This is a genomic window from Chryseobacterium carnipullorum (assembly GCF_003815695.1).
GTDB classification, from domain to species: domain Bacteria; phylum Bacteroidota; class Bacteroidia; order Flavobacteriales; family Weeksellaceae; genus Chryseobacterium; species Chryseobacterium carnipullorum.
This window is the reverse complement of record NZ_CP033920.1, coordinates 660,172-775,514: the sequence shown is the minus strand read 5'-3', so window position 1 is coordinate 775,514 and position 115,343 is coordinate 660,172. Positions and strand designations below refer to the sequence as shown.

Below are 115,343 nucleotides of genomic sequence, written 5' to 3'. Positions count from 1 at the left end.
TGGAAGCATGGGACGTACATTTTTTCCTTCTTTGATCATATTTCTGATTTCTGTAGCAGAAAGCTCAATAACCGGAGCTTTGACCATGGAAATATTTTCATGCTGCAGGTATTCCGAATCTTTCTTTTCTCCTTCAAAAACCCTCGGATAGACAATGATATGGTGGTTTTTGATCAGAAGTTCAGCGTTTTTCCATTTATGAAGACTGTTCAGGTTATCTTCACCCATAATCAGACTGAAAGAGTAATCAGGGTATTTTTCATGAAGGTAGGTGAGGGTATCGATCGTATAACTGGGCTTAGGAAGAGAAAACTCTACATTCGAGGCTCTCATTTTAGGATAGCCGGTGATGGCAAGCTGCACCATGTCCAGTCTGTTATGATCTTTCAGAAGTGATTTTTTATCTTTAAAAGGGTTCTGCGGGCTTACGACAAACCATAATTCATCCATGTCAGAATGTTCCAGAATGTAGTTAGCCAGAATTAAATGTCCGATATGTATCGGATTGAAAGAACCGAAAAATAAGCCGATTTTTTTCATTGATTAGTAGGGCTTAGGTTTAAGGGATTAGTAATTAAGGCTGGAGTGCAATTTTGTCATAATAGCATTCAGCATTTTTGATATTTCAGATGCTTTTCTGATTGACTTTTCAAATTCCTCAGGAGATCAATAATTTAAATTTTTTGCAATCATGTGTTGAGATTCCATTTTGGCGCAACTTCCTCTTGTAATCTTTAAAAACTGTAGATCATCTAAGGTGGATCTTCTTGAATTCCCTTCAGCAATATTGGATGAAATAGATATTGAAGAACGGCGAATCTGGCTGGTAAGTGAATAAAGCTCCTCTTTTGGGAAACTTTTAGTACAGGTATATATTTCAGTAACAAAATCTACTGATTTTTGCCAGACTAATAATTCCTTATAATTTTCCATAGCATTTATCCCTGTTACCTAATCCCTGAACTTTACATCCTTGATATTAAGATAATGAGTTACGTTTCCTTTCCAGTGGTTTTCCTCTAAAGTGAAAGCAAGATCAAATTTTTTATTCTTAAAATCTTCTGCATGCTGTCCCAATTTGAAACCTACACATTCTATGTTTCTGCCCGTAGATTCCTGTTTGATATAAAACTTCAGGTGATTGTTGTCTTTCCCCATCGTTTTTACATAACCCGACAGTTTCTGATCAGTCAGAGTAAGGATGGGCTTCATATTATGAGGTCCGAAGGGTGCCAGTTTTCTGTGGAAATTAATAAATTCCCTGTTGATCTCATCGACTTTAATCTCAGAGTCAATCGTGACAGAAGGTTCCTGCTGATGTTCCTGAATCTTTTCGGAAACTATTTTTTCAAATTTAATCTTAAAGGCTTCAAATTTATCTTTTTCCATGGAAAGTCCCGCAGCAGCGTGATGTCCTCCGAACTTCAGGAAATACTCAGAACACATATCAAGCGCTTCATGTACGTCAAAATCAGAGACAGATCTGGCAGAAGCCACCATTTCTCCATTATTACCGTCTGTAAAGACCAACGTGGGTTTATAATACGTTTCGATAAGCCTGGAAGCTACAATTCCAATCACTCCTTTATTCCATTCAGGATGATAAACAATAGTAGAATGTTTGGATTGCTGTTGGGATTCGATGATCTGATTCAAAGCAGATAGGGTGGAATTCATATCCAGCTCACGCCTTTCATCATTAAGATCCATAATGTCACTTACGATCTGGTTAGCGTGTTTCAGGTTATCAGAAACCATAAGTTCTACAGCTGCTTTTCCCTGGGAAATTCTTCCTGCAGCATTGATCTTTGGAGCAATTTCAAAAACAATATTTGAAATTTCAAAGTGAGACAGCTTATCCTCAGGAATCAATAATCTTAATCCCAGATTTCTTGTTTTTCTGAGAACTTTTAATCCCATTTTAGCAAATACCCTGTTCTCACCAGTCATAGAAACAATATCCGCTGCAATAGAAATCGCCAGAAGGTCGGTAAGCTCAAATAATTCAGCTTCCGGAATTTTATAGATCGTATTCAGGCCCTGACAAAGCTTAAAGCCTACACCACATCCTGAAAGTTCTTTAAATGGATATCTGCAGTCTACTCTTTTCGGATCCAAAACAGCGGCTGCATTAGGAATCTCTTCACCCGGAAGGTGGTGATCACAGATGATAAAATCAATACCCTTATCCTGTGCATATTGTACCATGTCAATAGCTTTGATACCACAATCTAAAGCGATGATCAGTGAAAAACCATTTTCTTTGGCAAAATCAATTCCTTCGGTAGAAATTCCATATCCTTCAGAATTCCTGTCAGGGATATAATAATCTAAATATTTTTTCTCAACAATTTTGCTGAGGTAAAGGTACATCAGAGCTACAGCTGTAGTTCCGTCTACATCGTAATCTCCGTATACCAGTATTTTTTCACCATTTTCAATTGCAGTGGCAATACGCTCTACAGCTTTCTGCATATCTGCCATTAAAAATGGACTGTGAATATCGTTAAGGTTGGGTTTGAAGAATTCTCTGGCCTTTTGATAATTGTCAATTCCCCTTAAAACGAGGAGTTTAGATTCAAAAGTACCAAAACCAAGTGACGAACTTAATCTGTCCACAACTTCCTCATCGGGTTCGGGCTTGTAAATCCATTTCTGACTCATTTCACAAAAATAAGGAAAAAAAACAGCATTTTGAAATAGTTAAGGATGAACTTGACTCCGTGAATGTTAAAAAAAAATATCTATCTTCGCGGTCCAAATTAAAAATGATTATGAAAAAAATAACGATCTGCCTTTTATTCTTAGGGGCAATGAATGCTGTAACGGCACAGAAAATCAATCTTGGAAAAGCGGTTGGTGTTGTTTCGAAAGGAGCAAAAGCCTTTACTTTTACCAATGAAGATGCAGTGAAGCTTTCAAAAGAATTTGTTGACTGGATGGACAAAAACAATCAGGTGGCAGGTCCCAAAGATCCTTATACTGTCAGATTGAACAAACTTTTTGCAAAACACAAATCTCAGGACGGACTTGCTTTAAACTATAAAGTCTACAAAGTAAAAGATATCAATGCTTTTGCTTGCGCAGACGGAAGTGTTCGTGTATTTTCTTCATTAATGGATATCATGACGGACGATGAGCTATTGGCAGTAATTGGACATGAGATCGGTCACGTGAAAAATCAGGATACTAAAGATGCGATTAAATCTGCTTACTTAAAAGCAGCGGCGCTGGATGCGGCATCATCTGCATCAGGTACCGTAGCGGCGTTAAATGATAGTCAGGTAGGAAAAATGGCCAATGAATTTCTGGATGCTTCCCACAGCAAAAAGCAGGAGTCTGAAGCGGATACTTATTCTTACGACTTTATGAAAGCTAATAATTATAATGTAGTAGGAGCTTATTCTGCATTCAAAAAATTGGCATTGCTTTCGGAAGGAAGTACACAGACAGGTTTTCAAAAAATGTTCAACTCTCACCCTGACAGTGAAAAAAGAGCACAGGCTATTAAGAAAAGAGCTGAAAAAGATGGTTTATGGAAAGATCCGGGAACGATTGCTATTCCAACGACTAAGCTTACAAAATAAATTGAATCTTATTTAAAACAAAAATTCCTCAAAGTTAACTTTGAGGAATTTTTTTATCGTGAATTATAATGATATCTCAGTCAATTAAGAATACATTTTTTCTCTCAGTTCTTTAACTTTTTTATCGGCAAGATATTCATCGTAAGTCATTTCTCTGTCAATAATTCCTGAAGGAGTAAGCTCGATGATTCTGTTACAGACCGTCTGAAGCATTTCGTGGTCATGAGACGAAAGCAAAAGATTTCCTTTGAAGTTTGACAATGAGTTGTTCAAAGTCGTGATACTTTCAAGATCTAGGTGGTTGGTTGGCTCATCTAATAATAGAATGTTTGCTTTCTGAAGCATCATTCTGCTGAACATACATCTCATTTTTTCACCTCCCGAAAGCACTTTACAAGATTTTAAAGCTTCATCACCAGAGAAAAGCATTCTTCCCAAGAATCCTCTTACAAATTCCTCGTGGCGCTCTTCATCGTTTTTAGTGAATTGTCTCAACCAGTCTACTAGGCTTAAATCTTCCTGGAAGAAACTGGTGTTATCCAAAGGCATGTGAGATTGGTTGGTGGTAACTCCCCAAGCCACTGTTCCCTTATCTGCCTGAACATTTCCTGCAAGAATTTCGAAAAATTCAGTGATAGCCAATGAGTTTTTAGAAAGAACAGCAACTTTATCTCCTTTCTTAAGGTTTAAGTCAATGTTTGAGAATAATAGTTCTCCGTCTTTGGTTTTTTCAAGACCTTTTACATCTAAGATCTGATCTCCAGCTTCTCTTTCCATTTCGAAAATGATAGCAGGGTATCTTCTTGACGAAGGCTTGATATCATCGATGTTCAATTTATCGATCATTTTCTTTCTCGCAGTAGCCTGTTTTGCTTTGGCAACGTTGGAGCTGAATCTAGCGATGAAGTCCTGAAGTTCTTTCTTCTTTTCTTCTGCTTTTTTATTAGCCTGAGCTCTTTGTCTTGTGGCCAGCTGAGAAGCCTGATACCAGAAAGTATAGTTACCTGTATAAAGGTTAAGTTTCGCATAATCCAAATCTCCGATGTGTGTACAAACGGTATCCAGGAAGTGACGGTCGTGAGAAACTACAATGACTGTATTTTCATAATCTGCAAGGAAGTTTTCCAGCCAGGCAATCGTATCGATGTCAAGGTCATTCGTAGGCTCATCCAGAATCAATACATCAGGATTTCCAAATAAAGCCTGTGCCAATAGAACTTTTACTTTGTCCTGGTTTTCAAGCTCACTCATCATCTGCCAGTGCATACCATCTTTGATACCAACGTTAGAAAGCATCGTTTGTGCATCAGATTCTGAGTTCCATCCTCCCATTTCGTCATAAATAACACCCAGTTCCCCTGCTTTTATACCATCTTCATCAGAGAAATCTTCTTTCGCATAAAGCGCATCCATTTCCTCCTTTATTTCAAATAATTTTTTATTTCCTCTCAATACAGTTTCAAGAACAGTAAATTGATCATACGCAAAGTGATCCTGCTCCAAAACTGACATCCTTTTTCCTGGTTCCAAAGATACATGCCCTGTAGTCGGATCCTGCTTTCCCGTTAGTATTTTAAGGAATGTAGATTTCCCCGCACCGTTTGCTCCGATAATCCCGTAGCAGTTTCCTTTGGTAAACATAATATTTACCTCGTCAAAAAGAACTCTTTTCCCGAATTGTAAAGATAAGTTAGATACTGTTAACATATAGTTTTGTAAATTTGGCGCAAAATTACGAAAAGAATTTGGGTATTTCGTAATAATGTAAAAGTCAAGTTTTTAAATATGAGGTATTTTTTCTATATTTCATTGATGAAATAAATAGATGGAGTCCTGAATGGACAACTCAATGAAGGATTGGGTGAGCCCAATTAAATATAATTACACGCATTTTTAAAATGAAAATCGAAAAAACAGTCAGTATATTAAATAGAAAAGCCCGTTTTGAATATGAAATCCTTGAAGAATTTGAAGCGGGGATGGTTTTAACGGGAACTGAAATAAAATCTTTACGGTCATCTAAAGCCTCCATCACAGAATCCTTCTGTCAGTTTATTGATGGGGAGTTATACATTATTAATATGATGATTGATGAGTATAAATTAGGAACTTTTTACAATCACAAAACAAAAAGGGAACGGAAATTGCTGTTGCACAAAAAAGAATTAGTAAAACTTGAAAAAAAGTTAAAGGATGCTGGTAACACAATTATACCTCTTAAATTATATATCACAGACAAGGGTAAAGCAAAAGTGCTGATATCCCTTGCCAGAGGGAAAAAACTCTTTGATAAAAGGGAAGCGATAAAAGATAGAGAAAATAAACGTAACCTGGATAGAATATTAAAGAAAAGTTAAAAATCATTCAAAAAACTTTGTTTTTAAAGAAAAATTATATTTATTTTGCATTATCAATTATTTAATCATTTAATTCTATGAAAAATCTAAAATTAGGAATTTCAGCATTGGCGCTTACGGTTGCTTCTACTGTGTTCGCTCAGACTACCAACAATCCGTGGTTAATCGGGGTTGGTGCTCACGCGGAAAACCACAAGGCACAGAGTAACAACTTTAGTAATACGTTCTCTGCTAATAATTTAACGAAGACAATGTTCAATGTGAACAACTTCTCTATTACACCTCCATTATCTAAATTAACAGTTGCTAGAAACATCGGTAAAGGTTTAGTTATCGACTGGCAGACTTCCGTAGGTAATGTTGACAATCAGAGATTTAACATGGGGAAAGAATTTTTCCTAATGACAGGTCTTGGTTTCCAAGCTAAAGCAGCTGGTCTTTTATGGAATGAAGAATCTTGGTTCGATCCATATTTAAGAGTTGGTGCTAACTACTTGAGACATGATTATACTGCACTTACTTTCCCAAGAACTGATTTCAGAGGAGATACAGTTTATAACGGAGACGGTGGTAATGAAAATGGTAAAGCTAATCACTTTACAGTTTCTACAGGTGCTGGTGCTAACTTCTGGGTAACTAAGAACTTCGGTCTTGGTGTTCAGGGTGACTATGTATCAACTCCAGGTGATAAATCAAATGTTGCTAACTTCTGGCAAGCTTCTGCATCGATCTTATTCAGATTCGGTAACAGAGATAGAGATAAGGATGGTATCCTAGATAAAGATGACCTTTGTCCAGATACTCCGGGTCTACCAGAATTCCAGGGATGTCCTGATACTGACGGTGACGGAGTTCCAGATAAAGACGATCAATGTCCAGAAGTAGCTGGTCCAGTTGAAAACAACGGTTGTCCTTGGCCAGATACAGATGGTGATGGTGTTATCGATAAAGATGATGCTTGTCCTACAGTTGCAGGTCCTGCAGAAAACAACGGTTGTCCTTGGCCAGATACAGACGGTGACGGAATCTTAGATAAAGATGACGCTTGTCCTACAGTTCCAGGTCTTCCAGAATACAACGGATGTCCTAAGCCAAAAGAAGTAATCGGTGTTGAAGCTACTGGTGCTCTTAAAGGTATCTTGTTTGACTTTAACAAAGCTACAATCAGACCTGAATCTAGCACTAAGTTAGATGAAGCTGCTAAAATTATTAAGCAATCTTCTGATGGTACTTTCTTAGTAACTGGTCACACAGATAAGAAAGGTGCTGATGCTTACAACTTGAAACTTTCTAGACAAAGAGCTGCTTCAGTGGTAGGTGCTCTAGAAGCTAGAGGTGTTAATGCAAACCAATTGAAATCTGTAGGAGTTGGAGAAAGAGATGCTACTATCTCTGAGAAAGCTTCTGATGCAGAAAGAATGGTTGACAGAAAAGTAGTTGTTGAAGCTGTTAATGGTGCTGCTTGGGATGCACTTCAGAAATCTGATCTAGACGTTGTAGAGAAGAAAACTGTAGTGAAGAAAGCTAAAAAAGCTCCAGCTAAGAAAAAAGCTGCTGCTAAAAAGAAAAAATAATTAATTTTTCTAAATAATAAATACCTCCAATTTTTTGGGGGTATTTTTTTTTTGTTGACTTTTAGTTAATTTTGTTGAAAATTTAAAAATCTAAAATGGGAAGAGCATTTGAATATAGAAAAGCTTCTAAAATGGCCAGATGGGATAAAATGGCCAAAACTTTCTCTAAAATCGGTAAAGACATTGCACTGGCAGTAAAAGCCGGAGGAACAGATCCTGAGGCCAATCCGGCTTTAAGAAGATGTATCCAGAATGCTAAGGGTGCCAATATGCCTAAGGATAATGTAGAAAGAGCCATCAAAAAAGCAGGTGGAGCTGATGCAGAAAACTATGAAGAAATTACCTATGAAGGATATGGCCAGGGTGGTGTAGCATTCTTCGTAGAATGTACAACCAATAACCCAACAAGAACTGTAGCTAACGTAAGAGCGATCTTCAATAAATTTGACGGTAACTTGGGTAAAAATGGAGAACTTGCATTTATCTTCGACAGAAAAGGAATTTTTACCTTAGATTTATCTCAAATCAAAATGGATTGGGATGATTTTGAAATGGAAATGATTGACGGAGGTGCAGAAGATGTGGAAAAAGATGAAGAGGAAGTAATGATTACAACAGCTTTCGAAGACTTTGGTTCATTGTCACACAAATTAGATGAGTTAAAAATAGAAGCAAAAAGCGCAGAACTTCAGAGAATTCCAAATAATATCAAAGAAGTAAATGGCGACCAGTTCAAAGCTAATATGAAAATGCTGGAACGTTTTGAAGATGATGATGATGTACAGAACGTTTATCATAATATGGAGATCACAGAAGAATTGATGAACTCGCTGTAAAAATAATAAAGCATTCATATACAGTTAACTTTCAATTAGTTTCTTTGTATAAAACTATGAAAAGAAACGTTGAGTTAGTTGTCATATCGGATGTTCATCTGGGAACTTATGGATGTAAGGCTAAAGAGCTGTTAAGGTATCTCAATTCTATCCAGCCAAAAACATTAGTTTTGAACGGTGATATTATTGATATCTGGCAGTTTAAAAAGTCTTACTTCCCTAAACCTCATTTGAAAGTGATCAAAAAGATCCTTTCATTAGCCACCAAAAATACACAGGTTTACTATATTACTGGAAACCATGATGAAATGTTCCGTAAGTTTACAGATTTTGAATTAGGAAAACTTAAAGTTTGCAATAAAATCTGTCTTGATATCGATCAAAAGAAAACGTGGATATTTCACGGAGATGTTTTCGATGCTTCTGTTCAGCATTCAAAATGGATCGCTAAGTTGGGCGGAAAAGGATATGATCTTTTGATTGTCATCAATAACGTTGTCAATTGGTTTCTGGAGAAAATGGGAAAAGAAAAATATTCATTTTCTAAGAAGATCAAAAACAATGTAAAGAAAGCAGTGAAGTATATCGGGGATTTTGAACTGACTGCTTCTGAACTAGCGATAGATAATCATTATGATTACGTAGTTTGCGGCCATATCCACCAGCCTCAGATCCGTGAGGTCATTACCAAAAAAGGCGCCTGTACTTATCTGAATTCCGGAGACTGGATTGAAAACCTTTCAGCGTTGGAATATCATGATAAAGAATGGAAAATATTCTATTATGACGATCACAAAGATTTGCTTAAAGACGACGAAGTAGAAGAGATCCAGGACATGGACAATTCTGAACTTCTGAAAATAGTCACTAATTTTTCTTAAATGAAAGTTTTATACGCATTTCAAGGAACTGGAAACGGACATGTGGCCAGAGCACAGGAGATTATTCCTATTCTCAAAAAATATGCTTCAGTGGATACCTTGATCAGTGGTCATCAGTCACAATTAAAGGCTGATTTTGACATTAATTTCCAACATAGAGGCATTTCTCTTCTTTACAACAAAACGGGCGGTTTATCCTACCGAAAAACGTTTACTGAAAATAAATTTCTGGAAGCTGTAAAAACAGTCAGACAACTCGAACTTTCAAAATACGATCTCATCATTAATGATTATGAACCTTTAACTGGATGGGCTGGTAAGTTGAAAAAACTTCCCATGATCGAGCTGAGCCATCAGGCTTCCATGAGTTTTGCTGAAACCCCCAAACCGGAAAAGAAAGACTTTTTAGGGGAACTGATTCTTAAATACTATGTTCCCAGCGAAAGAAAGATTGGTTTTCACTTTGAAAATTATCATCCGCAGATTAAGAAACCCGTGATCAGAAGGAAAATCAGAAACCTTAATCCGGATAAAAAGGGATATTATCTCGTTTATCTTCCAAGTTTTGCAGATGAGAATATCCTCAAAGTCTTGAAACAGATACCTGTTCAATGGAAAGTATTTTCGAAGTACAGTAAAGTACAGCTTAAAATAAAAAATGTAGAAGTTTTTCCAATCGATGAGATTCAATACCTGAAGTACTTTGAAAGTTGTGACGGTATATTATGCAATGCAGGTTTTGAAACACCGGCAGAAGCATTGTTTATGGATAAAAAGCTATTTGTCATTCCCATTCACAATCAATATGAACAGGAATGCAATGCGTGTGCTTTAGATCTCATGGGAATTCCAAATTCTAAAGTATTAAAACCTCAGGAAATTATGGAATGGGTAGCTTCAGATCATCACTTAAAAGTAGATTATCCGGACGATATTGAAGAAATTCTGGTGAATGAAGTCTTAGTTCTTTAGAAATACATCATCTACATCACTCATTCTGGTCATAACAGCTCGTGCGTAAGAACAGTGAGGATATACCTTCCAGTTATTTTCTCTGGCAAATTTTATGGCTTCCTCAACCAAATATTTCCCCATTCCCCGGCCTTCAAATTCAGGATGAACCAGTACAAAAGAAATAATAAATTTATCTTCTTCAGGAAAAATAGTATACGTTAATCTTCCCACTTCTTTTATTTCGTTGTTCAGAGTAATGAAACCACCATTTCCTGATTTGTTGTTTTCAAATTTCATAATTCAAAGATTTGCGATTAAACATACAAAAATTGCACCGATGAGTAATTGTATGAGCGTAATAAGTGAATAGTGAATTTTCTTCATATTCAACTTTAAAAATATTAATTGTGGAATGATTATCCTTTATTGGATAAATTGATCATTCCCTTGCGAAGCAAAATTGACCATTCACATTAATTATCCTTCCCCGTATAATAGTTATAGTCCTTAATCACCACATTGATAAACTGTCTCTCCGTCATTTTCTTTGGATCAATATCCAGTTTTAAAATACTTTTAATCTTATCGGAAAGTTTGCTGATGATTTGTCTGTCGTCTACTTTAAGGGCTTTGGTATAATTATCTTTGATGATCCTCATATCATTATCGCTTAAAGCAATGACCTGTGGAAAGGAGGGAACATAGTCATTATTGATATTTTCCAGAATGGTATGAGAAATATTGATATTATTTTTTAGCGAAATTACAGCTGTACCCGAAGCGATGTCTCCTAGACGTTGGTTATTTTTAGAAACAATCATAGAAATAATACCTACGACGCCGGCTGCCGAAGTGTCAATGAGCCTGAACATCCATCGGATCAGATAATCTCCGAAACTGGCTTGGTAACCGTCAATTTTTACAACCCGGATTTTCATGAGCTTTTTCCCGGGAGTCTGTCCTTCCATCAAACTTTCCAGAACTACGGGATAAATATAAACAGGGAATGTAAGAACTATGTAAACAGCCATAATAGACCATTGATCAAGTCCGGTCAATAAATACCCAAGATCAAAAATGTTAAAGAAAAGATAGAAAACAATGAGAACATAAGCGACCTTTATCAAAAGATCGATAATGAAGGCAAGCATTCTTTCCCCGACACTCGCAATATTAAAGTTAATATTTACATTTTGTGAGGTATTTATCGCAATTTGAGACATAATTTTTATTATTTTAGCCTTACAATTATGAGAGAAGTTTATTTCATTAAACAAAATAAAGAAAAATGGTTGGGAATTGAACAGGTTATTCAAGGGAAAGTAAAAAAAAATCCTGATGACCTGACTTCTTTGTATATCAACCTGATCAATGACCTTTCATTTGCGCAGACCTATTATCCCAAAAGCAATACCACGGTATACCTGAATCATTTGTCTTCGCAGATATTTCAGAAGATTTATAAGACCAAAAGAGTAGAGGAGAACAGGCTGATCTACTTCTTTAAAACGGAAGTTCCCCTGCTGGTCTATCAGTACAGGAGATATCTTATGTATGCGTTTCTGTTTTTCATCTTTTTTACTTCAATAGGAGTGCTATCGGGAGCTTATGATAAAGACTTTGCGAATATCATTCTGGGAGAAAATTATGTTAATGAAACGATAGAAAATATTAAAAAAGGAAATGCAGTTGGTGTTTACCAGAGTGGATCTACCTGGGGCAGTACCATAGGGATCATTTTTAATAATATCGGAGTAGGAGCCAAACTGTATATTTATGGAATTACGGCAGGGGTGGGAACTTTATTTGCCCTTCTTTCCAACAGCGTTATGCTAGGTTCTTTCCAATATTTTTTCTATGATTATGGAGCCTTGAAAGACAGTGCAAGAGGAATCTGGCTTCATGGTGTTTTTGAGATCTTTGCAATGGTTGTGGAGGCTATGTGTGGACTTATTCTGGGAGCGAGTATTCTGTTTCCGAGAACATTTTCAAGATTTAATTCTTTTAAAACGGGTTTTAAAGATTCTTTTAAAATCTTTCTCAGCACCATTCCTTTTACCATTTGTGCCGGAATTATTGAAGGTTATGTAACAAGACATGCTTTGAGAATGCCACTGGTAGTCAACTTAGCGATAATCATCAGTTCACTGACCATTATAGGATTTTATTATTTCATTTATCCTTCAGTGGTTCATAAAAAAACGAATAATCACAACCATGATGCAGTTTTATAAAAAAAGAGAATTTGGAGCTTTCATCACTGATAGTTTTAATTTTTTTAAACTTTACGGGAAAAACTATTTTAAAAATTATATTCTGATCAACGGATTACTATTAATCTTAACAATTGCCGTTGTGATCTTTGGATTTAAAGAGATCTTCGGACAGCTTGTCGGCTCCAATATGAGCGGGGAAAGCTACTATTTTGAAAGATATTTTGAAGATAACTCAGGAATGCTCATTGTAGCGGGAATTTTGGTTTTTGTCCTTTTTATCCTTCTGGCAATCGTCAATTATCTGTATCCTGTTTTTTATATGAAAAGGATCGCTGAAGGTGCTCAAAAGATCAAGACAGATGAAATCTTAGGAGATTTTAAAAGAAATGCTGGAAGAATTTTTAAGATGGGTATCGGAATGCTGTTTATTGTATTTCCGGTGACCATGATCATCGTAGGATTTTCTTATGTACTGCTGCTGATCATTATCGGTTTTTTCCTGATACTGCTTGTATACCCTACAGCATTTAATGTTTCTGCATTTTTGATGTACGATTATTTTAATGCCAAAAGAGGCTTTATGGAAAGCCTGAGTTATTCCATAAGATCCCAGTTTTCTTACCCGAACGGAAATGAAAAATCTCCGTACTGGAAATACTGGGGAGCATCCATCATCATGTTTGTTATTTTATATGTGGTGAGTTTGGTATTTACAATGGTTCCAATGGTTTTTGTGTACGGATCGGTCCTTACTTCAACGCCTGACGGAAATTTTGAAGAGAATCCTTTTGCCGGAACTGCAGGAATTATTTTCTTTGTATTCTATGGGATTTCAATGCTAGCATCTTTATTCCTTTCCAATCTTATGTTTATCAATGCAGGTCTGATGTATTACGACAGCAGAACAGATCTTCATCAGAAAGCTGAACTTGAAGAAATAGAAACTATCGGTATCAATGAATAAATTACTTCTTTTTCTGTTGATCTTTTTCTCCATTGGTCCTGTTCGTGCACAGGATAACGATGGAGATGGTACAGTAGAAGATTATATTGTAGATTCTTTGGGGACCGGACATTACCGGAATATGCTCCGTGCAGATTCTGTACTGATTCTGCAACCTGTTTCAGAAAATACAGCCTATCCTAAAAAGTTCAAAGAAAATATTAAGTCCAGGTATAAAGGAAACGAATTTGATTATTCGGTATCCAAGCCGAGAGAATCTTTCTTGCAGAAATTAATTAGGAGAATAGACAAGATCCTTCAGAGTATTTTTGGGGAAACAGTCTTTACCAATTCGGCCAAAATTACAACGGTCCTTATCCGCTTGTTTGCCATTATTCTGGTAGGATTTCTTCTTTATTTTATTACTAAATATCTAATGGGCAAAGACGGAAATCTCTTCTTCGGAAAGAAAAATAAAAAAATAAATATCAATGCGGAAGAGCTTCATGAAAATATCCATGAGATCAATTTTCCTGAAAGCATTGCGAAATTTGAGCGAGAAGGAGATTACCGTTCAGCCGTGCGCTACCAGTTCCTCTTTATCCTTAAAAAACTAAGTGATAAAAAACAGATCAACTGGAATCCTGAGAAAACAAATAAAGACTATGCTGCAGAATTGAAAGACTTAGGCCTTAAGGAAGAATTTGCGCGACTTTCCTATATTTTCGACTATGTTTGGTACGGCGAGTTCAGTATTGACGAACAGGGTTATCAGAAATTTAAAAATCAGTATCAGTCATTTAAACTGTAATTAAACCATTTACCATGAAAAAAACCTTCAAAATATATGCTGTGATATTCATCGTTGTGATGGTTATTCTGGCGTTGCTTGAAGTCAATAAAAAAGAAACAACAAACTGGCGGAAGAATTTTAATATTCATGAAAAGTCTCCTTTCGGTCTGTTTGTGTTTAATAATGAAGCGAAAGATCTGTTTAAAAATAATCTGAAAAAAATAGAACAGACCCCTTACGACTATTACACTCAGCACAAAAAGGAAGTACACAATATCATCGTCATTGAAAAAGAGCTGGACAAAGAATCCTGGAAGAAAATTCTGGATGAGGTGTCAAACGGTTCAGATGCCATGATTTTGGTAAGCCATGCTCCTAAAGATATTTCAGACAGTATTGGCTACCATAGCTCTGATATTTCTTTTGAGGAGGAAAATGTACTAAAACTGACCGATAAAAAATATCAGAATGATTTTATTAAATTAGATAAATTTCCTTCAGGCAGAGGATTTTCATACATTAAGCCTAATGTGGAAGTATTGGGGAAAACAGTAGAGAAAAATAATTCAGATCAGGCTAATTTTATCAAGATTCGATTTGGAAAAGGGACGATCTATGCCCATAGTGAACCTCTTTTTCTTACCAACTATTACCTCCTCAAACCCGGCAATATCAAATATGCACAGGATGTTTTTTCCTATCTTCAGGATAGAGAAACAATCTGGTTTGTAGAAAATGACACCAAAGTTTCGCGCTTCTTTATGAGATTTGTCCTCTCCAATCCGGCACTGAAATATGCCTGGTGGTTGTTTTTAGGAGGTCTTATATTGTTTATTTTTTTTAATGCTAAAAGAAAACAGCGTATAGTTCCTGTTTTAGAGCCACTGAGAAATACCTCGGTAGATTTTGTGAAAAGTATAGGAAATCTTTATCTTCAGGAAGGAGATTTTCATGATATGATGGCCAAAAAAGCCCAATATTTCCTGAATAAAGTAAGAATGGATCTTTTGATCGATACTCAAAATCTCGATGCTGAATTTGCTAAAAAACTTCAGCTAAAGACAGGAAAAAATATTGAAATGATCAATGAAGCTATAGTTCTGATCAGAAAAGGACAGGATCCCTATGCCCACGTGATGAAAGAAGACCTCACAAGATTGAATAAGCTTCTTGATGAGATTTTGAAATAATTGAGTAGGGTAACAATGTAACAATGTAACAATGTAACAATGTAACAATGTAACAATGTAACAATGTAACAATGTAACAATGGTTATTGGTAAACTGCTAGACTGTTTTATTGTTACATTATTAAAAATAAGTTAGAGTCCCGAAAGGACGATTTACCAAAAATCGGATAAAGTACGATTGACTAAAACCACAGATATAAAAGTATGGAAAACCATGAAAATCAAAATGTAGAACCTCAAAGTTCTATCAATCTCAATAAAAGTGAAGATCAGTTTCAGTCCAGGATTGATATGATCGAGCTCCGTACCAGTTTAGAAAAAGTAAAAACTGAAATAGCCAAAGTAATTGTCGGACAGGAAAGCATGATAGAACATCTTATTGCAGCCCTTCTGTCAAACGGGCATGTCCTGATCGAGGGTGTTCCGGGTGTGGCTAAAACCATCACGGCTAAACTTTTGGCAAAGACCATTGATGTTGGTTTCAGTAGGATTCAGTTTACACCGGACCTTATGCCTTCAGATATTTTGGGAACCTCTGTTTTCAATGTGAAAAACTCTGAATTTGAATTTAAAAAAGGACCTATATTTTCAAGCTTTATATTAATTGATGAGATCAACAGATCTCCTGCCAAAACTCAGGCGGCTTTGTTTGAGGTGATGGAAGAAAGGCAGATCACCATGGATGGAGTCCGTTATATTATGGACGAACCCTTCCTGGTTGTAGCTACCCAAAACCCGATAGAGCATGAAGGAACTTACAGACTGCCTGAAGCACAGCTGGACCGTTTTCTATTCAAAATCAATGTAGGCTATCCGAATCTTGAACAAGAAGTTGCGATTATCAGAAACCAGCACGAAAGCCGGAAAGAAGATAAGACAGAGGGCGTACATCGTGTTATTACGGCCGGACAATTGAAAAGTTATCAGAATCTGGTAAAAGAAATTGTTGTAGAGGCTCAGCTCATGGAATATATCGCCAAAATTATAGTCAATACCAGAGAAAACCAATTTTTATATCTCGGAGCTTCTCCAAGAGCATCATTGGCACTTCTTACAGCGTCTAAAGCTTTTGCGGCGATGAGGGGAAGAGACTTTGTAACACCCGAAGATATTAAAGAAGCGAGCTATGCTGTATTAAGACACAGAGTAATCGTTTCTCCCGAAAGAGAAATGGAAGGCTTGACTGCCGATGAAATTATACGTCAGATCTTAGAGGGAATAGAGATTCCTAGATAGGCTGCAGATATTAGATATCAGGTTGCAGTTGATAGTTGTTTGTCGTACCATGTTCTTCAGTTAGTTTAACTAAAGTGTATCTATATAGCAAATTTTAAGGAACTTCTGGTTTGGCCGAAATCGGTAGATTTTGTTACAGATATTTATAAAAGTACAGGATCTTTTCCGAAAGATGAAAATGAGGACAATTATCAAAAATTAAATAATGCAATCATAGAAATTTCAAAAATGCTGAATGGTTTAATAAACTCCCTACAATCAGTTTAACATAGCACCTGCAAACTGCTGCCGTCAATTTATTACCTAAAAAAATGAAAAACCTATACATCAATACACGATTTTTCTTTTCGCTCATAGGAGTGGGGATTGTGTACGTCCTTGCATTTTTCTTTCCGGTTCTGATGTGGGCGGCTCACCTGCTTTTGCTGATCTGTTTTCTTGCTGCCATGGTAGATTATCTTTTATTGTTTAATCAAAAGAATGCACTGCTTGCCCAAAGAATACTGCCGGAAAAACTGTCCAATGGAGATGAAAATTTTGTAAAAATCGATATTAAAAACAATTATAGCTTTAAGATTAGTACCAGGATTATTGATGAAATTCCGTTCCAGTTCCAAAAGAGAGATTTTTTAATTACAAAAGATATTGAATCCGGTAGAAATACCTATTTCCAATACAGCCTTGAGCCCAAAGAAAGAGGAGAGTACAGCTTTGGAAACCTTAATGTATATGCATCCTCACCACTGGGATTTGTATCCAGAAGATTTAATTTCCAGAAAGACGTTATGCTGCCCGCGTATCCATCCTTCGTACATCTTAGAAAATATGAATTGATGGCACTGCAGAGTGAATTTATGCTCGGTGGAATCAAAAAAATCAGAAAACTGGGACATACCATGGAATTTGAACAAATCAAAGAATATGTTCCTGGAGATGATATCAGAACCATCAACTGGAAAGCTACCTCTAAAACCAACCGATTAATGGTGAATCAGTTTCAGGATGAAAAATCACAACGTATCTTTATTCTGATCGATAAAGGAAGGACCATGAAAATGCCTTTCAATGGGTTGAGTCTGCTTGATTATTCCATCAATGCCGCAATGGCCCTGTCCCATATTATCCTGAAGAAAGGGGATCGTGCAGGAATGATGACTTTTTCTAAAAAGACTGAAAATAAAATCGCTGCTGAAAATAAATCAGGACAGCTGAGAAAGATCTCGGAAGCTCTCTATAATATTAAAACAGACTTTTTTGAAAGTGATTTTAACCGCCTTTATCAGGATGTGAAATATTCTCTGAACCAAAGGAGTCTTGTCTTGCTTTTTACCAATTTTGAAACATTGGACGGTTTAAACCGGCAGCTGAAATATCTTCGGGGGATTGCCAAAAATCATCTTTTGGTCGTTATCTTTTTCAAAAACTCAGAACTGCAGACCCTGATTCATAAAAACCCGGAGAATATGCAGGAAATTTATGATGAAATTGTTGCAGAAAAGTTTGAATTTGAAAAGAAACTCATTATCCAGGAACTTAGAAAGTATGGGATCTACACGGTGTATACTTTGCCTGAGAATTTAAATATTGACGTTATCAATAAATATCTTGAGATAAAAGCGAGAGGAATTTTATAATTTTGCATTCATAATAAATCCAATGGCTTCTGAAATTCTGAATGGAGCCCAAAAATCTTACAATAAAATTTGAAATGAAAATAACCCTAAACAGAATCAACGACGATTTTTTATTTGAATGTACCAATTCCCAGGGAAATTCAATCCTTTTGGATAATACCTCACAGCCGGGAGCTAAAGGCGTTTCTCCAATGGAAAGTGTACTGATGGCCGTTGCAGGTTGCAGTGGGATAGATGTAGTCGCTATCCTGAAAAAACAGCGTCAGGAAATTACAGGTTTTAAAGCTGAAGTAGAAGGAGAAAGAGTTCCTGTAGACGATGCAAAACCTTTTAAATCCGTTAAAGTAAGATTTCTTCTCGAAGGAAATATAGATCCTAAAAAAGCACTGAAAGCAGCAGAGCTGTCTTTTGAAAAATACTGTTCCGTATCAAAAACTTTAGAGCCGAATGTAGAGATTGGATATGAAGTTCTTGTCAACGGCGAGAAAATTTAATCTTTTGAATTGATAATAAGAGGCCGGCCCATTTGGGCCGGCCTCTTATTTTATACCGTTAATCTGGGTTTCATAAGCTTGGCTACCGTTGCTGTCCATCCGGTCTGATGGGAAGCTCCTACACCGCGGCCATTATCCCCGTGAAAATATTCAAAAAACGTAATGTAATCCTTAAAATGTTCATCATAATTGAACTTGGCATTTCCGCCGTTGAAAGGTCGCTGTCCGTCTTCATCCTTTAAAAATAAAGAGCAGAGTCTTTTGCTGATATTCTGTGCCACTTCATCCAGATTTTTCTTTTCACCACTTCCCGTTGGGAATTCCACTTTTAAACTGTTGCCATAGTAAAAATGAAAACGCTGTAAACTTTCCACAATCAGGAAATTGATAGGGAACCAGATCGGGCCACGCCAATTGCTGTTTCCTCCAAACATACGGCTGTCGCTTTCGGCAGGAGTATAGTAGACCACATTTTCTGTACCGTGAACTGAAAATACAAACGGATTTTCCTCGTAGACTTTTGACATCGCACGGATTCCATAGGAACTTAAAAATTCTTTCTCGTCCAGCATTCTCCTTAAAACCTTGGTCAATCTGTTCTTACGCAGGATACTCATCAGGTGTTTTCTGCCCTGTCCTTCCTCATCCCAGTGCGAAACCAGCTTTGTAAGCTCAGGTTTATTTTTTAATACCCATTCCATTCTTGCCTGGAAATTTGGCATCTTATCCAATAATTTATGATCGATGATTTCTACGGCAAACATTGGGATCAACCCCACAATACTTCTTAATTTTAAAGAAACACTTTCTCCGTTACCCAGTTGCAACACATCATAGAAAAAGCCGTCTTCCTCGTTCCATAGGCCTTCTTTGCCATCCCCTAAATTTTCCATTGCTTCCGCGATATACAGATAATGCTCAAAGAACTTAATAGCCATATCTTCGTACACCTGATAATACTGCGCAAGTTCCATCGCTATCCGCATCATATTAAGCGCATACATCGCCATCCAGCTCGTTCCGTCCGCCTGTTCCAGATGCTGTCCGTCCTTCAGTTCCATATTACGGTCAAAAGCCCCGATATTATCCAGTCCCAGGAAACCACCACCAAAAATATTATTTCCGCTCTGGTCCTTCCTGTTGACCCACCAGGTAAAATTCAGGAGAAGTTTCTGGAAAACTTTTTCCAGAAATAAAAGATCGGGTTTACCGTTTTGTTTTTCATCGATCTTAAAAACCCTGAAACAGGACCATGCATGTACAGGTGGATTCACATCGCTCAGATTCCATTCATAAGCAGGAAGCTGTCCATTCGGATGCATATACCATTCCTTGGTCAAAAGAAGAAGCTGTCCTTTAGCAAATTCAGCATCAATGATAGAAAAAGGAACGCAGTGAAATGCGAGATCCCAGGTGGCGTACCATGGATACTCCCATTTATCAGGCATCGAAATAATATCCTTATTGTGAAGGTGATTCCATTCCGTATTTCTTACATAGTCGTTGAAATTTCTCGGAGCATTATGATTTGGATCGCCTTTCAGCCATTTTCCTACATTGTAATGATAGAACTGTTTATTCCACAAAAGTCCTGCAAAAGCCTGTCTTTGGACATTCGTTTCATCTTCGTTCGTCGTTTCACTCTGAATCTCCTGATAAAACTCGTTCGTCTCAGCAATTCTTCTGGCAAAGATCTCGTCAAACTGATCAAAAGGACCGTCAATTTCCTCAGGACATAGCCTGAAATCAAAAGTTTTCGATTGTCCAGCTTCAATACAATCATCAATGATAAAAGAACCTTTACTTCCTCGTTTTTCAGGATTTACCGTATTACTTCCATAAACGATATGATCATTAATTCCGTCCTTGAAGTACGTATTTCCGGTATAAGGCGCTCCATACAATTTAGGGGCATTGGTTTCATTTTCACAAAACGCACTTTTCGCTGCCAGATTTCTCGAATAGATTTTTTTGATCGAGATGCTGTCATGGTTAATATCAATGCATCCGTCGAACGAAGCATTCATCTGTCCTTTATAAGTATTGTAGCCCCATTTCCAGTTATTTCTGAACCAAGCAGTCGGTGCTATTACAATAGGAGCATCTTGTTTGCTTCTGTTATGAACCGTTACTCTTGCCAGAATATCATTGTGATCCGCTTTACAGTATTCAATGAAAATATCAAAATATTCATCATTGTCAAAAATTCCCGTATCAAAAATCTCGTATTCAGGTTCCTTTTTGCTTCGTCTTCCGTTTTCAGCCACCAGATCATCATAGGGAAATGCATTGATCGGATATTTGTATACCATTTTCATATAACTATGAGTAGGCGTATTATCCAGGTAATAAAAGATCTCTTTAATATCCTCCCCGTGGTTTCCCTGAGGATTACTCAGTCCGAAGAAACGTTCCTTGACTATTTTATCTTTTTTGTTCCAGAATGAAAATGCAAAACAGAAAATCTGTTTCACATCAGAGATTCCGGCGATGCCTTCTTCTCCCCATCTGTAGGCGTAGCTTTCTGCATTATTATGGTTGGCGTAATGCCATGCATTTCCGTTCGGGCTGTAGTCTTCACGTACATTTCCCCACTGCCGGTTGCTTACGTACGGACCCCAGTTTTTCCATTTGGAATCTTGTAATCTTTCTTTTTCAACAATCATATTTCATCACTTTTTTCAATACGAAGGTAGTTTTTTTGAAAAATAATTCCAATTCCTTTCATCTGAAGAATTCTTAACATAGCCTTGAAACACTTATCATTACAGGCTTTTTTAATATTAAATATTTTTTTTTGAAAAATTAAAAAGAAAAGACTTATCTTTGCAGAGCGTTCATTCAAATATTGAAAATGTTATCAAGAAAGGTTGAGGGATTAGACCCTATGAAACCTTAGCAACCCTTTGTGCAAGCAAAGAAGGTGCTACGTTCTACCAATTTATTTTGGACAGATAACTTACTGAAGTTCTTTTCAGCCATTTCCTGTGGCATTTTCAATTGTATTAAAATAATAATAGAATTGAAAACAGAACTAAACTATATACATCTTTCGTATCAGAATCATTCCCAAAAGGAATACCATATCCCGTTGACTTATCAGATCTTCGGGAAAGACCTGTTTACCGCACCTCTTATATTGGTTAATCATGCTTTAACCGGAAATTCAAATGTCTCCGGAGAAAAAGGATGGTGGAAACAATTGATTGGTGAAAATCATGTGATCGATACGAATAAATACACAGTTCTCTGTTTCAATATCCCCGGAAACGGATATGATCATTTTTTAATTGACGAATACGAAGACTTCACCCCTTCAGATATTGCTCAAATATTTTTGAAAGGGCTCGAAGCTTTACATATCAAAAACATATATGCCATTATTGGAGGCTCTCTCGGAGGAGGAATTGCCTGGGAAATGCTTTCCAGACAGCCACAGCTCGCAGAGATATTCATCCCCATTGCCTGCGATTTTAAAACGCATGACTGGCTTCACGCACAGTGTCTGGTTCAGAAATTTTTGCTGAACGGAAATGACGAACCTCTGCAGAAAGCAAGGATTCACGCTATGCTGTGTTACAGAACTCCCCAGTCTTTAAATGACAGATTTCAAAACAGATATCATCAGGGAAATCAGCGGCTAGAGTCAGAAGACTGGCTTGTCTATCACGGTAATTCATTAAACGATAGATTTAGTTTAGAGTCTTATAAGCTGATGAATCATTTGCTGATGAATATTAATACCCACGAAGATCAACTGGAAAAAATCGGAGCACGAATGCACCTGATCGCTGTAGATACAGATTTATTCTTTCCTGCCTCAGAAATTCGAATGTGCTTTGAAAAGCTGAAGGCGAAAAAGAAAGATGTTTTCTATCATGAGATACAGTCTATTCATGGCCATGATGCCTTCTTAATGGAATACGAACAATTAAATAATATCATAAATAATATTTTGTAGAATGAAATGGCGCGGAAGCGAAGTTTTATCTGACAAATGACAAACAAAAAATTAGAAACAGATGAAAAATGCGAAAGAGATTAAGTTTTTAAAAAACAGATCAATCATCAAATTTGAAGGAGAAGATTTCTTAGGTGAAATCGGGATCGACGGAAGGATTTTTAAGGCGCTTACCTTAGCGCGAATCAGTGTAGGGGTAATTTCCCAGCAGGCTATTGAAAACGGACTTTCTATTCTGGTCAATGAGGCAGATGCAGAAAAAGCGGTTGCCTGTCTGATTGATGAATTTGAAGCAGAAAGAAAATCAGGAAAGGTTTCACAGATCTATAGCATTAATAATGTTTCCGTACTTGGATTTGTAGCGGAAGATTTCAATAAAGTTTTGGCAGAATTGGCCAGAAATAATGTTTTCCCTCTTCTTTTAAACCAGGTTGCAGGAGAAAACAGAGTCAATATTGTAGTGACCTCCTCACAGGATGAAAAAACGAAGAATGTTATTGAATCTGAAATTTTCAATAAACCTAAAACCGTTCATTTGGCAATTATTGGTCATGGAAACGTGGGGAAAACTTTAATAGAACAGGTATTGCGGTCTTCAGAAGAAATCAGAAGACGTAAAAAAATAGACCTTAAGGTAGTGGCAGTAGCCAATTCAAGAAAAATTGCTTTCAATAAAAAAGGCTTTAATGCAGATTGGAATGATGAGGTTTTAACAGCACAACATCCATCCAATGTTGAAGAGCTGATCAGCTTCTCAAAAGAAAATCAGCTGGAAAATCTTATCGTTGTTGATAATACTGCGAGTAAAGATTTTGTGAAAAACTATCATGCCCTTGCTGAAAACGGTTTTGATCTGGTTTCTTCCAATAAAATTTTTAATACACTTCCCATCGAGGAATACCGTAAACTAAGATATACGTTGAGTAAAAATAACAGACGTTATCTTTATGAAACTAATGTAGGAGCAGGTCTTCCATTAATTGATACCATAAAACTATTGCACCTTTCAGGTGAAAACATCACCCGGATCAAAGGAGTATTCTCCGGTTCATTAAGCTATATCTTTAATAATTTCTCTGTGAGAAACGATAAGTTTTCAACCATCATCGGAGAAGCCATGGAAAAAGGATATACAGAACCTGATCCTCGTGAAGACCTGTCAGGAAATGATGTCGCCAGAAAGCTTCTGATCCTTGCTAGAGAGTTAGACCTGATCAATGAATTCCAGGATATTGATATCCAGAATTTAATACCGGAAAATCTTCTCTCTGTAGATAAAAATGAATTTATCTCAAGACTTGATGAACTGGATGAAGAATACCAGAAAATAAAAGGAGGGCAGGAGCCCGGACATGTACTTCGCTATGTAGGAGATCTTCATGGAGACCTTCAGAAAGACAAAGGACAGCTTGACGTAAAATTGGTTTCTGTACCGGGAAGTTCTGCTTTAGGCCAGCTTAAAGGTTCGGATTCCATTTTTGAGATTTATACAGAAAGTTATGGAGAAAACCCGATTGTGATCATGGGAGCCGGTGCCGGCGCTCAGGTGACCGCAAGAGGTGTTTTCGGTGATATTTTAAGAGTAAGTGAAACTAAATAAAAGATAATTTAACAATGTATCAATGTAACAGTTTACCAATAAATAGTACTACAACGGTCATTCTAAACTCATAGAGAATCTCATTGGTAGATTGGTATACTGATATATTGGTACATTTTATATAAACTATATGGAAAATTTTGAAACCTCCGCCATAAGAACCCAAACTGAAAGAACCCAGTTTGATGAACATTCTACACCGCTATATCTTACGTCCAGTTTTATTTTTCAGGATGCAGAAGATATGAGAGCGAGCTTTGCTGAAGAAAAATCTAAAAACCTTTACAGCCGTTTTTCCAATCCCAATGTGACTGAATTCACAGATAAGATCGTTACAATGGAAGGAGCAGAAGCAGGATATGCATTTGCAACAGGAATGGCAGCTATTTATTCCACATTTGCCACTTTACTGGATGCGGGAGACCATATCGTAAGCTGTCAGTCAGTTTTCGGATCTACCCATACTTTATTTACGAAGTATTTCCCGAAATGGAATATTGAAACGACCTATTTCAAAGCGGAAGATGCCAACAATGTTGAACAATATATTAAGCCCAATACCAAGATCCTGTATCTTGAAACCCCTACCAATCCGGCTATTGAAATTCTGGATCTTGAATTTTTTGGAAAAATTGCAAAAAAACATAATCTTATTTTTATTGTAGATAACTGTTTTGCAACGCCTTATCTTCAACAGCCTATTAAATATGGTGCAGATGTTGTTGTTCATTCTGCAACGAAACTTATTGATGGACAGGGCAGAGTATTGGGTGGGGTAGCCGTAGGAAAAGCTGATCTGATCAGGGAGATTTATCTTTTTGCAAGAAATACCGGACCTGCAATGTCACCTTTCAATGCCTGGGTATTGTCGAAAAGCCTGGAGACATTGGCTATCCGTGTAGAAAAGCATTGTGAGAATGCATTAAAGGTCGCAGAGTTTTTAGAGAGCCATCCCAATGTAGAACTCACTAAATATCCATTTTTAAAATCTCACCCAAGTTATGAAGTAGCGAAAAAGCAGATGAAATTGGGAGGTAATATTGTCGCATTTGAAATCAAAGGTGGAATAGAAGGCGGAAGAAATTTCCTGGATAGAATAAAAATGTGTTCGCTTTCTGCCAATTTGGGAGATACAAGGACTATCGTAACACATCCTGCATCAACCACGCATTCAAAACTGACCGAAGAAGAAAGAAATGAAGTCGGAATTACGGCAGGGCTTGTGCGTTGTTCGGTAGGTCTGGAACATATAGATGATATTATTGCTGACCTGAAGCAGGCTTTAGATTAGTTGAGAATTAATCGTTGAAAGTTGATACATATGAGCAGAGATTATACACAGTTGGAGGTTTGGAATGAAGGAAGGAAATTGGTTGTACTACTAGACAGTTTCACCAAAAAGAATCTTAGGAAAGAATTATCTGATTTTACCAGCCTGATCAGAAGAGCAGTGACTTCAGTTCCATTGAATATGGCCGAAGGATGCGGAACCCGGATTTCAAAAGATCCGCTCCAGTTTCTGCATATTGCCGGAGGATCTTTGTACGAACTTGAAACACAGCTTTGTTTGTCCTTAGGTCAGAACGAAATCTCTAAAAAGGATTTTGAGAAAGTAACCTCAAAAATACTTTTATGTAAAAAGCTTATCAGCGGATTTATCAATCATTATAAGAAAATAGAACATGAAAAATAGCAGACAAGACGCTCAACTTTTATCTCTTAATGCTCAGCTGGAAAAGAGAATTCTCGTTCTGGACGGCGCTATGGGAACTATGCTTCAGAGATATAAGTTCGAGGAGGAAGATTATCGCGGAGAACGTTTCAAAGACTGGGAACATTCCGTAAAAGGAAATAATGACCTGCTTTCTCTGACCCAGCCTCAGGCCATCGAAGAAGTGCATAGAAAGTACCTCGAAGCCGGGGCAGACATTATTGAAACCAATACGTTTTCAGGAACTACCATTGCCATGGCAGATTACCACATGGAAGAGCTGGTCTATGAACTGAATTATGAATCAGCGAAAATTGCCAGAAAAGTCTGTGATGAATTTACCGCCCAAAATCCTGATAAACCAAGATTTGTAGCAGGTTCCATTGGACCCACCAACAGAACAGCAAGCTTAAGTCCCGACGTTAATGATCCGGGATACAGAGCCATCACCTTTGAAGAATTAAGAGTAGCATACAAACAACAGTGTGAAGCTTTGCTGGATGGAGGTTCAGATATCCTTTTGGTAGAAACCATTTTTGACACCCTGAATGCTAAGGCAGCATTGTTTGCCATTGATGAGCTTCAGGAAGAAAGGAATATAAAAATTCCGATCATGGTTTCCGGAACAATTACTGATGCTTCAGGAAGAACATTGAGCGGGCAGACCGCAGAAGCTTTCCTGATATCAGTTTCACACCTTAACTTATTGAGTGTAGGATTTAACTGTGCTTTAGGTGCAGATCAGCTTACCCCTTATCTGGAAACTTTGGCTCATAATTCTGACTTTTATATTTCTGCTTATCCGAATGCCGGACTTCCGAATGCTTTCGGGAAATATGATGAGACACCGGAAGATATGGCAAGACAGATTAAGGAATATGTTGAGAAAAAACTGATCAATATTATTGGCGGATGCTGTGGTACGACGCCGGATCATATAAAAGCAATTTCAGATTTGGTGGCGCAATATCCGCCAAGAAAAGCAAAAGAATTTGTTTGATCAGGCCGTTTTTAAATTAAAACAAGAATAGAAGCTGGCTTATAAAAAGTTTCCGCTGTTTACCACTTTAGGCAGAGCTAGAGATCTGCAGAGACCGAATGCGGACAGTGCCTATTATAATTTAGCAGAATAAAAAATTAATGAAATATTTAAGATTATCAGGCCTTGAGCCTCTTATCATAACACCGGAAAGTAATTTCATCAATGTTGGTGAAAGGACTAATGTTGCCGGGTCCAAAAAGTTTTTAAGACTGATAAAAGAGGAAAAATTCTCTGAAGCACTTGATATTGCCAGAAATCAGGTAGATGGAGGTGCACAGATCCTTGATGTCAATTTTGATGACGGACTGATCGACGGAAAAGCGTCGATGATCAAATTCCTGAATTTAATAGCCTCAGAACCGGATATTGCAAGAATTCCGGTGATGATAGACTCTTCCAAATGGGAGATCCTGGAAGCAGGACTGCAGGTCGCACAAGGTAAATGTGTGGTGAATTCTATCAGTTTAAAAGGCGGTGAAGAAGAATTCATCAAACAGGCTAAAGCGGTCAAAAGATATGGAGCCGCAGTGATCGTAATGGCTTTCGATGAAGAAGGTCAGGCAGACAATTATGATCGAAGACTTGAAATTTCAAAACGGTCGTATGATATTTTGGTTAACCAGGTGGGTTTTCCGGCAGAAGATATCATTTTTGACCTGAATATTTTCCCGGTGGCAACGGGAATGGATGAGCACAGAAGAAATGCCATCGACTTCATTGAAGCAACAAGATGGGTTAGACAGAATCTTCCTTACGCTTCCGTAAGTGGTGGTGTAAGTAATGTCTCGTTCTCGTTCCGTGGAAATGATACCGTGAGAGAAGCAATGCACTCGGTATTTCTTTATCATGCCATTCAGGCAGGAATGAACATTGGAATCGTGAATCCTGCAATGCTGGAAGTTTATGACGAAATTAATAAAGAATTATTAGAGCTTGTAGAAGATGTCATTCTCGATAAAAGAGAAGATGCTACAGAAAGACTTTTGGATTATTCTGAAAAGAATAAATCGGTTAAAAAAGAGATCGTAGAAGAACTTGAATGGCGAACCAGGCCTCTGCAGGAAAGAATTACCCATTCTCTGGTAAAAGGGATCGACCGTTTTATAGAAGAAGATGTAGAAGAAGCCAGACAGATTGCTGAAAAACCTTTACATGTTATTGAAATTAACCTGATGACCGGAATGGGGGTTGTGGGAGACCTCTTCGGAAGCGGAAAAATGTTCCTTCCACAGGTGGTAAAATCTGCAAGGGTAATGAAAAAAGCAGTAGCCTATCTTCAACCTTTTATTGAGGCTCAGAAAGACGGTTCAAGACCAGCCAACGGAAAAATTCTGATGGCGACGGTAAAAGGTGATGTTCATGACATTGGTAAAAATATTGTGAGTGTTGTTTTGGGTTGTAATAATTATGAAATCGTTGACCTTGGAGTAATGGTTCCAGCTGAAAAAATTATTCAGGCTGCTATAGATCATAAGGTTGATGTGATCGGATTAAGCGGACTGATCACACCAAGTCTCGATGAAATGGTATACATCGCTTCCGAATTGGAAAGACAAAATCTCAATTTTCCTTTATTAATCGGTGGTGCTACAACTTCAAAAGCACATACCGCTGTGAAAATCGATTTAAAATATAAAAATGCGGTTGTTCATGTGAATGACGCTTCCAGAGCAGTGAATGTAGTGAGCTCATTGCTTGGAGACCGAAACAAAGAATATGTATCAGAGCTGAAAGATGAATACTCTGATTTCCGTGAGAAGTTCCTGAACAGACAGGTAGATAAAGATTATGTTTCCATTGAAGAAGCCAGAAAAAGTCATTTCAGTATCGACTGGGAAAATGAGGAGATCTTTACACCGAATAATTTAGGAGTAACCGTACTGGAAGATCAGGATTTGAATGAATTGCTTCCTTTTATCGACTGGTCTCCGTTTTTCAGAAGCTGGGATCTTCATGGTAAATATCCGGGTATTCTCGAAGATGAGGTGGTGGGCGTTCAGGCTAAAGAATTGTTTAAAGATGCACAGGTTATTTTAAAGAGAATTCTTGATGAAAAATTACTCAAGGCAAAAGCCATCTTCGGGATTTTCAAAGCCAATTCAAATGAGACCGATGATATCTTAATCTTTAATGAAAATAATGAAGAGCAGGCTAGGTTTCTAACCTTAAGACAACAGGCACAACGCTCTAAAGGGAAAGAATATCTGGCATTAAGTGATTTTATAGCACCACAGAGTTCAGGGAAAACGGATTATGTTGGGGCTTTTTGTGTCTGTACCGGATTTGGAACCGATGAACTTTCGGATGAATATGAAAAAGCCAACGACGACTATAATGCCATCATGGTAAAAGCTCTTGCAGACAGATTCGCAGAAGCCTACGCGGAATTTTTACATAAAAAAGTAAGAACAGAATATTGGGGCTATGCCAATCAGGAAAGCCTGAGCAATGAAGATTTGATCGCAGAAAAATATAAAGGAGTTCGTCCTGCGCCTGGTTATCCTGCCTGTCCGGATCATCTGGAAAAGAAAACCATCTGGGATCTTTTAAAAGTAGAAGAAAATACAGGAGTTTTCCTCACCGAAAGTCTTGCCATGTTTCCTACAGCAGCCGTTTCCGGATATTATTTCGGAAGTCCGCATGCCAAATATTTTGGTCTTGGAAAAATTACCGAAGATCAGCTTCAGGATTATGCGAAAAGAAGAGGATGTTCCATAGACGAAGCAAGAAGGTGGTTATCTCCGAATCTAGCTTAAAAGTTGACGACAGATTGGTTCAGGTCATTCTACCGGGAACCAACAGCTCGTCAGCTGGCAACCATCAACAAAAAATAACTAAACTATAAAATGAAGATCACTGAACACATTAAGAACGCAAACGGGAAGACCTTATTCTCCCTGGAAGTGGTTCCGCCCCAGAAGGGAATTGGAATCGAAGATCTGTACACCAACATCGATCCGCTCATGGAGTTTAAACCTCCATTTATTGATGTTACCACTTCCAGAGAAGAGTATATTTATCTTGATAAAGGCAATGGCCTCATGGAACGCCGTATCACAAGAATGCGTCCCGGAACCTTGGGGATTTGTGCTGCGATCCAGCATAAATATAACGTAGATACCGTTCCCCATCTTCTGTGCGGAGGTTTTACCAAAGAAGAAACAGAATACCTTCTCGTAGACTGTATGTATCTGGGAATAGATAACATCATGGCTTTGAGAGGTGATGCCATGAAAGGGCATCAATATTTCGAGCCTACACCGGGAGGCCATGCCAGCGCCATGGATCTTGTCCATCAGATCAATGATTTAGGAAGAGGGAAATACCTTCACAATGATGAGAAAGCCTGTGATGAACTCAATAAGTTTTGTGTAGGAGTGGCAGGTTACCCTGAAAAACATATGGAAGCCCCCTCTATGAATTATGATCTGAAATGGTTGAAACAAAAAGTAGATGCCGGAGCAGATTATATCGTTACCCAGATGTTTTTTGACAATAAAAGATTTATTGAATTTGTGACCAAAGCCAGAGAAATGGGAATTACCGTACCGATTATCCCGGGAATTAAACCCATTGCTACAAAAAAACATTTAAAAATTCTGCCACAGATATTCAAGATCGATCTTCCTGAAGAACTGATCAATGAAGTGGAAAAAGCCAAAAACAATGAAGCGGTAAAACAGATCGGAATAGAATGGGCCATTACCCAATGCAGAGAACTGCTTGATTTCGGAGTTCCTGTACTGCACTTTTACTCCATGGGGAAAAGCGATAATATTAAAAAAGTAGCCGGAGAGCTATTCTAATAGAGTATTTAATGAAAGGAGCCCTGCTGTTCAACGGCAGGGTTTTTTATTTAAAGGATAGGATGTCTTTCAAATTCTTGATCGCGGTCAAATAAAAACCGGTAGGTAGCAAGTTTTCTGGTAACAGTAGTATCAAGACTCTCTGCTATTTTTATCATTTTAGGATTGAAATCTCCGATCCACTGGAGTTCCGTTGTTTTGAAATCTGTATGTTTTCTAAGATGTTGAGTCCCTTCCCAGATCATGTACCCATCAATCCCTTTCTTTTGCCATTCCGGAACCACCCCAAAAACAAGCCCTACCATTTTTTCATTCTTGGTGAATTGTTTGATCCACAAAAATTTGAGCTTTTCCACAATTCCAAACCGGCCGTTCAGGTATTTGAACCATTGGTTCACATCCGGAAGATTCATCCACATGGCAATAGGTTTTTCATTTTCATACACGAACCAGGAAATATGCTCATTGATAATAGGTTTCATGGTTTTAAACATTTTCAGAACCTTTGCTTCCTCCAGCCGCTTGCCTTCGCCATGGGCAGCCCAGGCCTGATTATAAATTTCGGTAAAATCTTTCGCGAATTTTGGAAGATCATTCTTTTTCATCGGTCTTGCTGAAATCGCGGGATTTCGGCTGTGCTTGGTATGCATAAGCGTAAAAATCCGGGAAACATCAGCGAAAATAGGCCGTGAAAAACAAAGTTGCTCAAAATACATTTTGAAACCGTAGTTCTCAAAAAGCTCTTTGTAGTAAGGGAAATTGTAGTTCATTCCAAACAGCGGTTCCGCAAAACCTTCCGTTAAGAGTCCCCAGAATTTATCCCGTTCCCCAAAATTGATCGGACCGTCCATCGCTTCCATCCCTCTTTGCTGAAGCCACATTTTACAATGGTCAAAAATAAAATCGGCGGTTTGCTGATCATTAATGCAGTCAAAGAATCCAATTCCTCCGGTAGGCTGTTTCTGTTCATAAAGACCAGAGATAAAAACAGCCACTTTTCCTACCGTCTCATTCTGTTTGTTTTTAAATAAAAACCGTGTACATTCTCCGTCCTCGAAAGATTTATTTTTTTCAGGATCAAAGATTTCTTCAATGTCCTGATTTCGGGGTCTGATATAGTTTTTGTCGCGCTGGTAAAGTTGGGCGGGAAATTCTAAAAATTTCTTTTTCTGGGTTTCGTTCTGTACTTCTTCGACAATAATCATAGGCTAAGTTGAGAATGGACAATGTTTTTCGTTCAAATAGAAATCGATGAACAGATTTTATCCGTATTTTTGTTGCAAATTAAATAAAAATGGTTGATTTTACCGATAACGACGATGATATTTTCACTGGAAAAGAACATACGCCTATTAGGAAAGATGCATTTGATAAATCGCCACAGGAAAAAATAGAAAAAATCACCGAACTTTTTGGTGAGATTATGGAAACACTGGGGATGGATATGACGGATGATTCTTTGAAGGATTCACCGAAGCGTGTTGCCAAAATGTATGTGAATGAAATTTTTGGAGGACTTCTTCCTGAAAACAAACCGGGAATTTCCACGTTTTCCAATAAATACAAATACCGCCAGATGTTGGTGGAAAAAGATATTACTGTATATTCATTCTGTGAACACCACTTTCTGCCGATTATCGGAAGAGCCCACGTAGCCTATATTTCAAACGGCGAAGTGATTGGCCTTTCCAAGATCAACAGGATTGTGGATTACTATGCAAAAAGACCGCAGGTTCAGGAAAGACTGACCATGCAGATTGTAGATGCTTTGAAAGAAGCATTGGGTACAAAAGATGTGGCCTGTATTATTGATGCAAAACATTTATGCGTCAACTGCAGAGGGATAAAAGATACCGCAAGTTCTACCATCACGGCAGAATTGAGTGGTATTTTCAGAACCAATCCTATTACCAGACAGGAATTCCTGCATTATGTGGGAAGTCATGCTAAACTGGATTATTAAGATCAATGATTGATCAGATCATAAAGAAGAATATCAGATTACTTTCTGAAAGATATCATCATGACATATTGTATTACGAAGGTGTAATTACGATAAAAAATGAAAAAAATATCATTGAAATTTTCTCTCAGATAAAGGATCATGTTTCCATTACCTATAATTTTGAAGATGAAATTGAGAAGGTTGAAATCCGGGATATTGAAATTTATGATTTATTAATTAAAATTTTTCGGAGAAAAAACTTAGAAAAAGTAAATTTGAGTCCAGGTTATCCATTAAATTTAGCGGATCTTGAAGAAGAATTTGGAAATTTACATAGATTTGAAAAAGAATTAATAGCTCTTATCAATACTAAAACTGATTATTCCTTTATTGGAGGAAATCGGGTATTGACAGAGTTTTATAAAAATATCTTAATTTTAAGGGATGACATTGGAAGTTCAAAATCTAATGTGTTAAATATAAGTAATGATAAAATTTAAAAAAGTTTCGGATAAGATTTTTGTAACAACCATTATTTGTTGCTGCTGTCAATGCTTTCGTTAAACGGCTTCAGCCCTTTAATAAATTCTAAAACTAAACTTAAAATCATTACATCAAAAAAACAAAACGATGCAATTAAAAATATACAATTCGCTTACAGCAGAAAAAGAAATATTTAAACCCATTTTAGAAGGAAATATCGGAATGTATGTCTGCGGACCTACCGTGTACAGTAATGTGCATTTGGGAAATGTAAGAACCTTCCTTTCCTTTGATTTTATCTACCGTTCCCTGATTCATTTAGGGTATAAAGTAAGATATGTGAGAAACATTACTGACGCGGGCCACCTTACAGACGATGGAAATGTTGAGAACGACAGATTCGTTAAACAAACCCGTCTGGAGAAGCTTGAACCTATGGAAATTGTACAGAAATATACGGTAGATTTTCATAAAGTATTGGAAATGTTCAACCTTCTTCCTCCCAATATTGAACCTACAGCCACTGGTCATATTGTAGAGCAGATCGAGTTAACACAAAAGCTTATCGAAAGAGGTTTTGCTTATGAAAGCAATGGTTCTGTGTATTTCGATGTTCTGGAATACAATAGGAGAGGTCTGAATTATGGTGAGCTTTCAAAACGTAATATCGAAGAGCTTTTTGCCAATACCCGTGATCTTGACGGACAGGGTGAAAAGAAAAATCCACAGGATTTTGCCTTATGGAAAAAAGCATCGCCTGCTCACATTATGAGATGGAACTCCCCTTGGGGCGAAGGTTTTCCGGGATGGCACCTGGAATGTACTGCCATGAGTACGAAATATTTAGGTGAGAAATTTGATATCCACGGTGGCGGAATGGATTTGAAATTCCCACACCATGAATGTGAAATTGCCCAGGGAAAAGCTTGCAATGATACGGCTCCGGTTAATTACTGGATGCACGCCAATATGTTGACGATGAACTCCCAGCGTATGAGTAAATCTACAGGGAACTACATTCTTCCGATGCAGTTAGTGACTGGAGAAAACGACTTCTTTGAGAAACCTTTCCATCCTACGATCGTGCGTTTCTGCTTCCTTCAGGCACATTACAGAAGTGTGCTGGATATCTCCAATGACGCGATGATTGCCAGTGAAAAAGGGTTTATCAGATTAATGGAAGCGATCAAAGTATTGAACTCTATTGCTCCTGATAACGAAAAACAGTCTGGATTTGATCTTAAAGAGTGGAAAAACAAATGTTACGATGCCTTGACAGATGATTTCAACTCTCCGGTTCTGATTGCCCATTTATTTGAAGCCGTAAAATATATTTTCGCTTTAAAAGACGAGAAAGAGACCATTTCTTCTGAAAATCTTGAAGATTTAAAATCGACATTGAATGCATTGGTATTTGATGTTTTAGGACTTCAGAATATAGAAGAGAATAATAATGAGAAACTTGATCAGACTTTAAAGGTTTTGATTGAGCTTAGAAATCAGGCGAGAAAATCAAAAAACTTTGACCTTTCAGATCAGATCAGAGATAAACTGCTTGCTGAAGGTATTGAATTAAAAGATGGAAGAGACGGAACAAGTTACGTTCTGAATTAAACTAAAAATAAATAATACAGCTCCCGCAGCTCACTTCGATTCTCCAGATAATATCATATCAATCTGTTGTAATCTGTGTGATCTGCGGGAGTTTTTTTATGCTCATATTTTAGTGATTTCCTATCATCTTGTCCGTCTCTCGCAGATAGAGCATATCTAATACGGAAAACTTACTCACGGTGGTGGAGCCGGCAATCTTTACTTCATTGAATATACAGTTGAATTAATCAACCTTTGCGTTTAAACACACGAATTCCAGAAATTCTTTCACGGTTAGTACGAATAGTATAGTCTTTCAATAGTGGAATTTGTGAAAAAAATTGTGCTATTTATGTTTTAGAAAAAATAAAATATCATAATACCAATGTTTACATTAAATGAGTGTAAATATTATGTGAATGCTGCAGTTTTTTTATGATTCAATAGAGAAATTATGTAACTTAGTCATACTAAAATCATTACGAATCTAAATTCTATATACTATGAAAAAACATTTATTCCCTCTTTTTTTGCTTGCGATAAGCGCCAATGCTCATGCACAGCAGGAATTTTTTGCGATTGCAGGAAAAGATACTTCCAGCATTATTTTCAGTGATTTCCGTGTGATGGATGCGGCGAACGGTACTTCAGGAGAAAAGATATTCTCTGCTGATAGTGCGGCAAAGGTGTTCTCTCAGGAAAGAAAAGGGAGTATTGTGGAAGATAAAAACTCCTACAGCCATTCGCAGGCAGTTACAATGGCAGCTCTGGCTTATGATCCATTGAACAACAACCTCGTGTATATGCCTATGTTTTCGTCCAATATTTATGTTTTAAATGCGAAGACAAAAGAAATTACATTGGTGGACAATGCCGTATCAAAAGTAACATCCTGTGATGTCAACTCGCATATCACGAGAATGACGGCAGGATATGACGGTAATATCTATGCTCTTAACAATGCGGGGACGCAACTTTTGCAAATCAGTAAAAAAGGAGGTCAGTATATGGTGAGCGATCTCGGAATTATTAAAGATGATGCTTCGAACGGAAAGAATTCATTTACAGCTATGGAAACAGGTTTCGGAGGTGATATGATTGGAGATGCAGAAAATAATTTTTATGTCTTTTCGGCCTCAGGAAATGTTTTTAAAATCATTGCAAAAGAATTAAAAGCAAAATTTGTAGGTAAGATTTCCGGTATTCCTGAGAATTATTCAGTCAATGGTTCAGCAGTCAATGCCAAAGGAAAAGTAGTCATTGCCAGTGCCAAAGGGGACAACCTGTATGAAGTTGATTTGGCTACACTTCAGGCAAAATCTCTTCCAGGTAATGAAAAACCTCATATCTATGATTTGGCCAGTAAGTATTTTGCTAACGAAAGAACTTCTTCAGTCAATACATCATCTGCAATAGATATCTATCCTACAAGAGTAGATGAGCATTTAATCAACATTAGTGTCAATGATAAAGCAGTAAAAGGAAATCTCAGCCTTACTGTTTTTGATATTTCCGGCAAAAATGTATTGAAACAGAGTCTGTCTGTAAAAGGCGGTTCACTTAACCAGCAAGTTGATCTGAAAAATCTTGTGAGCGGAGCATATATTGTGAGCGTTGCAGAGGAATCAGGTAAGATTCTTTTAAACAAGAAAATTTTAGTTACAGAATAAAACGTTTCAGTTCTGGATCGGAATTTATTTCGAATCCATGAAAATAAAAAACCTTTTCAACCTATTTTGGAAAGGTTTTTTAATGATTATTTGATCTTGAATAAGTTTTATTTTTCGATATTAAAATGTATTTTTATAAAAAAATATAGATGAAATTATACTTTAATGTAGGATATAATGCAAAGGCCGGACAAAATCTGCAGCTATTGATTGTAGATGATAAAGGTACTGCGGTCCAGACTCATACCCTATTTTATGCAGAAAACGGCATTTGGAAATGTGAGGTAGATTATTTCTCAAAATCAATTTCATACAAATATCAGCTTACGGACGAAAAAGGAAACGTTCAGAGAGAAGAGTTTGTCCTGCATCATCTTAATTTTCCTCATAACTATAAGGAGTTTATTATTTTCGATGAATGGAATAATAAGAATTTTCCCGAGAATTATTTAAACAATAAGATTCTTTATAACAAGCTCAATCAGTTTGTTCCAGAAAAGGCAGTAGTTTTAAAAAAGCATACCCATTTATTCAGGATTGAAGCGCCAGTTTACAATCCGGACTGGACAATTGTATTGTTTGGAAGTACAGCTTCTTTAGGAAACTGGAATTATGAAAAAGCGATTCATCTTTCTCAGACTGATTTTGGAATCTGGGAAGCATCTGTTGAGATTCCTGAGAACGAATTTATTCAATATAAGTATTGTATCTACGATAAAAAAGAAGGACGTGTGATTGACGTAGAGACTGGTGAAAACAGATTTACGCTCGCTAATCCACATGCAGATGTTCTGCAAATTGTTTCCGATCATTATTTTAAATTCAGGTCCTATCAAATGTACCATGATGCCGGAGTAGCGGTTCCTGTATTTTCGTTGAGAAGCGAGAATGGTTTTGGAGTCGGAGAGTTTTCAGATCTTAAAAAGCTTGCTGACTGGACGAATGAAACGAATCTGGGAATTATTCAAATCCTGCCAATTAATGATACAACGGCTAATTATTCATGGACGGATTCATATCCTTATGCAGCAGTTTCTGTGTATGCATTGCATCCCCAATATATTTCACTGGAAAATCTTGATTTTTCTTTACCGAAAGAATTAGTTTCTGAGTATCATGCTGAGAAAGAAGCATTAAATACTTTGGATCTGATTGATTATGAAAAAATAATTGCCGGGAAATGGAAGTTTTTAAAAGCGGTTTTCAATGCAGAAAAGGAGAAAATTTATAAAGACCGTAACTTCAAGAAGTTTATAAAGGATAATGAATACTGGCTGGTTCCCTATGCTGCTTTTTGTGTGCTTCGTGACAAATATAAAACGCCCAACTTCAACGACTGGAAAACTCATAAAAAATATATTGCCGGAAAAATTTCACAGTTTTTTACCGTAAAAAGCAAAGACTATGATGCTTCCATGCTGCATGCATGGGTACAATATCAGCTTCATCTGCAACTGAAAGATGCTGTAGAATACATCCACAGTTTAGGGGTTTCATTGAAAGGTGATCTTCCGATTGGTATTTACAGGTATTCTGTGGAAGCATGGACAGAACCTGAGCTGTTCGGAATGGATTTCCAGGCGGGCGCACCACCGGATCAGTTTACAGAACTGGGACAAAACTGGGAATTTCCTACGTATAATTGGGAAGCGATGAAGGAAGACGATTACCGCTGGTGGAAAAACAGATTTAAAGCACTCGAGCAGTATTTTGATGCAATGCGTATTGATCATATTTTAGGCTTTTTCAGAATCTGGAGAATGCCTGTATCTGCTACACAGGGAATCTTAGGGTATTTTTATCCTGCAGTTCCTGTTGTGCTGGAAGAATTCAAAGCGAGACATATTCCGTTTGATTTTAACCGCTACTGTAAACCCTATATAAATGAAAGGATTCTTTGGGAGTATTTTGGTGAAAACAGCCATCAGGCCCTTGAATTTATTAACAGGAATAATGACGGAACATATTCATTCAAAGAAGAATTTGATACCCAAAGAAAGCTGACTGATTTCTTCAAAAAGAATCCGAAAAGGGCTCTGGAAGAAAAGCTTGTTTCTTTATGTGCGAATGTTTTGTTCCTTATTGAAGAAAGAAACGGTGAAACAGTATATCATCCAAGATTTAATGTTTACCGCACCGATTCCTATCAATATTTGCCAGAATGGGAACAAAAAGCAATCTACGACCTGTACCACGACTATTTCTTCAGAAGGCAGGATCATTTGTGGTACGAAAAAGCGATGGAAAAACTTCCGGTTATTCTGAATGCCACAAAAATGCTGATCTGTGGTGAAGACCTGGGAATGGTTCCTGCATGTGTACCGGTTGCGATGGACGAACTGGCAATTATAGCTCTGAAAGTACAACGTATGCCATCAGATAATATTCCGTTTTATAATCCCAAAAATGCTGATTATATGAATGTGGTGACGGCTTCTTCCCATGACAGCTCTACGCTGAGACAGTGGTGGAAAGAAGATCCGGCTTTGACCCAGAAATACTTTAACCAGCAGCTTGTTCAGTATGGAAAAGCTCCTGACGAAATGGATTCTCATCTGGCTGAAATTATCATGAAACAACATCTTTATAATGATGCGATGCTGGCCATTTTTCCGATCCAGGAATTTATGGCTACTGATCCTGAACTTACCAATCCGAATACGGATAATGAAAGGATTAATAATCCTGCGGTTTTCCCTCATTACTGGCGATACAGGATGCATCTGAAGCTTGAGGACCTGAAACAAAAGGAAACGTTCAATCAAAAAATTGCCTACTGGATAAAAGATAGTGGAAGAGCATAAAATTAACAATTGATTATCAATTGGTTATCTGTAATTTAAAAGAAGTTTGATCTTAGGATTTAACTTCTTTTTTTTATTGATATCCAAAAGATAGAATAAAGATATTCTACTATATATTAACCAATTAACGACTATAGAGATGAAAAAAATATTTTTGGGATTAGCTTTGGTGCTGGCAGCTTTGTCTTCCGCCCAGCAGTATCCAAATAACGGATGGGGAGATGACGGATATTATCAGAACGGAGGAAGTTATACCGATGAGGACGATAGAAACTATTTCCCGGACGATTATTATTACAACTATCCTCAGGACTATTATCCTAGCGATTATTATCAGGGATATTATAATGACTACAGAAACAGTATTACCAATATCAACTGGAATGTCTTTTTCAGAGAAAACAGGCTGAACCGCTGGCAGATGGATCAGATCATGAGTCTGAATAATTTATATGTAAGTTTCTCCACCTGGGATAATTTTTATAGATATAATCCGGATAGATGGTATTATGACCGATTCTACGCACTGGAAAGAATTTTAGGACCAAGGGTATTTGTCGTTTTCCAAAACAATTATTACCGGGGAGCAAGCCCGATCGCTTACTTCCAGAATTATAGAAGAACCTATTATGCGCCGAGATATGCGGTAATGCCGAGATACCGAAATGTTAATATCAATATATACAGAGTAGACAGATCAAGATTTCGAAGAATGGACAATCCAACCTTTAATGTGATCCGAACCAACGATAGAGCAAATAATGGTTTCAGAGGACCGGTAAGAGACGGCAGTAATTCGGGAGGTTTCAGAAATCAGGCTGGTAATGACCGAAGATCTGAAAATACAGGAGGTTTCCGTAGAGAAAACAATGGAGGAAGAAATAACGGTGGTTTCAGAGGAAGCTCTGAAAATAGCGGAACCAGAGGTGGATTTGGAAATAATGGAGGTTTCAGAGGAAGCGGTGAGGTAAAAAGAGAAAGTGCTCCAAGAAGAGAAAATAACAACGGAGGTTTTAGAGGAAGCAATGGTGGTTTCCGATCTGAAAATTCAACTTCCAGTCCTCAGAATAATAATGGAGGAGGTTTCAGAAACAGATTAGTAAGCAAATAAATAATTTTCATATATTATATTTAAGTGGTGTGAAGGGCAGATTTTAGGATCTGTCCTTTTTTGTTTTCTATTTTGTGATTTTGGTATTGAAATTTAACATTTTTTATGAATATCCTGATTTAACTTATCTTTTAACTATGAATCAAAAAGGTATATAACAATTAATTAAATATTTTTTAAGATGAAAAAATTAGTTTTAGCAATAGCATTTATTGGAATAGGAGGTTTTGCAATGGCTCAACAGACCACGACAACTCCACAGGACAAGCAGGCAAAAAGAGCAGAGATGCATCAAAAAATGGAGCAAAAGCATCAGGAGCATATGGATCAGATGCAGAAAGATCTTAACCTGAACCCGTCTCAGGTAGCTCAGATCAAAGCGCTTCATGAAAAGAGAAAATCTGAAATGAAAGCTGACTTTGATAAGAACAAGGACGCCAGACAGGCCAAAATGGAGGATATGAAAGCTAAGAGAGCTCAGATGGATGCGGATATGAAGAAGATTCTGACTCCGGATCAGTATGATAAATGGCAGGCCGATAGAAAAGCGAAGATGGAGCAGAGAAAGACAGCGATGAAGGATAGAAAGATGATGAAGAAGCCTATGAATACTGCAGCTCCTGCAGCCAATTAAGTGTTCATAATTTTTATTTTTTAATGTGGGAAGGACGGGGAAATACCCGTCCTTTTTGTATTAATTTTCATTAAAACTTTTGATTTCGGGCTTTTATTGCTTATTTTTGACTACAAATTTATACTTATGATCAGCGAAAAAATTGCAACGTTAATTAACGAACAGATAGCTCACGAACAATATGCAGCACAATATTACCTTTCTATGTCAGCCTGGTTTTCAGGAAAAGACCTTGATGGTATTGCAAATTATTTCAGAGTTCAGAGCAAAGAAGAATTGATGCATGCGGATAAAATGTTTGATTTTTTAAATGATGTAGGCGGAGAGATCATCATCGGAGAAATTGCAAAACCTCCACACGAGTTTGAAAATGCTACTGATATTTTTGAAAAAGCATTGGAGCATGAAAAAAAGGTAACAAGAAGTATCTTTAATATTGTAAAAAACGCTAATGATGAAGGTGATTTTGCAACAACATCTTTTATGCAGTGGTTCATCAACGAACAGGTAGAAGAAGAGGCTAGTGCTTCGCAGTATGTGACAAAAATCAAGATGGTTTGTGATAATCCATCTGCACTATACCTTTTTGATCAGGAATTATCTCAAAGAGTATTTGTACCGGCAACAAAAGCTTAAGCAAAATATATTGGTAAAAGCGCCCGGCCGTTCGAAGAACGGCCGGGCGCTTTTGTTTTTACTGATATCATATTGGGGAGAATGTGGATAAAATCCAAACTTATCCACAATGATTTTTAGGCTTTTCTTATAGTTATGGAGAATGTATTATCTTTTTACTAAATGTATTTAATTGATAATCAGTATTTTGTTTTGTTATGTGGAAGTTATCAACAATGAATTGTGGAAAACTTTGTGGAAAACCTTTTCTAGAGATAAATAAGCTGCGTCTTTAAAACCTTTCTTCCCAGACCTTCCAGAATATTTTTATACCTTTCAATCTGGAGTTCATTTTTTTCTGTCTGTTCACCGGTTTTAAAATCAACAATAATATAGCCTTCTTCTCCTTTCAGAATACGGTCTGGTCTGAAAATATGACTCTGTCCTCTCTCGGAGATCATAATATCTTTTTCATTGATCACTTCCCATTTTTCATCAAAGAATTCGGCATATTTCTGAATAATCTGAACCAGAGTTTCCTGAATCTCAGTTTTTTCCTCCCAGGTGATCTGCCCATCCAGAACATAGCTTTCCAGAACCTTGGCGGTATCTTTTTCCGTATTGATTTTTGATAACAATTCGTGGACGAAAAGCCCGATTCTTACCTTCTCATTCCGTACCTGATAGTTTTTGGAAGGCGTGGCAATTTTAATGGAAGACCTGTTTTCATTAATGTTCTTCAGGTTTTGAATATCCTTGGTTTTAAATAACGATGTTTTATCTTTAGAATGCTTTTTCAGCATCTCAGGACGCACTTCATACAGATCAAATTCATCAGCCTCTTCCTTATTTTTTTCGTTAAAGAATTCCAGCAGCTCCAGATTATTGGAGGTTTTATTCGCCTTTTGAAGATAGAAAAACAGCTGTTCTACAGGACGGGTGGTCGCGACATACTGAAGGCACAATCTGTCGATGAGGTTTTTATAGGAATTCTTTTTATTAAATGCCTCGATTTCTTCATCATAAACCTCAAGGTTTTTACTGAATTGATTGATATTAACCGATTTTAAAGCATCGTCATGATGGGTATCAAACCAGTTGGTGAACTCACTATCTCTGTTTTTATTCATCATTGGTATAAAAACAATAGGGAACTCCAGTCCTTTCGATTTGTGGATCGTCATGATCTGAACAGCATCGATGTTTTCTGAAGCCTGGATTGTGTAGCCGGACGCTTCCTCATCCCAGTATTTTAAAAATTCTTTCGTGCTGGCACCCGCATTCTGGGTGAAGTTGAAAAGCATTTCCAGAAAGTTCAGAAGGAAATCTGTTTCCTTGTTTTCTACAGCGAATTCATTGATATAATATTCCACAAAATTATACAGATTGAATCTTGGGAAATTTTCCTGTTTCAGTTGAAGCGAATATTTGTCCTGAACCAACTGAAGAATCTCCTCGTGGGTTTCCAGCTCAAGGATTGCTTTCATTTCCAGCGTAAAATCTTCCATGTGGATTCTGCCGAGTGTATTCAGATAATACATCATCATGATCAGGTTCGGTCTGTTTTTGGGATTGATTTCCCATCGTAGGAATTCGATGACCGCTTTCAAGGTATTCGAGAGTTCCAGGGTCAGACCTTTATCCGAAATCGTTTTGATATTTGTCTCTTCTCCGCGGTATTTCACCTTCAGATTTCCCAGCTTTTGAGAATAGCTGAAAATGTCAAAGTTGCCACGGCATAAAATCGTAATGTCGGAAAATTTAAAACCATTATCCAGGCTTTCCTGAATATCCTTCCTCATTTTTTCAGAAGTATCATGATAAAAATCGTCGTTGGTGAGATTTTCAATCAGACTTACTTTGACACGTCCTTCGATTTGTGATCTTGGGTTCTGTTCAGCATCTTCACCAAAAATATTCCGGTGCTCTTCCTCCAGATCCTGTGAATGATATCTGTACAGCTCATTATTGAACTGAACAATATTCTTTGCACTTCTCCAGTTGTCTTTCAAAACAAAAAGAGTAGCCTGTTTGGGAGAGAATTCCTTTTTATTAATGATATCCAGCATCAGTTTACTTTCCCCGCCGCGGAATCTGTAGATACTCTGTTTGGGATCACCTACCAGCGTAAAAGAGGTATTTTCTGAAGAAACACTATGGTCCCGGAGCGGAACAAAATTCTGCCACTGCAATTCCGAAGTATCCTGAAATTCATCAAAGAAATAATGCTGAAACTGTGAGCCTACCTTCTCGTAAATAAAAGCTGAGGGTTCATTTTTGAGATTTTCGTTGATCAGGATATTAAATTTTGAAAGCAGAACCAAATCGTTCTCTTCCTCAATTTTTTTTAATTCATCCTGAATATCTTTATTTACCTTTAACGGGAGAAGAGCGGATAAAATCTTTTCTTTCTTTTGGGTTTCAATATATAAAAGGATCAGCTGCATCCTGTTGTCAAGAAGCTGATCCAGGATTTCAAAAATTTCAGGTTCCTTACTTTTGGATTTTGATGAAGCACCCTTTCGGTAATTATTCACGACAGATTCTTCCTGCGTCGTAGGAAATGGAAAACCGGGTCTCTTCTGGGTATAAAAATCCTGAACCTTGGTGAAGAATCCTCCAATTCCGTTTTTACCCTGAGCAAAATCTTCGATTTCAATATTTCTCGATCTGAAAAGCTCAACAGACCTCGCAGCAATATCTGCAGACTGTTTTTTATTCTGTACGATTTCTTTTCTGAGCGTGTTTTTTATGTTCTCATAATTCGTGTCGTCAAAGCTTTTGTTACTTTTCAGATGTTCATAGTGAATATCTTTTACAAACTCCTTTGCAGAATCATAAAGGTTTTTATTCAGGTTAATTCTTTCATTATTTTCCAGGCTGTAATCCACATAATCCATGAATGAATTGGAGATGTTATCATTTTCACCGATCTGGTCAAGCATTTTATCTACCGCTTCGATCAGAAATGGTTCGGCATCAATTTCAAGATTGAAATTTTTAGCTAAACCAAGTTCATAGGAAAAACTTCTTACCAGCCTTGAATTGAATCGGTCAATCGTTCCGATATTCAGGGTGGAGTAATTGTGAAGAACATAGTCCAGTAGTTTTTTAGAACGCACGTGAAGTTCATCAATGGTGATTCTTAAACCATCTGCCTCAAATGCTTTCTGAATATTTTTCAGATCTCCGTTTTCTGCGAAATTATCTGCGGAAAAGTTTCCAAGCCACGACAGAATTCTTTCCTTCATCTCATTCGCCGCCTTATTGGTAAAAGTAAGGGCAAGAATATTCCTGATCGACTGCTGCTGATTCGGATATCGTAGACAGATCATCAGAAGCCTCTGGACAAGGGCATATGTTTTCCCCGAGCCCGCTGAAGCATTGATTACTGTATAAGAATTTTGCATTGCTGAATTTAGAATTGAGACTGCAAGTTAGCTAATTTTTAAGTGAAATTTTAACAATTCGGGGCGGCGATTTAACAGTTTGATCCGCAAAAATCAAAAAGAAATCCTAAAACGCGTTAACTGTGGTTAAACTTATCATTTACTTTAAAAATAATTTTAGATTTGCTTCATAAAAAACTGTCCGTGAAACTTAAACTACTCTTTTTTTTAACTTCCTTTTTTTTCATTCATCTCCATGCTCAGAATTATATTTTCGGAAAAGTAATTTCTGAAGACAATGCAGAAATCCAAGAGGTAACGGTAATTAATATCAGAACGGATGAAAGAGGAGTGACCAACCGCGACGGACACTTTATGGTTTCCGGAAGGGCAGGAGATGAGCTCAGGTTTGTAAAAGCGGGATACGAAAGGATTGTCAGAAAGGTTTCCAAAGAAAATATAGAATCTCCCCTTAATATTACTTTGGCAAGAGCGACCATATTAATTCCTGAAGTGGAAATCAAGCAGGGACTTACCGGTGATCTGAAAATTGATACAAAAAATCTTAACCGACCTAAAAAAGTGGATAAGCTGATCAAAGATATGGACAGATATATTGCTCAGAAATCAGATCCAAGGATTCTTGCGGCAAAACCCGGAGAATTTGTACAGCCAAAAGGACAAGGCTTTTTTATCGGGAAAGTGAAAAATAAATGGGACGATATTGATCTCATCAGTTATCTGCATGCAGCACTTGGTGATGATTATTTTACAAATTTAAAAATCGAAAAACCTCAGATCGAACATTTTATCAACTATGTTCTTGCAGGAGGTTTTGAGAGACAAAAAATTCTGAAATACGGCTTTTGCAGTGATGCTGATCTGAACAGGTTTCAAAGGTTTGTACTAACGAGAATTTCTTCTTACCGCGCTCCAAAAACTCAAAGATAAACGCAAATGAAAACGTATATTAAACAAAGTCTTTATACCATTCCGTTTTTTGTATCTGCAGAATTTTTTTCCCAGCAGCAGGTAACCGGAATTGTTACGGATAACGGTAAGTCCGATATCAATCCGGTTTTAGTCATTAATGTTTCCAACCAAAAGAGTACGCTGAGCGATGCTTCAGGACGGTTTATTATAGAAGCGTCGGAAAATGATGAAATCAGATTTGTAAAGGAAGGGTATTACCGTTTTGACAAGAAAATGATTAAAGAAGACTTCAATTCTCATTTAATGATCACTCTTGAAAAAAGAGAAATAGAGATTCCTGAAGTAAAAATAGCTTATAAGCCTACCGGAAATCTGGAGAAGGACAACAAACATCTTAATGAATCCCGAAAGATCGTTTCTTTAAGATCAGAACTGGATGAGTATATGAAAAGCCCATTAAATGAGGCTTTACCTGATAATACGGTTTCAAAAACTTTTAAACAGGATTATGGCGCAGGTCAGGTCAATCTTTTAGGTGTTTTGGATGCTGCTGTTGGTCTGTTCAAAAAAGCGACAGAACTTAAAATCACCAAAGCCAATTTTACAGAAACACAGGATTTTATTAAAAGAGTCAAGCAGGAAGCGGATTTAACGTTCCTTAAAAAGTATGGAATGGATGAGGAGCGCATAGACCAGTTTCTTCTCTATGCCAATGATACCCGTATGATGGCGAAAAAATACAGAAAAAACTTTAAGATCGATGTGGTGGAATATGAATTAAGAGTAGCTTTCGCAGAGTACAAGAAAACCCGTAAGTTGGATAATCTTTAATTGGTAATGAAGAATAGAAATGAATTTTATATGCGAAAATAGTAGTATTGCTCATTGGAAGAAAATTTCATTTCTTCTTATTTTTATGTTCAATACCGTCTTATCGCAGCAAACTGTAACGGGCCGTATCGTAGATGAAAGCGGTGAAAATTTAAGTGCTGTCATGATCATCAATATGTCTACCGATCAGAAAGTTTCTTCCGATTTCATGGGGATGTTTTCCATTCAGGCAGCTCCCAATGATGAGCTGAGATTTGTAAAAGCAGATTTCAGAAGAGTTTCTGCAAAAGTTCCTGCTGGCGGATTCAATTCTCAACTGTTGGTCACCTTAATTCCAATACCCACAGACGTTGGAGAAGTAAAAATTGTTAAAAAACCGACAGGTGATCTGGGAACCGATTCAAGGCTGGCTGCAAAAGTGGATAAAGGCGAAATTGTAGAACAGGCTGTAGGACTGCCACAACCTGTTGGGAAAATGAGGGAAAAACCTGCTGAAGTGAAAAAAGTCCTTCTGCCTATACTTTTAGGCTCACTGGATGTGCAGGGTGCCTATGATCTGATCAGTGGAAAAGCGAGGCGTCAGAAACGGCAATACAGGTATGATGATCTCCAGGAGCATATTCTGTGGGTGAGAAACAGAGTCGATAATGAATACTTTACCAGTGCAGGAATCCCGGAAGAGCGCATCTCAGAATTTATACAATATTCTTTTGAGGTTAAGCCTCAGGTAAGAACCTACGTGAAGGCAAAAAATCTTTCCGGAGTCTTACTCAGAATGGAAGAAACAATGCCTGTTTATCTCGAAAGATTAAAACAGCAGAAAAAGAAGCAATAATGTTAAAGAATTCTTAAAAATCGGAATAGAAATTGATGTATTGCTAGTACAGAATCAATCAGATCACATTTTTTATGAATAAAAATATTATTGCAGTAGCAGTCGGAGCTCTTGGATTTGTCCTTGGGCTTGGCTTTTTAGGGAATGCCATTAAAAACAGAAATAAATCTGAAAATACGATTTCCGTAACCGGATTGGGCACCAAACAGTTTACTTCCGATCTGATCACCTGGTCCGGAAGCTTTTCCAAAAATAACTCTGATTTGAAAGCAGCTTATGATGAGCTGGCTATAGACCGGAAGGTGATTAACGACTATCTGGTTTCAAAAGGAATCAAACAGACTGAGATTGTGTTTTCTTCCGTAGATATCCAAAAGCAGTTCAGAAGCTATAACGATTCTAACGGGAATTATGTTCAGGGCGAATTTTCCGGGTACAATCTTACCCAAAAGGTTTCTATTGAAAGTAAGGAAGTGGTAAAGATCGAAAACCTTTCCAGAAATATTACCGAAATTATCAACCGAGGTATTGAGTTCACTTCTTCAGCACCTTCTTATTTTTATACCAAATTGGCCACGGTAAAACAGGAAATGATTGCAGGAGCAACAAAAGATGCCAAAGAACGCGCTGAGAAAATTGCAGAAAATTCAGGAAGCAGCCTGGGAAGTCTCAAAAAAGCGACCATGGGAGTCATTCAGATTACGGAACCTAATTCCAATGAAGACTATTCTTATGGTGGAACATTCAATACTTCTTCCAAAGAAAAAGAAGCCAATATTACCATAAAACTGGAATATGAAGTCAATTAAAAACTAATCTTTGAAGTCTGTGAAATCAGTAGAAATCATATTCTCCCAAAGATTAAAGATAAGCAAATCGCTTGTTTGAGATTGGCAGATCAAAAAAATAAACCGCGGGAAATCTTCCGGCGGTTTCTATATTTTAATGATACACAATATCATAAATTTCTTCTTTGACACTCTTGAGATCTTCAGGAGTATAATTGGCCAGCAGCCACAGATCTAAAGATTTTTTTCCTTCACCATAACTTGGCTGAACATATATTTCGTCAATCAGCGTGAATCCGTTTTTCAGATAGAAAGAATAACGTCTTTTGGCATCATCGCCCAAATGATCAGGTTCTATTTCCAGAATAATTCTCGGATAATTCTCAAACAGATATCGTGTAATATGTGATCCAAGTTTCTGGCTTCTGAATGCTTCAAAAACTTCAAAATGCTCTACAAAAACATAAGAACTCAACTCCCAGATGATCAGGTAGCCAATGGTCTGAGATTCATGTAATACGGATATAACCTTCACATGAGGGTTTGAAAATAGTGCGGTAAATTGATTCCAGTCCCGTTGCTCATCTGCGGGGAAAGTGCTGGAATAAGACTTATAGATTTGCTGTACTCTAAAGTCTTCGGCAGAATTAATCGGTAAAAATTCCATAATTATAAATCAAAAACACTGGGTCTTCTTGTAATGAAAATATCTTTGATCCAGAGCGTGAAGGCGAGGCCCAGATAGATTAAAAAGAAGAAACCGGCTGTTGCAAAAGTAGAATAGATAAAGAAGATCCTTAATTTAGATACAGGGATCCCCAGTTTAGCTCCTGTTCTCGTAAGAACACCGAACCATTCTCTTTCCATTTTGTGGCGGATATTATCAAACATTTGAAGATTCTTTTAAAAGTTTAAATCCAATACCGCAATTTAAGCAATTTTTTTCTTCACACGAGGTTTTGTAGTGATAAATCAGGCTCTGACTTTCCAATGCATTTTTTACGTTTAAACCCATTTTTTTCCAACCGTAAATAATAGCATTTTTTTCAGAAGCAGCATTTCTGTAAAATTCCAGAATCTCACCTGTGATTTCCTCACTTTGATATCTGTGGTAAGTATACTTCAGAGGAAGAACTGTATTCAGAATGACCAGTTCAATAAAATCCTTACTTAATGTCTTAGGCTGAAATTTTGAAACAGTTCCGAAATTAAAGTGAAAATCCCAATAATCCGAGGCTTTAACAGGGGCAAAAACTTCATACAATTCTTCTATATTATCAGCTTTAATCATTTTTGAAAATAAATTCTGATGTCTGAAATAAAGATCCGCCAGCTGGGATAGACGAACCGTAGGGAAGTTAGGAGGACGAAGTCTCAGAAACTTTGGACGGAATTTCAGATCCGGAATGCTGAACTTTTTTCTTAAAAAATCAAATTCTCTTTTCCAGACCACCATTTGACTGTCTTTCGGGTTTTCCAGCCATCCAGAAATACCAAAAAGAAGTGCTTCCAGCTGTGATTCATTCTGACGGATTCTGTTGATGACTCTGAAATCTACAGATTCTGCAATAAGCCGGAAGATCTGTGCATTGACTTTTAATCCGAAAGAGTAGGCGAGACTGTGAAAAAGAACGGCCTCAAAATCATTCTTGTAGAGTTCTAGGCTTTTTTCGAATTCCTGAGACTTTTCATCCAGTTTCTTAATGACATTAGATTCATGAAAATTAACGGGTATGGTATCAGGCGAAAAAATATTTTCACAGGCAATGAATTGCGTTCCGTTGATTAATTTTTCATATTTCCACAGGATATTTTGGTCAATATGATCTCTCAACTCCAGAGTAGGAACATTTTTATGGTTGAGAACATCGATGTCTGCATCATTTTGATAGACGACATGCAGAATGATGTTTTGATAATTGGGATCCTGGGAATGGTTATGGAAAATCCAGTCGGAGGTACGAATGTGCAGTTCAATATTTCCGGCAATGACAAGACCTTTAGTTTTAATTTTTGCCTCAAGAAAATCAGGTCCTGCGTTCGTATTCCATTTTCCGAAGTTAAGGATTTCAATAGCGTTGCCTTCAATATCCCTGAAGTCAAAATGTTTGAAAACTTTGTAGTTCCAAAGATATTGAAGCAATTTTTCTGTCATAAGTGTAATGATAAATATAATAGAAATTTTATACTTTCATCAGCTTCATCAGTAGATTTTCCAGCTCCGTACTAAACAATTTTATATACATAGAAACATAGTTTATACAATAGAAATTTACGTTCTGTTCTTTCACTTTTGTAGTTGTTTTGACTAAAAATATAAAATGCCCTCCAGCAATATGTGGAAGGCATTAAAATAACTATGTTCTCCGGCAAAGTAGATTTGCTGAAGAATATTCGTTAAGCTTTTGTCAGCTGCTTATTAAAATTTTCTATCGTTGTTCTGTACATTTCTTCGTAGATAGGAAGAATGTTTTTTAAGTCGAATTTGATAGCCTGTTCTTTCGCGTTCTTTTTCATCGTAGCTAAAAGTTCTTCATTGCTCAATAGTTTAATCGTATAGTTACTCATTGCTTCTACATTTCCGATCTCAGCCAAGAATCCTGTTTCTCCCTGAATATTTACCTCAGGAATTCCACCGGCATTGGAGCTGATCACAGGAGTGTAAGCCGCCATAGCTTCCAGAGCTGCAAGACCGAAACTTTCCTGTTCGGAAGGAAGTAAAAACACATCAGAAAGCTGTAAGATTTTATACAGATCATTCACTTTTCCTAGCAGACGGATCTTGGAGATAAGTTCCGGATTTTCTTCCAGAAACTGATTCACCTTTTCCATATCTGGTCCTTCACCGATGATAATCAGTTTCGATTTTACTTTTTTCTCTACACTTTTAAAGATCTGCAGCACTTCATTGACACGTTTTACAGGACGAAGATTGGATACGTGGATCAGAATTTTCTCGTCCGGATTAGCAAACTGTGTTCTCTGGCATTCCGAGCAGTCATCAAATTCAGAATTATCAATAAAATTGGTAATCACCTGGATTTCCTTTTTAATATTGAAAAACTGAAGGGTATCTTTTTTCAAACTTTCAGAAACTGAGGTGATCGCATCAGACTGGTTGATTGAAAATTCTACAGCATGTTTGTAACTTGGATGCTGCCCCACAAGGGTAATATCCGTTCCGTGAAGGGTTGTTACCAATGGGACGTCATTATTATCCTCCTTCAGCATTTGTTTAGCGGTAAACGCGGCGTATGCATATGGGATGGCGTAATGAGCGTGTAGCAAATCGAGCTTGTAAAGGTTCACCACACGATAGATCATAGAGCTTAATGCAATATCATAAGGCTGATACTGGAAAAGCGGATAGGTCTGTACATTGACTCTGTGAAAGAAAATATTCGGATTGGTGATGTCCAGTCTTGCAGGGAGTGCAGAACTTATAAAATGAACCTCATAGCCTTTGTTGGCCAGAGACATTCCCAGCTCTGTTGCTACGATTCCGCTTCCTCCGTATGTTGGATAGCAAAGTATGCCTATTTTCATTAGATTATTGTTGTTTTGATGTTGTAAAAACTGTTGTGTTCACATGGGAAGCAGAAGCCGGAACTTTATCCATTCCCATTCCTGCTTTCAGCTGGTCATTGACCAGGACGGGCAGTCTGCCCCCTATTTTTGTCTTTCCGTTCAGTGCATCAGCGGTAGCGGTCATTGAGTCATCATTATTTTCATAAGATACAAGAACCGTGGATATTTTTGAAATATCAATGTCTTTCAATGCATAAGCACTCCCGAAAATATTTAAAATTACGTTTTGGTTTTTGGTAAGATCAGCAATGATTTTCTTAGATTCTGCCGAAATTTTATAAGGTTTGTAGGCCGTTGAATTATCTTTATGAACTCCTGCAATGACGGTTGAGCCTGAAGGGATTGTATTGATCTCGTTTGCTTTTTTGATGATAACATCAGATCCCAATTGGTTGGCGAAAGTCTGATAAGGAGCTTCTTCCAGGGGAACATAATAGACCTGTTTTCCAGTAATAGGAAGCAGATTTTTTTCATCTTTCAGTAAAGTCAGAGCATTGGCATATAGATTCTGCACCAATATTTTGTGTGAATCATTATTAATATCACGATTAATATTTTCAGGATTTTTCGGGCTGTATTGATCAAGACCAAGGTAGTATTTGGTCAATAAAATTTTCTTTACACTTTCTTCAACTCTTGATTGAGAAATTTCCCCATTTTCAATGCCTTTCTGTATTAATTTTTTTCCTTCCGAAACACCTTGAGAGAAAAGCATGATATCATTTCCTGCTTTAAATGCAAGGGCATCCAGTTCACCCGGTTTATATTTATTGGCTACAGCTCCCATGTTTAAAGCATCAGTGATAATCAAGCCTTTATATCCTAATTGATCTTTTAGTACACCTGTAACAATATTTTTAGAAACTGATGCGGGAATTCCTTTTCCGGATTCCAGACTGGGTACATAAAGATGGGCAACCATAACACCACCGATTCCTTTATCCATTAAAGCTTTAAATGGAGCTAGCTCAACCGTATTTAGTCTTTCTAAACTATGGGAAACGACGGGCAGATCCAGATGTGAGTCTGTACTTGTATCACCATGTCCTGGGAAATGTTTGATAGCAGCAAGAATTGTGTTGTCCTGAAGTCCGTTAGAATAGGACAGAGCGGAACTGATCACATTATCCACTTCAGAACCAAAACTTCTGTTTCCGATGATTGGATTGTTGGGGTTGGTATTGACGTCAACAACCGGTGCGAAATCCCAGTTAATTCCCATCCTGTGGCAATCTTCGGCAATTTTCGCAGACATCTGATAAATAAGATTCTTATCCTGTATAGCACCAAGAGTCATTGCCCAGGGGAATTTATGCGCTGTAGCAATTCTTTGAAACAGTCCCCATTCTGCGTCCATCCCGATCAACATCGGAACTTTTGACTTCTGCTGGAACTCATTAACCAGATTAATTTCTCTGGCTGCATCGTCCTGCATTAAAATCAGTCCTCCGATTTTATCTTTAAGAACAATATTTCTGATCTGATTAATATAATCTTCACCTTTATTTGTGTAAAGCGCCACAATAAACAACTGACCTAGTTTTTCATCCTGAGAAAGTGATCTGTAGGTTTTATCTACCCAGTGATGCGCCTTTTTCAAATCTTCTCTGGAAATGTTTTTAGGCTGGTATTGAGCTTTGGCTGTAAAGCTTATTAATGAAAAAATAAAGAGGGAAGTATATAGCAATTTCTTCATGATCTTTTGAATAAGAACAAAAATACAATTAAAAAAATGATGAAAACAAAGTTTTTGCAACTTTTGGTATATGATTTGAATACGCTTTATAAATAATAACTAAACATTTCTAAAAATGAAAAAAATTCTTCTATTTTTATTTCTGGGAGCTGTAGGTTTTACCGCTTACAGTTGTGATAATAATGATGATACAGTAGATTATGATACAATTGCTCAAATGAAAGATATTACAGGTACCTTTTCAAATTCTGGTAACTATACTATTTCTCAAGGGCTTGGTATACCAAGTACATATGTTGTATTAGTATACAGGTTGGTTGGAGGCAATGCCTGGCAGCAGATCCCCAAATCTGTTTATTTGCCGGACGTAAGTGGTAAACCGACCAACAGAGTTTTTGATTATAATTTTCTTTTCAATTCTCAAAATGTGGAGATCAGAATTGATGATGAGAATTTTAATTTAGCATCAGATCTTACATCTGGCGAAATTACAAGTTACTTAAATAACCAAACATTTAGAATCGTACTTGTTCCTGCTAATACTACAGGTGTTGGAGGTAGCAATAAAAAAGCAAGTGTAGATACAAGTGATTATAATGCAGTAGTTAAATATTACAATCTTGATGAATCTAAAGTACAGGTATTAAAGTAAATAATTAAGAATATCTTTTCAGTTTTTTATAATTAAAAAAAGCTCCGGGAGAAATCCCGGAGCTTTTGAATTTATTTTCGTCAGAATATGATAAAAGAGTTAATTTAGAAGCTTAGAAAAATACTAATAGTAATTCATTATAGAGCCATGATAAAAAGCCATTATTTAAAATTGTTAATCATCACTCCCTTGCTTTTTTTATCTTCATGCAGTGAGATCGAAGACAATCTTGATCGTAAAAGAGAGCAGGAAAACTACGTCTCTCCTTACATGGGAAAATGGACAGGTACCTACACAGGAGAAATAAGTGGAACTTTAATTCTGAATGTTTCTAAAAACGGAAGTATTGAGGTGACAAGGATTGTCGATTCTAATGTGGAGGAAGTATATTACGCTAACCTTCAAAGTGTAGGAAGTGCTGCTATAAGTCCTTCTACCTCTCCAAAAGGTTTTGTTCTAACCGGAAGTCTGGAAACCAAGTCCGGTACATGGAAACAGAAGTACTGGAGTGGAAGCTGGTCCGTGAAAAAGCTGCCTACTCCTTTATAACCAGACATTAATAGTAAGATAAAAAGCTCCAGAATTTCTTCCGGAGCTTTTATGTTTTATCTAATTGTCATTATCATCTAATAAATGACCAAAGAAATCTTTTTTTGTCTTTAAATATCCCTTACTCATCTCATTGGCAGGAATCTGTAAAGGAATCCTTGAGTTGAGGTGAATATTGCTTTCTATAACGTATTTTACCTTTTCAGGATTATTCGTAAGAAGATTAATATCTTTTACATCCAACAGGTTCAGAATATCAATAGCAACACCGAATTTTCTGTCATCAGCAGGAAGTCCGAGTTCAAGATTTGCCTGTACGGTATCAAGACCTTTTTCCTGTAATGAATAAGCTTTCAGTTTATTGATGATTCCTATATTTCTACCTTCCTGACGAAGATAAACAATAATGCCTCCGTGTTCCTGAGTATATTTCATTGCGGCATCCAATTGCTGGCCACATTCACATTTTTTTGAATGGAAAACTTCTCCGGTAATGCATTCTGAATGGAAACGTACGTTCACCGGTTTTGAGAAATCTGTATTTTCTGCTACGATGGCCATATGCGGCATCCAGTCGTTTTCGTTTTCGGAGAAAGCGATCATTCGGAAAGAGCCGTGTTCTGTAGGAACATTGGCTTCTGCCTGAATTTTAATCATTAATAATGGTTCGTTTTTAATTTCCTTTTAAAGAATCTTCGATGACAGAAATATTGGTTTTTAGACGTACCAGATATCTGTTTAAAACTTCATCATCATCTTTTTCGAGTTGCTGTCTGAGTTTTTGAATTTTCTTATATGATTTTTCGAAGCTTTTAACGGCTCTGTTTTTTCCCGCCAAGTTGTTGGCATCAATGGCATATAAATAATTCTGAAGGCTATATTTCAAGCTTGTTATTTCGTCATTCAAACTGTTGTTCTTGAACTTTGGAAAAGTAGAAATCAGATTTGAAATTTCAGAAGCATTTACATTTTCTTTGATATTGATATCAAAGCTTTTCTTCGCCCCTCTGTTGGAATCAGAACCTTTAGTCTCGCTATAAAAATTATTGGACAACGGCGAAAGATTAAGCTTTTCCGTTGCACAGGAAGTTATAATTAGTAGTACTCCAAAAAAAAATAGTTTTCTCATTTCTGTTGCCCCTTTTGATAAAGGATCGGGTTAAGACTATCATCGTTATACATTTTCATTTGTTTGTATACTTTCATCTTAACATTACCGGATTCAATATCAGTAAGCAACTGATTTATAGAGGTTGATAGGTCTTCTTTCTGATTCAGCAGTACATCCAGTTTTGCCTGGCAGTTGGCACGGTGCTCTTCAGAAGCGGATTCTCTATTGGCCTCTAATGACATATGATAAACCTTTAACGCAAGAATTGATAATCTGTCTACTGCCCAAGCGGGCGTTTCAGTATTGATTTTTGCATCAGGTTTAGGAGTTATATTTTCAAACTTTGTAAGGAACCAACTGTCGATAAATTCTACCAGATCTGTTCTTTTCTGGTTGGATGCATCAATTGTTCTCTTCAATTGAAGAGCTTCAGCCGGATCAATATTTTCATCTCTAATAATATCTTCTAAATGCCATTGAACGGTATCAATCCAGTTCTTTGCATACAAAATCCGTTCCAAACTGTCTTTTTCGAACGGGTTATTAATTAGAGCGTTAACGTCATCGAACACGTGATAGTCTTCAATAGATTGATTGAAGACTTTCCATGCAGTCTCAGTGAAATTCATTAATTCTAAAGAAATTTTTAGTTGCTGGGTGTATTATTACTGTTGTTGGTAGAAGAGGTTTTGTTTTCAGAACCTGGTTTGTCTTCTTCCTTCACCGCATCTTTAAATTCTTTGATTCCTGAACCAACTCCTCTCATTAGTTCCGGAATTTTCTTTCCTCCAAAAAGCAATACCAAAAGGATCGCTACGATAAGGATGTGTTGCCAAGATAAGGCTAATATTGTTAGTGTATTCATCTCTTAAGATTTTTACAAAGTTAAAGCTTTTTTTAATACGAAATCCATCCTAATGGATCAACTGGTGTATTTCCGTTCCATACTTGGAAATCAAGGGTATAAGATCCATCAAAATCCTGGGCTACGGTCCCTACAGGAGTACCTGAAGAAACCTGTTGTCCTTTGGATACACTTACGCTTCCTAAGTTAGAATAGATGGTAAAATAACTTCCGTGTTTCACCATAACGGTTTTTGTTCCGTCACTGTTGGCCAATACAGAAGAGACTGATCCAGGAAATACAGATTTTGCACGCGTACCGGAAGGTACAGCAATTTTAATACCTGTATTTTCCTCAACAATATTTTTGAAAACCGGATGCGGCTGTCTTCCAAATCGATGGGTTACCTGGCCTGCTCTGTCTGCAGGATATCCAAGTTTTCCTCTGCTGTCTGCAAAACTGCTGCCGGTGGTAGTGGTAACTCCATAGCTGGTCATAGCTTTTGTTTCAGCAGCTTTTTTCTCTTCTTCTTTTTTCTTATTCAGGGCTGCTTCTGCTGCTCTGGCGGCAACAAGTTTGTCAGTAGCTTCTTTTGCTTTTATGTTAGCTTCGTCAGATGCTTTTTTTGCAGCAACTCTTCGGGCCTCGTCTTTTGCGCTGGCTTCAGCTCTTGCTGCTTCTTCATTACGTTTTCTTTCTTCTTCAGCTCTTTTTGCTGCGAAATCAGCTGCTTTTTTAGCTTCGATTTCTGCCAGTTTTCTTTCTCTTTCCAATGCTTCAGATCTTGCTTTTGCTTCCGCTTCAATTCTGGCTTTCTCTCTCTCTGCAATGAGTTTAGCCATACGGATTTTTTCAGCTTCTGCTTTTCTTCTTGCTTCTTCCTCCGCTTTTGCTATTCTGATTTCTTCCGCGATAATGGCTCTGATCTGTCCCTCCAAAGCTTTAGACTGAACCTGTTTTTGCTTAAGCTCTGCTGTAAGCTTAGATTCATTTTTCTTGAAATCTGCTAATAACTGTTCTTTCTGTGCTCTTTCTGCATTAATAGTTGCAAGATCTTTTTGCTGGTTAACCAGAAGACTTTCTTTCTCTCTTGCAGAACTTTGCTTTTGTGCGATTGATTTTTTAATTTGAGCGGCAGCATTACTGATTTCCGCAGCTTTTTTATCCTGATAGTCTGCATATTGCTTCAGATACTGTACTCTTCTTATAGCTTCCCCCAAATTTTTGGAGGAAAGAATGAAGGTTACTTTATTCTGTACCCCTTTGTTTTTATACGCATTGACTAAAACTTCAGCATAATTTTTTCTAAGAACTGCGAGTTCTTTGTTCTGGCGGTTGATTTCCAGCTGACGCAGATAGATCTCATCCTCAATAAATCTTTTTTCTTTCTGAGTGTTGGTGTATACCTTTTCTCGTAAAGAAAGTTTTTTATTGACGTTGGTAAGATAGGCGACTGAAAGTTTGGATTCAGTTCTGGTTTTAGCCAGATCTGTATTTATCTGAACAATTTGTTTTTTAAGATCGGCATTCTGTTTTTGAAGCTGTTCCTTGTTCTGCTGTCCCTGATGCAGGCCGAACAGTAGAATACCTATTAAAAAGCTAAATTTTTTAATCATTTAATCTCAATTTTCTTATAACTGGATGGTACAGAATAAGCTGTTTCCATCCTCGAAAAGTCAAATTTCGTGTTTTCCAGTAAAATCTGACTAGATTTTGAGCCTTTTATAATTATTTTAACATTTTTCGGAAGGCGGATTCCATTGTATTCATTCCAGTTGCTGTAAGAGATTTCAAGTTCATCAGTAGATAATACATCCTTTAAATTCACACTGAGCAAATCATAATTGGTATCATAGTTAAGAACAATTTTATACTCTCTTGTTTTCTCATCGGTGACAATTTTCTGGTTGGTATTGGAAACCATCTTAAAACCCTGTGCATTTTGAGTCAGGGTAAACTGAGAATCACTGATCTTCACAAAAGTTCTTCCCATCAATATTTTCTCCAGTGCTTTGTAATCGATGAAGTTGACATTCAGCAGTCTGTTCAGATAATCAAAATCTGAATCTATATAGGTTTTGCTTGTTTTGTCCTGTCCTTTGATTCCTTCAGGAGTAGCAATTCCTTTGGCAACACCAATAAAAAATGCCTGAAGATTCATCCACACTTTTTTATCATTTTCAATGTAGATCGTAGCATCAAGGGTTGGGATAAAGCTTCCTGTTTCTACATTCACTTTACTGTTGATTTTAACCTGATCAAATTTAAGTGGAACTACTACGTGTTCATAAAAGGAAAATTTATCTCTTACAGGTTCATTAGCATCTTTGGGATTTCTGTTGTCTTGTTCTACGACTGTGCTGTCTTGTGTGTTGCCATTATTGTTTTTGGCAGCATTTCTCGTTTTACACGATGACAGGGTAAGAAATATAAGAAGTATCGGGATCCAGTTTTTCATGTATTTATCTTTCAATTAAAAAAAATACGCTGCAATATTAAAGCCAAACCACACAAAAAATGTTGTGTGGTTGGGTTGTATCTTGTTTTGTATTAAATATTTCTGTAGTTATTTAGATAAAAAATCTAAAACTGAGTAGTCACCTAAAGAGATCTCTCTGGAAACGCCAAAGTACTGTGCGGAATTTCCGATCATGGAGTTGGAAAGATTTCCGTGATTGATTCTTGTATTTTCCTGAATCAATGAATGTTCAATATTGGAATTAACAATAATGGTATTGTTTCCCAGTGAAACGCCCGGACCTACTTTTGAATTGGAAACTATCACGTTTTCACCGATAAAGCATGGCTGTATGATTAATGAATTTTCAATAACTGCAGAGGCAGGATACTTAAGCATTTCTTCTCTTTCGTATTCAAGAATTTTGCTGTTGGTTTCTACGGTAGCATTTTTGTTTCCGCAATCCATCCAGTCATTTACTTTGCCCAAAGAAAATTTTGCTCCTTTAGCTCTAAGATTTTCCAGTGCAGTTGTTAATTGATATTCGTTGCCGTTTTTTATATTATTGTCCATAATATAGTTGATCTCTTCCATCAGTTTTTCAGCACTGTTGAAATAATAAATACCAATGATGGCAAGGTCTGAAACGAAGGTTTGAGGTTTTTCAACGAAATCGGTAATAAAACCATAGTTGTCTAATTTTACCACTCCGAAAGCGGAAGGATCTTCTACACTTTTTACCCAGATCACCCCGTCTGAATTTTTATCCAGCTGGAAATCTGCTCGGAACAGGGTGTCTGCAAAAGCAATCACCACATCTCCCTGCATAGAGTCTTCGGCACATTTAATTGCGTGGGCTGTTCCCAGCGGATCAGTCTGGTAGTATATGCTGCCTTTTGCTCCCAGTTTTTCGGCTATCTGAAGTAGAGATTTTTCAATCTCCAGTCCAAAATCTCCAATGATAAATGCTACTTCTTCAATTTCTTCACCTGCTACTTTAGCAATATCTTCTACCAGTCTCTGGACGATAGGTTTTCCTGCGATCGGAATAAGAGGTTTTGGAACAGTCAGGGTATGTGGACGTAATCTGGAACCGCGTCCAGCCATAGGAACAATTATTTTCATAGACTATATGACAATGTTTTTATTTGTTAGTTTTTATTTTGATTGTGCTAAAGGTAATAATTTAAATCATTGCTGATCGTAATATTTATCATCTTTATAAACAGATGTTTTTTTTAAAAAGAATTCATTAGTATCAAATTAGAGGCCATATTAAGACTTCTTCAGTATTTTGGAAACAATAGTTTTTTCTTTATAAACTACAAGGGCAATAAAAAGAAGCAGGAATAGATTTCCTATAATATAATTGGTTCTGAAAAAATAAAAAGATACCAGAGAAAATGTAATGGTAAAGACCAGATAGAGCGCAATTTTTCTTGTATTATAGTGAATTGGATATTGCTTTTGCCCCCAAATATAGGAAATAACCATCATAGACATAAAGGTAATCAGTGCTGCCATAGCACTTGCCCAATACCCGTATTCCGGGATAAAGAAGAAGTTAATGAAAACGGTAATACATGCACCTATAACCGAAATATATAAACCAACTCTGGTCTGATCAGATAATTTATACCAAATAGAAAGATTAAGATAGATTCCTAAAAATAAAGCTCCGAGCATCACAAACGGGATAATTTCAATACCTTCATAATAAAGTGGATTACTAAGATATTTTTCCGAGATCCACTGAAGGTTCACCATTAGCCCCATGTAAATAATGCAACTGCATATCACAAAGACATCCATCAGTACGGCGTAGGTTTTATGGGCATCTTTATTCTTGAAACTTGAAAAGAAATAGGGTTCGATACCCAGCTGGTATGCCTGTCGGAAAACCGTAATAAAAGTCGCGATTTTATACACTGCTCCATACACTCCAATTTGGTGGCGTGCTTCGTCAGGCGGAAGAAGATATTTCAGAAACTGTCTGTCAAGAGTCTGGTTGACGATTCCTGCGAGCCCTGCGATCATTACCGGCCATGAATAATTCATGATTCTTTTCCATAATTTAAAATCAAATTTGGATATACTAAAGCTTAAAAATTCTTTTCCAACAATCAGTAATGTAATGATACTCTGTACCAAATTGGCAATAAATACATAGCCTACACCCAATTGGGGATCATATTTCAAACCGAAGATTCCTTCCGGATGTTTTGGCAGCCACTGGATAAAAAATATAACCAATAGAAAGTAAACCACAGATCCGGCTACTTTGGAAAACATATACTTGAAAGCTTTGCCCTGCAGCCTTAATATAGCTGAAGGAATTGTAGAAAAAGCATCCAGAGAAAGTATGAATAAAAATATGATGAGATAATTAACTTGGTCTGGAGTTTCAAAAGCTACCGCAAGTTCATTACGGAAGACATATCCTAAGCCAAGATACATCAGAGCAATGCTGATAATACTTACCGAGCATGTTGAAATCAATGTTTTTTTATCAATACTTTCTTCCTGAGCAAACCGGAAAAAAGAGGTTTCCATACCATGGGTAAGGAGAACTGTAATCACCCCGGCGATAGAATACCAGTCTACAAAGGGTGATGAAGCCGCAGGCCCGAAAGCCTTTGTCACGATAGGTGCAATGATGAACGGGAAAATACGGACTAATACTGAACTAAGCCCATAAACGGCGGTCTGACCGAATAACTTCTTATACAAACTCGAAAATTTTATGCAAATGTAAATATTTAGAAATTGATTTATAATCGGCAGGCAAAAAATTCATTCATAAACCTTAATTTTGTTGTTTAACAGAAGTTAGAAGCTAGATGTTAGAAATTAAGGGTTGCATTTTTTGATCACTCATGGTTTTAACCCAAAGTTTTTCCTAACTTCTAATCTCTTAAATCTAATTTCTATACAAGTAAAAATGAAGACCTTAATCAAAAATGTGAAAATCGTGAACGAAGGCAATATCTTTGAAAGCGATATTTTAATTGAAAATGACCTTATCTCTAAAATAGAATCTAATATTTCTGAAGCGGCAGATCAGATCATTGACGGCTCAGGGAAATATCTTCTGCCAGGTGTAATAGATGATCAGGTTCATTTCAGAGATCCGGGACTGACACATAAAGGAGATGTTGAAAGTGAATCAAGAGCTGCGATTGCTGGTGGAATAACAAGTTTTATCGATCAGCCGAACACGGTTCCTAATGCAGTTACTCAGGAATTATTGGCAGATAAATACGAAATTGGAGCCCGTAAAGCCTATGCCAACTACGGTTTTATGATGGGAGGGACCAATGACAATCTCGAGGAAGTTTTAAAAACCAATCCAAGAAATGTTCCCGGAATAAAATTATTCTTAGGTTCTTCTACCGGAAATATGTTGGTAGACAATCCTGAGACACTGGAAAATATTTTTGGCAGCACAAAAATGCTGATCGCCGTTCATTGCGAAGATGAAGCTACGATTAAGGCCAATACCCAAAAATATATGGATGAATATGGAGAAGATATTCCTGTAAAATTCCATCACCTGATCAGAAGTGAGGAAGCCTGCTACAAATCATCTTCAAAAGCCATTGAGTTAGCAAAAAAGACAGGAGCGAGACTTCATGTCTTTCATCTTTCAACAGCAAAGGAAATGGAACTTTTCAGAAATGATATTCCTTTAAAAGATAAAAAAATCACAGCAGAAGTTTGTGTTCATCATCTTACATTTACTAATGAAGACTATGACACCAAAGGTGGATTAATTAAATGGAATCCAGCCGTAAAAACACAGGCAGATAAAGATGGACTTTGGGAAGCATTGCTGGATGACAGGATAGATGTTATTGCTACAGATCATGCTCCTCATACCTGGGATGAAAAGCAGAACGTGTATACAAAATGTCCTTCAGGAGCACCTTTGGTTCAGCATTCTTTGGTGGTCATGCTGGAAAACTATAAGACCGGAAAGATTTCTCTGGAAAAAATTGTTGAAAAAATGTCTCATAATCCTGCGATACTTTTCAGAGTTGAAAAAAGAGGTTTTGTAAGAGAAGGTTATAAGGCAGATCTTGTTTTGGTGGACTTAAATGAAGACTGGACTGTAGCTAAAGAAAATCTTTTGTACAAATGTGGCTGGAGTCCTTTAGAAGGAATGAATTTACATTCTAAAGTAACGCATACTTTTGTGAATGGACATCTTGTGTATGATAACGGGAAGATAGCAGATGAAAAATTCGGGGAAAGACTGCTTTTTGAAGTAGGAGAGTAATTGAATACTAAAACGAAATAAAAAAAAGCAAATGTTTTACACGTTTGTCTTTTTTTTATTGATATTGATTTGTGGGAGTTAAACCACCCCGTCAAAAATTCTTTGAATTCTTGCCACCCCTCCATGGGAGGGGAATTTCTGTCGTTTGAAGGGTGACGGTTTTTTGCTCAATCGAATTAAATTTGTTAAAAGAAAATCAAAGATTTTTCTTAAAACTTAGGTGAACTATTATGCGAAAAGGATTCAACTTAAAGTTTACTAAAGTGTAAAAAAGACTTTTGCAACTTTTGTGGTTGAAAAAGATCTATTTCTTAGGTTTAGCACTCATATAAAAAGTCAGTTTTCCACCATCAACGATCTCCGAATGCTTTAATGTGAAATTCTTGATTTCTTTACCGTTCAGGAGGATCTTTTGAACATAGACATTCTTCGGACTTTGGTTGACTGCATCAATTTCGAAAGTTTTCCCGTTCTCAAGATTCAGGATAGCATGGTCGACAGCCGGACTTCCGATCGCATAATCTTCAGAACCCGGTGCTACAGGATAAAATCCGAGTGAACTTAAAATATACCATGCACTCATCTGTCCTGCATCATCGTTTCCGCCGAGACCGTCTGGCGTGGCTTTATACTGCATTTCTAAAATACGACGGATCTGTGCCTGGGTTTTCCACGGCTGTCCTGCCCAGTTGTAAAAGTAGGCCACATGGTGGGCTGGCTCGTTTCCATGAACATAACCGCCGATGATTCCTTCACGGGTAATGTCTTCTGTGTCTGCAAAAAACTCATCAGGAAGATGCATGGTGAACAGTTCATCCAGTTTCGAAGCAAATTTCTTTTTACCGCCCATTAACTGAATCAGTGCATCGGGATTTTGAGGAACAAAAAAACTGTAATTCCATGAATTTCCTTCGATGAAACCTTGTCCGTGCGTGCTCAATACATCAAAATCTTTTTTGAAGCTTCCGTCTGCTAATCTGGGACGCATGAAACCTGCTTTGGGATCAAAGTTGTTTTTCCAGTTTTCAGAACGTTTGATAAACTGATTATAAATTTCAGTTTCGCCTACATATTTTGCCAGTTGAGCAATCGCCCAGTCATCATAAGCATACTCCAGAGTGTTGGAAACTGATGTCCCGTTTTTTTCAGCGGGAATATAGCCCATATCGATATAATATCCGATGCCTTCGTAATCCCTTTTATGGGCTGTGGCCACGCAAGCTTTCAAAACTTCTTTAGGATCGCCATTGTAATTTCCTTTAATCACGGCATCGGCTGCTACGCTTACACTGTGGTATCCACTCATACACCAGTTGTCGTTGGCATAATGTGACCAGATCGGAAGCATTTTCATGGAAAATTGATCATAATGAGCCATCATCGACTTGACCATATCATTATTCCGTTTTGGCTGAATGATATTAAAAAAAGGGTGAAGAGCGCGGTAGGTATCCCAGATGGAGAAAGTCGTATAGTTAGTGAAACCTTCCGCTTTGTGAATGTTCTGATCTAAACCTTTATACTCCCCATTGATGTCCATATAAGTGGTAGGACTGATGAACGTGTGATACATTGCAGTATAAAAATTCGTCTTTTCTGTTTCGGAACCTTTGATGACAATTTTATTCAGCTCCTTATTCCAGTTTTCCTGAGCCTGTGCTTTGATGTGATCAAAAGACAGATTTCCGGTTTCTTTTTCAAGATTTTCAAGTGCATTGGTCTGGCTTACCGGAGAAATGGCAAGTTTTACTTCTACAGATTCATTTTCTTGTGTATCGAAATCAAAATACATTTTCAGGTTTTTGCCTGAGATCTCCGGGAAGTTTTTATTCTGGTCAAATTTTCTCCAGAATCCTTTATAAGCTTGCGGTCCGTCAAAATTTTTCTGACCGTACGATTTAAAAGGTTTTGAAAATTTCATGGCGAAATAAACGGTTCTGGTTCTTGCCCAACCATTCGTTTGTCGGTAACCGCTTATGGTACCGTCATTTTCTACACGTACATAAGTCCATACATTTTTACCATCGTAATTGTAGATTCCTGCAGTCAGGTCTAAAATGATGTGTGCCTGATCAGACTTTGGGAAGGTATATCGGTGAACTCCGGTTCTTGTTGAGGCTGTAAGTTCGGCTACAATATTATGATCATCCAGCTTAACTCTATAATATCCGGCTTCAGCTTTTTCGTTTTGGTGAGAAAATCTGCTTCTGTAGCCGCTTTCAGGATTGGAGGCTGTTCCGGGGTTAAGCTGTAATTTTCCGACCGTCGGCATAATCAGAAAATCTCCAAGGTCCGAATGTCCTGTTCCGCTGAAATGGGTGGAACTGAAACCTACAATCGTTTGGTCTTCGTAACGGTATCCGGCGCAATATTTATACACTTCTCCATTGTATTTCCCATTGAGTTCATAAGATATCGTATCCGTTTCAGGACTCAGCTGTACGGCTCCAAATGGCACGGTAGCTCCCGGATAGGTATGTCCCATTTTTTCGGTGCCGATCAGAGGATTTATATATTGGATCAGTTTTTCAAACTGCTGAGCTTTTGAATACTGACTGAGAAGTAAAAGGAATAAAACTGCAAAAGTTGCCGTATTTTTCATGAATGAATAGATTTTCAACAGTAAAAATAATTAAAAATTGAATAATAACTATTTATTGCTGAAATTTAACCTGAATTCAAGGTCGTTCAAAGATATTCAACATTTCTTATTTTTCAGAAAAGCGAAATCCAATACCGTGTAAATTCTCTATGATTATATTGTGTTCATCTGCAAATACTTTTCGCAATCTGGAAATAAAAACATCCAGACTTCGCCCCATAAAATAATCATCATTTCCCCAAACTGCCTTCAGTATGTCCTGCCTTCTTAAGACGGTGTTCTTGTGGCGGATAAAATATAACAGCAGCTCAGATTCTCTTTGGGTAAGGGTAACTGTATTTTCTGTATCCTGCAAAATGTAGTTTTTAGGATCAAAATAATATTTTCCCACTTTATATTGTAGCGGTGACGAATCTGTTTTTCTGGAGCGTTTTAAGAAGACTTCAATCTTCAGAATTAATTCTTCTATACTGAATGGTTTTACCAGATAATCATCAGCGCCTATTTTTAGCCCTTTGATCCTGTCTTCTTTCAGAGCTTTTGCGGAAATAAAAATGATAGGGATTTCAGAATTTTTATCACGAATATATTGTGCCAGCTCAAATCCGTTGAGCTCAGGCATCATGATGTCCAGGAGACAGATATCGAAACTTTGGGTATTGAAGGCCGCAAGTGCAGATTTTCCATCGGGATAATGATCTATTTCATAATAGCTTTCAAGACTATCCTGAATCAGAAAAGCGATCGTCTTATCATCTTCCGCATATAAAATTTTAGATTTTTCCATTACTGACTTTTATTAATTTAAAACGGAAAAAACAAAGTTATGGTAATTCCCTTATCGATATTGTTTTCAACTGATATTTTCCATTGGTGTTGCTGCACGATCTTTTTTACATAAAACAATCCCAGTCCAAAACCATTGACCTCATCACTTTTTTTGGTAGTAACCCTGTAAAATTTATCAAAAATATGAGGTATATTTTTAGCAGGAATCCCCATTCCGTTATCTTTAAACTTTAAATATAACCCCTTTGAATCTTTACCTGATGAAATGGTAATCTCGGGTTTTGTTTCGCAATACTTAATCGAATTATCTACAATATTATAAACGATATTGGTGAAGTGAAATTCATCAGCAATGATGGAGCTATGATCTTCGACGTCTATGCGGAGGGTGAGATCTTCATTTTTTTGTTGCAGGTTGTCAGCTATTTCCTGAATAAAAGGAAGGAGGACTATTTTTTGAGGCTTCAGAGATAGGCCGGAAGCGTCATTCTTGGCAATATTTAATATTTTTTCAATATGATTATTGAGCTTGTAACTTTGATTGATAATGATGGAAGTATAGGTTTGCAGTTTGGAATCTTCCTGAATGATATGGTTTTTGTTGAGAGCCTCTGATGCTAAAAGTATAGAAGATAACGGCGTTTTAAACTTGTGGGTCATATTATTGATAAAATCTCTTTGCAGTTCCGAGAATTTCTTTTGCTGAATAATGGTGTAAATAGAATAAACGTAGACCAAAAGAATGATGATGAGGGCAAAGGTGAGCAAGTACCAGAACCTTAATGAACTGATTAGATACGTCGTTTTATCTGGAAAGCGTATGGAGAAATAATAGATCAGGTTTTTATGTTTTGGAAAATTTATAACTTTATCACTCGGAGCTTCCTGGTTTTTCGACATATATTTTCCGTAGATCATTTTGTCACTGTGGCAATTGTAAAGGGCATACACATAATCTGTATTGATTTGGAAACGGGTAAATTCTGTTCTGAGATAATATTCGAGAACTGCGGGATGAAATTCATTGTTAATATTAACGACATAATAATCGTTAGAAATATTTTGCACCGGATTTTCAGTGAAAGATGTTTTTCCTCCGGATAATTTTTCCACCACCTCTGCCAAAGCGATATTAACCTTTTGGTTAAATTTTTTATCTTCAAGATTATACGCCTGTCTGGTCCATAAAAGCTGAGCAATCATAATCCCGATGATGGCGATGAACCCGAGCGTTATAATAATATTGAGTTTTTTAATTTCCATTTTCCAGAAGCAATATTATCCAAAAATATCTATTAATTTTTTATCATTAACAACTCGTTAACAAATGTTTGGTATCAGTTAACAATATATCATCATTTTCCTCTTTATATTTGACTCATCAAAAGATCACAACCCGTTTCTTTGATTTTTATTAACTATTAAAATTTATACTCATGAAAAAATTAACAATCTCAGCTCTTTTAGCCGTTTTTGCATTCTCTCCGTTTTATGCAAATGTATTTCCAGGTGAAACTACTTCAGTAGTAAAAATGGTGGCAGATGCTATTAAATGGAAATCAGAATCTATTGACGTAGGAAATATTCCTCAGGGAAAACCAAAGCTTATCAGATTTGAGTTTACCAATACCTCTTCAAAGCCAATCGTTATTGAAAACGTAGCTCCGTCATGTGGTTGTACAACAGCAGACTACACTAAAACTCCGATTCTTCCTGGTAAAAAAGGATTTGTAGAAGCTAGCTACAATGCAGCAGCTGCCGGAGCGTTCATGAAAACAGTCAATGTAACGACAAGTGAGAGCAAAACCCCTAAAACCCTTTCTTTCAAAGGTGTAGTTGTTTCATAATCAGTTTTTACGACCAGACGGTCAATATAAAATTCAGCAACCTTGTCATCTGTACAGGGTTGTTTTTTTTATGGGTGTGAATGGGTAGAAACAGTATTGTTTTTCCCGTGGAGAGAATAACTATTTATAACATTATTATTTATCCCATTATTTTAAATGGCATCCATTCAATATTTAGTATTTTTAGGAAAAATAAAATCATATGAACTTATATACACAGCCTATGTTGCGCGAAGGGGCATTACAGGATAAAGTAGCGATTGTAACGGGAGGCGGAAGCGGTCTGGGAAAAGCAATGACCAAATATTTTCTGGAACTGGGTGCAAAAGTGGTCATCACTTCCCGTAATCTTGAGAAATTACAGGGAACAGCAAAAGAACTGGAAGAGGAAACGGGAGGTAAAGTTCTGTGTGTTGCGTGTGATGTAAGGAACTGGGATGAGGTGGAAGCGATGAAAGAAGCAACACTGAAAGAATTTGGAAGAATTGATATTTTATTGAACAATGCAGCCGGAAATTTCATCTCACCAACCGAAAGACTGACGCACTCCGCTTTTGATTCTATTTTAGATATCGTTTTAAAAGGAACAAAAAACTGTACCCTTTCTATTGGTAAACATTGGATTGATTCCAAAAGCCCGGGAACAGTTCTGAATATTGTGACCACCTATGCATGGACAGGATCTGCCTATGTAGTTCCTTCAGCGTGTGCAAAGGCAGGAGTTCTGGCGATGACCAGATCACTGGCAGTAGAATGGGCAAAGTATGGTATCCGTTTCAATGCAATTGCGCCCGGACCTTTTCCTACTAAAGGAGCATGGGACCGATTGCTTCCCGGAGATCTTCAGGAAAAATTTGATATGAAGAAAAAAGTTCCTTTGAGAAGAGTAGGAGAACATCAGGAGCTTGCCAACCTTGCCGCGTATCTCGTTTCAGATTATTCAGCTTATATGAATGGAGAGGTTGTTACCATAGATGGTGGCGAGTGGCTTCAGGGAGCCGGAGAATTCAATATGCTTGAAGATATTCCGAAAGAAATGTGGGATGCACTTGAAGCCATGATCAAGGCAAAAAAAACAAATTAAATTAAAATTTTCATAAAAAGATCCCGGACTTGTAACGATTCCGGGATCTTTTGTAACTTATCATAGAAATATTATAAATTATTTCCAATGAATTATAAACTTCCAAGTCTTGTAGCTGCGGCAGCAGTTTTCCTTTTATCGGGATCTGCTTTGGCCCAGGATACTCCAAAATACAGCTATGTAGAAGCATTTAAGCCTTTCTTTTACCCTCAGACAGCTACTGAGACACGCTCTGCAAGTGGACAACCCGGACATGCTTACTGGCAGAATTCTGCAGATTATGATCTGAATGTAAGCCTTAATGAAGCTAAAAATGAAATTACAGGGACCGCTGAAATTACTTACACCAATAACAGTCCTGATCAGATGGGGTTTTTATGGCTTCAGCTTGACCAGAATTTATTTGCAAAAGACTCCCGCGGTAATGCGGTAGTTCCGGCATCGGGCAGCAGAAACGGAGCGCATGGTGAAGAGTTGGAAGGAGGATATAAAATTAAATCGGTAAAGCTTGACGGTAAAGACGTTAAATATACAGTGACTGATACCAGAATGCAGATCGATCTCCCAAAAGAATTAAAAGCTAAAGGGGGTATTGCAAAGATCAAAATTGAATATTCTTTCATCTCTCCGGAATACGGATCTGATAGAATGGGAATACAGAAGACGAAAAACGGCAAAATATTTACGGTAGCTCAGTGGTACCCGAGAATGTGTGTCTATGATGATGTAATGGGATGGAATACGTTGCCTTATCTTGGAGCAGCTGAGTTTTATTTGGAATATGGTCATATTAATGCCAATATCACAGTGCCAGCGAATCATTATGTGGTAGCTTCCGGTGATCTTTTGAATTATAAGGAAGTATACACCAAAGAAGAAAACAACCGATGGGAGCAGGCCAGAAACAGCGATAAGACGGTGATGATCCGTCCGGAATCTGAAATCGGAAAAAATCAGGCTTCCGGAACTAAAACATGGAAATTTAAAATTGATCAGACCCGTGATTTTGCCTGGGCATCATCACCGGCATTTATTCTGGATGCGGCAAAAATAAATCTCCCGAGTGGCAAAAAATCCGTAGCTATATCAGCGTATCCCGCAGAAAGTGCTGGAGAAAAAGCCTGGGGCAGATCTACGGAATATACAAAAGCAGCGATTGAGCATTATTCCCAAAAATGGTATGAATACACTTATCCGGCAGCGACAAATGTAGCCGGAAATGAAGGGGGAATGGAATATCCGGGAATTGTATTCTGTCATATGAATTCCGCTGGTGAAGACCTTTGGGGAGTGACGGATCACGAATTTGGTCACAACTGGTTTCCAATGATCGTGGGTTCCAATGAGAGACTGTTTGCCTGGATGGATGAAGGGTTTAATACCTTTATCAACGAGTTATCCACAAAGGCTTTTAACAATGGAGAATATTACACCAAAAAAAATATTGCCAGAGCCGGAGGCTTTATGATGGGGGACAATCTTGAACCCATCATGGTAGGTCCGGACAATATGAAAGAAAGAAACATCGGCGCTTTGGCTTATTTTAAGCCCGGAATGGGACTGCAGGTTTTAAGAGAATCTGTTTTAGGCCCTGAAAAATTTGATAAAGCTTTCAAAACTTACGTAGACAGATGGGCGTTCAAACATCCTACACCTTGGGACTTCTTTCATACCATGGAAAACGTTTCAGGAGAAGAACTGAACTGGTTCTGGAGAGGATGGTTTATCAATAAATGGAAGATTGATCAGTCTGTTAAAGATGTGAAATATGTTAATGGTGATTTTAAAAATGGAGCTCAGGTCACTATTGAAAACCTTGGTCAGCTACCAATGCCTACCACTGTTCAGGTGAAATTTAAAGACGGAACCAAACAAATCTTAAAAATTCCTGTTGAAGTCTGGAAGCGTAATACAGAATGGACGCTGAAAGTGAATTCAAATAAAGAAATTGATGAGGTAATGCTTGATCCGGATTCTATGATTCCTGATGTGAATATGAAAAACAATATCTGGCCTTCAGCCCAAACAAAAACAGTTGAAAAGGTTAATACAAAAGAATTTGCAGGAACTTATGGGACTAAAAGTGATGCCATCAAATTGGTTTTTATTGATAAAAATGGGCAGCTTTATGTCAAAGCAGGTAACCAGCCGGAGTTTCCTCTTGAATATGCTGGCAACAATCAGTTTACTTTCGATGAAGCGGGAATAACGCTGACATTCAGCAAAGATAAAAAGGATCTTGTCTTTAAGCAGGCAGACAGAGAATACAAATTTACCAGAGAATAAAAACATAGATTTGATTCTTATTGAGAAACCTAAACTTCAAGTGAAGTTTAGGTTTTTTGTTGATATAAACTAAGTTGTACTTTCCTCTCTAGATTAATTAATCATAATGTAGTTTCAAACCGTCCTCTTCTCTCGCAAAGAAGTTCTATTTTTGTTATTCTAATTAAAAAATAGACTTATGAATTTCAGATTTTCAATTGTATCCTTACTGTTTTTTGCACTTGGATTTTCGCAGGATCTTAAGGTGATGAGCTTTAATATCAGACTACAGGTAACGTCAGATAAGGAAAATGCATGGACAGAAAGAAAACAGGATGCTGTAGATTTATTGAATTATTATCATCCTGATTATTTCGGAGTTCAGGAAGCACTTCCGGAGCAGATGAAAGATATCAAGGCAGGACTTAAGAATTATGATTACATCGGTGTTGGAAGAGACGATGGAAAAGAAAAAGGAGAATTTTCAGCTATTTTTTATGATACCAACAGACTTCAGGTGGTAAAATCCGGAACATTCTGGCTTTCTGAAACACCGGAAAAGCCTTCAAGAGGATGGGACGCAGCTCTTAACAGAATATGTACCTACGCAGTTTTCAAAGATAAAAAATCAAAAAAAGAATTTCTGGCGATGAACCTTCACTTTGATCATATCGGAAATGTGGCGAGAGTGAAATCTTCTGAACTTATTTTGAAAAAGATCAAAGAAATCAATACTAAAAATCTTCCGTTAACATTAACCGGAGATTTTAATTTGACAGAAGATTCTGAGCCGATCAAAATACTCTCCCAGAATTTAAATGACAGTTTTTATCATTCCGAAACGAAACCTTATGGGCCTAAAGGAACATTCACCGCTTTCAACGTTAATGAAATTCCTAAAGACAGAATCGATTATATTTTCGTCAAAGGATTCAAGATAAAATCCCTGAGACATATCAACGACAGAAGAGAAAATCTGCTCTATCCATCAGATCACTTTCCTGTATTGGCAGAGCTTTCTTTTTAATGAGAGATCAGGTAACGGGAAAATCAACTTCAAATCCAATTCCTCTCAGGGATTGGATTTTTATTGCAGGATCATTGATGAAATATTTTCGGAGCCTGCTGATAAATACGTCAAGGCTTCTTCCTGTAAAATAATCATTCGTTTCCCAGAGAGTATCCAGAATATCATCTCTTTTGATCATCGTCCCATTATGGTGCAGGAGATAAAGCAGAAGTTCCTGTTCTCGGATCGTAAGGCGTATATTTCCTGAATGATGAGAAAGCAACAGTTTTTCGGTATCCAACGAATATTCACCAATTTTTATTTGTGGAGAATAAGAAGGCCGTGTTCTTTTAATAATATTTTTAATCCTTAAAACCAGTTCTTCCGGATCACAGGGTTTGGCAATATAATCGTCCGCTCCGATCTTTAAACCCATCAGGCGGTCTATTTTCTGGTTTTTGGCGGTCAGAAAAAGCAGAGGGAAATTTTTTTTCTCCTTTAAAATCATTTTTGCTAAAGAAAAACCGTCAATTGAAGGCATCATAATATCCAGAATACCCATGTGAAATGGAAAATCCGTTGGGAGAAGACGGACAATATCTTCAGGGTTCTGAAACCATGAGACTTCAAAATCTTCCAGTTCAAGATACTGCTTCAGGATCAGACCGAAATCCGGGTCATCTTCCGCCAAAAGGATCTTAGTTTTCATAAGGAATCGATATTTTAAATGTGGTTCCGGATTGGAGATGGCTGGAAACGTCTATGGTGCCATGATATTTTGTGACGATATTTTTGACGAAATAAAGTCCGAGTCCCAAACCTTTCGTATTATGGATATTATTTGACTGAATCCTGTAAAATTTTTCAAAAATATCAGTGAGTTCACTTTTCTCTATACCACAACCATTATCACTTACTTCTATTTTAAGACATTGAGAAATGGTGGTGATGTGCATTTTCACATAAGAAGCTCCATATTTGACACTGTTCTCGCACAGGTTTTTGATAATGGTTTCCATCAAATTTTTGTCAAAAGGAAGTTCTTCCGAAACCTGGTTGATCAACTCGAAATCGGTTTCAGGATAGGTAAAATCAATATCCTGTACAAAATAATTCCAGTCATCAGGTTGTATAGATTGGGATGTTTCTGGTGTTTCATCTTTATGAATCTGGGACATCAGGTTTTCAAGGCGAGTAATCTGCCGGTCGATAAGGGGCAGGGTTTCCGGATTCCATTCCTTTTTTAACGCTTTCGATGCGATCTTCAAAGTGGCGATCGGGGTTTTGAATTCATGAGAGATGTTATCCACAACGGTGTGGAGAACTTCTATCTGTTTCTGTTGTCTTGCGAGATTTTTAACGGTAAAAATGTAAATCAAAAGGACACTTAAAAGAATTGCAGCACAGCATATCGTAAGAAGGGCAAGCTCTTTAAATATAATTGTTTTGATATTTAAAATTTCAAAACCTGTATTGCTTTTCACTAAAAAGGACTCATTTTTACTCGGTCCGCCGTCTTTAGGAGAAAATTTTGAGGTTGTTTCCCAGGTTCCGGTATTGGAGATCTTTGGTTTGACTACTTTATTGGAAGTCTCGTACAGGACGAGGGGGCATTCAATTAGGGGAGAGCCGTCAGGAAGATAGACTATAGAAGTGTATTCAATTTTTGCCGCAATTTTATAACCTTCTTTTTTAAAACTGTTGTCTACATAGGTGTTTAAGCGCTCTTCATTTTCTTTTTTATTCTTATTAAAGTATTCAAGAAAGTCTTTTTTGCTTATTTTTTTGTCGTGATATTCGATCAGAATTTTCTGGATCGTATCATCTGTTCTGTTTTTTATTCCACCCAGATCTTCCAGCTGATCGGTATAATGAGTGATTTTTTCATGGACGGTCCTGTAGATCTCACGTTCTTTCACCTGATACGTTTTGTACATAAAGTATCCCTGTATTCCCAACAAAAGAAGGAATAGTGCAGCGAAAAGAGCGATGAGGGATTTACTTTTGGACATCATTGAAACAAAGATAAAACTTTAGCCTTTCTCTTTATGGACATTAACCCATCATTAACCTTCCATTAACCGAAATTCTCTTTACAAATAATGAATTTTGAACCGTCAGGCAGAGTAACATCCATGCTTTTCAAAATCAATTATGTATAAAATTTTTCTTTTGCTGCTGTTTCCAATGTTGATGTCTGCTCAGACACAGATCATCAAAGGTTCAGTAGAGGATACTGAGAATGGAAAAGTTCCTTCCGCAGATATTGACGTTTATAATTTAAAAAATGAACTGATCAAAACAGCGAAAACAGATCGTGACGGTCACTTTACTGTAGAAGGAATAGTAGCAGATTCTGTAAAAATAACAGTAAAAAAAACAGACTATGCTCCGTTTGAAAAAAGAATGAATGTAAATAAGGAAAGTGCGCTTTTAAAAATCATTCTTAAGAAAAACACACAGGAAATAGAGGCAGTCGTTATGACCCAACAGAAACCTCTGGTCACCAGAAAAGTAGACCGTCTGGAATTCAATGTAGAAAACAGCAATATTTCTTCTCTCAATGCCTGGGAGATAGTAAAGAAAACACCAGGTGTAACGATAAACAATGAGGTAATTGCCATTAAAGGAGGGACGGGAATTCTGGTCACGATCAATGATAAAAAAGTAATGCTGACAGGAGACGAGCTTAAGAATTTTCTTGAAAACACGGAGGGTGGCGAAATAAAATCTGTAGAAGTCATCACCAATCCGCCAGCAAAATATGAAGCATCAGGCAGCGCAGTCCTGAATATTGTCATGAAAAAAAATAAGATCGAAGGTTACCGGGGGATTATTTCGTCAAAATATGTTCAGACTCAATATGCAAAAGGGGTTGCAGGAATATCCCAGTATTATAAAAAAGATAAGCTATCCTTGATGGGAAGTTATTACAGAGGCTTTGGAACGTATTATCGGGAAGGAACAGATTATGTAAATTATCAGGAAAGTCAGACCAGGTGGGTAAGTACCATGAACAGGAAAGATAAAAATAAAGCACAGAATACCATTAACTTCAACGCTGAATATGAAATTGATAGCCTCACCAACCTGAGCTTAAATTATTCAGGATACTTCAGTCCGAAATCTTTTGGAACTTACGTGGTGCCTACCTTAATCTATAACAGTCAGGATATAGCTGAATCCAATTATACAACCATCAATGACCATCAGTCCGGAACGATCAATAATTCATTAAGCTTTCAGCTGGACAGAAAACTTAATAAGAAAAGCAGCCTTTCATGGATCAGTTATTTTACAGGAAATAATGGGGATAAATATCAGAATGTGCTTACTCATCTGAATTTTGCGGGAGAATCACCCAGAGATGATAATTTTTCTACTCAAAATACAACAGATGTTAAGCTCTATTCCACGCAGGCAGATTATCAGTGGAAAAATAAAAACCTGGAGCTTGAATCCGGGGTGAAATATAGTTTTGTAGAAACAATGAGCCGATTGGATTTTTCAGATAACGAAAATGGAAACCTGCAGCTCAGACCGGAAAAAAGCAGTCTGTTTGATTATAAAGAACACAATCTGGGCCTTTATTCTTCATTAGCGTACCATCTTGGAAAATGGAATTTTAAAGGAGGGCTTCGTGCAGAAATGACGGATCTGGAAGGTGTGGTTTCTGAACCTTATGAACAAAACAAAAATAAGTATTGGAATCTTTTTCCTACTTTTTACGCTCAGTATTCCACAGAGAACAAACATGAATTTGGATTCTCGTACGGAAAAAGAATCAGCAGGCCATCGTACTCATGGCTGAATCCTGCCAAATCTTACTATAATTTATTCTCTTATTATCAGGGAGACCCAAAGCTGAAAGCGACGATCATTCATAATCTGAATTTTACTTATTCATGGAAAGGCTGGAATCTGGACCTTTATTACAGGAAAGAGATCTATCCATCCATGGAAATTTCATTTCAGGAACCCAGTACCCATAATCTGATCTACTATTTTACCAATATTGAAAAAGGACAGGCTTTTGGAGCAAGTCTTTATAAAAATTTCCAGATCAAACCCTGGTGGACTGTGATCCTTTCTGAGAATCTTGAACACAATGAAAATTATTTCAAAGGAATGGACGGGCTTCTCTATGAAAACAAGGTCTGGAACTGGGTCTCTACTATTTCAACCGGAATTACTTTAAATAAAACCAATGATTGGAAAATGGAAATTGGCCACAAATATTATTCACCTGGGATACAGGGGGCTTTCAGAATCTCCGGTGCTTGGTCTGCTTATTTTGTGATGAATCGGAAATTTTTTAATAAAAAGCTGGAAGCTTCCGTTATCTGTAATGATATATTCAGGAGTATGGGGCAGAAAGTGAGTACAAAATACGCCAATCAGGATAATTACTTCCTGGATTATGGAGATACCCAAGGATTTACCCTTTCTTTGAAATTCAATTTCGGGAACCAGTCTGTCAAGAATGCTAAAACAATAAAAAAAACAGAGGAGGCTGACAGGCTTTAATCAGGCAACTCCAATCTTCCGATACCTGTTTTCCTTTCAAAGAAATAAAAACTGATATTCATAAAACATTATTATAAAAGAAATGGCTGGCTGGTGTTACATTTTCGCTAATTTTGATACTTATTTTTAAAAATTAGAGTTATGAAACGATTTCTTTATGCTCTGGTAGTGGTTGTTTCTATGCAGCAAATCGCTGCGCAGGAGCTGTATATGCCGAGAAATATTAAAAAAGCCTTTGAGAAAGGAACCCGGGATATTTCCGGGGCGCCGGGCAAAAATTATTGGCAGAACAAAGGAATTTATAATGTTGAGGTAAAAGTAGATGCTGCAACGAAAACAGTTTCAGGAAAAGAAACGATCGTATACAGCAACAACAGTCCGGACGAACTCCATGAGCTGGCGATCAGATTTGTAAATAATCTTCATAAACCGCAGTCTCCAAGATCTGGGCTGGTATCTAAAGATTTTCTGTCTTCAGGACTTCATATCAGATCGTTTATCGTAAACGGTGAAAAATATGCGGTAAACAGTGACGACTGGGGAACTGTAGAAAAAGTAAAACTGAATAAAGCGTTGAAAGCCGGCGCTAAAGCTGAAGTGAAAATAGAGTGGGAGTACCCGCTTTCTGTGCAAAGTGGAAGAGAAGGGCAGATAGATCCTGAGACTTTTTATGTAGCCTATTCTTTCCCCAGAATTTCTGTGTATGATGACTATAATGGCTGGGATATGCTTCCTCACTCAGACAGACAGGAATTTTACAATGATTTTAATGATTATAATTTCACCATCTCTGCTCCGAAGAATTTTGTTGTATGGGCTACCGGGGATTTTCTGAATCCTGATGCCGTACTTCAGCCGGAATATTTGAAAAGATACAAGGCCTCTCTCAAAAGCGATAAGGTAATGCATATTGCCTCTGAGCAGGAAATGAGATCCGGAAAAGTAACGAAGCAGAACAAATGGAATGTCTGGAAATTCAAAGCCAGTCATATTACAGATTTCTGTTTTGCGCTAAGCAATCATTATGTTTGGGATGGGGCAAGTGTTCAGTTAAAAACAAAGAGAGCAAGTGTTCAATCCGCATATAAAACAGGCGCTAAGGATTTTGAACAATATGTAGACTGGATGCGTTATAATCTGGACTGGTTTTCAAAGAAATGGCCGGGTGTGGAATATCCTTATAATGTGATGACCGCTATCCAGGGCTATGCAGATATGGAATATCCAATGATGATCAACGATACCAGCATTCCTGATGATCTTCGTGATGCAAGGCTGACAGCAGATCATGAGATCGCCCATACCTATTTTCCTTTCTATATGGGGATCAATGAAACCCGTTACGCCTTTATGGATGAAGGCTGGGCTACCACCCTTGAATATCTGATCGGAATCGATGAAAACGGGGAAACCGCAGCAAAAGAATTTTATAAAAATTTCCGGGTAAAAAAGTGGATTAAAGATCCCTCTGCTGAACAGGATCAGCCCGTGATTACGATGAGCACACAGGTAAGTGGTGCAGGATACGGAAACAATTCCTATGTAAAAGCATCCCTGTCTTATCTTGCATTGAAAGATTATTTAGGAGATGATCTGTTCAAGAAAGCGCTTCTGCACTATATGGACAACTGGAATGGAAAACATCCGGTACCATGGGATTATTTTAATTCTATGAATACAGGCTCAGGTAAAAATCTGAACTGGTTCTTTCAAAACTGGTTCTACACGAATAATTATATTGATTTAAAAATAACCGGTGCTTCACAGCTTAACGATCTTCTTACCGTTAATGTGGATAATGTGGGTGGATTTGCCATCCCGTTTGATGCTGTTTTAAATTATGAAGACGGATCTGTTGAAAAACTTCACTTCTCACCCGGCTTATGGGAGAAAAATGAAAAGCATGCAGATCTTACCGTTCCTATTAAAAAGAAAGTAAAATCGGTTACGTTGGATGGAGATCTCTTTATGGATTATACTCCGGATAATAACACAAGAAAATTATAAAAAAGCAAAAAGCCTGAATGAAAATTCAGGCTCTTTTATGTAAAGTTAATTTGGGTGTTATTATCTTAATCCAGCTCTTGGGCCAGCTGCAGCTACTACAGCCTGCATTCTTGTTTTTTGGTTAGCAGAGAACATAAACATTGCTTTGTCGTCTACATAATCCATATAGTTCATAAACATTTGAGAACGGCTTACTCCTCCACAAACTCTGTTTAAAGGATAAGATGGTGTTCCATAGTTAGGGCCAGGAGAAGTAGGAGTATCATTAGAGTAATCTGTCTGACATCCAGCGTTAGATGATCCCCAAAGGTGAGGCAGGTTTAAGTAGTGACCTACTTCGTGTGTAACTGTTCTTCCTAAATTAAATGGAGCTGAAGCACCTGTTTTTCCTATATACTGGTAACCTATTACCAGACCATCATACCATAATCCTGCAGATTCCGGATAGTAGGCATATCCCAGTGTTCCCGGCTGATTGTTCTCATCAAGGATAGAATTAACTACCCAGATATTCATGTTTTTGGTTGGATCAGTAGCATTGATGCCTCCGGTAGTTGATTTTTTCATTTCTTCAAGATCAGATCTCCAGGCGGTTTTTGTGCTTTGCTTACGATTGGTTGCTACCAATTTAAAGCTGATTTTTACATTGCCGGCTGCAGAAGGCTGAAATGCTGCCGGTATTTTATTAATATCAGAATTTGTAGCACCATAATCAGCATTCAATACGGCGATTTGTTCTGCAATTCTTGCATCAGAAATATTTTGGGAAGTGGTATTATAGATCACATTGAAGACCACTGGAATTTCAACAGTTCCGTCTGCAAGCACTTTACCCATTGACAGATCTCTTAAAAATTTATCAGACTGTAATTCGTTAGCTTCAAATCTGGCTCTTAATGCAGGATCACTTTTGAGGGCCTTCTCTCTAATAAGGTCAGAAGGGCAGGATCTTTTTGATGCCAGCATATTAGGCGTTGTACCTGGGTCCTGTGATGCATCCTCCTGATTGGAAAGAGTATCATTGTTACAGGCAGACATAAAGCTCAGTATAAGAGCTCCGAAAAATAGCTTTTTCATAATATATTGTTAATGGTTTGGTCTCCAAATTTATATTATAAAAAATTAAAAAACAAAACATTTGATAAAATATTTAAATATTTTTCACTCAATACCTGTTTATATTGAATATTATATGTTTTTTAGTTGTTTTAGTTGAATTTTAATCATATCACTAACGTGTGTTTAATTATTTTACTTTTTAATTTGTATTAATTGAAAATTATTAAACAAAAATCTTGAATTGATTTATATTTTTAAGTTTAATTTCTTTAAGGATGATTATCCTGCAAAACCGTTCTTAATGGCGAAAACAGCCAGTCCTACGCGTGTTTTGAGATCTAATTTATCACACAATTGGTCGCGGTAGCTTTCTACCGTTCTCGGACTGCAGCACATCCTGTCTGCAATTTCTTTATAGCTCAGCTCAGTGACCGTATATTTCAGAAATTCTCTTTCACGATCCGAAATTCTTACAACACTTTCTATTTCCTTGTCCTTGTTCAGATTGGAGAATATTATTTTTGAAGCCCATTCAGGATAAAAGAATCCGTCTGAATTTAATTTTATCAATGCTGTTTCAAGATCTTTCGGATGGGTATTTTTCAACAGATATCCTTTTGCACCGTTTTTGATCATTTTGATAACACTGTTGTCGTCACCCTGCATGCTCAGAGCCATTACCTGAATGTTTGGGTGGTTTTGGGTAAGCCATGCAGCCGTTTCAAAACCGTCCATGATAGGCATGCTGATATCCAGTAAAATGATATCCGGGATTTTTTCGTTATTGTTAAACTTATCAATCAGGTCTTTGCCGTTTTCACATACATAAATCACTTCAAATTCATTAAAATTATCAATGATTCCTTCTAGTGCTTTAGCGATAAGAACATGGTCGTCAACGATTACTATTGTTTTTTTCATGGCTGTTTTTTAAAATAATATGGAGGCTGGTTCCGGTGTTTTCCCGGCTTTCAAAAGTAAAATCGGCTCCTATAATAGCCGCTCTGTTTTTCATATTCGTCAGGCCGATGCCGCTGGATTTTATTTTGCTATTGTCGAATCCGATGCCGTCATCCCTCAGATGAAGTTCCCATAATACCTCTTCAGAAGTACTCAGATTGATAAAAATATTTTTGCAATGAGCATGTTTAATGCTGTTCTGAATAAATTCCTGCGTAATTCTTAGCAGTACATTTTTATGGGCAAATCCCAGGTCAAGCTGATTAAAATTATGCTCAAAAGTGACCTTACATCTTTTAAAAGTATTGGTATTATCTACTTCCTCCTGAATCAAAGTTACAATTTCCTTTTGGGTTATATTGTCGTCTGTCAGTGTTTTGGAGAGACTTCTCAGATCCTGCAATGACTGATTGATAATTTGGGATACCTGATCGATTCTTTCACTTACTTCAGGGACTCTATTTTCGTAGAGAAGCTGCTGGGTGTAAAGGCTTACCAAAGTCAGTTTCTGGCCAATATTGTCATGGAGTTCACGCCCGATCTGCTGCATCGTGGCCTGTTGAATTTCCAGTTGGGTAGCCAGAAGTTCCCTTTTGTGGATTTCGTTTTTTACTTCAATTTCATTCATATACTCTCTCTTCCTCTGTTTGTACTTTCGTATGTAAACCATTACGGCAGCTACAAACAGAACAAAGAAGATATTGAATAGAATGATGGTTATTATGAGCTCCGTTTTCCCCATATGAATGAAATTGAAAATAAAAGATACATTGTAATTCCGGATATCAGAAAATAATTAAAATACATATCCCATAGTTCCTTATACTTGGCCAGCAAACTAAAAAATGTCCAAAAAGGAAGTGTCCCTATATAAAATAGCGTGACACCTAAATTAATGTAAAACATTTTATTCTTACTGAAGTTTAAAATCTCAGCAGAATTAATCTGTTTGTAATATTCCATAATCACAAGCACCATCAGCATAAGACATCCAAATGTATAATTGAAAGAAAAGATTATTTTTTTTGTAGTAAAAAATACTTCACTTGGTAAAAATGATAATAAATATAAGCCTGACAAAGTATAGAAAAGTTTCGGCTTTCCTAGGGACTTTGCAGCATATAACCAGTAAAAGAAAAGAAACTCAATTGGGATTACGAAATAATTAAAAAATTTTGGTTTATCATATGCTATGAGTTGATGTCCCCATTTTCCCATTACTTCACATAGGAACATAAGAATAAGATAAAAAGAGAAATACTTCCAATACCCATCATTATTACCACGTTTATAGTAAATGATCGATATGATAGCAGCGAGTCCTTCTATCCAGATCAGAGACTCCTGAAGTATCTTCTGAAAATCAGTCATATGGGTTGTAAAATAAAAAAATTACGAATTAAGGGAATTGTTCAATTTTTGTGTCGTGTGGTGGAGATAACGTTCCGTGATTTTCAGCAATTGTATCGGTAGGTAATGCTGGACCTTTTCTTTCAGCCATAGCCAGTGTTGAATCCGAATTTGAAGGACAGAAATCATAGTCAAGAATAGCTCCCGTTTCATCTTCTTTTTTCAAGGTAGGAATCATCACCAGGGTATGTCTTTCCGCATATTCTTTTTCTACTGGATGACCCTCCATTATTGCCCAGTCGTCCGCTTTTGGATAGGCAGCATAATAAAATCTGATGCCTAAATCCTCTTCAGAAATAGTAGGGTTTACTTTTGCTGCTTCATTTTCTATACATGAAATGAATTTTTTAAGTTTCGGAAGGTCAAACCATATCGCATGCGAATCAGTAATCCCCATTTCCTTATTTACCGCCTGCATCTGGTTGTTTCTGTAATTAGAGATCAACTTCTTAACAAGCTCTGAAGCAATGGTGTTTGTACTTGAAGCGGATTCAAGGCTTCCCGCTTCTGAAGTAGATTTTGGTTTCATAACGTTAGTTTTATAAAAGAATATTAGTTAGTAGCGCAAATTTCGTGAAAATTTTATGTTATACCGATGTGTTTTTTCCTGTTTATTTTTCAGGGTTTTTACGGATTGTAAATTACACTATAAAACAATAAGGTCCCCAAATTATTTGGAGACCTTATGTATGGACTGTAATTAGATTTACAATATTCTTAATCCGGCTCTTGGACCGTTAGCTGAAATGGCAGCCTGCATTCTGTCGTTTTGTTTTTTTGTGAACATGAATAAGGTAGTTTCATCAGAATAATCCATGTAGTTCATGAACATAGTGGAACGGGATACGCCTCCGCATGTTTCCATTTTAGGATAAGAAGGTACGCCTCTGTGGTTGGTGATCTGTTGTGGAGTATCGTCTACAAGGTCATTTCCACAGTTAGCATCACCCCAGATATGTCTAAGGTTAAGGTAGTGTCCTACTTCGTGTACCGTTACTCTTCCTTTATTGTGTGTAGCAACTGGCCCGCCTTCACCTACATATTCGTCCATCATCACAACTCCGTCATTCCAAAGGCCTGCAGATTCAGGGAAAGTAGCATATCCAAGTACGTATCCGGTTTGGTAGGGCATATAGTTTACTACCCAGATGTTCAGGTATTTAGAAGGGTCAGTAGCATTGATTCCTCCTGTTGAGGTCTTTTTCATATTATCATTAGGAGCCCAGTTGGAGGTAGTCGTAGATTTTCTGTTGATCTGAGCCAGTCTGAATTTGATCTTTGTATCTCCGGCATTCACAGGCTGGAATGCAGCAGGAATATTGGAAACATTAGCATGGGTTGAAGCAAAAGCTTTGTTCAGAACATCAATCTGCGAGTTGATTCTTGCATCAGATACATTATTCGTTGAATTGGTGTATAGGACATTGAAAATAACCGGGATTTCCACGCTGCCGTCAGGCAGTACTTTGCCCACTTTCTTTTGCTCAATATAATCTGCGGTGTTGTTTTCGATCTGAAACATGCGCTGTGCTGCATCAGGGTTTTCTGAAAGAAATTTTTGTCGTACCAGATCTGAGCCGCAAATAGCTGCTGTTTTATCTGCCATGGCAGGCTGATCCGGAGTTGTGTTTTCGGAGCCGAGATTTTCGGATTCGTTGTTACATGATACAAAAAGAGTAATCAATACTCCTAATACTGCTTTTTTCATAAAATTATTGTTTTGTGGTTTAAATGTATCACAAATGTATGAAAAATATGTATTATTTGATTTTTATTCTTCTTTTAGGTGTATTTTGCTGCGAATATGATATTTTGTATATGTTTAAATTATTCATTAAAATATTTATTTTACAGAAATATTTTAATAATTTCATTGATATTTTAATAGGCAGGTTATTTTCTTTTGAGTTTAGCCGGAAAATTAAAAATAGGATTAAAGAGCAAAAAAAACCGGAGAAAAAATCTCCGGTCAGTTATTTTAAATACAAGGGTATCTTCTCCAGTCCCTGCAGATGTATCCTGTCGAACAGCAAAGGCCGGTAGGGCAGGTCATATCAACCGAGCAGTCAATTTCTGAAAGTGGATTAATGCCACCGTTGATTTTCTTTAAATCATTTCTTTTTAACTTTTTCATACGATGATTTTAAGGGTTAATCAATAAGTCCAGGACGACATTCAAGTTGTCCGCAATTGATGTTGATTTGTGAACATTGTTCTGTTGCACAAGTTCCGCTGGTAGAGCCATCAGGGTAAATTAATATATTGCATCGGCAGTCAATTTTTCCTCCCAAAATGGTTTTTAGTGAGCTTCTTTTTAGCTTTTTCATACTGATTTTGTTTTAGTTATTAATTTGTTTGGTGCTATAAATATACAAATATATCACCAGTTATTGATAAGATTTGCAATAAAAAAATAAGTGATGCAGATTGGGCTGCACCACTTACTTACAAAAATAATATAGATGAAAAAAACTCCTTATTGATCAGTCGGTCTGAATACCAAACCGGTCTCTTCGAAATAATCTAAAGTGATTCGGTCTCCTTCATTAACGGTTCCTGCAAGAAGCTCTCTTGACAATTTGTTTAAAACTTCCTGTTGGATCACTCTTTTCAGAGGTCTTGCTCCAAAAGAAGGGTCATATCCTTTATTCATCAGATAATCCACAGCATCCTGAGTGGCGGTCATGATAATATTACGTTTGCCTAACATATCATTATACCCTCTCAACTGGTACTGAACAATTTTTCCGATTTCTTTTTTGTTCAGAGGTTGGAACAGGACTATCTCATCAATTCTGTTCAGGAATTCAGGACGTAAGGTCTGTTTCAGAAGATCAAAAACTTCATCCTTGGTTTTGCTGACGATTTCGTCTTGATTTTCCTCTGTAATATGTTCAAAATTCTCCTGGATCAGGTGTGAACCTAAATTCGAAGTCATTATAATGATTGAATTCTTAAAATTCACCACACGCCCTTTATTATCAGTCAGACGTCCGTCATCTAAAACTTGTAATAAAGTGTTGAAAACATCCGGATGCGCTTTCTCAATTTCATCCAGAAGCACTACAGAATAAGGCCTTCTTCGTACCGCTTCCGTCAGCTGTCCGCCTTCATCATATCCCACATATCCCGGAGGAGCTCCTACCAATCTCGAAACACTGTGTCTCTCCTGATACTCACTCATATCGATTCTTGTCATATTATTCTCATCATCGAATAGGTATTCTGCCAAAGCTTTAGCCAGCTCAGTTTTACCTACACCTGTTGTTCCTAAGAATAAGAAAGATCCGATAGGTTTTTTATCATCACTCAATCCAGCTCTGTTTCTCCTGATGGCATCTGCCACCGCTCCGATAGCTTCATCCTGTCCTACCACACGATGGTGAAGTTCACCCTCAAGATTCAATAATTTTTCTCTTTCAGACTGAATAAGCTTCGTCACAGGAATGCCCGTCCATTTCGCAATCACTTCAGAAATATTCTCAGAAGTAACTTCCTCCTTAATCAATTCATTCTGATGGTTTTGCATCTCCAGTTCAAGTTTTTGCAAAGCATCTTCTTTTTCCTTTATTTTTCCGTACTGAATTTCTGCTACTTTCGCATAATCTCCTGCTCTTGATGCTTTTTCTGCTTCCAGTTTCAAAGATTCAATATCTTTTTTGATCTGCGTTAAATCCTCAGATTTTTGTTTTTCCTTCAGCCATTTAGCATTGATCTCATTTCTTTCCTCAGAAATTTTTGAAATATCTTCTTTCAAATGATCAATCTTGGTCTGGTTGCCTTCTCTCGAAATGGCGGCCAATTCAATTTCCAGCTGCATCAGCCTTCTGTCCAGAACATCAAGCTCCTCAGGTTTTGAATTGATCTCCATTCTCAGTTTGGCAGAAGCTTCATCAATAAGGTCAATCGCTTTATCCGGTAAAAAACGGTCTGAAATATATCTCTGAGACATTTCCACTGCAGCAATGATCGCCTCATCTTTGATTCGTACCTTGTGGTGAGCTTCATATTTATCTTTGATACCGCGAAGAATCGAAATCGCAGATTCCGTATCCGGTTCTTCCACCATGACTTTCTGGAAACGTCTTTCCAATGCCTTGTCTTTTTCGAAATACTTTTGGTATTCATTTAAAGTAGTGGCACCAATCGCTCTTAATTCACCTCTTGCTAAAGCCGGTTTAAGAATATTCGCAGCATCCATGGCTCCCTCGCCACCTCCGGCTCCTACCAGAGTATGAATCTCATCAATGAAAAGGATAATTTGTCCCTCCGATTTGATGACTTCATTCACCACAGATTTCAGACGCTCCTCAAATTCACCTTTGTATTTTGCTCCGGCAATTAAAGCCCCCATATCTAATGAGTATAATGTTTTGTCCATCAGATTTTCCGGAATATCTCCCGAAATAATTCGGTGGGCAATTCCCTCCGCAATCGCTGTTTTACCTACACCGGGTTCTCCGATAAGGATGGGATTGTTTTTAGTTCTTCTCGAAAGAATCTGAAGCACCCTTCTTATTTCCTCATCTCGCCCGATGACAGGATCCAGTTTTCCCTCTGCTGCTAATTCATTGAAATTTTTAGCATATTTATTCAGGGATTGATAAGTCTCTTCTGAACTCGCAGAAGTAGCTTTGCTTCCTTTTCTTAATTCTTTAATTGCTCCTTCCAAAAGACTTTTAGTAACGCCCATGTCTTTAAGCATCTTGGATGCCTCCGAACTGGTCTCCAGTAATGAAAGCCATAAATGCTCAATCGTTACATATTCATCGCCCATTTTTTTAGCAATATTCGGGGCGTCCAGCAAAACTTTGTTCGCTGATTGTGAAAGATAAATATTGCCTCCCTCTACTTTTGGAAGTTTCTCAATATTTTCACGGTTGCGCTCTCTTACCAAATTAGCATCTGCTTCAGATTTTTTTAATAAGAAAGGCGAAATATTTTCATCTACCTGAAAAATACCTTCAAGTATATGTTGTGGCTCGATACTCTGATTACCAAATTCCATAGCAGTCTGCTGAGCTGCCTGAATGGCTTCTTGTGATTTTACAGTATATTGGTTTAAGTTCATATTTTTTATGTTTTTTGTAATACTTTGTTTTTGGTTCAGTTTTTAAAAAGACATCAAGAAACTAAATTGTAAGGCCCAGTTTCTTAATGCCATCATTATTTAATCATTTAATCGATGGTATTACCGCAAAAACTGTTCAATTATTAAATTTACAAAAAAAATGGACAAAATTTCCGAAATATCTATTTTTAACGTTATATTAACTTGACAAAATTTCCGATTCCTTGATATTTACCTTGAAATAGTGGAAAAACCGTCAGTGTAAGAAAAAATCCAGGATTGAAAGAAGTAGGAATTAAGGTGTTTCCAGACTTCTTTATATCAACTTAACCGGAAATTCCCATCCACCGGAGGGATGGCAAATCGAAGATTTGACGGGGTGGTCAGACAAAACTCCCGCTTCCGTGTTTAAAATCATCAGGTTAAATTGACTTATTAACCTCAGAATAATTACTTTTGCATTTTACCAGATGGAGCTTAAAGAAAAACAAAGGAAAATTTTAGACGTAGCAGTAGAGCTTTTCAAAGAGAAAGGATATATGGGCAGCTCAGTACGAGATCTGGCCACAAAGCTTAATATCAAAGCTGCATCACTGTATGCTCACATCCGTTCTAAGGAAGAAATCCTGGAATGGATCTGTTTTGGAATTGCCCGCGAATTTTTTGACGAACTTCAGGAAGTGAAAAATACTGACCTGCCTCCAAAGGATAAATTGAATTTATTTCTGGATAAACACTTATCCGTGGTTCTTCAAAACAGGGATGTTACCCATATTTATTCTAATGAATGGAGACACCTTGAAGAAAGGCTTCCTGAATTCATAGAACTAAGAAAAAATTATCAGGATGAAGTAGAGCAACTCATTTCTGAAATCTACAAAGCCCAGAACTGGGAACTTCAGTCACCAACATTTACCACAAGATTCATTCTTCATACCCTTAATAATTCCTATTTCTGGTTCAAAAGAAATACAGAATCTACCACCGAAATTACCGATGAAATAAGAGCAAAGCTTCTTTACGGTTTATTAGGAAATCAGAAACAATAATTTTTACCACAGAAAGAACAAAAGTTTTTAAATATTTCAGTTTAATTTTAAGCTGAAAGCTTTAGTGATGAAAAACGTATTTTTTATCCTTGGCAAGGTTTTAAACCTTGCCAAGGATATTCAGGAAAGACAGGATAGTTGCTTTCTTGTAAGTATGAATGACAATGGCTTTGATATTTCCTTAATTATTCTTTACTCCTAAAAAATCTTAATATTTCAAGTAAAGAAGTCTCTTAAATAACCTACATATTTGGTCCTATTCACTGGCGAAATAACTGATTGATTCGTTATTCAGTTATTTAGAATCATTCAAAATGTGACAAAAGTCATAAATATTTTGTCAGGATTGAAATTCTTTTTAAATTTACACCTAACAAATGTTAGTTAGTAAGGATATGGATTTTTCAGTTGAATATTTAAAACTCGACCAGTTGAGGCTACTTCAGTCTGACCGGTTGACAGATTTGGTCGGCTATCTGGGAGAGAGATCAGAATTTTATAAAGGGAAATTTAATGAATCAGGAATATCTCCACACGATATAAGGTCGATTGATGATATTACGAAACTTCCCATTACTTACAAACAGGATTTAAGGGACAATTATCCGTTTGGATTGTTTGCTGTTCCGAAGAATGAACTTCAGAGAATTCACTGCTCAAGCGGAACAACGGGAAAACCTACAGTGGTAGGCTACACAAAAGAAGATGTTGATCTTTTCAGTGAAGTAGTCGCCAGATCATTATATGCAGCGGGAGCAAGACCGGGAATGCAGCTGCACAATGCTTACGGATACGGGATTTTCACTGGCGGATTAGGACTTCATTACGGTGCGGAGAAATTGGGAATGAGCGTTCTTCCGATTTCAGGAGGAATGACCGCAAGACAGGTAGACCTGATTATTGATTTTAAGCCTGAAGTGATTTGTTGTTCACCATCTTATGCATTGACCATCGCTGATGAATTTGCAAAAAGAGGAATCACTGCGGAAGAGATCAGTTTGAAATATGCTGTTTTAGGTTCCGAGCCTTGGACCGAAATTATCAGAAGTCACATAGAAGAAAAACTGGGACTTCATGCTACAAATATTTATGGATTAAGTGAGATCATCGGTCCCGGAGTGTCCATGGAGGATTTTGAAGAAAAAGGAGGATCTTATATTTGGGAAGACCATTTTTATCCTGAAATATTAGACCCGATTACTAAACAGCCCGTTCCTTTTGGGGAAGAAGGCGTGTTAGTGATCACAACTTTAACGAAAAAGGCAATGCCGCTTTTAAGATATTGGACGAATGATATTACAAGTCTTTATTATGATGAGGATGCCAAGCGAAGCATGGTGAAGATGAGACCCATCAGAGGAAGAGCAGATGATATGTTGATTGTAAGAGGAGTTAATGTCTATCCAAGCCAGATTGAAGAAGCATTTTCTCACGTAAAAGGAGTCGTTCCCAACTACTATCTTACCCCTATTGAAAAAGAACAGATGTGTGTAGCCCTGGATATTGATGTAGAAATTGATGATGAATTGGTAAAAGATCAAAAAATAGATACAGATACCGATGATTATTTTAATTTTGTTGGCAACTTTGGAAAAAACATAGAAAACGAAATAAAAAAGAGAGTAGGGATTACCACGAAAGTGAAAATTCATACTCAGGACAGCCTGCCGAAGTGCGAAGGCGGAAAAATTAATAGAATACTTAAAAAATAATGAATTCATTTTATAAACTTAAAACGGTAAGAGTTCAGAAAGATACTCCTGAGGCGGTAAACGTAGCAGTAGAAATTCCTGAGGAACTGAAGGATAAATTCAGATTCAAACAGGGGCAGTATCTTAATTTCCGTATGATGATCAACGGGAATGAAGAAAGACGTTCTTATTCTATCTGCAACGCTCCAAGCGAAAAGAGCAACACTCTTGAAGTTTTGGTAAAGCTTCTGGAAGGCGGAAAAGTTTCAGGATATTTCAATGAACACCTGCATATGGATGAGTTGCTGGAAGTAATGCCTCCAATGGGTGGTTTTAATACTTCTTATCACCCTACCAATGTGAAAACCTACGTAGGTTTAGCAGCAGGAAGCGGGATCAGCCCAGTTCTATCCAACATTAAGGAAAGTCTTTATCAGGAACCCAACAGCTGCGCTTATCTTTTCTACAGCAACAGAAGCATGAATCATGTCATGAAAAGAGCTGAGATTGATCAATTGGTGGAGCACTTCAACGGAAGACTGAAAGTAATTTATCTGGTAAGCCGTGAAAAGCATGAAGATCCTGTATTTGAAGGAAGAATTTCTGCTGAGAAGTTAGAGCAGCTATTTGAAAGATATACAGATATTGATGTAAAAGAATCCACTTATTTCATCTGTGGTCCTGCAGAAATGATTAAAGGAATTTCTGATTATTTAAAGAAGGATAAAAAAGTACCTGCTATTCAGGTTTTATTTGAATATTTCACTGCTCCTGACGACGAGAATTCTGAAGAAATGAGCGATGAATTCAAGGCCATTGCCAATTTGGAAAGTATGGTCACCGTGATCATTGATGATGATGAATATTCGTTCCACCTTAATTCTAAAAAAGAGAGTATCTTAGATAAAGCATTGAAAGACAATCTTCCGGTACCTTTTGCTTGCAAAGGAGGAGTTTGTTGTACGTGTAAAGCGCAGGTTTTGGAAGGAGAAGTTTTCATGGAGAAAAATTTCGCGCTTACCGAAGACGAAGTAGCCAGAGGTTATGTTCTGACTTGTCAATGTCACCCGACAACAAATGTGGTGATGCTTAATTATGACGTATAATTAAATTAATGTAACAATATATCAATTTACCAGTGTAACAATCATTGGTACATTGTTAGACTGATACATTGTTAAATTGGAAAAATTATGGATTTAGAAAAATTTGTACAATACGTACACGACGAAAATAAAGTAGAACCAAAAGATGTAATGCCCGATGATTACAGAAAACTATTGGTTCGCCAGATTTCACAGCACGCCCATTCTGAAATTGTAGGAATGTTGCCGGAAGCCAACTGGATTTCAAGAGCGCCTTCATTGAGAAGAAAAATGGCTCTTTTAGCTAAAGTTCAGGATGAAGCAGGTCATGGTTTATACCTTTATTCTGCAACTGAAACGTTAGGAAACGGAACCATCAGAGCGGATAGAGATGCTACTTATGAAGATATGCTTGAAGGTAAAGCCAAATACTCAAGTATTTTCAACTATCCAACACTAAGTTGGGCCGATATCGGTGCCATCGGTTGGTTGGTTGATGGGGCAGCCATTATGAATCAGGTGATGCTGATGGGGAATTCTTATGGTCCTTATTCAAGAGCGATGGTGAAAATCTGTAAAGAAGAATCTTTCCACCAAAGACAGGGCTACGAAATTCTAATGGCACTTTGTCGTGGTACAAAACAACAGAAAGAAATGGCTCAGGCTTCGTTAAATCGTTTCTGGTGGCCGGCTTTAATGATGTTTGGCCCGAATGACGACAGTTCACCCAACTCTAAAATCTCTATGAATTACAGAGTAAAAAGAGAAAGTAACGACAGCCTTCGTCAGAGATTTATCGACGTTACCGTTTCTCAGGCTGAATTTTTAGGATTAACCGTTCCGGATAAAGATCTGAAGTGGAATGAAGAAAGACAGCATTACGATTTCGGAGAACTTCCGTGGGATGAATTCATGGAGATCTTAAAAGGAAACGGACCTTGTAATAAGAAGAGATTACAGACCAAAGTAAAAGCACAGCAGGAAAACCTTTGGGTAAAAGAAGCAGCGATCGCTTTTGCAGAGAAACAGGAAAAAATTTCAATATAACAATATACCAATGTAAAAATGTAACAATTCGTTGATCATTCTGAGCAAAGCGAAGAATCTTTAATTGGTAAACTGTTACACTGATACATTGCTAAATTACAATTTGATTATGGCAAATTTAGATATGTGGGAAGTGTTTATTCAGACTAAACCGGGATTATCTCACAAACACGCAGGAATAGTACAGGCTCCGACAGCGGAAATGGCTTTGCAAAACGCAAGAGACGTTTACACAAGAAGAAAAGAAGGAACTTCCGTTTGGGTAGTTCCAAGTAAATATATTGTGACTTCAGAAGGAGTAGACAAGGAAGCATTCTTTGATCCGGCAGATGACAAATTATACCGTCACCCGACATTCTACGATATTCCTAATGATGTAAAAAACATGTAATTTTCTGTAAAAGGTAGGCTGTAAAAAGTACAAAGTACAACCGACATTTTACGTTTTACAAAAAAATAAAACAATGAATTCATTATATAATTATTTATTAAAGTTTGCTGATGACAGCTTCATCATGGGGCAAAGATTGTCTGCATGGTGTGGTGAAGGTCCTTATCTGGAAGAAGATATTGCATTAACAAACATCGCATTGGATGAACTTGGTCAGGCCAATAACTTTTATGTGTATGCATCAAGAGTGGCTGATAACGGTAAAAGTGAAGATGATTTAGCCTTTTTAAGATACGAGCACGAATATGTCAACGCACATTGGGTGGAACTGCCGAATGAAGATTATGCGCAGACGATTCTTAAAGTATATGTATTCTCCGTGTATCAGAAACTGATGTACGAAGCATTGTCAAATTCTGCAGATGAAGAACTTTCTGCACTGGCACAGAAATCTTTAAAAGAAGTAAGATACCACTATACGCATGCTTCTTCATGGATGAAAATCTTCGCTCAGGGAACAGAAGAAAGCCGTGAGCGTTTGGTGAAAGCCCTTGATAATATCTGGGAATATTCAAAAGGATTATTTGCAAAAGTGGAAGGAGAAGATGATTTAATTGCTTTAAATATTGCTCCAAATGTTGATGCGTTGTATGAAGATTTCCTTTCTATTACACAAAAGGATTTTCAGGATTTCGGTTTAGAATATCCGACAAATCCTTTCATGCAGCCAAAATCCAGAACGGGTTATCATACAGAATATTTCGGATTTATTCTTTGCGAGCTTCAGTACATGCAGAGAGCATATCCGGGATGTACGTGGTAATTCTAAATGTAACAATCTAGCAGTTTAACAATTAATTGCTAGACTGTTAGATTGATAAATTGGTACATTTTAAAAATGAAAAATCCTTTAGAAATATTAGAATTAGTTCCCGATCCCGAAATTCCGGTAATCAATATCGTGGAATTAGGTATTGTAAGAGAAGCTAAAGTTACAAGCGAGAATTCTTGTGAAATAACAATTACGCCGACTTATTCTGCCTGTCCCGCTATGTTTACCATTGAGGAAGACATCATGAAAATCATGAAAGAGAACGGTTGGGATGCGAAAGTGGTCACCAAAATGTTTCCGATCTGGACAACAGATTGGCTGACGGATGAAGCGAGAGAAAAACTTCGTGTGTACGGAATTTCACCTCCCGAAAAAGGAGCAGACGAACATCACATCGGAAAACCGAAAAAATGTCCGCGTTGTGGCTCCATAAATTCAAAACAGATCAGCAGATTCGGGTCTACATTGTGTAAGGCTTCTTACCAATGCCTGGACTGTCTGGAACCGTTTGATTATTTTAAATGCCACTAAATTAATATATCAATGAATCAATGTACCCGTTTACCAATGCCAAAATAATTGTTACACTGTACATTGATAGATTGTTAAATTATTTGCTGCATCGTTAATCTGTTAGATTGTTACATTACGGCGATTGCCACATTATTTTATATTGTTAAATTAGAGCAGTGTAATTTTTTAATTTCTTAATCATTTAATTTTAAATTTAAAACCATGTATACACAACTCGATATTGAAACGCATTTTGATGGCAAACTGAAAATTGCCTACCTCAATCAGCCGGAAACTATGAATGCGCTTACAAAGCCTTCTTTATCAGACTTACGAGATTTTATCAAAGAATGTAGTAACGATGAAACAGTACGATGCGTAGCAATTTCTGGAAGAGGAAGAGCTTTTTGTTCCGGTCAGAATCTGGATGATGCTTTCGTACAGGGTAACGAACACCATGATAATGATATCATCAGAAAAATTGTAGTAGACTATTACAATCCTCTGGTTACCGAAATTACAAAATGCAGAAAACCGGTTGTGGCATTGGTTAATGGCCCGGCAGTAGGTGCCGGTGCAATGTTGGCATTGATCTGTGATTTTGTTCTGGCAGTTGATAAATCCTATTTTGCTCAGGCATTCTCCAATATAGGATTGATTCCTGATACGGGAGGAACTTATTTCCTGCCAAAATTATTGGGAAGACAATTAGCCAATTATTTAGCATTTACAGGAAAAAGATTATCCGCTGAAGAATCTAAATCTTACGGTTTGGTAGCTGAAGTGTTTACCGAGGAAGAATTTGCTCCGAAATCTATGGAGATCCTTGAGAAAATGTCAAATATGCCGACGGCTGCTATTAAATTAACTAAAAAAGCCTTTGCTCAATCTTATAACAACACATTAAAAGAGCAACTTGAACTGGAAGGCGACCTACAACAGGAAGCTGCCGAAACAGAAGATTTCATCGAAGGGGTAAATGCCTTTTTACAGAAAAGAAAACCTGAGTATAAAGGAAAATAAAAGATTTTGTACAATGTAAAAAGTACAATGTACAAGGTACGTTGTCATGGTTATACTTTTTACATTGTACATTTTACATAATACAGAACATGAACAATATCGGAATTATTGGGGCAGGAACCATGGGCGTAGGAATTGCTCAGGTAGCTGCAACAGCGGGATGCAAAGTCGTATTATTCGATGCAAATACTCCGCAGATTGATAAAGCATTATCAGGCTTAGAGAAAACCCTTCAGAAATTAGTGGATAAAGCTAAAATTTCTCAGGAAAAAGCCACAGAAATCAGAAACAACATCGTTAAAGGTGAAGCTTTACAGGATCTTAAAGATTCCGATCTCGTGATCGAAGCCATCATTGAAAACAAAGACATAAAGACCAAAGTATTTACAGAACTTGAAACCTATGTTTCCGAAGACTGTATCATTGGTTCCAATACTTCATCCATTTCTATCACCTCTCTGGGTGCAGAGCTAAAGAAACCGGAGCGTTTCATTGGAATTCACTTTTTCAATCCGGCGCCACTGATGCCTTTGGTTGAGGTGATTCCTTCTTTATTAACAGAAAAATCATTACCGGAAAAAATCTACAGTCTTATGAAAGATTGGGGAAAAACGCCAGTGATTGCCAAAGATATTCCCGGATTTATCGTCAACAGAATTGCCCGCCCTTACTATGGGGAAGGATTAAGGATTGTTGAAGAAAACATAGCAACACCGGAACAGGTTGACGAAGCCATGAAAACGATAGGAAACTTCAAAATGGGACCATTTGAATTAATGGATCTTATTGGGGTAGATGTGAATTTTGCAGTAACAACAACCGTTTACAAAGACTATTTTTACGATCCGAAATATAAACCTTCGCTGCTTCAGCAAAGAATGGCTGAGGCCAAACTTCATGGCAGAAAAACCGGAAAAGGTTTCTATGATTACAGTGAAGGAGCAGAAAAACCTGTTGCTCAGAAAGACGATGCACTGTATCAGCAAATATTTTTAAGAATTATTTCAATGCTGATCAATGAAGCGGTGGAAGCCAAAAGATTAGGAATTGCCAACGATGAAGACATTGAGCTGGCCATGCAGAAAGGAGTCAATTATCCAAAAGGATTATTAAACTGGGGAAAAGAAATCGGGTATTCCAAAATCTCCGAAACTCTACAAAGCCTTTACGAAGAATATCAGGAAGAAAGATACAGACAGAGCCCTTTACTCAGAAAAATGTAACAATATAAAAATGTAACAGGATAACAGTGTAACCATAATTGGTACATTTTTACACTGTTACATTGTTAATTAAAAAATTATGACGCCGAGACAAGTTGCAGATTATATGTTCGGTCAGGATTATTTTTCCCAGTGGATGAATATTAAAATGATCGAAGTCAAAGAAAACTATTGCTTAATAGAAATGCCCATCAGGAAAGAGATGATCAATGGGTTGAAAACGGTTCACGGTGGGGTTACGTTTGCTTTTGCAGATTCTGCACTGGCATTCTCATCCAACAATACCGGAGATGCAGCCGTAGCCCTGAACTGTATCATCAATTTTACCAAAGCCGGAAAAGAAGGTGATGTTTTCAGAGCAGAAAGCATTCTGGTCAACGATACCAGAAAAACAGCCGTTTACGACATCAGGATCACCAATCAAAACAATGAGCTGATCGCAAAATTCGTCGGAACTGTGTATAAAATCGGAAAAAAAGTAACGGAACTGTAGGCTCAATGTAGCAATATATCAGTATAACAATTTAACAATGATGAAATAAAATAATTTAAAACACAAATGATAAATTTCGAGAATAATCCATTGATTCAGAAAACGGTTCAGTTTTCCTTAGATATAATTGAATTTTGTGAATTTTTAGAAGAAAAAAGAAAATTTGTTGTTGCGAAACAGTTGTTACGCTCCGGAACAAGCATTGGAGCAAATGCATTTGAAGCTCAAAATCCTCACAGTAAAAATGACTTTATCAATAAGTTGAAAATTTCAGCCAAAGAATTGGAAGAAACCAAATATTGGCTATATCTGTGTAAGAATTCCAAAAATTATCCATTTGATGAAAAATTAGAACATCAAATTATAGAATTAGGAAAGATTATATATAAAATATTAAGTACAAGTTTAAATAAAAACCAACCTTGATTAATCTGACAATACATCAGTTTACCAATAATTGTTACACTGCTACATTATTAGATTGTTAAATTAAAACATTATGAACAACGTATACATCATAGACTACGTAAGAACCCCAATCTCAAAACTACAGGGAGGATTATCAGAAGTAAGAGCTGATGATCTCGCAGCCGTGGTTATCAAAGAAGTTATGGCCAGGAATCCTGAAGTTCCTGCTGAGGAAATTGAGGACGTTATTTTCGGATGTGCCAACCAGGCGGGAGAAGATAACCGTAACGTAGCGAGAATGGCTCTTCTATTGGCTGGACTTCCTTACAAAATAGGAGGAGAAACGGTAAATAGGCTTTGTGCTTCGGGAATGTCGGCAGTAGCCAATGCTTTCCGTTCCATTGCTGCGGGAGAAGGTGAAATTTATATTGCAGGTGGAGTAGAGCACATGACCCGTTCACCTTATGTAATGTCTAAGCCCGGGACTGCTTTCGGAAGAGACAGCCAGATGTTTGATACCACTTTCGGATGGCGTTTTGTCAATCCCAAAATGAAAGAAATGTATGGCGTAGACGGAATGGGTGATACTGCTGAAAACCTGGCAGATATGCATAATATCAGCAGAGAAGATCAGGATAAATTTGCTTTATGGTCTCAGCAGAAAGCTACAAAAGCTCAGCAAAGTGGAAGGCTGGCAGAAGAAATTGTAAAAGTTGAAATTCCTCAGAAAAAAGGCGAGCCTAAAATTTTTGATCAGGATGAATTCATCAAACCTACATCTTCTATGGAAGGTTTAGGAAAGCTGCGTCCCGCTTTCAGAAAAGAAGGCACCGTAACTGCCGGAAATGCTTCAGGAATGAATGACGGAGCAGCAGCTCTTATCCTGGCAAGCGAAGAAGCGGTGAAAAAATATGGTTTAAAACCAAAAGCTAAAATCTTAGGATCTGCTGTTGCTGGCGTAGAACCCAGAATTATGGGGATTGGGCCTGTAGAAGCTACCCAAAAACTATTAAAAAGATTACATCTTTCTCTGGACGATATGGATATCATTGAATTGAACGAAGCATTTGCAGCACAGGCTTTAGCCGTGACCAGAAGCTTAGGTTTAAAAGATGATGATTCTAGAGTGAATCCAAACGGTGGAGCTATTGCCATTGGCCATCCACTGGGAGTTTCCGGAGCAAGAATCATTGGCTCTGCCGCTATGGAACTTCAGAAGCAAGATAAAAAATATGCATTGTGTACCCTTTGTATCGGTGTCGGACAAGGTTATGCAATGGTCATTGAAAAAGTGTAATTTTTTCAATAATGTAATAATATAAAAATGTATCAATCTAACAATTCCTGTCATGTTGAGTCTGTTGAAGCATTTCAATTGGTAAACTGTTAGATTGATACATTGTTAAATTAAATTTTTAACAAAAATTTTATGAACATCTATTCATACCACGGTATACGTCCTATCATTAAACCCTCTGCCTATATTCATCCGCAGGCAGTGATCATCGGAAACGTGGAAATTGGTGAAGAAGTATACATCGGACCCAATGCCGTGATCCGAGGTGACTGGGGAAAAATTATCATTAAAGACGGAGCCAATGTCCAGGAAAACTGTACCCTTCATGTGTTTCCTAATATTGAAACGATTCTTGAAGAGTCTGCCCATATAGGACATGGAGCCATTATCCATTCCGGGCATATCGGTAAAAATTGCCTTGTAGGAATGAATTCAGTAGTAATGGATAAAGCGGTTATCGGTGATGAATGCATCATTGGAGCATTGGCTTTTGTTCCTGCTAATTTCACCTGTGGACCTAGGAAGCTTATTGTCGGGAGCCCTGCAAAAATTATTCGGGATGTTTCCGATGAAATGATGAAATGGAAAACAGAAGGAACCAAGCTGTACCAACAACTTGCCAGAGAAGGAAAAGAGGCTATTCTGCCATGTGAACCGTTCTCAGAATATGTAGAACAGACCGCTACCAAAACTGTGGATTACAGCATTTGGGCGGATTTGAAATAAACTTTTAAACCTTATTCAAAACTAGAAAGTTTTATGATACAATGAAAACGAATATGATCAAAAAGATGCTCATTGCCTGTAGTATACTGTTTGCTTTTCAATTCATGGTTTTAGCCCAGAATGAAAAAGTAAGACCGTTGACTATTGGAGAGGTGAGAACATTCAAGTCCAAAATCTTAAACGAAGAAAGAACTTTAAACATCTATCTTCCACAAGGCTTTGATAAAACAAAATCATATCCGGTGATCTATCTTCTGGATGGATCAATGAATGAAGACTTTATTCATGTTTCAGGACTGGTACAATTCTTTAATCAAATGTATGCCATGCCGGAAACCATCATTGTTGGAATAGCCAATGTTGATAGAAAACGGGATTTTACTTATCATACAGATTTAAAAGATTTGCAGCAGGATTATCCTACGACAGGTCATTCAGCTAAGTTTATCGATTTTCTGCAAAAAGAGTTGCTCCCTTACATAGGAAATCAATATAAAACAACGGATAAATACCTTTTCGGACAGTCACTCGGAGGCCTTCTGGCCACAGAAATTCTTTTAAACAAGCCTGAAATGTTCAGTAATTATTTTATCATCAGCCCAAGTTTGTGGTGGGATGATCAAAGTTTGTTGAAACAGGCTCCGAACGCACTTTCAAAAAGCCCGTATACCAAAAAATTCGTTTACATTTCAGTGGGTAAAGACGAACATCCGGTGATGGTAAAAGATGCAGGATCTCTTTATGAAACCTTGAAAAAAGCAGGGAAAAAGAACTGGACGGTTGAATACAAAATAATGGAAACAGACAATCATGCAACAATACTTCACAGAAGTTTGTATGAAGGGTTGGTCAGGATGTTTCCTTATCAAGAACCAAAAAAATAAAAATATAACAATGCAAAAATGTATCAGTGTAACAATTATTGGTAAACTGTTAAATTGATACATTGGTAAACTAAATACTATATGGAAAAGTTAAAAAACTATATTCATGGAGAATGGGTAGAAGGTACCGGAAACGGAGTTCCTTTATACAATGCCGTTACAGGCGAACAGGTCGCTGTTTCAGATACAGAAGGGCTTAATTTTGAGCAGGCTCTTGACTACGGAAGAACAGTAGGCTACAAAAACCTTTCTTCCATGACGTTCTATGACAGAGGAGAGATGCTGAAAAAAGTGGCTCTTTATCTTTTGGAAAGAAAGAAAAAATATTACGAATTATCATATAAAACTGGAGCTACTCACGCAGATTCATGGGTAGATATAGAAGGAGGTTTCGGTACTTTCTTTACCTATTCAGGATTAGCTAAAAGAATGCTTCCAAACACTCCATTCTGGGTAGATGGTGAAACTCAGAAGATTTCTGCCAACGGAACTTTTCTGGGAACTCACATTCTGACACCAAGTGAAGGCGTTTCTATACAGATCAATGCCTATAACTTTCCGGTTTGGGGAATGCTTGAAAAACTATCAACATCATTGCTGGCGGGGGTTCCTTCCATTGTAAAACCATCTCCTTACGGTTCTTATCTTACAAACGCTGTTTTTCAGGATATGATCGAAAGCGGAGTGCTTCCGGAAGGGGCTCTTCAATTGGTTTGCGGTGAGCCGGGAAATATTCTGGATTATGTTCAGGATGGAGATTCTGTGTTATTTACCGGTTCTGCCAATACAGGAAGAAAACTGAAATCAATGCCTTCTATCGCTGGAAATGCAGTACGTTTCAATATGGAAGCAGATTCACTGAACTGTTCAATTTTGGGTCTTGATGCAAAACCCGGAACTCCGGAATTTGATCTCTTCATCAAAGAAGTACGTACGGAAATGACCACTAAAGCAGGTCAGAAATGTACAGCAATCAGAAGAATCATTGTTCCTGAGCACCTCATTGGAGAGGTTCAGAATGCTTTATCTAAAGCTTTAGATCAAACCAAAATCGGAAATCCATTGAGCAGGGAAACCAGAATGGGATCACTGGTAGGAAAGCAGCAGTATGATGAGGTCGTAAGAAAAGTAAATATTTTAAAAACAGAAACAGAATTAGTTTACGACGGAAAACATGAACTTATAGATGCAGATTACGATAACGGAGCTTTCATGAGCCCGAAATTATTCTTAAACGACAAACCGTTCGAGAAAAACATCTCTCATGATGTAGAAGCATTCGGACCGGTTTCCACTTTGATGCCTTACAAGGATGCAGAAGAAGCGGCAGCTCTGGCAAAAAGAGGAAAAGGAAGTTTGGTAGGATCTATTATTTCCCATGACGAAAAATTTATCGCAGAAACTTCATGGAAAATGGCTTCTCAGCACGGTAGAATTTTTGTACTGAACAGAGATAACGCCAAAGAAAGTACAGGTCACGGTTCGCCACTTCCTACATTGATGCACGGTGGTCCCGGCAGAGCTGGTGGAGGTGAAGAAATGGGTGGATTGAACGGTCTTCATTTTTTCCTTCAGAAGACAGCGATTCAAGGTTCTCCGGATGTTTTGACAGCCATTACAAAAGTTTATCAGCAGGGGGCAGAGAAGAAATTTTCGGATAAACATCCGTTCCAGAAATATTTTGAAGAGGTTGAGGTGGGAGATTCATTGGAAACAGCTGGAAGAACAGTTACTGATGCAGATATCGTTAACTTCTCCAATGTTTCATGGGATCATTTCTATGCGCATACCGATGCTACAAGCTTAACGGGAACTATTTTCGATAAAACGGTAGCTCACGGATATTTCATTCTTTCTGCAGCTGCAGGATTGTTCGTTTCAGGGAAAAAAGGACCGGTAATCGCCAACTACGGATTGGAAAACTGTTCATTCTTTAAACCTGTCTATGCAGGAGATACCATCACTGTTTATTTAACGGCAAAAGAAAAAATAAACAGAGGCGTAAAAGGAAGAAATATTCCTTCCGGCGTTGTAAAATGGCTGGTAGAAGTCGTTAATCAGAGAGAAGAAGTCGTTTGTGTTGCAACCATCCTAACCTTGGTGGCAAAACATTCTCCTTTCATCGATTTGAATGTGAAAAATGTTCATAAAATATTGGGAGGTCTGACAGAAACGACTCCGTTAAGATGGGGTAAAATGTCTCCTCAACAAATGATTGAACATCTGGAACACGGAGTTTTGGTAAGTTTAGGCGAACCGGAAGCGGATAAATGTTTCACGCCTGAAGAGCAATTGGAAAAATGGCAGGACTCCCTTTACAATCACAGAAAAATGCCAAAAGATTTTCCGGCACCTTTCCTTGCGGAAGATGAAACTCTGCTGGAATTAAAACATAAAAATCTTGAAGCTGCAAAACAGTCTTTCCTGGATAATTTAAAAAGATTTTCAGTCTATTACAAAGAAAATCCACAGGCAGAGCATATGAATTATGTCTTCGGAAAACTGAATAAAGAAATGTGGGAGCTGATGCATAAAAAGCATTTTACCCACCACTTTGAACAGTTTGGATTGATTTAATGCAAAATAAAATATAAATTGATAATCCCTTTTGGTTTTTACCGAAAGGGATTTTTTTAATTATCCTTGTCAAGGTTCAAAACCTTGACAAGGATCTGCTGCATGAAAAATCTTGGTTTAGTAAGGGTTTTTATTAAAAATGATAATTACTTTTACAACACAATCACATTTATTTAAAACAAAATATGGAACTACAATTTTTCAAAGACTTTGACTTTACGGATTTCTGGAATGAAAGCACTTATTCCGTAAGAGATTATATAGAACCTTTTCCGGAGGATGATCTTATTGCTTCAATAGAAGAAGAACTAGGGTATAAGCTTCCCGCGTCTTATATTGAACTGATGAGGTTGCAAAATGGCGGATTGGTTGACAAATCCTGCTTTCCTACTTCAGAAGAGACCTCATGGGCAGATGATCACATAGCCATTACGGGGATTATGGGAATCGGAAGAGAGAAAACCTATTCCATTTGTGGAGAACTCGGAAGTCAGTTTATGATTGAGGAATGGGGATATCCGCCAATCGGTATTTATATCTGCGATTGTCCTTCAGCGGGTCACGATATGGTTTTACTGGATTATTCCAATTGTGGTAAAGATGGAGAACCTGAAGTGGTGCATATCGATCAGGAAGATGATTATAAGAAAACATTTCTTGCCAAAGACTTTGAAACGTTCATCAAAGGGTTGAAAGAGGAAGATGAATTTGACAATGAATAAATAAACAGGTATTTTTAAACTTTAAAATCAAATCATAAAAATAAAACAATGAATGAAAGCTGGATGCAAAAATGGGAAGAGGTAAAAGACATTCTTACCTGTCCCGTAGATTTGGAGACCTATTTTACTTCAGATGAAATTCTGGAGCAGAAAATGGAGGTAATGGAGATCGGAAATGTATCCCTGCCTTCCGGAAAACTCATTGTAAGAGACCCTTTGGTATTTTTGAATGCCGGAGAAAAACCGTATTTCCTGCAAGCTCCTAAAGGGGATTTTCCTGTAAAAATTGCGGTGGTGAAATCGGAAGAGTGGGGGAACCGCTATGCCGCAGTGAAAGTAGAATTCACTCACGAAAAACCTGTCCTGTATAGAGAAGCACTGATTGGAATAGAAAATCTTGAAGATTTAAATGAAGGCGACTATTTCGGATTCATGGTAGATGCCGGACTGGGTTCTATTACCGATGCAGAAGTACTGCCTTATTTTGATACATTCCGTACCAATCTGAAGGTAGATAATATGTACGATGATTATTTTGCAGAGCATTTTGCACAAAGTTTTAAAGAATACCCACAAAACCAGAGAGAGCTGGGAGACTGGATCAACTGGAAAGTTCCCGGTACAGACTATCATATTCCAATGTTTGCAAGCGGTTTCGGAGATGGAGGCTATCCTGTCTATTTCGCATACGATTCAAAAGGTGAAATCTGTGGATTGTATATCCAGTTTATTGATATTGAACTGGCATTATCAGATGAGGACGAAGATGGGGAAGATGAATAAAACATTTGCCGACAAAGTCATAGCCTTCAATAAAAATTTACAGTTTTCAGGAGATCTTCCTGACGGCTTTCAGGCCTTGAATCCATATCTTGATAATCCGGAAACCATGATAGTCATGCAGGAATTTTATCACAAATATTATAATGATCTAAACCGGAGGAAATTCATCATCGGAATCAATCCCAGCCGGCATGGAGCAGGAGTGACAGGTGTTCCCTTTACCGATACCAAAAGGCTTGAAGTTGTTTGTGGCATTACAATGCAGTCGGCGCGAACCCATGAAGTTTCATCAGTTTTCATGTATGATATGATGGCTGAGTACGGAGGAGCAGAAGAATTTTATCAGGATGTTTATATCAATTCGCCCTTTCCGCTGGCTATCGTAAGAAAAACAAAAACAGGCTGGCTCAACGCAAATTATTATGATGATAAAAAACTCTTTGAAGCAGTAAAAGACTTCATGATCGAGTCGCTGAAGAAGCATATCAGTCTGGGAGTAGATACTTCCGAGGTCTTTGTTCTCGGGAAAAAGAATTCAGAATTTATTTCAGCGCTTAATAAAGAAGCTCAGCTATTTGAAAAGATGACCGTTCTTGAGCATCCAAGATATATCCAGCAGTATAAAACAAAAGAAAAACAACTCTACATCGACAAATATATTTTAGCATTAAAAAAATAGATGTTAATTGCATGATGTTGAACTGAACGATTAACCATGACTATTTTTCCTATCCATACAAAATTTAAATACAGCTGGCGTGCTTATCAGAAGAGATTTCTCGATAATCTGGGGGAGTATCTTACCAACAACCATCTGCACATCACAGCACCACCAGGTTCCGGAAAAACGGTACTGGGACTGGAAGTTATGGTCAGGCTGAATAAACCCACGCTTATCGTTGCTCCTACCTTAGCCGTGAAAAATCAGTGGGTTCAAAGATTTTGTGAACTTTTTCTTGATACAGAAACGGTTCCTGAATGGATTTCTACTGATATCAAAAATCCCGGACTTGTTACCGTAACGACCTACCAGGGAATTCATGCAGCTTCAGGCTACACGGAAGATGAAGAAACAGAAGCTGATAAAAAGTCGACAAGGGTTTCCTTATCTGAAATAATAAAGAAACTGCAGAAGCAGAAAGTGAAAACCTTTATTTTTGATGAAGCCCACCACCTGAAAAATGCATGGTGGAGAAGTTTAATGGAGCTAAAAGCTGCGATAGATCCCACCATCGTTTCCCTCACTGCAACACCGCCTTTCGATGTTTCCGGTTATGAATGGCAAAAATACCTTCAGCTTAACGGTCCTATAGATGCAGAAATTTCCGTTCCCGAATTAATGATCGAAGGGGATCTCTGCCCACATCAGGATTTGGTATATTTTACATTACCTTCCTATGAAGAACAGCAAAAAATAGAATATTATCATACCCAGGCGGAAAGCTTTTTTAAAGAAATTGAAAATGATGATGCTCTTCTCAATGCATTGGAAAAACATCCCGTGTATCAGAACCCAATGGGAAATCTGGACTGGATCTATGAAAACATATCCTCCTATACTTCCGGGCTTATCTATCTTCATTTCAGGAAAAAAGAGATTTCAAAAATTCACTTTGAGATCATTGGTGATCAGCATCAGTATATTCCGGAATTTGATTTTTTCTGGTTTGAAGAACTTCTTGATTTTTATCTGGTAGTTGATGAAGTGAATTTTAAAGATGAAGAAGAGCATCGTACAGCCCTCAGCAACAGATTAAAAAGACAAGGTTTTCTTGAAAAAAAGACCATCAGTTTTTACAACAATAAAAATGTAAGCCAGCTCCTCAATTCCAGTATCGGAAAACTTCAGGGCATCAGAGATATCGTTGAATTTGAATTTTCTGTTCTTAAACAAGATCTGAAAATGGTTATTCTTACCGACTTTATCAAAAAAGAATTTCTATCCACCGACTCGAAAAATGATCTCCCGCTAGATAAAATTGGAGCCATCCCTATTTTTGAAAAATTGAGACGGGAAAATCTACAGAATAAAAAAATAGGTGTTTTAACAGGAAGCATTGTTATTATTCCGGCGTCTGCAAAGGAGATACTCCATGAGATGTGTAGTAGAAAAAGGATATACGGAATATCGTTTTCAGTCATTTCCTACGATAAAAATTATATCCAGATTAATCTTACAGAACAAATAAAACACGATATTGTCCATGTGATCACTGAAATCTTCCAGCAGGGCTATATTCAGGTTCTGATCGGAACGAAATCTTTACTCGGAGAAGGCTGGGATGCGCCCAAAATGAATACCTTGATCCTTGCCAGCTTCGTAAGTTCCTTTGTTCTGTCCAACCAGATGAGAGGAAGAGTGATAAGAACAGATAAAGAAAATCCTCAAAAAACCGGAAATATATGGCATCTTGTCTGTTTCGATCCAAAAAGCGAGAGTGGTGGCCAGGATATGGATATTGTCAGAAAAAGATTCAAAACCTTTGTTGGGATTTCAACCCAACAGGAAACTTCCATCGAAAATAATTTTGAAAGGCTCCATATAAAAACCATCGAAAAAGAAGATGAGCTCCCATCTGTTAATCAGGATAGTTTTTCTATGGCTGAAAACAGAGAGGCTTTATCGCAGCGCTGGAAATCAGCATTGGATCAAGGTAATATTCTCGTGGAAGAAATTAAAGTTCCTTCCGAAGATATGCGAACAGTAAAGGATATGAAGATGACCTATCTGGGGAAAATGACGGCAGATCTATCCAAAGTGATGATTTCATCCGTTTTACTCTTTTGGCAGGATCTTCTTTTCGGGTTACTGAAGAATATTGATGGAATAGATTCTGTCAAAAACCTGTCCTGGGCTGTATTTCTATTGGGAGGTTTGGGATTGGTGATCTACGGAGGGAAATTTTACCGGGCATTAAGACAATATCTTAAATATAGAAATATTGCCGGTCATATGGGGCTTATAGGTGAAACCGTTCTCAAATGTCTTATCTATGAAAGGATTATTACTACCGCTCCTGAAAAAATGAAGGTGGTAAGTTCTGCCGACAAAAGTAATATGTTTTGCTATCTTGATGGTGGCAGTCATTACGAAAAATCACAGTTCATCAACGTTTTACAGGAAGTAATTTCGAAGATTGATAATCCCAGGTACCTGCTGAAGCAGCAGACTCAACTTTTCTACAGGAAGCAATACATCTATTATCCCGTGCCCGACGTTTTCGCCAGAAATAAAAAAAGTGCCGATCTGTTTGCTAAAACCTGGAGTGAAAAGATTGAGAAATCTGAACTGATTTTCACCAGAACCATTGAAGGTCGACGCACCTTATTACAGTTGAGATTTCAGTCCCTGTTAAAAAGAAATGCGAGAATTGAACATCTTCATAAATGGACCCGATAAAAAAAATTCCCTGAATAGTCAGGGAATTTTCTCATTTATGCATTAGAATCTTTTCGGGGCACAAATCACTTATGAAAAATTTTTATTTTTTGATGATCTTGGAAGATCCGGATGGAGTTTTAAGGATGTAAACGCCGTTTGGAAGTTCCGAGATATCTGCCTGATTGGTTCCTTTCTTGATATCAAGGTTTTTCAGCAATTTACCATCCTGGCTGTAAACTTCAGCTTGTGCATTGTCTTCCGTTTTAATGGAAAGAGGTCCGCTGGTAGGATTAGGATAAATGCTCATTCCTTTTTGTGAGGAAGCTGTTTCATTGGTTGCCAGTACTACGATACCGGAGTCTTTTACCCACGTGAAAGCATCAAGTCCTGCATATCTGTAGTTTCCTCCTAGCGTCAGTCTAAGCTCATCGATGATGATATTTGAATAATTCTGACCGTTTAAATTGGTAAGGTCAATCAGAGTATATCCGTTGGTAGGAGCCATAGAAGTAGCAAAGCCCGTAGACTTCGTCTGTGTAAACTTAGTTACTCCGCTCAGTTTTCCTGTAATAGTTAATGTTCCCGGTACAGTCAGATCCAAATTAAGAGAGGACAGGAACATCCAGAAACGGTTTACTTTAAACAGATTGGAAGTTGTTTTGATACTGAAAGACGGCGGAGTGGCAGGATCATTAGAATTATCAATATATCTGTTGTCATTAGCGGTTCCGTTCCAGCCTGTTCCAGGGAAATTGGCTTGAATATCGAAAGCTCCTACGTGAGAAATAATGTTGAAAATGACTCCATTGTCCGTAAAGCTTGGACTTCCGTTTGATTCTGTCTCAAATTGTTCTGTACTGGTTTGTCCAAAAGAAAATAAAGATATGAACAGACTACAGATCGTTAAAAAAATAGATCTTTTCATGATTTAGGTTTTAAATAGGTTGTTGTTTTTTAGCTTCGTGGAGGATAGATTCCCTCTACACAAATGATGTAGTTAAGCCCTAAATAAGGCGGCATATTATTCATCGGAAGATTTTGTCCGGTGTATGATATGGATCTCGCATTAAGAGTCGTATCAGGATCAACGGCTGCAAAACTTGGTACAGCATTGAAATCCCTTCCTACCTGCGTTCCGGTTTTTGCGATTGATGTGGCAGTTGTAGGAGTAGAAACGGTAGCATTGGCGTTAGCCACTTTCAGTTGAAATCCAGAACCGATACTTGGAAGATTCTGTGCCATAATCGTATTTTGTGTTGTTCCGGCAACCACTCCAAGAGGATAATATTCGTTCGCAGTTACATTTCCGGCCCCGATAGCCATACGCCCTTTTAGATTCGGTAATGCAAAGGTGTCTACACCGTTTCCTCCATAGGTTGTCCCCAGGATTGAGAATAAAGCAGAATTATTTGAAATCCTTAATAAGCTTCCGTCACAGAACATCCAGCCTCTAGGTGCAAAATTTCCCGCAAATAGTTTTACAATTCCAATGTACTCGTCCATGATAATAGTTTTTTCAGTTGTTAAGTTTTCTTACTCTATTCAAGGCTTTTCAGATTCCGCCTTTGGTCGTTGTTTTTTTTGATAAGCCAAAGGAACAACATATAAGAAGTCAGTGCTAGAGTAGAAAATACCAAATTAAAGACTCCGTATTTATACGTAATGAATACGCCCTGCCTATGATATACAGAGGATTTCAGGCTTTAATGCAACAGATATTTTAGGAATATAGCATGAACAATAATTTAGGTGTCATAATTTTCTCTGGACGAGCGGTATTTAGTATTTTTGTAAGAATCCAATTAAAATAAAAATGAACGAATTCGTAGCATCAGAAATTAAAAACAATATTGCCGAAATTACTTTCGGAACACCAAAAAGCAACGCACTTCCAGGGGCTATTTTAGAAAAACTGGCTCAAACCATCCTGGATGAAGGAGCTAAAGAAGAAGTAAAAGCTATCCTGGTAAAAAGTAAAGGGGAAAAAGCATTTTGTGCAGGAGCAAGTTTCGATGAGCTTTTAGCCATTGAAGAATTAGAAACTTCTACAAAGTTTTTCGGAGGATTTGCAAAAGTTCTGAATGCCATGAGAAACTGCGGAAAAATAGTGGTGGTAAGAGTTCAGGGAAAAACAACCGGTGGAGGTGTAGGAATCGCTTGCGGAGCAGATTATTGTTTTGCCACTAAAGATTCAGCCTTGGCACTTACAGAAATTAATTTAGGAATCGGCCCTTTTGTGATCGGCCCTTATGTAGAAAGAAAGATTGGGAAGTCACAATTCTCTGCAATGGCTATTGATGCGGATTTCAGATCGGCAGAGTGGGCAGAACAGCACAATGTTTATCATTCTGTATCCGAGAGCATTGAAGAGATGGATGCCAAATTAGAGAAATTCATGCAGACCCTGGCTTCAAGAAGCAGTGATGCATTAGCTTTAATCAAAAAAGTATCCTGGGAAGGAACTGATCATTTCAATGAATTAATGCCTGCAAGAATTCATATGAGTGCTAGCTTAATTCTTGAGGATTCTGCTAAGAAAAATATTGAATCTATTAAGGAAAAATTGAGAGCAAAATAATACTTTGTTTCCCATCATAATATAGCCACTGATTATTTTCAGTGGTTTTTTTGTGATCGTTGTGTATAATTCAAAAATACCATTCAGTCCTTTAAATGGTAATAGAGTTCTTTTAATTCATACCAGCTTAATTCTATTTCTTTAAGTTAAAAATTACATCGTGAAAAAAAAGACTGAAATTTTAAAAAATATATTGGCAGATTCAAAATAAGTTATAACTTTGTAATTCAAAGTTCTTTTTATGGATTCGAAAAACTATCACGAAGACTTATCGCATATCCGTTCCATGATGGAACGGTCTTCCAGGTTTATTTCATTGAGCGGATTGTCTGGAGTTGTAGCCGGACTTGCCGCATTAATTGGTGCAGGATATGTGTATTTTGTTTTTAAAAGGGAAGGAATTGATTACTTTGACGGTGACAGGAATATTTTCCACCCGGCATTGGTAAAAGAAGTGGTTCTTATTGGAACTGTGATTTTATTTACGGCCCTGCTCAGTGGCTATGTTTTCACAGCCAATAAGAGCAAAAAGAAAGGACAGAAAATCTGGGATGCCACGACAAAGCGCCTATTGCTTACTTTTGCTGTTCCTTTGGTTACGGGCGGAGTTTTTTGTCTAGCCCTTCTTTTTCATCACCTTTTTGTATGGATCGCTCCGGCTACGCTTATCTTTTACGGAATTGCGTTAGTCAGTGCAGAAAGATATACACTAACTGATATCAGATACCTGGGATACTGTCAGATCATACTGGGATTGATTTCTCTGTTTTTTCTGGGGTGGGGCCTTCTATTCTGGACCATTGGTTTTGGAATTTTACATATTGTGTATGGTTTGATCATGCATAAAAAATATAAATAAAGATTAAATTTGCAGGATTTTAAGAATAAGCTCTTGAAACCTGCTGCTAGAAAATCGTTATGATAAAAATCAATCAACTCAATAAGGAATTCGAAAGCCGTGTAAGACTGGGCATCATGTCCGTTCTAATGGTCAACGATTGGGTTGATTTTTCTGAAATGAAGAATGTACTGGATGTCACAGATGGAAATTTGGCCAGCCACAGCAATGCGCTGGAAAAAGCAGCCTATATTGAAGTGAAGAAAGAATTTGTGGGCAAAAAACCAAAAACGTCTTACCGTGTTACCCAAAATGGAAGGCAGGCTTTTAATGAACATTTGGATGCTCTTGAAAAATTATTGGGAAGATAAACCTATATTTTTTTGAAAATTTACTTTGAAATACAAAGTACTTTATAATATTAAAAATTAAAAAAATGATGACACTAAAACAAAAAAGAACATTTATTTACACTACACCTGCTGCCTTATTATCTATTCTTATGTTAGGAAATTTCTTTAGCAATGAATTCAACTGGTCATCGGGTGACTTTGCAGTCGCTGCAGTTTTGCTTTTCGGAACGGCCTTTATCATCGATCTGGTACAGCGGATCGTTAAAAATAAAACTTACAAAACACTCCTGAGCGGCGCAATAACTCTGGTTCTGTTGCTTATCTGGGCAGAGTTGGCAGTAGGTGTTTTTGGAACTTCTTTCGCGGGAAATTAATAGTCACCGAATCCTCAAGCAATGACAAGAAAGTATTTTCTCAAGAGCCTTTTCAGTCTGTCGGTAGCGGGAATGTTTCCTTTCCTATACTCGTGGCAGATAGAGCCATTCTGGTTAGAATTTGTACAAAGAAAACTTCCGGTTAAAAATCTCCCTGAAACATTGGAAGGAAAAATATTGATGCAGATTTCAGATTTGCATGTAGGAAACCGTTTCGACTGGAATTTTCTGATTGATTCTTTCCATAAAGCTCAGCAATTCAACCCTGATTTTGTCGTCTATACCGGAGATTTTGTGAATCATGGAACCCAACAGGAGCTGGAAGATCTGAAGATCGTCATGAAACATGCAGTCCATGGAAAGTTAGCGACTTTTGGGATCCTTGGAAATCATGACTACGGAAAAAACTGGAACGATAGCCAATGCTCAGAAGACATCTGCCACATTCTTCAGGAGGTTGGAATCACGATGCTTAAAAACAGCAGTGAAGAAATCCACGGACTGAATTTTATAGGATTTGAAGATTTGTGGTCACCTAACTTTTATCCGACAGAAGTAATGAACAGTTACCATCCTTCAAAAGCCAGTATCGTGCTTTGTCATAATCCGGATGCCTGCGACAGGGATATATGGAACGGATATCAAGGCTGGATTTTAAGCGGTCATACTCATGGCGGACAATGCAGAATCCCAGGCATCATCACCCCGGTCCTTCCAGTCCAAAATAAAAAATATGTATCGGGCGAAATAGATCTTCATGATGGAAGAATGCTTTATATCAACAGGGCTATTGGCCATTCTTTCCAGATAAGGTTTATGGTTCGTCCGGAAATTACCGTCTTTACTTTAACTCAGGCTTAAAATACTATCTATGAAAGATCATGAAATTATAAACATTGGAAAATCCATTTTCGGATTGTGCTTTGCGCTGGGAAATATCTGTCTTTTCGGTTATCTGATCACAAAGATTGATGACTTTGCTTACTACGGTTTTCTTCTGCTGGTCTTCGGAACAGCTTTAAACCTTTTTGTAACATTGGGACTATTGATTTATGGAATTGTTCATGAGGCAAAGTCTGATGCCTGCCTCAAAGCTATCGGTATACTGATGATCAATATTCCCGTAGCTATTCTTTATGCTGTAATAGGACTTAATCTGGATGGCTTATGAAAGATTATGAAATAATGAATATTGGGAAATATACTTTTGGGTTATGTTTTACGCTTGGCAGTATCTCTCTCGTTGGCTACTTAATAACAACTAACGATGCTTTTGTGGCCGGAGGTTACATGCTTTTAATTTTCGGAACTATAATAAATCTACTCATTGCGCTTGGATTATTGGTTTATGGAATTGCTGATCGATCTAAACTTAAGCCTTGTATGAAAGCGATCCTGATGATAATGATCAACATTCCCATAGCATATATTTATGCGTTAATAGGACTTAGCTTAATATTTAAATAATAAATTATGAAAAAAGTACGTGTTCAATTTCTGCTTTTTGTCTACGATAAAACCCAGAAACTCTACAGAAAATATTTTAAAAAGAAAAAAAGACAATGGCAGTTCAATGAACAGCAGCTGCTGCAATTTCAGGAAGATTCCTTGGGAAGGAAACTGGGTGAGTTTTATAAAAAACACGGATTTTCTATGATCCCGAAAATGGAAGACCACGACGTGCATCATCTGATCACCGGATGCGGAACCCATTTTGAAGACGAAATCGCCATGCAGTACCTTCTTCTCGGAAATGGTAAACTCAATGCCCATCTTCTGGCTGCAGTCGTATTGGGAACATTGATTCTTCCCGAATATTTAAAACTTTATAAGAATGCTTATAAGAAAGGACAGAGCATGAGGCCCTTTTACCATTGGGATTTTGAAAGCTTATTGTGGCAGAATTTTGACCATCTGAAAGATTATATTCAGCAGAAAGGACCGACGGTACTCTATTAATGAATGATCATGAAGAAAATACAATACAGTACCGTAGGCAGAAATACTTTTCTGACTTCATTGTTATCAGGGACTTTACTATTCATATCTTATGTGATAACAGAAGCAGACTTTCTATTAATATTGGGATTTTATTTTGTGGTTATCGCAGCCGTAGTGAATCTGCTTGTCCTGCTCTATGAGCTTTTAGAATTCCTGACAGATGTAACGGATAAGAAATCATCAGGAAACTCAGTACTGCTGTTGCTTCTTAATATTCCAATTACGATCCTTTATCTATTAATCCTTTTTAATTACAATATGTAAATTTTTCATTTCCGGTATTTTAAATCAAAAAAAACACATGATTATATAGCATTAAGAATCTTTAAATCTTTAAATGCTTCAATTTTTCAATTTCTACCTTAAACCCTTCCATCATGAAAACACATCATTATATATTCCTTACAGCCGCTTTGTTTGTCATTCTATTCTATGATCAGAATGTGGGAATGAATCTCGGTATTATGAGCATCGTTTACACAACACTTACCTTGTTCAAAACCCCTGAAAGAAACAGAACAAAAACCTTTCTGATACTTTTTGTTACAAGTATGCTGTCAAGCTTTGCTTTTATCTGGTACGGAGATTTTCCTTCCTTACTGGCGGTTGTAAGTTCCATTCTCCTGCTTGGTTATCGATCAAGAAACAGAAACCTGAAAATACTTTTCCTGATTCCGGTTTTTATCATCAACAGTTTTACCTCACTTTTCAGGTTCTTCAGTTTTGACGAATGGCTTCCGAAAAAAAATGTATCAGGTATATGGCAGAAAACCTTGGCGTTCATTATTATTCCGATTTTGTTGATTTCTGTATTTTTCGG

At 37.3% G+C, this 115,343-nt stretch carries 108 protein-coding genes and 1 riboswitch (2 of these 109 only partly in view); of the genes, 71 read left to right on the top strand and 37 right to left on the bottom strand.

What is annotated here, in order from left to right; translation table 11 throughout:
• From nadD to recJ, 3 genes are all read right to left on the bottom strand, one after another.
• A protein-coding gene (gene nadD, locus EG346_RS03615; RefSeq protein WP_123877022.1) for a nicotinate (nicotinamide) nucleotide adenylyltransferase crosses the window boundary here: on the bottom strand, window positions 1-540 show its 5' portion. The gene continues 45 nt to the left of window position 1, outside the view; the window shows 540 of its 585 coding nt (coding positions 1-540); it begins with the start codon at window positions 538-540; the stop codon falls past the left edge of the window.
• A 126-nt stretch (window positions 541-666) separates the two neighbouring features.
• Complete coding sequence (locus EG346_RS03610) at window positions 667-933, bottom strand: four helix bundle protein (protein ID WP_228426571.1); 267 nt, start codon at window positions 931-933, stop codon at window positions 667-669.
• Between the two features lie 18 nt (window positions 934-951).
• Window positions 952-2,664, bottom strand: coding sequence for a single-stranded-DNA-specific exonuclease RecJ (gene recJ, locus EG346_RS03605; protein ID WP_073336357.1), 1,713 nt, complete (start codon window positions 2,662-2,664; stop codon window positions 952-954).
• Between the two features lie 110 nt (window positions 2,665-2,774).
• On the opposite strand from recJ, the gene EG346_RS03600 reads away from it, so the two are divergent.
• A complete protein-coding gene (locus tag EG346_RS03600; protein WP_123877021.1) occupies window positions 2,775-3,587 on the top strand; it encodes a M48 family metallopeptidase in 813 nt (270 codons plus the stop codon).
• 84 nt (window positions 3,588-3,671) lie between these two features.
• Here the strand turns inward: EG346_RS03600 and EG346_RS03595 are convergent, their stop codons facing one another.
• Window positions 3,672-5,294 (bottom strand): ABC-F family ATP-binding cassette domain-containing protein, encoded by a 1,623-nt coding sequence (locus EG346_RS03595; RefSeq protein WP_073336361.1) that lies wholly within the window; start codon window positions 5,292-5,294, stop codon window positions 3,672-3,674.
• Between the two features lie 191 nt (window positions 5,295-5,485).
• Here EG346_RS03595 and smpB point away from each other — a divergent pair, with 191 nt between their 5' ends.
• The 5 genes from smpB to EG346_RS03570 all read left to right on the top strand — a co-directional run bounded on the left by smpB (window position 5,486) and on the right by EG346_RS03570 (window position 10,207).
• Complete coding sequence (gene smpB, locus EG346_RS03590) at window positions 5,486-5,944, top strand: SsrA-binding protein SmpB (protein ID WP_073336363.1); 459 nt, start codon at window positions 5,486-5,488, stop codon at window positions 5,942-5,944.
• A 77-nt stretch (window positions 5,945-6,021) separates the two neighbouring features.
• Window positions 6,022-7,518: an OmpA family protein gene (locus tag EG346_RS03585; protein ID WP_073336365.1), complete on the top strand. Its 1,497-nt coding sequence runs from the start codon at window positions 6,022-6,024 to the stop codon at window positions 7,516-7,518.
• Between the two features lie 95 nt (window positions 7,519-7,613).
• Window positions 7,614-8,354, top strand: a complete 741-nt coding sequence (locus EG346_RS03580; RefSeq protein ID WP_123877020.1) for a YebC/PmpR family DNA-binding transcriptional regulator — start codon at window positions 7,614-7,616, stop codon at window positions 8,352-8,354.
• A gap of 56 nt (window positions 8,355-8,410) precedes the next feature.
• The gene (locus EG346_RS03575; RefSeq protein ID WP_076506988.1) at window positions 8,411-9,235 is read left to right on the top strand and encodes a UDP-2,3-diacylglucosamine diphosphatase; all 825 of its coding nucleotides are present in this window, start codon (window positions 8,411-8,413) and stop codon (window positions 9,233-9,235) included.
• A complete protein-coding gene (locus EG346_RS03570; protein ID WP_123877019.1) occupies window positions 9,236-10,207 on the top strand; it encodes a glycosyltransferase family protein in 972 nt (323 codons plus the stop codon). It abuts the gene before it with no gap.
• On the opposite strand, the gene EG346_RS03565 is transcribed toward EG346_RS03570, so the two are convergent.
• Both EG346_RS03565 and EG346_RS03560 read right to left on the bottom strand, forming a co-directional pair.
• Window positions 10,196-10,486, bottom strand: a complete 291-nt coding sequence (locus EG346_RS03565) for a GNAT family N-acetyltransferase (protein ID WP_073336373.1) — start codon at window positions 10,484-10,486, stop codon at window positions 10,196-10,198. The two genes, EG346_RS03570 and EG346_RS03565, sit on opposite strands and share 12 nt — an antisense overlap.
• Window positions 10,487-10,662: 176 nt before the next feature.
• On the bottom strand, window positions 10,663-11,412 hold the full coding sequence (locus EG346_RS03560) for an RDD family protein (protein ID WP_123877018.1): 750 nt from the start codon (window positions 11,410-11,412) through the stop codon (window positions 10,663-10,665).
• Between the two features lie 27 nt (window positions 11,413-11,439).
• Between EG346_RS03560 and EG346_RS03555 the strand changes: the two genes are divergently transcribed.
• From EG346_RS03555 to EG346_RS03520, 7 genes are all read left to right on the top strand, one after another.
• Window positions 11,440-12,423, top strand: a complete 984-nt coding sequence (locus EG346_RS03555) for a stage II sporulation protein M (protein WP_123877017.1) — start codon at window positions 11,440-11,442, stop codon at window positions 12,421-12,423.
• Entirely contained in the window at window positions 12,407-13,369 is a 963-nt protein-coding gene (locus EG346_RS03550) for a DUF4013 domain-containing protein (RefSeq protein ID WP_123877016.1), read from the top strand. Before EG346_RS03555 ends, EG346_RS03550 begins: the two co-directional genes overlap by 17 nt.
• Window positions 13,362-14,159: a DUF4129 domain-containing protein gene (locus tag EG346_RS03545; protein ID WP_123877015.1), complete on the top strand. Its 798-nt coding sequence runs from the start codon at window positions 13,362-13,364 to the stop codon at window positions 14,157-14,159. The genes EG346_RS03550 and EG346_RS03545 overlap by 8 nt, the downstream gene beginning before the upstream one ends.
• 14 nt (window positions 14,160-14,173) lie before the next feature.
• Window positions 14,174-15,331, top strand: coding sequence for a DUF4350 family protein (locus EG346_RS03540; RefSeq protein WP_123877014.1), 1,158 nt, complete (start codon window positions 14,174-14,176; stop codon window positions 15,329-15,331).
• 204 nt (window positions 15,332-15,535) lie between these two features.
• Window positions 15,536-16,567 carry an AAA family ATPase gene (locus EG346_RS03535; RefSeq protein ID WP_123877013.1) on the top strand — a complete coding sequence of 344 codons (1,032 nt, stop codon included), beginning with the start codon at window positions 15,536-15,538 and terminating at the stop codon, window positions 16,565-16,567.
• A 311-nt stretch (window positions 16,568-16,878) separates the two neighbouring features.
• Window positions 16,879-18,201: a DUF58 domain-containing protein gene (locus EG346_RS03525; protein WP_123877012.1), complete on the top strand. Its 1,323-nt coding sequence runs from the start codon at window positions 16,879-16,881 to the stop codon at window positions 18,199-18,201.
• 74 nt (window positions 18,202-18,275) lie between these two features.
• On the top strand, window positions 18,276-18,695 hold the full coding sequence (locus tag EG346_RS03520; RefSeq protein ID WP_123877011.1) for an OsmC family protein: 420 nt from the start codon (window positions 18,276-18,278) through the stop codon (window positions 18,693-18,695).
• 50 nt (window positions 18,696-18,745) lie between these two features.
• On the opposite strand, the gene EG346_RS03515 is transcribed toward EG346_RS03520, so the two are convergent.
• A complete protein-coding gene (locus EG346_RS03515) occupies window positions 18,746-21,361 on the bottom strand; it encodes an MGH1-like glycoside hydrolase domain-containing protein (RefSeq protein WP_073336391.1) in 2,616 nt (871 codons plus the stop codon).
• A 188-nt stretch (window positions 21,362-21,549) separates the two neighbouring features.
• A riboswitch (SAM riboswitch) is annotated at window positions 21,550-21,656 on the top strand.
• Between the two features lie 61 nt (window positions 21,657-21,717).
• On the opposite strand from EG346_RS03515, the gene EG346_RS03510 reads away from it, so the two are divergent.
• The 7 genes from EG346_RS03510 to metF all read left to right on the top strand — a co-directional run bounded on the left by EG346_RS03510 (window position 21,718) and on the right by metF (window position 30,815).
• Entirely contained in the window at window positions 21,718-22,656 is a 939-nt protein-coding gene (locus EG346_RS03510; RefSeq protein ID WP_123877010.1) for an alpha/beta fold hydrolase, read from the top strand.
• A 61-nt stretch (window positions 22,657-22,717) separates the two neighbouring features.
• The gene (locus EG346_RS03505) at window positions 22,718-24,256 is read left to right on the top strand and encodes an ACT domain-containing protein (protein ID WP_123877009.1); all 1,539 of its coding nucleotides are present in this window, start codon (window positions 22,718-22,720) and stop codon (window positions 24,254-24,256) included.
• Window positions 24,257-24,386: 130 nt separating this feature from the next.
• A complete protein-coding gene (locus EG346_RS03500) occupies window positions 24,387-25,547 on the top strand; it encodes an O-succinylhomoserine sulfhydrylase (RefSeq protein ID WP_123877008.1) in 1,161 nt (386 codons plus the stop codon).
• Between the two features lie 30 nt (window positions 25,548-25,577).
• Entirely contained in the window at window positions 25,578-25,949 is a 372-nt protein-coding gene (locus tag EG346_RS03495) for a four helix bundle protein (protein WP_073336399.1), read from the top strand.
• Complete coding sequence (locus EG346_RS03490; RefSeq protein WP_073336401.1) at window positions 25,939-26,967, top strand: homocysteine S-methyltransferase family protein; 1,029 nt, start codon at window positions 25,939-25,941, stop codon at window positions 26,965-26,967. The genes EG346_RS03495 and EG346_RS03490 overlap by 11 nt, the downstream gene beginning before the upstream one ends.
• Window positions 26,968-27,107: 140 nt before the next feature.
• A complete protein-coding gene (gene metH / locus EG346_RS03485; protein ID WP_123877007.1) occupies window positions 27,108-29,765 on the top strand; it encodes a methionine synthase in 2,658 nt (885 codons plus the stop codon).
• Between the two features lie 90 nt (window positions 29,766-29,855).
• On the top strand, window positions 29,856-30,815 hold the full coding sequence (gene metF, locus EG346_RS03480) for a methylenetetrahydrofolate reductase [NAD(P)H] (RefSeq protein WP_073336405.1): 960 nt from the start codon (window positions 29,856-29,858) through the stop codon (window positions 30,813-30,815).
• A 50-nt stretch (window positions 30,816-30,865) separates the two neighbouring features.
• Here the strand turns inward: metF and EG346_RS03475 are convergent, their stop codons facing one another.
• Window positions 30,866-32,020: a hypothetical protein gene (locus tag EG346_RS03475; RefSeq protein WP_123877006.1), complete on the bottom strand. Its 1,155-nt coding sequence runs from the start codon at window positions 32,018-32,020 to the stop codon at window positions 30,866-30,868.
• Window positions 32,021-32,109: 89 nt separating this feature from the next.
• On the opposite strand from EG346_RS03475, the gene folE reads away from it, so the two are divergent.
• From folE to EG346_RS03435, 8 genes are all read left to right on the top strand, one after another.
• Window positions 32,110-32,778, top strand: a complete 669-nt coding sequence (gene folE / locus EG346_RS03470) for a GTP cyclohydrolase I FolE (protein WP_034725871.1) — start codon at window positions 32,110-32,112, stop codon at window positions 32,776-32,778.
• A gap of 5 nt (window positions 32,779-32,783) precedes the next feature.
• Window positions 32,784-33,260 (top strand): hypothetical protein, encoded by a 477-nt coding sequence (locus EG346_RS03465; protein WP_123877005.1) that lies wholly within the window; start codon window positions 32,784-32,786, stop codon window positions 33,258-33,260.
• Window positions 33,261-33,390: 130 nt separating this feature from the next.
• A complete protein-coding gene (gene cysS / locus EG346_RS03460; RefSeq protein WP_123877004.1) occupies window positions 33,391-34,857 on the top strand; it encodes a cysteine--tRNA ligase in 1,467 nt (488 codons plus the stop codon).
• Window positions 34,858-35,339: 482 nt separating this feature from the next.
• Window positions 35,340-36,506, top strand: coding sequence for a T9SS type A sorting domain-containing protein (locus tag EG346_RS03455; RefSeq protein ID WP_123877003.1), 1,167 nt, complete (start codon window positions 35,340-35,342; stop codon window positions 36,504-36,506).
• A 149-nt stretch (window positions 36,507-36,655) separates the two neighbouring features.
• Window positions 36,656-39,310, top strand: coding sequence for a 4-alpha-glucanotransferase (locus tag EG346_RS03450; protein WP_123877002.1), 2,655 nt, complete (start codon window positions 36,656-36,658; stop codon window positions 39,308-39,310).
• Between the two features lie 139 nt (window positions 39,311-39,449).
• Window positions 39,450-40,421: a hypothetical protein gene (locus EG346_RS03445; protein ID WP_123877001.1), complete on the top strand. Its 972-nt coding sequence runs from the start codon at window positions 39,450-39,452 to the stop codon at window positions 40,419-40,421.
• Window positions 40,422-40,602: 181 nt separating this feature from the next.
• Window positions 40,603-41,055: a DUF4890 domain-containing protein gene (locus EG346_RS03440; protein WP_073336419.1), complete on the top strand. Its 453-nt coding sequence runs from the start codon at window positions 40,603-40,605 to the stop codon at window positions 41,053-41,055.
• 126 nt (window positions 41,056-41,181) lie between these two features.
• A complete protein-coding gene (locus tag EG346_RS03435; protein ID WP_073336421.1) occupies window positions 41,182-41,691 on the top strand; it encodes a ferritin in 510 nt (169 codons plus the stop codon).
• 248 nt (window positions 41,692-41,939) lie between these two features.
• On the opposite strand, the gene EG346_RS03430 is transcribed toward EG346_RS03435, so the two are convergent.
• The gene (locus EG346_RS03430) at window positions 41,940-45,095 is read right to left on the bottom strand and encodes a UvrD-helicase domain-containing protein (protein ID WP_394343278.1); all 3,156 of its coding nucleotides are present in this window, start codon (window positions 45,093-45,095) and stop codon (window positions 41,940-41,942) included.
• Between the two features lie 168 nt (window positions 45,096-45,263).
• On the opposite strand from EG346_RS03430, the gene EG346_RS03425 reads away from it, so the two are divergent.
• From EG346_RS03425 to EG346_RS03410, 4 genes are all read left to right on the top strand, one after another.
• Window positions 45,264-46,010, top strand: a complete 747-nt coding sequence (locus EG346_RS03425) for a carboxypeptidase-like regulatory domain-containing protein (protein WP_123877000.1) — start codon at window positions 45,264-45,266, stop codon at window positions 46,008-46,010.
• Between the two features lie 6 nt (window positions 46,011-46,016).
• On the top strand, window positions 46,017-46,823 hold the full coding sequence (locus EG346_RS03420; protein WP_123876999.1) for a hypothetical protein: 807 nt from the start codon (window positions 46,017-46,019) through the stop codon (window positions 46,821-46,823).
• 19 nt (window positions 46,824-46,842) lie between these two features.
• Entirely contained in the window at window positions 46,843-47,658 is an 816-nt protein-coding gene (locus EG346_RS03415; RefSeq protein ID WP_123876998.1) for a carboxypeptidase regulatory-like domain-containing protein, read from the top strand.
• Between the two features lie 74 nt (window positions 47,659-47,732).
• A complete protein-coding gene (locus tag EG346_RS03410) occupies window positions 47,733-48,467 on the top strand; it encodes an SIMPL domain-containing protein (RefSeq protein WP_123876997.1) in 735 nt (244 codons plus the stop codon).
• 133 nt (window positions 48,468-48,600) lie between these two features.
• On the opposite strand, the gene EG346_RS03405 is transcribed toward EG346_RS03410, so the two are convergent.
• The 5 genes from EG346_RS03405 to EG346_RS03385 form a co-directional block, all read right to left on the bottom strand.
• The gene (locus tag EG346_RS03405) at window positions 48,601-49,113 is read right to left on the bottom strand and encodes a GNAT family N-acetyltransferase (protein ID WP_123876996.1); all 513 of its coding nucleotides are present in this window, start codon (window positions 49,111-49,113) and stop codon (window positions 48,601-48,603) included.
• Between the two features lie 2 nt (window positions 49,114-49,115).
• Window positions 49,116-49,337, bottom strand: coding sequence for a PspC family transcriptional regulator (locus EG346_RS03400; RefSeq protein WP_034725857.1), 222 nt, complete (start codon window positions 49,335-49,337; stop codon window positions 49,116-49,118).
• Window positions 49,330-50,601, bottom strand: coding sequence for a DUF2851 family protein (locus tag EG346_RS03395; protein WP_123876995.1), 1,272 nt, complete (start codon window positions 50,599-50,601; stop codon window positions 49,330-49,332). Before EG346_RS03395 ends, EG346_RS03400 begins: the two co-directional genes overlap by 8 nt.
• A 242-nt stretch (window positions 50,602-50,843) precedes the next feature.
• A complete protein-coding gene (bshA, locus tag EG346_RS03390) occupies window positions 50,844-51,992 on the bottom strand; it encodes an N-acetyl-alpha-D-glucosaminyl L-malate synthase BshA (RefSeq protein WP_123876994.1) in 1,149 nt (382 codons plus the stop codon).
• 4 nt (window positions 51,993-51,996) lie between these two features.
• Window positions 51,997-53,730: a glycoside hydrolase family 3 protein gene (locus EG346_RS03385; protein WP_123876993.1), complete on the bottom strand. Its 1,734-nt coding sequence runs from the start codon at window positions 53,728-53,730 to the stop codon at window positions 51,997-51,999.
• 115 nt (window positions 53,731-53,845) lie between these two features.
• Between EG346_RS03385 and EG346_RS03380 the strand changes: the two genes are divergently transcribed.
• The gene (locus tag EG346_RS03380) at window positions 53,846-54,382 is read left to right on the top strand and encodes a hypothetical protein (RefSeq protein WP_123876992.1); all 537 of its coding nucleotides are present in this window, start codon (window positions 53,846-53,848) and stop codon (window positions 54,380-54,382) included.
• A gap of 147 nt (window positions 54,383-54,529) precedes the next feature.
• Complete coding sequence (locus EG346_RS03375; protein ID WP_123876991.1) at window positions 54,530-54,931, top strand: hypothetical protein; 402 nt, start codon at window positions 54,530-54,532, stop codon at window positions 54,929-54,931.
• A gap of 60 nt (window positions 54,932-54,991) precedes the next feature.
• Here the strand turns inward: EG346_RS03375 and ribA are convergent, their stop codons facing one another.
• The 8 genes from ribA to EG346_RS03335 form a co-directional block, all read right to left on the bottom strand.
• The gene (gene ribA / locus EG346_RS03370; RefSeq protein ID WP_123876990.1) at window positions 54,992-55,588 is read right to left on the bottom strand and encodes a GTP cyclohydrolase II; all 597 of its coding nucleotides are present in this window, start codon (window positions 55,586-55,588) and stop codon (window positions 54,992-54,994) included.
• A gap of 16 nt (window positions 55,589-55,604) precedes the next feature.
• Entirely contained in the window at window positions 55,605-56,060 is a 456-nt protein-coding gene (locus EG346_RS03365) for a hypothetical protein (RefSeq protein ID WP_123876989.1), read from the bottom strand.
• The gene (locus EG346_RS03360; RefSeq protein ID WP_073335490.1) at window positions 56,057-56,671 is read right to left on the bottom strand and encodes a DUF4254 domain-containing protein; all 615 of its coding nucleotides are present in this window, start codon (window positions 56,669-56,671) and stop codon (window positions 56,057-56,059) included. The genes EG346_RS03365 and EG346_RS03360 overlap by 4 nt, the downstream gene beginning before the upstream one ends.
• Before the next feature lie 17 nt (window positions 56,672-56,688).
• The gene (locus EG346_RS03355) at window positions 56,689-56,907 is read right to left on the bottom strand and encodes a Sec-independent protein translocase subunit TatA (protein WP_073335491.1); all 219 of its coding nucleotides are present in this window, start codon (window positions 56,905-56,907) and stop codon (window positions 56,689-56,691) included.
• A gap of 32 nt (window positions 56,908-56,939) precedes the next feature.
• Window positions 56,940-58,502 (bottom strand): peptidoglycan DD-metalloendopeptidase family protein, encoded by a 1,563-nt coding sequence (locus EG346_RS03350; RefSeq protein ID WP_123876988.1) that lies wholly within the window; start codon window positions 58,500-58,502, stop codon window positions 56,940-56,942.
• Window positions 58,499-59,344 carry a lipoprotein insertase outer membrane protein LolB1 gene (locus EG346_RS03345; RefSeq protein WP_073335493.1) on the bottom strand — a complete coding sequence of 282 codons (846 nt, stop codon included), beginning with the start codon at window positions 59,342-59,344 and terminating at the stop codon, window positions 58,499-58,501. Before EG346_RS03345 ends, EG346_RS03350 begins: the two co-directional genes overlap by 4 nt.
• Window positions 59,345-59,452: 108 nt before the next feature.
• Window positions 59,453-60,469, bottom strand: coding sequence for a sugar phosphate nucleotidyltransferase (locus tag EG346_RS03340; protein WP_123876987.1), 1,017 nt, complete (start codon window positions 60,467-60,469; stop codon window positions 59,453-59,455).
• 150 nt (window positions 60,470-60,619) lie between these two features.
• Entirely contained in the window at window positions 60,620-62,074 is a 1,455-nt protein-coding gene (locus EG346_RS03335; protein ID WP_123876986.1) for a lipopolysaccharide biosynthesis protein, read from the bottom strand.
• A 211-nt stretch (window positions 62,075-62,285) separates the two neighbouring features.
• Here EG346_RS03335 and EG346_RS03330 point away from each other — a divergent pair, with 211 nt between their 5' ends.
• On the top strand, window positions 62,286-63,623 hold the full coding sequence (locus tag EG346_RS03330) for a dihydroorotase (protein WP_123876985.1): 1,338 nt from the start codon (window positions 62,286-62,288) through the stop codon (window positions 63,621-63,623).
• Between the two features lie 304 nt (window positions 63,624-63,927).
• Here the strand turns inward: EG346_RS03330 and EG346_RS03325 are convergent, their stop codons facing one another.
• The 3 genes from EG346_RS03325 to EG346_RS03315 all read right to left on the bottom strand — a co-directional run bounded on the left by EG346_RS03325 (window position 63,928) and on the right by EG346_RS03315 (window position 68,277).
• Window positions 63,928-66,225, bottom strand: coding sequence for a GH92 family glycosyl hydrolase (locus EG346_RS03325; RefSeq protein ID WP_123876984.1), 2,298 nt, complete (start codon window positions 66,223-66,225; stop codon window positions 63,928-63,930).
• Between the two features lie 106 nt (window positions 66,226-66,331).
• The gene (locus EG346_RS03320; protein ID WP_073335498.1) at window positions 66,332-67,012 is read right to left on the bottom strand and encodes a response regulator transcription factor; all 681 of its coding nucleotides are present in this window, start codon (window positions 67,010-67,012) and stop codon (window positions 66,332-66,334) included.
• A gap of 17 nt (window positions 67,013-67,029) precedes the next feature.
• On the bottom strand, window positions 67,030-68,277 hold the full coding sequence (locus EG346_RS03315; RefSeq protein ID WP_123876983.1) for a sensor histidine kinase: 1,248 nt from the start codon (window positions 68,275-68,277) through the stop codon (window positions 67,030-67,032).
• A 173-nt stretch (window positions 68,278-68,450) separates the two neighbouring features.
• Here EG346_RS03315 and EG346_RS03310 point away from each other — a divergent pair, with 173 nt between their 5' ends.
• The 4 genes from EG346_RS03310 to EG346_RS03295 all read left to right on the top strand — a co-directional run bounded on the left by EG346_RS03310 (window position 68,451) and on the right by EG346_RS03295 (window position 73,237).
• A complete protein-coding gene (locus EG346_RS03310) occupies window positions 68,451-68,861 on the top strand; it encodes a DUF1573 domain-containing protein (RefSeq protein WP_073335500.1) in 411 nt (136 codons plus the stop codon).
• Between the two features lie 202 nt (window positions 68,862-69,063).
• On the top strand, window positions 69,064-69,945 hold the full coding sequence (locus EG346_RS03305; protein WP_073335501.1) for an SDR family oxidoreductase: 882 nt from the start codon (window positions 69,064-69,066) through the stop codon (window positions 69,943-69,945).
• 87 nt (window positions 69,946-70,032) lie between these two features.
• Window positions 70,033-72,231: a M1 family metallopeptidase gene (locus EG346_RS03300; RefSeq protein WP_123876982.1), complete on the top strand. Its 2,199-nt coding sequence runs from the start codon at window positions 70,033-70,035 to the stop codon at window positions 72,229-72,231.
• Window positions 72,232-72,409: 178 nt separating this feature from the next.
• Window positions 72,410-73,237: an endonuclease/exonuclease/phosphatase family protein gene (locus EG346_RS03295; protein WP_123876981.1), complete on the top strand. Its 828-nt coding sequence runs from the start codon at window positions 72,410-72,412 to the stop codon at window positions 73,235-73,237.
• Between the two features lie 7 nt (window positions 73,238-73,244).
• On the opposite strand, the gene EG346_RS03290 is transcribed toward EG346_RS03295, so the two are convergent.
• Complete coding sequence (locus EG346_RS03290; RefSeq protein ID WP_123876980.1) at window positions 73,245-73,928, bottom strand: response regulator transcription factor; 684 nt, start codon at window positions 73,926-73,928, stop codon at window positions 73,245-73,247.
• A complete protein-coding gene (locus tag EG346_RS03285; RefSeq protein ID WP_123876979.1) occupies window positions 73,918-75,234 on the bottom strand; it encodes a sensor histidine kinase in 1,317 nt (438 codons plus the stop codon). Before EG346_RS03285 ends, EG346_RS03290 begins: the two co-directional genes overlap by 11 nt.
• A 139-nt stretch (window positions 75,235-75,373) precedes the next feature.
• Here EG346_RS03285 and EG346_RS03280 point away from each other — a divergent pair, with 139 nt between their 5' ends.
• Both EG346_RS03280 and EG346_RS03275 read left to right on the top strand, forming a co-directional pair.
• Window positions 75,374-77,746 carry an outer membrane beta-barrel family protein gene (locus tag EG346_RS03280; RefSeq protein WP_123876978.1) on the top strand — a complete coding sequence of 791 codons (2,373 nt, stop codon included), beginning with the start codon at window positions 75,374-75,376 and terminating at the stop codon, window positions 77,744-77,746.
• Window positions 77,747-77,887: 141 nt separating this feature from the next.
• Window positions 77,888-79,753 (top strand): M1 family metallopeptidase, encoded by a 1,866-nt coding sequence (locus EG346_RS03275; protein WP_123876977.1) that lies wholly within the window; start codon window positions 77,888-77,890, stop codon window positions 79,751-79,753.
• 60 nt (window positions 79,754-79,813) lie between these two features.
• On the opposite strand, the gene EG346_RS03270 is transcribed toward EG346_RS03275, so the two are convergent.
• The 8 genes from EG346_RS03270 to clpB form a co-directional block, all read right to left on the bottom strand.
• Window positions 79,814-80,830: a zinc metalloprotease gene (locus EG346_RS03270; protein WP_073335508.1), complete on the bottom strand. Its 1,017-nt coding sequence runs from the start codon at window positions 80,828-80,830 to the stop codon at window positions 79,814-79,816.
• A gap of 261 nt (window positions 80,831-81,091) precedes the next feature.
• A complete protein-coding gene (locus tag EG346_RS03265; RefSeq protein ID WP_123876976.1) occupies window positions 81,092-81,733 on the bottom strand; it encodes a response regulator transcription factor in 642 nt (213 codons plus the stop codon).
• Complete coding sequence (locus EG346_RS03260; protein ID WP_123876975.1) at window positions 81,708-82,514, bottom strand: sensor histidine kinase; 807 nt, start codon at window positions 82,512-82,514, stop codon at window positions 81,708-81,710. The genes EG346_RS03265 and EG346_RS03260 overlap by 26 nt, the downstream gene beginning before the upstream one ends.
• 657 nt (window positions 82,515-83,171) lie before the next feature.
• The gene (locus tag EG346_RS03250) at window positions 83,172-83,711 is read right to left on the bottom strand and encodes a hypothetical protein (RefSeq protein ID WP_073335512.1); all 540 of its coding nucleotides are present in this window, start codon (window positions 83,709-83,711) and stop codon (window positions 83,172-83,174) included.
• 177 nt (window positions 83,712-83,888) lie between these two features.
• Window positions 83,889-84,890, bottom strand: coding sequence for a zinc metalloprotease (locus EG346_RS03245; protein WP_073335513.1), 1,002 nt, complete (start codon window positions 84,888-84,890; stop codon window positions 83,889-83,891).
• 270 nt (window positions 84,891-85,160) lie between these two features.
• Window positions 85,161-85,316 carry a hypothetical protein gene (locus EG346_RS24720; protein WP_164466315.1) on the bottom strand — a complete coding sequence of 52 codons (156 nt, stop codon included), beginning with the start codon at window positions 85,314-85,316 and terminating at the stop codon, window positions 85,161-85,163.
• Between the two features lie 16 nt (window positions 85,317-85,332).
• Complete coding sequence (locus EG346_RS24715) at window positions 85,333-85,509, bottom strand: hypothetical protein (protein ID WP_164466313.1); 177 nt, start codon at window positions 85,507-85,509, stop codon at window positions 85,333-85,335.
• Between the two features lie 149 nt (window positions 85,510-85,658).
• Window positions 85,659-88,253 (bottom strand): ATP-dependent chaperone ClpB, encoded by a 2,595-nt coding sequence (clpB, locus tag EG346_RS03240; protein ID WP_123876974.1) that lies wholly within the window; start codon window positions 88,251-88,253, stop codon window positions 85,659-85,661.
• 470 nt (window positions 88,254-88,723) lie between these two features.
• Here clpB and EG346_RS03235 point away from each other — a divergent pair, with 470 nt between their 5' ends.
• The 20 genes from EG346_RS03235 (at window position 88,724) to EG346_RS03145 (ending at window position 108,397) form a co-directional block, all read left to right on the top strand.
• Complete coding sequence (locus tag EG346_RS03235; protein WP_073335516.1) at window positions 88,724-89,302, top strand: TetR/AcrR family transcriptional regulator; 579 nt, start codon at window positions 88,724-88,726, stop codon at window positions 89,300-89,302.
• 67 nt (window positions 89,303-89,369) lie between these two features.
• A complete protein-coding gene (locus EG346_RS25295; RefSeq protein WP_262511632.1) occupies window positions 89,370-89,504 on the top strand; it encodes a hypothetical protein in 135 nt (44 codons plus the stop codon).
• A 193-nt stretch (window positions 89,505-89,697) separates the two neighbouring features.
• Complete coding sequence (locus tag EG346_RS03230; RefSeq protein ID WP_123882555.1) at window positions 89,698-91,014, top strand: phenylacetate--CoA ligase family protein; 1,317 nt, start codon at window positions 89,698-89,700, stop codon at window positions 91,012-91,014.
• Complete coding sequence (locus EG346_RS03225; protein WP_073335518.1) at window positions 91,014-92,099, top strand: 2Fe-2S iron-sulfur cluster-binding protein; 1,086 nt, start codon at window positions 91,014-91,016, stop codon at window positions 92,097-92,099. The genes EG346_RS03230 and EG346_RS03225 overlap by 1 nt, the downstream gene beginning before the upstream one ends.
• Window positions 92,100-92,186: 87 nt before the next feature.
• On the top strand, window positions 92,187-93,125 hold the full coding sequence (gene paaA / locus EG346_RS03220) for a 1,2-phenylacetyl-CoA epoxidase subunit PaaA (RefSeq protein WP_073335519.1): 939 nt from the start codon (window positions 92,187-92,189) through the stop codon (window positions 93,123-93,125).
• 109 nt (window positions 93,126-93,234) lie between these two features.
• On the top strand, window positions 93,235-93,516 hold the full coding sequence (paaB, locus tag EG346_RS03215; RefSeq protein WP_034725794.1) for a 1,2-phenylacetyl-CoA epoxidase subunit PaaB: 282 nt from the start codon (window positions 93,235-93,237) through the stop codon (window positions 93,514-93,516).
• A gap of 73 nt (window positions 93,517-93,589) precedes the next feature.
• Window positions 93,590-94,339 carry a 1,2-phenylacetyl-CoA epoxidase subunit PaaC gene (paaC, locus tag EG346_RS03210; protein WP_123876973.1) on the top strand — a complete coding sequence of 250 codons (750 nt, stop codon included), beginning with the start codon at window positions 93,590-93,592 and terminating at the stop codon, window positions 94,337-94,339.
• A 75-nt stretch (window positions 94,340-94,414) separates the two neighbouring features.
• Window positions 94,415-94,879 (top strand): 1,2-phenylacetyl-CoA epoxidase subunit PaaD, encoded by a 465-nt coding sequence (gene paaD / locus EG346_RS03205; RefSeq protein ID WP_073335521.1) that lies wholly within the window; start codon window positions 94,415-94,417, stop codon window positions 94,877-94,879.
• Window positions 94,880-95,083: 204 nt separating this feature from the next.
• The gene (locus tag EG346_RS03200) at window positions 95,084-95,884 is read left to right on the top strand and encodes an enoyl-CoA hydratase/isomerase family protein (RefSeq protein WP_073335522.1); all 801 of its coding nucleotides are present in this window, start codon (window positions 95,084-95,086) and stop codon (window positions 95,882-95,884) included.
• A gap of 89 nt (window positions 95,885-95,973) precedes the next feature.
• Window positions 95,974-97,107, top strand: a complete 1,134-nt coding sequence (locus EG346_RS03195) for a 3-hydroxyacyl-CoA dehydrogenase NAD-binding domain-containing protein (protein ID WP_123876972.1) — start codon at window positions 95,974-95,976, stop codon at window positions 97,105-97,107.
• Window positions 97,108-97,186: 79 nt separating this feature from the next.
• On the top strand, window positions 97,187-97,600 hold the full coding sequence (locus tag EG346_RS03190) for a PaaI family thioesterase (protein ID WP_073335524.1): 414 nt from the start codon (window positions 97,187-97,189) through the stop codon (window positions 97,598-97,600).
• Window positions 97,601-97,666: 66 nt separating this feature from the next.
• A complete protein-coding gene (locus EG346_RS03185) occupies window positions 97,667-98,026 on the top strand; it encodes a four helix bundle protein (RefSeq protein WP_123876971.1) in 360 nt (119 codons plus the stop codon).
• Between the two features lie 73 nt (window positions 98,027-98,099).
• A complete protein-coding gene (gene pcaF, locus EG346_RS03180) occupies window positions 98,100-99,305 on the top strand; it encodes a 3-oxoadipyl-CoA thiolase (RefSeq protein ID WP_123876970.1) in 1,206 nt (401 codons plus the stop codon).
• A gap of 132 nt (window positions 99,306-99,437) precedes the next feature.
• Window positions 99,438-100,031, top strand: a complete 594-nt coding sequence (locus tag EG346_RS03175) for an acyltransferase (RefSeq protein ID WP_073335526.1) — start codon at window positions 99,438-99,440, stop codon at window positions 100,029-100,031.
• 41 nt (window positions 100,032-100,072) lie between these two features.
• On the top strand, window positions 100,073-100,915 hold the full coding sequence (locus EG346_RS03170) for an alpha/beta hydrolase (RefSeq protein WP_228426570.1): 843 nt from the start codon (window positions 100,073-100,075) through the stop codon (window positions 100,913-100,915).
• A gap of 81 nt (window positions 100,916-100,996) precedes the next feature.
• Entirely contained in the window at window positions 100,997-103,492 is a 2,496-nt protein-coding gene (gene paaZ / locus EG346_RS03165) for a phenylacetic acid degradation bifunctional protein PaaZ (RefSeq protein WP_123876969.1), read from the top strand.
• 185 nt (window positions 103,493-103,677) lie between these two features.
• The gene (locus EG346_RS03160; protein WP_073335530.1) at window positions 103,678-104,214 is read left to right on the top strand and encodes an SMI1/KNR4 family protein; all 537 of its coding nucleotides are present in this window, start codon (window positions 103,678-103,680) and stop codon (window positions 104,212-104,214) included.
• A 48-nt stretch (window positions 104,215-104,262) separates the two neighbouring features.
• Complete coding sequence (locus EG346_RS03155; RefSeq protein ID WP_123876968.1) at window positions 104,263-104,997, top strand: DUF4241 domain-containing protein; 735 nt, start codon at window positions 104,263-104,265, stop codon at window positions 104,995-104,997.
• Complete coding sequence (locus tag EG346_RS03150) at window positions 104,990-105,676, top strand: SMUG2 DNA glycosylase family protein (protein ID WP_123876967.1); 687 nt, start codon at window positions 104,990-104,992, stop codon at window positions 105,674-105,676. Before EG346_RS03155 ends, EG346_RS03150 begins: the two co-directional genes overlap by 8 nt.
• A 36-nt stretch (window positions 105,677-105,712) precedes the next feature.
• Window positions 105,713-108,397, top strand: a complete 2,685-nt coding sequence (locus EG346_RS03145) for a DEAD/DEAH box helicase family protein (RefSeq protein ID WP_123876966.1) — start codon at window positions 105,713-105,715, stop codon at window positions 108,395-108,397.
• Between the two features lie 82 nt (window positions 108,398-108,479).
• Here EG346_RS03145 and EG346_RS03140 read toward each other — a convergent pair whose 3' ends face one another.
• Together EG346_RS03140 and EG346_RS03135 are read right to left on the bottom strand one after the other, a co-directional pair.
• The gene (locus EG346_RS03140) at window positions 108,480-109,304 is read right to left on the bottom strand and encodes a T9SS type A sorting domain-containing protein (RefSeq protein WP_123876965.1); all 825 of its coding nucleotides are present in this window, start codon (window positions 109,302-109,304) and stop codon (window positions 108,480-108,482) included.
• A 29-nt stretch (window positions 109,305-109,333) separates the two neighbouring features.
• The gene (locus tag EG346_RS03135; RefSeq protein WP_083564126.1) at window positions 109,334-109,882 is read right to left on the bottom strand and encodes a phage tail protein; all 549 of its coding nucleotides are present in this window, start codon (window positions 109,880-109,882) and stop codon (window positions 109,334-109,336) included.
• Window positions 109,883-110,192: 310 nt separating this feature from the next.
• On the opposite strand from EG346_RS03135, the gene EG346_RS03130 reads away from it, so the two are divergent.
• The 10 genes from EG346_RS03130 to EG346_RS03085 all read left to right on the top strand — a co-directional run.
• On the top strand, window positions 110,193-110,957 hold the full coding sequence (locus EG346_RS03130; RefSeq protein ID WP_123876964.1) for an enoyl-CoA hydratase/isomerase family protein: 765 nt from the start codon (window positions 110,193-110,195) through the stop codon (window positions 110,955-110,957).
• Between the two features lie 241 nt (window positions 110,958-111,198).
• On the top strand, window positions 111,199-111,816 hold the full coding sequence (locus EG346_RS03125; protein ID WP_123876963.1) for a hypothetical protein: 618 nt from the start codon (window positions 111,199-111,201) through the stop codon (window positions 111,814-111,816).
• A 59-nt stretch (window positions 111,817-111,875) separates the two neighbouring features.
• A complete protein-coding gene (locus EG346_RS03120; protein WP_073335538.1) occupies window positions 111,876-112,166 on the top strand; it encodes a winged helix-turn-helix domain-containing protein in 291 nt (96 codons plus the stop codon).
• A gap of 65 nt (window positions 112,167-112,231) precedes the next feature.
• Window positions 112,232-112,522 carry a hypothetical protein gene (locus EG346_RS03115; RefSeq protein ID WP_228423833.1) on the top strand — a complete coding sequence of 97 codons (291 nt, stop codon included), beginning with the start codon at window positions 112,232-112,234 and terminating at the stop codon, window positions 112,520-112,522.
• A 21-nt stretch (window positions 112,523-112,543) separates the two neighbouring features.
• Window positions 112,544-113,383, top strand: a complete 840-nt coding sequence (locus tag EG346_RS03110; protein WP_123876962.1) for a metallophosphoesterase — start codon at window positions 112,544-112,546, stop codon at window positions 113,381-113,383.
• Between the two features lie 10 nt (window positions 113,384-113,393).
• The gene (locus EG346_RS03105) at window positions 113,394-113,693 is read left to right on the top strand and encodes a hypothetical protein (RefSeq protein WP_123876961.1); all 300 of its coding nucleotides are present in this window, start codon (window positions 113,394-113,396) and stop codon (window positions 113,691-113,693) included.
• Entirely contained in the window at window positions 113,690-113,989 is a 300-nt protein-coding gene (locus tag EG346_RS03100) for a hypothetical protein (protein ID WP_123876960.1), read from the top strand. The genes EG346_RS03105 and EG346_RS03100 overlap by 4 nt, the downstream gene beginning before the upstream one ends.
• Before the next feature lie 6 nt (window positions 113,990-113,995).
• Window positions 113,996-114,481 (top strand): Coq4 family protein, encoded by a 486-nt coding sequence (locus EG346_RS03095; protein ID WP_123876959.1) that lies wholly within the window; start codon window positions 113,996-113,998, stop codon window positions 114,479-114,481.
• Window positions 114,482-114,490: 9 nt separating this feature from the next.
• A complete protein-coding gene (locus EG346_RS03090; RefSeq protein WP_123876958.1) occupies window positions 114,491-114,787 on the top strand; it encodes a hypothetical protein in 297 nt (98 codons plus the stop codon).
• Window positions 114,788-114,900: 113 nt separating this feature from the next.
• A protein-coding gene (locus EG346_RS03085; protein WP_123876957.1) for a DUF4153 domain-containing protein crosses the window boundary here: on the top strand, window positions 114,901-115,343 show its start. It continues 931 nt past the right edge of the window; the window shows 443 of its 1,374 coding nt (coding positions 1-443); it begins with the start codon at window positions 114,901-114,903; the stop codon falls past the right edge of the window.

Coding starts and splice junctions, on each gene's coding strand:
- EG346_RS03610 (WP_228426571.1), bottom strand. CDS start 933: ATGGAAAATTATAAGGAATTATTAGTCTGGCAAAAATCAGTAGATTTT.
- recJ (WP_073336357.1), bottom strand. CDS start 2,664: ATGAGTCAGAAATGGATTTACAAGCCCGAACCCGATGAGGAAGTTGTG.
- EG346_RS03600 (WP_123877021.1), top strand. CDS start 2,775: ATGAAAAAAATAACGATCTGCCTTTTATTCTTAGGGGCAATGAATGCT.
- EG346_RS03595 (WP_073336361.1), bottom strand. CDS start 5,294: ATGTTAACAGTATCTAACTTATCTTTACAATTCGGGAAAAGAGTTCTT.
- smpB (WP_073336363.1), top strand. CDS start 5,486: ATGAAAATCGAAAAAACAGTCAGTATATTAAATAGAAAAGCCCGTTTT.
- EG346_RS03585 (WP_073336365.1), top strand. CDS start 6,022: ATGAAAAATCTAAAATTAGGAATTTCAGCATTGGCGCTTACGGTTGCT.
- EG346_RS03580 (WP_123877020.1), top strand. CDS start 7,614: ATGGGAAGAGCATTTGAATATAGAAAAGCTTCTAAAATGGCCAGATGG.
- EG346_RS03575 (WP_076506988.1), top strand. CDS start 8,411: ATGAAAAGAAACGTTGAGTTAGTTGTCATATCGGATGTTCATCTGGGA.
- EG346_RS03570 (WP_123877019.1), top strand. CDS start 9,236: ATGAAAGTTTTATACGCATTTCAAGGAACTGGAAACGGACATGTGGCC.
- EG346_RS03565 (WP_073336373.1), bottom strand. CDS start 10,486: ATGAAATTTGAAAACAACAAATCAGGAAATGGTGGTTTCATTACTCTG.
- EG346_RS03560 (WP_123877018.1), bottom strand. CDS start 11,412: ATGTCTCAAATTGCGATAAATACCTCACAAAATGTAAATATTAACTTT.
- EG346_RS03555 (WP_123877017.1), top strand. CDS start 11,440: ATGAGAGAAGTTTATTTCATTAAACAAAATAAAGAAAAATGGTTGGGA.
- EG346_RS03550 (WP_123877016.1), top strand. CDS start 12,407: ATGATGCAGTTTTATAAAAAAAGAGAATTTGGAGCTTTCATCACTGAT.
- EG346_RS03545 (WP_123877015.1), top strand. CDS start 13,362: ATGAATAAATTACTTCTTTTTCTGTTGATCTTTTTCTCCATTGGTCCT.
- EG346_RS03540 (WP_123877014.1), top strand. CDS start 14,174: ATGAAAAAAACCTTCAAAATATATGCTGTGATATTCATCGTTGTGATG.
- EG346_RS03535 (WP_123877013.1), top strand. CDS start 15,536: ATGGAAAACCATGAAAATCAAAATGTAGAACCTCAAAGTTCTATCAAT.
- EG346_RS03525 (WP_123877012.1), top strand. CDS start 16,879: ATGAAAAACCTATACATCAATACACGATTTTTCTTTTCGCTCATAGGA.
- EG346_RS03520 (WP_123877011.1), top strand. CDS start 18,276: ATGAAAATAACCCTAAACAGAATCAACGACGATTTTTTATTTGAATGT.
- EG346_RS03515 (WP_073336391.1), bottom strand. CDS start 21,361: ATGATTGTTGAAAAAGAAAGATTACAAGATTCCAAATGGAAAAACTGG.
- EG346_RS03505 (WP_123877009.1), top strand. CDS start 22,718: ATGAAAAATGCGAAAGAGATTAAGTTTTTAAAAAACAGATCAATCATC.
- EG346_RS03500 (WP_123877008.1), top strand. CDS start 24,387: ATGGAAAATTTTGAAACCTCCGCCATAAGAACCCAAACTGAAAGAACC.
- EG346_RS03495 (WP_073336399.1), top strand. CDS start 25,578: ATGAGCAGAGATTATACACAGTTGGAGGTTTGGAATGAAGGAAGGAAA.
- EG346_RS03490 (WP_073336401.1), top strand. CDS start 25,939: ATGAAAAATAGCAGACAAGACGCTCAACTTTTATCTCTTAATGCTCAG.
- metH (WP_123877007.1), top strand. CDS start 27,108: ATGAAATATTTAAGATTATCAGGCCTTGAGCCTCTTATCATAACACCG.
- metF (WP_073336405.1), top strand. CDS start 29,856: ATGAAGATCACTGAACACATTAAGAACGCAAACGGGAAGACCTTATTC.
- EG346_RS03475 (WP_123877006.1), bottom strand. CDS start 32,020: ATGATTATTGTCGAAGAAGTACAGAACGAAACCCAGAAAAAGAAATTT.
- folE (WP_034725871.1), top strand. CDS start 32,110: ATGGTTGATTTTACCGATAACGACGATGATATTTTCACTGGAAAAGAA.
- EG346_RS03465 (WP_123877005.1), top strand. CDS start 32,784: ATGATTGATCAGATCATAAAGAAGAATATCAGATTACTTTCTGAAAGA.
- cysS (WP_123877004.1), top strand. CDS start 33,391: ATGCAATTAAAAATATACAATTCGCTTACAGCAGAAAAAGAAATATTT.
- EG346_RS03455 (WP_123877003.1), top strand. CDS start 35,340: ATGAAAAAACATTTATTCCCTCTTTTTTTGCTTGCGATAAGCGCCAAT.
- EG346_RS03450 (WP_123877002.1), top strand. CDS start 36,656: ATGAAATTATACTTTAATGTAGGATATAATGCAAAGGCCGGACAAAAT.
- EG346_RS03445 (WP_123877001.1), top strand. CDS start 39,450: ATGAAAAAAATATTTTTGGGATTAGCTTTGGTGCTGGCAGCTTTGTCT.
- EG346_RS03440 (WP_073336419.1), top strand. CDS start 40,603: ATGAAAAAATTAGTTTTAGCAATAGCATTTATTGGAATAGGAGGTTTT.
- EG346_RS03435 (WP_073336421.1), top strand. CDS start 41,182: ATGATCAGCGAAAAAATTGCAACGTTAATTAACGAACAGATAGCTCAC.
- EG346_RS03420 (WP_123876999.1), top strand. CDS start 46,017: ATGAAAACGTATATTAAACAAAGTCTTTATACCATTCCGTTTTTTGTA.
- EG346_RS03415 (WP_123876998.1), top strand. CDS start 46,843: ATGAATTTTATATGCGAAAATAGTAGTATTGCTCATTGGAAGAAAATT.
- EG346_RS03410 (WP_123876997.1), top strand. CDS start 47,733: ATGAATAAAAATATTATTGCAGTAGCAGTCGGAGCTCTTGGATTTGTC.
- EG346_RS03405 (WP_123876996.1), bottom strand. CDS start 49,113: ATGGAATTTTTACCGATTAATTCTGCCGAAGACTTTAGAGTACAGCAA.
- EG346_RS03400 (WP_034725857.1), bottom strand. CDS start 49,337: ATGTTTGATAATATCCGCCACAAAATGGAAAGAGAATGGTTCGGTGTT.
- EG346_RS03395 (WP_123876995.1), bottom strand. CDS start 50,601: ATGACAGAAAAATTGCTTCAATATCTTTGGAACTACAAAGTTTTCAAA.
- bshA (WP_123876994.1), bottom strand. CDS start 51,992: ATGAAAATAGGCATACTTTGCTATCCAACATACGGAGGAAGCGGAATC.
- EG346_RS03385 (WP_123876993.1), bottom strand. CDS start 53,730: ATGAAGAAATTGCTATATACTTCCCTCTTTATTTTTTCATTAATAAGC.
- EG346_RS03380 (WP_123876992.1), top strand. CDS start 53,846: ATGAAAAAAATTCTTCTATTTTTATTTCTGGGAGCTGTAGGTTTTACC.
- EG346_RS03375 (WP_123876991.1), top strand. CDS start 54,530: ATGATAAAAAGCCATTATTTAAAATTGTTAATCATCACTCCCTTGCTT.
- ribA (WP_123876990.1), bottom strand. CDS start 55,588: ATGATTAAAATTCAGGCAGAAGCCAATGTTCCTACAGAACACGGCTCT.
- EG346_RS03365 (WP_123876989.1), bottom strand. CDS start 56,060: ATGAGAAAACTATTTTTTTTTGGAGTACTACTAATTATAACTTCCTGT.
- EG346_RS03360 (WP_073335490.1), bottom strand. CDS start 56,671: ATGAATTTCACTGAGACTGCATGGAAAGTCTTCAATCAATCTATTGAA.
- EG346_RS03355 (WP_073335491.1), bottom strand. CDS start 56,907: ATGAATACACTAACAATATTAGCCTTATCTTGGCAACACATCCTTATC.
- EG346_RS03350 (WP_123876988.1), bottom strand. CDS start 58,502: ATGATTAAAAAATTTAGCTTTTTAATAGGTATTCTACTGTTCGGCCTG.
- EG346_RS03345 (WP_073335493.1), bottom strand. CDS start 59,344: ATGAAAAACTGGATCCCGATACTTCTTATATTTCTTACCCTGTCATCG.
- EG346_RS03340 (WP_123876987.1), bottom strand. CDS start 60,469: ATGAAAATAATTGTTCCTATGGCTGGACGCGGTTCCAGATTACGTCCA.
- EG346_RS03330 (WP_123876985.1), top strand. CDS start 62,286: ATGAAGACCTTAATCAAAAATGTGAAAATCGTGAACGAAGGCAATATC.
- EG346_RS03325 (WP_123876984.1), bottom strand. CDS start 66,225: ATGAAAAATACGGCAACTTTTGCAGTTTTATTCCTTTTACTTCTCAGT.
- EG346_RS03320 (WP_073335498.1), bottom strand. CDS start 67,012: ATGGAAAAATCTAAAATTTTATATGCGGAAGATGATAAGACGATCGCT.
- EG346_RS03315 (WP_123876983.1), bottom strand. CDS start 68,277: ATGGAAATTAAAAAACTCAATATTATTATAACGCTCGGGTTCATCGCC.
- EG346_RS03310 (WP_073335500.1), top strand. CDS start 68,451: ATGAAAAAATTAACAATCTCAGCTCTTTTAGCCGTTTTTGCATTCTCT.
- EG346_RS03305 (WP_073335501.1), top strand. CDS start 69,064: ATGAACTTATATACACAGCCTATGTTGCGCGAAGGGGCATTACAGGAT.
- EG346_RS03300 (WP_123876982.1), top strand. CDS start 70,033: ATGAATTATAAACTTCCAAGTCTTGTAGCTGCGGCAGCAGTTTTCCTT.
- EG346_RS03295 (WP_123876981.1), top strand. CDS start 72,410: ATGAATTTCAGATTTTCAATTGTATCCTTACTGTTTTTTGCACTTGGA.
- EG346_RS03290 (WP_123876980.1), bottom strand. CDS start 73,928: ATGAAAACTAAGATCCTTTTGGCGGAAGATGACCCGGATTTCGGTCTG.
- EG346_RS03285 (WP_123876979.1), bottom strand. CDS start 75,234: ATGATGTCCAAAAGTAAATCCCTCATCGCTCTTTTCGCTGCACTATTC.
- EG346_RS03280 (WP_123876978.1), top strand. CDS start 75,374: ATGTATAAAATTTTTCTTTTGCTGCTGTTTCCAATGTTGATGTCTGCT.
- EG346_RS03275 (WP_123876977.1), top strand. CDS start 77,888: ATGAAACGATTTCTTTATGCTCTGGTAGTGGTTGTTTCTATGCAGCAA.
- EG346_RS03270 (WP_073335508.1), bottom strand. CDS start 80,830: ATGAAAAAGCTATTTTTCGGAGCTCTTATACTGAGCTTTATGTCTGCC.
- EG346_RS03265 (WP_123876976.1), bottom strand. CDS start 81,733: ATGAAAAAAACAATAGTAATCGTTGACGACCATGTTCTTATCGCTAAA.
- EG346_RS03260 (WP_123876975.1), bottom strand. CDS start 82,514: ATGGGGAAAACGGAGCTCATAATAACCATCATTCTATTCAATATCTTC.
- EG346_RS03250 (WP_073335512.1), bottom strand. CDS start 83,711: ATGAAACCAAAATCTACTTCAGAAGCGGGAAGCCTTGAATCCGCTTCA.
- EG346_RS03245 (WP_073335513.1), bottom strand. CDS start 84,890: ATGAAAAAAGCAGTATTAGGAGTATTGATTACTCTTTTTGTATCATGT.
- EG346_RS24720 (WP_164466315.1), bottom strand. CDS start 85,316: ATGAAAAAGTTAAAAAGAAATGATTTAAAGAAAATCAACGGTGGCATT.
- EG346_RS24715 (WP_164466313.1), bottom strand. CDS start 85,509: ATGAAAAAGCTAAAAAGAAGCTCACTAAAAACCATTTTGGGAGGAAAA.
- clpB (WP_123876974.1), bottom strand. CDS start 88,253: ATGAACTTAAACCAATATACTGTAAAATCACAAGAAGCCATTCAGGCA.
- EG346_RS03235 (WP_073335516.1), top strand. CDS start 88,724: ATGGAGCTTAAAGAAAAACAAAGGAAAATTTTAGACGTAGCAGTAGAG.
- EG346_RS25295 (WP_262511632.1), top strand. CDS start 89,370: ATGAAAAACGTATTTTTTATCCTTGGCAAGGTTTTAAACCTTGCCAAG.
- EG346_RS03230 (WP_123882555.1), top strand. CDS start 89,698: ATGGATTTTTCAGTTGAATATTTAAAACTCGACCAGTTGAGGCTACTT.
- EG346_RS03225 (WP_073335518.1), top strand. CDS start 91,014: ATGAATTCATTTTATAAACTTAAAACGGTAAGAGTTCAGAAAGATACT.
- paaA (WP_073335519.1), top strand. CDS start 92,187: ATGGATTTAGAAAAATTTGTACAATACGTACACGACGAAAATAAAGTA.
- paaB (WP_034725794.1), top strand. CDS start 93,235: ATGGCAAATTTAGATATGTGGGAAGTGTTTATTCAGACTAAACCGGGA.
- paaC (WP_123876973.1), top strand. CDS start 93,590: ATGAATTCATTATATAATTATTTATTAAAGTTTGCTGATGACAGCTTC.
- paaD (WP_073335521.1), top strand. CDS start 94,415: ATGAAAAATCCTTTAGAAATATTAGAATTAGTTCCCGATCCCGAAATT.
- EG346_RS03200 (WP_073335522.1), top strand. CDS start 95,084: ATGTATACACAACTCGATATTGAAACGCATTTTGATGGCAAACTGAAA.
- EG346_RS03195 (WP_123876972.1), top strand. CDS start 95,974: ATGAACAATATCGGAATTATTGGGGCAGGAACCATGGGCGTAGGAATT.
- EG346_RS03190 (WP_073335524.1), top strand. CDS start 97,187: ATGACGCCGAGACAAGTTGCAGATTATATGTTCGGTCAGGATTATTTT.
- EG346_RS03185 (WP_123876971.1), top strand. CDS start 97,667: ATGATAAATTTCGAGAATAATCCATTGATTCAGAAAACGGTTCAGTTT.
- pcaF (WP_123876970.1), top strand. CDS start 98,100: ATGAACAACGTATACATCATAGACTACGTAAGAACCCCAATCTCAAAA.
- EG346_RS03175 (WP_073335526.1), top strand. CDS start 99,438: ATGAACATCTATTCATACCACGGTATACGTCCTATCATTAAACCCTCT.
- EG346_RS03170 (WP_228426570.1), top strand. CDS start 100,073: ATGAAAACGAATATGATCAAAAAGATGCTCATTGCCTGTAGTATACTG.
- paaZ (WP_123876969.1), top strand. CDS start 100,997: ATGGAAAAGTTAAAAAACTATATTCATGGAGAATGGGTAGAAGGTACC.
- EG346_RS03160 (WP_073335530.1), top strand. CDS start 103,678: ATGGAACTACAATTTTTCAAAGACTTTGACTTTACGGATTTCTGGAAT.
- EG346_RS03155 (WP_123876968.1), top strand. CDS start 104,263: ATGAATGAAAGCTGGATGCAAAAATGGGAAGAGGTAAAAGACATTCTT.
- EG346_RS03150 (WP_123876967.1), top strand. CDS start 104,990: ATGAATAAAACATTTGCCGACAAAGTCATAGCCTTCAATAAAAATTTA.
- EG346_RS03145 (WP_123876966.1), top strand. CDS start 105,713: ATGACTATTTTTCCTATCCATACAAAATTTAAATACAGCTGGCGTGCT.
- EG346_RS03140 (WP_123876965.1), bottom strand. CDS start 109,304: ATGAAAAGATCTATTTTTTTAACGATCTGTAGTCTGTTCATATCTTTA.
- EG346_RS03135 (WP_083564126.1), bottom strand. CDS start 109,882: ATGGACGAGTACATTGGAATTGTAAAACTATTTGCGGGAAATTTTGCA.
- EG346_RS03130 (WP_123876964.1), top strand. CDS start 110,193: ATGAACGAATTCGTAGCATCAGAAATTAAAAACAATATTGCCGAAATT.
- EG346_RS03125 (WP_123876963.1), top strand. CDS start 111,199: ATGGATTCGAAAAACTATCACGAAGACTTATCGCATATCCGTTCCATG.
- EG346_RS03120 (WP_073335538.1), top strand. CDS start 111,876: ATGATAAAAATCAATCAACTCAATAAGGAATTCGAAAGCCGTGTAAGA.
- EG346_RS03115 (WP_228423833.1), top strand. CDS start 112,232: ATGATGACACTAAAACAAAAAAGAACATTTATTTACACTACACCTGCT.
- EG346_RS03110 (WP_123876962.1), top strand. CDS start 112,544: ATGACAAGAAAGTATTTTCTCAAGAGCCTTTTCAGTCTGTCGGTAGCG.
- EG346_RS03105 (WP_123876961.1), top strand. CDS start 113,394: ATGAAAGATCATGAAATTATAAACATTGGAAAATCCATTTTCGGATTG.
- EG346_RS03100 (WP_123876960.1), top strand. CDS start 113,690: ATGAAAGATTATGAAATAATGAATATTGGGAAATATACTTTTGGGTTA.
- EG346_RS03095 (WP_123876959.1), top strand. CDS start 113,996: ATGAAAAAAGTACGTGTTCAATTTCTGCTTTTTGTCTACGATAAAACC.
- EG346_RS03090 (WP_123876958.1), top strand. CDS start 114,491: ATGAAGAAAATACAATACAGTACCGTAGGCAGAAATACTTTTCTGACT.